Below are 93,566 nucleotides of genomic sequence, written 5' to 3'. Positions count from 1 at the left end.
CGTCCTGAGCCAGGATCAAACTCTCCGTGAATGTTTACCCGTAATCGGGTACACACATCACGAGAGCGGAACAACCGGTCGGAATAAGACCCGTTATTCTCAGCGTCCTCGCTGTGTCATTGCCTACCGACCACCGAAGTGAGCCGACAGGACTTTCAAAGGAACCACCAACCTGCCGAAGCAGGCCGGGGTATCAACATATCTGGCGTTGACTTTTGGCACGCTGTTGAGTTCTCAAGGAACGGACGCTTCCTTCGGTCCCGTTTCACCGGGGCCCTCCGGGCGCTTCCCTTCGTTACTACTTTGTCTTGCTGTCCTGCGTTTCCGACTCTATCAGACTCTTTCGTGTCCGATTCCCGGTCGAAGCGGGTTCTGCATTTCGCTTCCAGGTCCTTCGCTTTCGCGTTTTCCCTTTCCGGCGTTTCCAACTTTACCAGACTCTTTTTCGTTCCGTTTCCGGTCCGAATTCGATTTCCGGTGGCCTGTGGAGTGGCCTTGCCTTTCGGCGGTTCCGACTTTATCAGAGATTCTGAGTCGGAATTCCCGCCCTGTTCGAGGCCCTCCAGGCGCACAAGTGCGCGTGGCGCTTCCCGTTCAGGCGGAGACGTAAACGTACTGGAGCGGGGCTCCCCGATGCAAATCGGGGAGCCCCGCTCCAGGTCAGACGGTCGTGAGGGGTCAGACCTCGACGACGACCGGAAGGATCATCGGGCGCCGGCGGTAGGTGTCGGACACCCACTTGCCGACCGTCCGGCGGACCATCTGCTGGAGCTGGTGGGGCTCCATCACGCCGTCCTGCGCCGACTTGTCCAGGGCTTCCTGGATCTTCGGCGTGACGGCCACGAGGGCGCTGTCGTCGATGCCGGAGCCCCGGGCCTGGATGTGGGGACCGCCCACGATCTTGCCGGAGGAGCTGTCGACCACGATGAACACCGAGATGATGCCCTCGTCGCCGAGGATGCGGCGGTCCTTGAGAGAGGTCTCGGTGACATCTCCGACGGAGAGGCCGTCGACGTAGACGTAACCGGCCTGGACCTTGCCGACGATCTTCGCCTTGCCGTCGATGAGGTCGACGACCACGCCGTCCTCGGCGATGACGATGTGGTCCTTCGGCACGCCGGTGAGGGCGCCCAGTTCCGCGTTGGCGCGCAGGTGGCGCCATTCGCCGTGGACCGGCATCAGGTTCTTCGGCTTGCAGATGTTGTAGAAGTACAGCAGTTCGCCGGCCGAGGCGTGGCCCGAGACATGGACCTTGGCATTGCCCTTGTGGACGACGTTGGCGCCCCAGCGGGTCAGGCCGTTGATCACGCGGTAGACCGCGTTCTCGTTGCCCGGGATCAGGGACGACGCGAGGATCACCGTGTCGCCCGGGACGATCCGGATCTGGTGGTCGCGGTTGGCCATCCGGGAGAGGGCGGCCATCGGCTCGCCCTGCGAACCCGTGCAGACCAGCACGACCTCGTCGTCCGGGAGGTCGTCGAGGGTCTTGACGTCGACGACCAGTCCGGCGGGAACCTTCAGATAGCCCAGGTCGCGGGCGATGCCCATGTTGCGGACCATCGAGCGGCCGACGAAGGCGACCCTGCGGCCGTACTCGTGGGCGGCGTCCAGGATCTGCTGGATGCGGTGCACATGGCTGGCGAAGCTCGCCACGATGATGCGCTTCTGGGCGTTCGCGAAGACGGTGCGCAGGACGTTGGAGATGTCCCGCTCCGGCGGCACGAAGCCGGGAACCTCGGCGTTCGTGGAGTCGGAGAGGAGGAGGTCGATGCCTTCCTCGCTCAGCCGGGCGAACGCGTGCAGGTCGGTGAGACGGCCGTCCAGCGGAAGCTGGTCCATCTTGAAGTCACCGGTGGCCACGGCCATGCCCGCGGGGGTGCGGATGGCGACGGCGAGAGCGTCCGGGATCGAGTGGTTGACCGCGATGAACTCGCAGTCGAAGACGCCGATGCGCTCGCGCTGGCCCTCGGTGACCTCAAGGGTGTACGGACGGATCCGGTGCTCCTGGAGCTTCGCCTCGATGAGCGCGAGGGTCAGCTTCGAGCCGATGAGGGGGATGTCCGGCTTCAGGCGCAGCAGATACGGGACACCACCGATGTGGTCCTCGTGGCCGTGCGTGAGGACGATGCCCTCGATGTCGTCCAGGCGGTCCCGGATCGTGGTGAAGTCCGGCAGGATCAGGTCGATGCCCGGCTGCTCCTCCTCGGGGAAGAGGACGCCGCAGTCGACGATGAGCAGGCGGCCGCCGTACTCGAAGACCGTCATGTTGCGGCCGATCTCGCCCAGGCCGCCGAGCGGGGTGACCCGCAGGGCGCCCTTCGGGAGCTTCGGCGGGGTACCGAGTTCAGGATGCGGATGACTCAAAAGACTCTCCTTACCACGCACGCCACGTACCGCTGAGGCACGTGGCGCGCATGTCATTCGTGCACTTGCTGTTGTCTTGGGGTGGTGCTCGATGCGAGTCGCCTCGCGTGTTCAGTTGTGAAGTCCGTGATTAGAGCTGTACCCCGCCGGCGGCGAGATCGATCTTGAGCTGGGCCGTCTCCTGGGCACTGAGCTCCACCAGCGGCAGGCGCAGTGGTCCGGCCGGAAGTCCCTGGAGGGTCAGGGCGGCCTTCGTCGTGATGACGCCCTGGGTGCGGAACATCCCGGTGAAGACCGGAAGCAGCTTCTGGTGAATCTCGGTGGCCTTCTGGACATCGCCGCTCAGGTGCGCGTCGATCAGGGCCCGCAGCTCGGGAGTGACCATGTGGCCGACCACGGAGACGAAGCCGACCGCGCCGACCGAGAGGAGCGGCAGGTTGAGCATGTCGTCGCCCGAATACCAGGCGAGTCCCGATTCGGCGATGGCCCAGCTGGCGCGGCCCAGGTCGCCCTTGGCGTCCTTGTTCGCGACGATCCGCGGGTGGTCGGCCAGCCGCACGAGGGTCTCCGTGTCGATCGGCACCCCACTGCGGCCGGGGATGTCGTACAGCATCACCGGCAGGCCGGTGGCGTCGGCAATGGCCGTGAAGTGCCGGAGCAGACCTTCCTGCGGTGGCTTGTTGTAGTACGGCGTCACGGCGAGCAGGCCGTGGGCACCAGTGCGCTCGGCCGTCCGGGCGAGCTCGACGCTGTGCCGGGTGTCGTTGGTGCCGATGCCGGCGACGACATGCGCTCGGTCGCCGACCGCTTCGAGTACCGCTCGAACGAGCTGGTCCTTCTCCGTGTCACTGGTGGTCGGGGACTCACCGGTGGTGCCGTTCACGATCAGGCCGTCATTGCCTGCGTCCACCAGGTGGGCGGCGAGCCGCTGGGCGCCGTCGAGGTCGAGAGCGCCGTCCGCCGTGAAGGGCGTGACCATAGCGGTGAGGACCCGCCCGAAGGGGGTCTGCGGAGTGGAGATCGGAGCCATGGGTAACACGCTACTCGCTGCTCAGCGCGCGGGGTCCCCTCGGGGGGGACGGGGAAGAGGATCCCGGCACTGCCTGCTCGGGGGTTCAAGCAGTGCCGGGTCCGTTTGATCAGCCTAGATGAACTTCTCGAAACGCCGCAATACGGACACCGCCTACGGGGCTACCCGTCCATTTTTGTTGAAGGCGGCATGAGTGAGCGGCATGAGCTGCTCCCAGTGGGCTTCCATCTGCTCGCCGACCATCTCGATCTCGCGCTGCGGGAAGGACGGAACCTTCGCCAGCTCGTGCTGGGTGCGCAGCCCGAGGAAGTGCATCAGGGAGCGCGCGTTGCAGGTGGCGTACATCGTGGAGAAGAGGCCGACCGGCAGGACCGCGCGGGCGACCTCGCGGGCCACGCCCGCGGCCAGCATCTCCTGGTACGCCGCGTAGGAGGCCCGGTAGGACTCCTCCATGGCGCGGGTCGTCAGGTCGTACTGCTCTTCGGTGCCCTCGACGAACTCGTACTTGCCGGGGCGGCCCTGCTGGACCAGCTTGCGGGAGGTTCCGGGGACGTAGAAGACCGGGTCCAGCTCCCTGTAGCGGCCCGACTCCTCGTTGTACGACCAGCCGACGCGGTGTCGCATGAACTCGCGGAAGACGAAGATCGGGGCGCTGATGAAGAACGTCATCGAGTTGTGCTCGAACGGGCTGCCGTGCCGGTCCCGCATGAGGTAGTTGATGAGCCCCTTGGAGCGCTCGGGGTCCTTGGTGACCTCTTCCAGCGACTGCTCACCGGCGGTGGAGACACGGGCGGCGAACAGCACGTCCGCGTCGCGAGCGTCGCTCTTCACCAGCCCGACGGTGACGTCGCTGCGGAAGTGGGGCTTTGCGGGTTCGGGAGTGTCGGTCACCGACGGGGGTCCTTCCAATGACATCGCTCGGGCGGCGACCACTTTACGGGCCGGGCGGACGGCGCATGTACGCGACGGCCTCGGGCAGCCGTTCGTGGAGTCCTTCAAACATTACGGCGATTCGGGGCACCGATCGGGTCGTTCGTACGTCTGACTCATTAGCAGTACCCGCCACTGAGATCAAGGAGAGTTTCCTCATGTTCCGCCGGCGTGAAGCCGTCCCGTTCTCGTTCGTCGCCGAGTCCGACCGATTCCGCAGTAATGTCACTCCCCCTCCCTCGACCCGCGCCACTGTTCCCGAACTTCTGGGGCGGTCCCTGGTCGGGCTTACCGTGGTCGCCGGTCTCGTGGGCTCACTGCTGCTGGGGCTCCCGGCCCTCGACTCCGAACAGTCACCCGCGCACGGCAAGCAGTCCGAAGCGTCGCAGGGCCGCTGACTCGTACGGACCCCCTGGGGTGGTCGGGCCGGTGACACTCTCGGTAGCCTCACCGGGCACAGCAATCGAGCGTGCTTGTGAGTGAGGATGAGTCGTGCCCCTGCCCTTTCTGACGGCCGACCGCGCATTCGATGCGAGCGCGGAGGACGTCGCGCTGCCGTTCGACGACCACGACAACTGGCGGCGGCCCTACCGCCCCGGCCCGTGGCGGGTCGCGGCGGCGGCCACCCTGTTGTTGCTGGCCTCGTTCGTTCTGCTCGCGGCCATGATCATCGGTGTGGCCGGAGCGCTTTCGGGCGCCACCGTGTGCCTGGCCCTGGCCGGTGCGCTGATCGCCGCCGCCCTGCGACTGCTGCGGGTCGGCGCGTGGGTCAGCCGCCACGGCGTACGGCGTGTCGCGTTCTTCCGGACCACAACGGTGGCCTGGAGCGGCACGTCCGCCGTTCGTACGGTCCAGCAGCCCGTGAAGTGGATGGGCCTTCCCCGTACGGTCCAGGGCCAGGCGCTCGTCGTGGTCCGGCAGAGCGGTGAGACGCTGCCGCCGCTGACCACCGACCACAACGCGGACTTCCTCGGGCGTGAGGAGGCGTTCGAGCGGGCCACGGACGCGGTGGAGGCCTGGGCGGACGAGTACCGACAGGTGTGAGCCGTCGCCTGTAGGTGGATGAGCCCGGGGCCCTTGCGGGTCCCGGGCTCATCTGCGTGCGGCGTGGCAGAAGTCCTCAGGCGCGGGACGGACGGGTTCGGGTCGGTGTCCTCAGCCGCCGGGCGGGCTGGAGGGTGTGGGTTCGGCGGACGGGTTCGAAGGTGCCGGCCGGTTCGCGTGCAGGGCGATCGCTCGTTGCATCGCCTTGCGGGCTCTCGGCGTGTCCCTCGCGTCCTGGTAGGCGACCGCCAGCCTGAACCAGGTGCGCCAGTCGTCCGGGGCGTCCTCGGTCTCCTCACGGCGCTTGGTGAAGACCGCGTCGGCGGAGTCCCGGTCGATGCGGCCGGACGGGGTGCGGGTCAGCTCGTCGACCGGCAGGCCGCCCTCGGCGTCCAGCTCGGCGGCCAGGGCGTTGGCACGACGGACGAACTGAGTGTTCTTCCAGAGGAACCAGACGCCGATCACCGGCAGGATCAGCACGGCGATCCCGAAGGTGATCGTGACCAGCGTGCCGTGCCGGATGAGCATCAGGCCGCGGCTGCCGACCAGCCCGAAGTAGAAGACCAGGACGGCGGCCGTGACGATGTAGGTGATCTTTGCGCGCATGGTGGGCTCAGTCAGTTCAGGTCGAGGAAGTGTTCCAGGCCGAACGTGAGGCCGGGAGTGGTCACCACACCGCGGACACCGAGCAGGATGCCCGGCATGAAGCTGCTGTGGTGGAGGGAGTCGTGGCGGATGGTGAGGGTCTCGCCCTCGCCGCCGAGGAGCACTTCCTGGTGGGCCAGGAGGCCGCGGAGCCGGATCGCGTGAACCGGGACACCGTCGACGTCCGCGCCGCGCGCGCCGTCCAGGGCGGTGGCGGTGGCGTCCGGCTGAGGTGCGCTGCCCGCCTTGGCGCGGGCGGCCGCGATGAGCTGGGCGGTGCGGGTGGCAGTGCCGGAGGGGGCGTCGACCTTGCCCGGGTGGTGCAGTTCGACGACCTCGACGGACTCGAAGTAGCGGGCGGCCTGCTCCGCGAACTTCATGGTCAGGACGGCGCCGATGGAGAAGTTCGGGGCGATCAGGACGCCCGTCCCCGGGGAGTCGTCCAGCCAGGTGGTCAGCTGCGCGAGCCGTTCGTCGGTCCAGCCCGTGGTGCCGACGACGGCGTGGATGCCGTGCCGGACGCAGAAGTCGAGGTTGCCCATCACCGACGCGGGGGTGGTGAGCTCGACGACGGCTTGGGCGCCGGTGTCCGCGAGGGTCTCCAGATCGTCGCCCCGGCCCAGGGCCGCCACCAACTCCAGGTCGTCGGCGGCCTCGATCGCCCGTACGGTCTCGGAGCCGATGCGACCCTTCGCACCGAGAACGGCTACGCGCAGCTTGCTCATCTTGGTTCCTTAGGGGATTAGGAGACCGCTTCGTCGAGGCGGTCCGCCTGCTTGTCCTTGAGCGGGCCGATGACCGAGAGCGAGGGGCGGTGGGTAAGAAGCTCGCCCGCCACCTCCCGTACGTCGTCGGGGGTGACCTCCGCGATGCGCGCGAGCATGTCGTCGACGGACATCTGCTCGCCCCAGCACAGCTCGCTCTTGCCGATGCGGTTCATGAGGGCGCCGGTGTCCTCCAGGCCGAGGACGGTGGACCCGGCGAGCTGCCCGATGGCGCGGGCGACCTCGTCGTCGTCCAGACCGTGCGTGGCCACCCGGTCCAGCTCGTCGCGACAGATCTTCAGGACGTCGTGGACCTGGCTCGGGCGGCAGCCCGCGTACACCCCGAAGAGGCCGCAGTCGGCAAAGCCCGAGGTGTACGAGTACACGCTGTAGGCCAGGCCGCGCTTCTCCCGTACCTCCTGGAAGAGGCGGGAGCTCATGCCGCCGCCGAGGGCGGTGTTGAGGACGCCGAGCGCCCAGCGCCGCTCGTCGGTGCGGGCGAGGCCGGGCATACCGAGGACCACGTGGGCCTGCTCGGTCTTGCGGTTCAGCAGCTCGACCTTGCCGGCGGTGCGCAGGGTGCGGGAGCCCTCGCGGGGCGCCATCGGGACGGCGTCGTGGCGGGAGAGTGCCCCGGCGCGTTCGAAGGCACGGCGGACCTGGGCCACGACCGTGGCGTGGTCGACGTTGCCGGCCGCTGCGACGACGAGGTGCGTGGGGTCGTAGTGCTTCTTGTAGAAGCGGGCGATCTGGCCGCGGTTCAGCGCGTTGATCGTGTCGACGGTGCCGAGGACGGGGCGGCCGAGGGGGGTGTCGCCGAGCATGGTGTGCGCGAACAGGTCGTGCACGCAGTCGCCCGGGTCGTCCTCGGTCATCGCGATCTCTTCGAGGATGACGCCGCGCTCGGCGTCGACGTCCTCGGGGGCGATCAGCGAGCCGGTCAGCATGTCGCAGACGACGTCGATGGCCAGCGGCAGGTCGGTGTCCAGGACCCGCGCGTAGTAGCAGGTGTACTCCTTCGCCGTGAAGGCGTTCATCTCTCCGCCGACCGCGTCGATCGCGGAGGAGATGTCGAGGGCGGTGCGCTTGGCGGTGCCCTTGAAGAGGAGGTGTTCGAGGTAGTGGGTCGCGCCGTTCAGGGTGGGCGTCTCGTCGCGGGAACCGACGTTGGCCCAGATGCCGAAGGTGGCGGACCGGACGGAGGGCAGGGTCTCGGTGACGATCCGCAGACCGCCGGGGAGGACGGTCCGGCGGACGGTGCCGATGCCGTCCTTGCCCTTGAGAAGCGTTTGGGTACGGGCGACGGCCCGCGCCTTGGAGGAGGCGCGGGCCGTCGCCCGGGAACTACGGGACGTCACTTGTCGGTGTCGTCCTTGTTCTCGTCAGCCTCTTCACCCTCGACGACCGGGATCAGGGAGAGCTTGCCGCGGGAGTCGATCTCGGCGATCTCGACCTGGACCTTGGCTCCGACGCCGAGCACGTCCTCGACGTTCTCCACGCGCTTGCCACCGGCGAGCTTGCGGATCTGCGAGATGTGCAGCAGACCGTCCTTGCCCGGCATGAGCGAGACAAACGCACCGAAGGTGGTGGTCTTGACGACCGTACCCAGGTAGCGCTCGCCGACCTCCGGCATGGTCGGGTTGGCGATCGCGTTGATCGTGGCGCGGGCGGCCTCGGCCTGCGAACCCTGCTGGGCACCGATGTAGATGGTGCCGTCGTCCTCGATCGTGATGTCGGCGCCGGTGTCCTCCTGGATCTGGTTGATCATCTTGCCCTTGGGGCCGATGACCTCACCGATCTTGTCCACCGGGATCTTGACGGTGATGATCCGGGGGGCGTTCGGGGACATCTCGTCCGGGACGTCGATGGCCTCGTTCATGACGTCCAGGATGTGCAGACGCGCGTCACGGGCCTGCTTCAGCGCGGCGGCCAGGACCGAGGCGGGGATGCCGTCGAGCTTGGTGTCGAGCTGGAGCGCGGTGACGAAGGTCTTCGTACCGGCGACCTTGAAGTCCATGTCACCGAACGCGTCTTCCGCACCGAGGATGTCGGTGAGGGCGACGTAGTGCGTCTTGCCGTCGATCTCCTCGGAGATGAGGCCCATGGCGATACCGGCGACGGCGGCCTTGAGGGGCACACCGGCGTTCAGCAGGGACATGGTGGAGGCGCAGACCGAGCCCATGGACGTCGAGCCGTTGGAGCCCAGCGCCTCGGAGACCTGGCGGATCGCGTACGGGAAGTCCTCGCGGGAGGGGAGGACCGGCACGATCGCGCGCTCGGCGAGGGCGCCGTGGCCGATCTCGCGGCGCTTCGGGGAGCCGACGCGGCCCGTCTCACCGACGGAGTACGGCGGGAAGTTGTAGTTGTGCATGTAGCGCTTGCGGGTCACCGGGGAGAGGGTGTCCAGCTGCTGCTCCATACGGAGCATGTTGAGGGTGGTGACGCCCAGGATCTGGGTCTCGCCACGCTCGAACAGCGCCGAGCCGTGTACGCGCGGGATGGCCTCGACCTCGGCGGCGAGCGTACGGATGTCCGTGACGCCACGGCCGTCGATGCGGACCTTGTCCTTGATGACGCGCTCGCGGATCAGCTTCTTGGTCAGCGCGCGGTACGCACCGGAGATCTCCTTCTCCCGACCCTCGAAGGCCGGGAGGAGCTTCTCGGCGGCGATCTCCTTGACGCGGTCCAGCTCGGCCTCGCGGTCCTGCTTGCCGGCGATGGTGAGCGCCTGCGTCAGCTCGGAGGTGACGGCCTTGGAGAGCGCCGCGAAGACGTCGTCCTGGTACTCCAGGAAGACCGGGAACTCGCCGACCGGCTTGGCGGCCTTGGAGGCCAGGTCCGACTGGGCCTTGCAGAGCGCCTTGATGAAGGGCTTCGCGGCGTCCAGACCGGCGGCGACGATCTCCTCGGTGGGAGCCTCGGCGCCGTCCTTGACGAGCTGGATGGTCTTCTCGGTGGCCTCGGCCTCGACCATCATGATCGCGACGTCGCCGTCCTCCAGGACGCGACCGGCGACGACCATGTCGAAGACGGCGTCCTCGAGCTCGGTGTGCGTCGGGAACGCGACCCACTGGCCCTTGATCAGGGCGACGCGGGTGGCGCCGATCGGGCCGGAGAAGGGCAGGCCCGCCAGGATGGTGGAGCAGGAGGCGGCGTTGATCGCGACCACGTCGTACAGGTGGTCGGGGTTGAGCGCCATGATCGTCTCGACGATCTGGATCTCGTTGCGCAGGCCCTTCTTGAAGGAGGGGCGCAGCGGCCGGTCGATCAGGCGGCAGGTGAGGATCGCGTCCTCGGAGGGCCGGCCCTCGCGGCGGAAGAAGGAGCCGGGGATCTTGCCGGCCGCGTACTGCCGCTCCTCGACGTCCACCGTGAGGGGGAAGAAGTCGAGGTTGTCCTTGGGCCGCTTGGAAGCGGTGGTGGCCGACAGCACCATGGTGTCGTCGTCCAGGTACGCGACGGCGGAGCCGGCGGCCTGCTTGGCCAGGCGGCCCGTCTCGAAGCGGATGGTGCGGGTGCCGAAGGTTCCGTTGTCGATAACGGCCTCGGCGTAGTGGGTCTCGTTCTCCACTAGTGATTTCTCCATACTCGTCGTCTTTCGTCCTCACGCCCGTGTGGCGGGGGACGGTGTGGGAGAGGCGCACCGTGGATGCGGGCCGGTCTTCGATCGAAGCTCCCGGGCATGTTCCCGGGGGCCACTACCGAGGACCGGCGGCGGTGTCGTCGCGCCTCTCCCTCGTTCTTGCGTTTTGCTCGCGCGTTCCCGCTGATGCGTTCTCGCTCGTGCGGGTGTCACTGCACCCAGGTTACTGAGCCTGACACCGGTCGTGCACGTACGGCAAAGGGAGCGGTCCCCTCAAACGCGGGAACCGCTCCCTTTCCACAGCGTCCTTACTTGGCGCCGCCGGCCGCGCCACGGCGGATGCCGAGGCGGTCGACGAGCGCACGGAAGCGCTGGATGTCCTTCTTGGCCAGGTACTGCAGGAGGCGGCGACGCTGGCCGACCAGGATCAGCAGACCACGACGGGAGTGGTGGTCGTGCTTGTGCGTCTTGAGGTGCTCCGTCAGGTCCGAGATCCGGCGGGAGAGCATGGCGACCTGGACCTCGGGGGATCCGGTGTCACCCTCCTTCTGGGCGAACTCGGACATGATCTGCTTCTTCGTAGCGGCGTCGAGCGGCACGCGTACTCCTCTTGATGTTCGAAGCGCCCACGAGTGCCCCTGGTCTTGATCTCAGGGGAGCTTCCGTGACTCGGAGGCGAAGGTCCGATGAGCGCAGCCCCCAGGATGATCCGAGGACGCGTATACAAACGGCCACTGGACAGAGTACCAGCCATTCGGGTCACGCCCCGCCGCTGACCAGCGGGGGCCCCACCGGGCGATCATCCGCTGCCCGCCGCTGACCAGCGGCGCCTTTGGATGATCGCTCGGGCCCCTTCGGTGATCAGTCGGCGCCCCTTCGGTGATCAGCTGGTGAGGGCGCGGATCGAGTGGTAGACGTCGAAGACCGCGAGGCAGAGCGGGAGCAGGGTCAGCAGGACGAGCGTTTCGGCGATCTCCAGGAAGCGTCCCCAGAACGGGGTCACCCCCTTGCGCGGCACGATCAGGCCGATGGCGGTGATCAGGACGGCGACGCCGGCGACCGCGGCGGCGAGCCACACCGTACGGATGTCGAGTGCCGCGCCGTCACCCCGCAGCGCGTCGCGCACCAGGGCGACCGGCGGGTTGAGGGACAGCCCCAGGCCCAGCAGGACAAGGGAGCCGAGGCCCGCGGCGAGCGTGCAGCCGACCTGGGCCGTGTAGCGGAACAGGTGGGCGCGCATCAGCATGGCGACCCCGGTGGCCAGGGCGAGCAGCTGGCCCCAGACGTTGTTCGAGAACCCCAGCACCGCGGCGGCCGCCACGGCGACCAGGGCACAGCCGCCGACCAGGCCGAGGAGCAGTTCATGGCCGCGCCGCGCCTGGGCGGCGAGGCGTACGGCGTCCACCGGGCCCGTGGGCGCGGGCTCGGAGGTCCCGTAGTCGCCGACCGTGGTGCGGGGCGGCTCGAACCCGATGGGCAGCCGGGCGAAGCGGGTGGAGAGTCCCGGCAGGAAGGCGAGGGCCCCGACGGCGAGTGGGGAGCAGACGGCGGCGGCCTCGATCGGCTTCATGTCGCTCAGGATCGCGATGAAGGTGACCAGGAGGCCGATGACGCTCGCGAAGACGAACGCGACGAACGGCCCGTCTCCGCCGGGCGCGACGATCATCAGGATGACCGCCACGACCAGGACCGCCGCGCAGGCGAGCAGGAACTGCAGCCGTCCGACGCCCTGCCCGGTACTCAGGGGCAGCAGGCCGGAGCCGGCCACCGCCGCGTTCACCAGGGCGCCGGTGCCGAGCGCGATCGACGAGGCGCGGTCGTCGTACACCCGCGCACGCACGCAGGCGAAGGCGAGCAGGAGCAGGGCGACGATGGCAGCCAGGATTCCCGGCAGGCCGTGCATGTCGTGGAGTGGGTCGGCCGTCCACAGCACGAAGCCGAGCAGGGCCAGCAGGACAGCACCGCCGAAGAGGCCGGCGCCGCGCATGAGGGCGTCTCCCCAGAGCGTGCGGTCCTTGGCCACGGCGGTGGCGACGGCGTCCGAGACGTCGTCGAAGACGGCGGGGGGCAGTGATTCGGAGAAGGGCCGCATCGACAGCAGCTCGCCGTCGAGAATGCGGTGACCGGCGAGCGTACGCGCGCTGTCCAGGACGGTGCCGTCGCGGCGCACCAGGTGGTAGCCGACCGGTGCGCCGGGGGCGGGACTCTGTCCGGACAGCCGGAGGATCTCGGGGTACAGATCGGCTACGGGGATGTCCTCGGGCAGGGCCACGTCGACACGGCTGTCGGGCGCGACGACCGTGACCCGGCAGAATCCGGTGCCGCTGCCGGACGGGGTCCCGTGACTTTGCCGACCGGATCCGGTGGCTGCCGCTTGGGCCGTCATGGTCACCTGGTGCTCCCCCTACTGCTGGCTTGTTCTGCGCTTCTACCGCTGTTCGTGCTGTCGTTCGTGCTGCTGCTGTTGTGCTGCTGTTCTGTTGTGCTGCTGTTCTGTTGCTGCTGCTTCGTTGTGTTGCCGCTGTTCTGTTCTGCTGCTGTTCTGCTGCTTCTGTACCGCCGTTGCCGCGGCTCCCGCCGACCGGCTTTTCCGCTGCCACCGCTACCCCGCTTCCGCCGGGCCGCGTCCGCTTGTGCCGGAAACGCACCGCCGGGACCACGGATCGCACCGCACGTCCCGAATGACCGCCTTCTCGGATCAGTTAGCGGATGCGTACACGCGTCGCGACACCCTACCGCCATGGGACCGCCGCTACGCCAGTAGGATCCTTCCCGCGGATGGAGCCCGTCGCCACGGGGGCGCCGATAGGAACACTTCCGTCCGGCAAGGGAATTGGTGAGCTGTGAGCCAGATCGTAGTCAAGCGCCCGCCGCGGGCCCTGCCCACCGAAGTGCCGGTCGAGCAGGTGCAGTTGCAACCTCCGCCGGAACTCCCCCGAGGCCAGCAGGAGGGGGTGCTGATGCAGCTCCTGCCGATGCTGGGTATGGGTGGTTCCGTCGTCTTCTTCTTCATGACGCCGAACCCGATCATGCGCATCATGGGCATGATCATGATCGCCTCCACGGTGGCCATGGCCATCGCGATGCTCGTGCGGTACCGGCGCGGCACACAGGGGGAGCTGGCGGACCTGCGCCGCGACTACCTGAAGTACCTGACGCAGACCCGGCGCGCGGTGCTGAAGACGGCCCGCAAGCAGCGGGACGCGCAGTTCTACCTCCACCCCTCTCCCGAGCAGTTGTGGGCGCTCGTCGCCGAGGGCAGCCGGGTGTGGGAGCGGCGTGCCGGTGACGCGGACTTCGCGCAGGTGCGCATCGGGCTGGGCAGTCAGGAGCTGGCCACGCCGCTGATCGCGCCCGAGACGGCGCCGGTGGACGAACTGGAGCCGCTGGCCGCCGGGGCGATGCAGCAGTTCCTGGCGACGCACTCCACCCTGGACGGCCTGCCCATGGCCGTCTCGTTGCGGGCGTTCTACCACCTGACGATCAGCGGCCACGCGGATTCCGCGCGCTCCGCGGCGCGGGCCATGGTCGGCGGGCTGGCCTCTCTGCACTCCCCCCAGGACCTGGTGATCGCGGTCGCGACCGGTACGGAGTCCGCGCCGCAGTGGGAGTGGGCGAAGTGGCTCCCGCACGCCCAGGCCTCCGGGCCCGTGGACGGGGCCGGGAGCCGGCGTCTGATCACCACCGACGCCCTGGCCCTGGAGGAGCTGCTGGCCGGGCGCCTGGAGGGCAGGCCCCGCTTCCAGCCGGGCGGTCAGCCGCTCATGGAGCAGCCGCACATCGTGGTGGTCCTGGACGGCGAGTCGGTGCCCCCCATGTCGGTGCTCGCCTCGGCGGAGGGCCTGCAGGGTGTGACGGTCATCGAGGTGGTGCCGGGGGAGGTCACCGGGTCCCGAGGGGGCCTCTCCATCGTGGTGCAGCCGAAGTCGTTGCAGCTGGAGTCGGGCCAGGGGCTCGTCTACGACGGGGTTCCGGACCTGCTGAGTTACGAGGCCGCCGAGGCGCTCGCCCGCCAGCTGGCCCCGCTGCACATGGCCACGGGTGGGGACGACGACGAACCCCTGCTGGCCAACCTGGAGTTCACCGATCTGCTGAACCTGGGGGACGCCGCCTCGATCGAGGTCAGCCGGACCTGGCGGCCGCGGTCGCAGGCGGAGCGGCTGCGGGTGCCGATCGGTGTGGGCGAGGACGGAGCGCCCGTCATGCTGGACCTCAAGGAGGCGGCCCAGGAGGGCATGGGTCCGCACGGCCTCTGCGTCGGCGCCACCGGTTCCGGCAAGTCCGAGCTGCTGCGTACGCTGGTGCTCGGTCTCGCCGTCACCCACACCTCGGAGACGCTCAACTTCGTTCTCGCCGACTTCAAGGGTGGCGCGACCTTCGCGGGGATGGCACAGATGCCCCACGTCGCGGCCGTGATCACCAACCTCGCGGACGACCTGACGCTGGTCGACCGTATGGGTGACTCCATCAGCGGTGAGCTCAACCGCCGGCAGGAGATGCTGCGCGACGCGGGCAACTACGCCAACATCCACGACTACGAGAAGGCGCGCGCGGCCGGTGCGCCGTTGCAGCCCATTCCCTCGCTCGTCCTGGTGATCGACGAGTTCAGCGAACTCCTCACCGCCAAACCCGACTTCATCGAAATGTTCGTCCAGATCGGCCGTATCGGCCGGTCGCTGGGCGTGCATCTGCTGCTGGCCTCGCAGCGCCTGGAGGAGGGGCGCCTGCGCGGCCTGGAGACGTATCTGTCGTACCGGGTGGGTCTGCGGACGTTCTCGGCGGCGGAGTCACGGGCCGCGATCGGTGTGCCCGACGCGTACCACCTTCCCAACGTGCCCGGTTCCGGGCTGCTCAAGTTCGGTACGGAGGAGATGGTCCGGTTCAAGGCCGCGTACGTCTCCGGGGTGTACCGCTCGGGCGCGCACCGGGCCGCCACGCCGGGTGGTCCGCTTCCGGTGGACCGCAGGCCGGTTCCGTTCACGGCCGCGCCGGTTCCGGTGCGGTACGTCCAGCCGACGGCGCAGTCCGGAGGCGTACCGGATCAGCGCTCGACGCAGGACGACGCGCTGGCGGACACGGTGCTCGATGTGATCGTGCGCCGTCTGGAAGGCCGCGGGGCCTCCGCCCACCAGGTGTGGCTGCCGCCGCTGGACAATCCGCCGTCGCTGGACGAGCTGCTGCCGGGGCTCTCCCCGGTGCAGGGCCGGGGGCTGACTCAGCCCGGCTTCGAGGGAGCCGGCCGGCTGGTCGTGCCCTTGGGCGTCATCGACAAGCCGTTCGAGCAGCGGCGTGACACTCTCTACCGGGACTTCTCCGGCGCCGCCGGCCACATGCAGATCACCGGAGGGCCGCAGTCGGGGAAGTCGACGCTGCTGCGGACACTCATCGCCGGCTTCGCGCTCACCCACACACCGGAGGAGGTCCAGTTCTACGGCCTGGACTTCGGTGGCGGCGGCATGTCCTCGATCGCGGGTCTGCCGCACGTCGGCGGCATCGCGTCCCGCCTCGACCCTGAGCGGGTACGCCGTACGGTCGCCGAGGTGTACGGCATCATGGCGCGGCGCGAGGAGTACTTCCGCAGCGCCGGGATCGACTCCATCGCCACGTTCCGCAGGCTGCGGGCGCGCGGTGACATCTCGGTGACTGACCAGCCGTGGGGTGACGTGTTCCTGGTCATCGACGGGTGGGGCAGTTTCCGGACGGACTACGAGGGGCTGGAGACGGCGGCCACGGACATCGCGGCCCGCGGGCTGGGCTACGGCATCCACCTGATCGTCACGGCGTCGCGTTCCATGGAGGTGCGGGCCAGCCTGAAGGACCACCTCATGAACCGCCTGGAGCTGCGGCTCGGTGACGTGATGGACTCCGAACTGGACCGCAAGGTGGCGGCCAACGTGCCCGCCGGGGTGCCGGGCCGCGGCCTGACCCCGGAGAAGCTGCACTTCATGGCGGCGGTGCCGCGCATCGACAGCATCAACTCCGACAGCGACCTCTCGGAGGCCACCGCGGCGATGAACCAGGAAGCCGCCCGCCACTGGACGGCCGCGCCCGCCCCGGCGGTGCGTCTGCTGCCGCGCGCGCTGCCGGCGAGCGAGCTTCCGGCCGGCTACGCGGTACCGGAGCGCGGCGTCGCCTTCGGTATCGACGAGAACAACCTGGAGCCGGTGTTCCTGAACTTCGATCAGGACCCGTTCTTCCTGGCGTTCGGCGAGAGCGAGTCCGGGAAGTCCAACCTGCTGCGGTTGCTCATCAAACAGCTGACCGAGCGGTACGACGGCGATTCCTGCAAGCTCTTCGTCATCGACAACCGGCGTTCGCTGCTCGATGTGACTCCGCGGTCGCACCTGGCGGAGTACATCCCGATGTCCAACAACATGGAACACCACATGGCGGCGCTGCATGACCTGATGAAGCGCCGCACACCGTCCGCCGACGTCACGGCGCAGGAGCTGCGCGACCAGAGCTGGTGGCAGGGCCCCACGGTGTACGTCGTCATCGACGACTTCGACCTGGTCTCCACGTCGAGCGGCAACCCGCTGTCGGCGATCACGGAGCTGCTTCCGTTCGCCCGCGACGTGGGCGTCCGCTTCATCATCGCCCGCAATACGGCGGGGGCCAGCCGGGCCTTGTACGAGCCCTTCCTCCAGCGCATGATCGAGCTGGGCGCACAGGGTGTGGTGCTGTCGGGCGACCCGAACGAGGGCGACATCCTCGGCAACGTACGACCGCGCCCGATGCCCGCGGGCCGGGGCATCTTCGTCACCCGGCGCCGGGGGAACCCGCTGGTGCAGACGGGGCTGATGGAGGGGTAGCGGCGGGCTGCCCGGGGGCGGGGCGACGCAGGGGATTGTCCCTCGTCCCTCGTCCCCGGCCCCCGCGGCGGCCCAGGGCCGTCACTGTCCTCCCTCCACTGTTCTGGCGGACGAGCTCAGGGCCGACTCGTCCGCGACGCCTCCCTCCTCCAAGAGGAGAGCACCAGACCCGCCCCCGAGCCGAGCCGTGGGCGACGGGCCCTCGACGGGGTGCTCGGCCGTCCGTCGGCTTCCTGGGAATCTCGGGACACAGCTCAGGGTGGACACCTCCCGCGCGTGTCCACCCTGATGTTCTGTGCTGTGGTGCTGTGCTTGAGCTCCGTTAGAAGTTCGCCGCCGCCCGCTTGTCACCGCTGCGGTAGATCGGCGACGCCTCGCTGACCTTGTTGGCGATCTCCTCGAGGTTGCCGCGGATGGCGTCGGCGTCCGTCCTCCACTTGTTCTGGGCGGTGGTGTAGGCCTGCTTCGCCTCGCCCTCCCACACCTCCGAAACCTTCGCGATCATGGCCTGGATCTCTTTGAGGTCCTGGTCGAGCTGCTTGGCCTGCCGCTTGATTTCACCGGCCGCGAGATCCAGGCTCGCGTAAGTGACGACCGTCGTACCGTCGTTGTTTCCCATGCGGTCCTCCGCTGCTTTCGATTTATGAGATGAAGGTCAGAAGCTGTTCAGGCTGGACGACTGTTCCTTCGAGCTGTTGTTGTGGCCCGCGACAACGTCCACGCCGCTGAGGGCCTGGCGGATCTCGTCCTCGTTGTCGCCCGAGATGGTACGGGCGGCCTTGATCGACTCCTGGAAGCGGACAAGCTGCTTGGCCAGGCTGACCATGCGGTTGTTGATCTCGGTCTGCTTCTGGTTGAAGTGGTTGGCGCCGATGCCCTTCCACTTGCCTTCGAGGTTGTCGATCGTCGCGTGGAGCTGCCGGAGCTGCCCCTTCACCGAGTCGAACTTGACGCCGAGGTCACCCTCCAGCTTCAGGAGCGCGGCATCTGAGACCTTCTGATCTGCCATGGTTCTCTTTCCCTTTCGGTTGGTTCTGCAAGGCCGGCATGGGTCGCCGACCGGTACATGCGGAACGTGCGGTCAAGCGGCCTTACGCCTGCGGACCACGGCGTAGGCCACTCCTCCGAGCACGACCACAACTGCGGCCACTCCGAGGATCAGGCCCAACTGGCTTTCGTCCCCCGAGGACTTGGTCTCTTCTGCCGCCACGGGCTTTTCGCCTTCCGCGCCGTTCGTGGCGGGCTGCGGCGAGGCTGAGGCTGCGGGCTTCTCGGACGAGTCGGCGGGGCCGGTCGTCCGCTCCTTGGTGAGCGGGCTGATGTCCGGATCGCCGGGATCGCCCTTGCCCTTGAGCACGTTCATCGAAGGGCGGATCAGACCGTGACCGAGGTACTTGCTCGTCTCGCCCTTCTTCCAGTCACGGCCAGCCGTGTCGAAGAGAACGTTGAGCACCTGGTTGGCGGTCCAGTCTGGGTGGAGGGACCAGACAAGGGCAGCGGAAGCGGAGGCGATGGCGGTGGCGGCGCTGGTGCCGCCGTCGCCGTCGCAGTAGCTCTTGAAGGAGTTGTCGCACCACACTGGAACGTCGCTCCCGGGAGACGCGACATCCACCGTGCCCGCGTGTTGCGAATAGAACGAGACCTTCCCGTCGCGGTCTGCTGAAGCAACACCCACTACCTCAGGATATGCGGCTGGATACCCCCGCTTGTTCTGCTTATGCCCCTCGTTCCCTACGGCCGCGAAGAGCAGTTTTCCTTTTCCTTCGGCGTACTTGATCGCTTCACGTTGCTGAGGCGAGGAATAGAAACTACCGAAGGACATGCTGATGATCCGTGCATCGCTGTCGGCCGCAGCGCGGATGGCGTTCGCGGTGTCCTGGGTCGTGATGGAAGGCTTCTCTTCCTCAAACTCACCCAGGGCGATACGCAGAGGAATGATCTTGGCTCTCGGGGCGAGCCCCTTGAGACCGCCTCCTTTGCCCGTCCCCGCGATCATCTCAGCCATCGTTGTACCGTGACCGCTGTAGTCGTCGGTTTCGTCGCCTGGTGCCCCGGTCGTGTCGACCCCCTTGAGAACTTGTCCCTGCAGCGACGGCATGGCCGAGTTCACACCTGAGTCGATGACAGCGACTTTGACGCCTTCACCAGTCGCGACCTTCCACATGTCCTCAGCCTGCATCGCGCTGAGGTACCACTGCTTCGACTGTGTGTCAGCTGCGGCAGGCTGCGCTGCGCCGACAAACAACACACTCCACGAAGCGGCCACAGCCAGCCCGCCGAGCACACGTACACGCCTCTGAGCTCGGCCCATTCCTGCTGCCATCCCGACTTCCGAACCTTCCCTGGGGGTGCTACTCGGCCACCGGCGGCACAGCTCCGCGCCGTCCGGCATTCCATGTCTCTTCGTCTTCCGTCAGGTAGTCGGGACGGGTCGACCCGTTGACGTCATCCTCCCGGCCTTTGTTTCGGCGACCTGCGGGACCCCGAACGAGGCCTGCGCCGCCGGCTGTGAAGGCCTTGGCATTGGAGCCAGTTCCCGCAGCCTTACGGGGTGCGCCGACGACTCCGTTGGCACCGGAAGCCGGAGTGGCTCGCCCACCGGAACGAGAAGTAGCAGCAGCTGCCCCATGCCCTCCGATCACTCCCCGCTGACCGGAACCTCCAGCAGCGGCTCTGCCCTGAGAAGCCTGCTGCGGGGTCCCACCGACAATGCCGTTGCTGCCTCCGGCACGAGGCCCACCGACTGCGGACGTGCCGCCCGGGCCCGCGACGGGCCGCCCGCCCGTCACACCGGAATGACCTGCAGTCGGCGACTGCGGGCCGGCCGGCGGACGACCGGAGAACGATCCTCCGCCCCCCATCGGACCGGGACGACCGACCGGGGGGCCGCCCTGCCCCTTGGTAACGGGACTCGCCCCGGGGGGCTGAGGCTTCCCCACTCCCTGGCCGGTCTGACTGGCCATTCGCGGCATGCCCGAAGGTCCCGTCGAACGCTGCGTGCCGCCCTGCACAGAGGTCGTGAGGTTGGGCGGCATGAGCGTCGGCGGGGCTCCGGACGGCCCGGTGGTGGACGTGAGCGACGGTTGCGGTGCCGGGCCGGTGATCGTCGTCGGAGCCTGCGGTGGCGCGACGGCGTTGATCTCCATGCCGATGGTCCTGTCCGGCAGGGACGCCGACCCGAGAACCTCGCTGTGTGGCCGGTTGGTTGCGGCTACCGCAGCAGAGTGCCCTGAGGTCGAGCGTCCTGCAGCGTCTGGCACTGCATTGCTACCGAGACTCTCGGAGCGCTCGCCGGAGGTACCGGATGACGGAGGGAACAAGCCGTGGTCCGTCGGCGGCGGCATACCAATGCCCAGCTGCTTCTCGAACCGCGGCGGCTCCTGCCCCGCCAGCACCTCCTCGGAGACCGAGTAGTACGAAGCCAACCGGTTGACCTGGTTGATCGCTTCCTGGCGGTTCTTCTCCACCTCAAGGGCAGCCGCGTACTGCGGGTTCGTCTCGGTCCGGGCTGGGAAGAGGACGTCGTCCACGTCCGTCTGGATCATCCGGCGGTCACGCGGGGGCATGGCGCTCTTCACCGATGCCAGGCCGGTGCCCGCGACCGTGATCTGGGTGCCGGCCGCGTCCGCGAAGTCGCCCAGCTTCTCGGCGTGGGCGACCAGGCCCGTGCCGAAGGCTCGGAAAGCCGTGCCGGACTCGCCCTCCCAGTCGACCCCTTTGAGGTGGTCCTTCAGCTCCTTCGCCGCGCGCCGGACGGCGTCCCTGGCCTTCCAGAGGGCCTCACCCGCGCTCTCCAGGTGTTCCGGGTTGGAGTTCTCCACCATGTCGATGAGGGCGTTGAGCTCGTGCCCCTCGAAGGAGGTACGGCCTCCGGTGCGGGGGTTGCCGAAGCCGAAGGACTCCAGGGCCCGGCCGGCCATCTCCGTCATGTCCGTGACGACGATCTGGGTCTGGACGCGCCCCTCGTCCTGCTTCAGCTGCTCGGCGGGGGTCGGGTTCGGCTGCTTCTCGTCGCTCATTCCGCTGCCCACCCGGCGTCCGACTGCTGCTCGTTGTTGGTCTGCTCAGGCTTGGTCTGCTCGGACTTGGCGTGCTTCTCGCGTTCCTCGTCCATGCGGGTCTGGATCTCGTAGAACCGCCGCCTGATGTCGTCCTCGACGTTGTCGAAGCCGACGGCCGCCGCGTGCACGCCCAAACTCAGGTACTCGATCTGGTCGCCGAGGGACCTGGAGAGCGAGACGAGGGAGGTGTGGACCCTGTTGTACTGGGTATAGAGGCCGTCCGCCTCGGCGAAGCGCGCGTTCGGGCCGCTCAGTGAGGCCCGCGAGACCTTCTGGTCGGCGACCTTCGTCTTGCTGGCCGCCGAGCCCTCGAAGTCCGCCAACAGGGCGTCGACACGACCCTTGAACTTCTCCAGCGCCCCCACTCCGCGCCTGAGGTCACCCGTACCGCCACCGCCACCTGGACCGGTCACAATGCCGTCCTCCCCGTTCCGCATCCCCGTTTGCTCGGATCGTCCCGCGTTGCTATCGCACTGACGCGGTCCGGTCCGATCTCATCCCAGCAACTCTAGTCACTGTGTACGACAGCGCCAATCGACTTGCGAGTCACGTGACTTGTCTCATGGACGGCTCTTCACTGTTCCTCACCGCTCTTCACCGTTCCCGTCGTTATGCCGCGCCCGCCAGGCGCCCCGCGCGTCTGCGCTTGTCCCGTACCGCCACAGCCGTGCCCGCGATGGCCGCCACCAGGACGCCGCCGCCGACCATGACGTACGTCGCCAGGCGCGCGTTCCGCTCGTCGGCCGTTTCGCCCAGGTGGAGTTCGGCGGGGGTGGGGGCTTTGCCCTTGCTCATCCCTTCGCCGGCGATCGGGCGGTCGATCGGTTTGTCGTCCTCGGTGAGGGCGCGGACCGGGTCCACCACCCCCCAGCCGACCAGGCGGTCGTGACCCGCCACCGATCGTTCCGCCGTCTGCTGCATCTGCGCGACGATCTGCTTCCGCGTCCAGTCGGGGTGCTTCGCCTTGATCAGGGCGGCGACGCCGGCGACGTACGGGGCGGAGAAACTGGTTCCGTTGTCCGCGCAGTGTCCGCCGCCCGGGACCGTGGAGACCATGTCCACCCCGGGGGCGGCGATGCCTACGAAGTCGCCGGACTGGGAGAAGGCCGCCCGTTCGTTGTTCCGGTCCGAGGAGGCGACGGCGAGGACGCCCTTGAAGGACGCCGGGTAGGTCTCCTTGACGTTGCCGCCGAGCCCGTCGTTGCCGGCCGAGGCGACGACGACGATGTCCTGGGCGAGGGCGTTGTCCACGGCCTGCCGCAGGGCCGCGGAAGGCTTCACGGCGTCGGCGGTGTCCTGGGAGATGTTGATGACGTCGGCGTCGGCCGTCTCGACGGCGTAGCGGATCGCCTGGGCGAGGGTCTCGGTCGTTCCGTTACCCTCGGCGTCGTTCTGCTGGAGCGGGATGATCGTCGCGTCGGGGGCCAGGCCGCTGAAGCCCGTGCCCTTCATCTCGCGCGCGGCGATGATGCCGGCGACTTTGGTGCCGTGGCCCACGGTGTCCGTGGTGCCGTTCTCCTTGCCGCGTTCGATCTTCGTTCCGTCGTCGGCTTTGAGGTTCTTCGGCAGGAAGTTGCGGCCCGCACCGGTGTCCACCGCGGGCTTGAGCTGTTTGTTCCTGACGTCGACGCCGGTGTCGATGACCGCTACGCGTACGCCCTTGCCGGTGGACTGCTTCCACACTTCGTCCAGCAGGACGCGTTGCAACGCCCAGGGCCGGCCCGGGTAGCTCTTCGAGGGGAACGTGCACTGGGCCGAGTCGGCCGCGGCCGCCGGGAGCGCCGGGAGGGTCACGGCGAGGACGGCGGCTGCCGCCGTGGCGGTGAGCAGGCGGCGGGCCGGGCCGTGGTGGTCGTGGGTCGCCATGTCCGTGCCCCCGCTCACGAACCCTGCGGCTGACTGGCCGCGCCGGTGGAGAGCCGGGGGCCGGTCGGCAGGAGGGCGGACCAGACCGCCGGTACGGGGTTGGGGTCGACGCCCTTGTAGCCGAGCCGGTTCTGCGCCTGCTGGGCCTCCTCCTGCTGGGACTCCCGCTCCCTCTTCGCGCCGGATTCGCCGATGCCTGAGTCGTCCTGGCCGCTGTCGCTGTTGGACTGCATCGCGTAGCGCAGGCCGGTGTCGGTGACCAGGAACTGGGAGCCGGCGCTGGTCGTGGAGCCCTTGAACTGGCGGAAGAACTCGCCCGATCCCGGCGTGACGTAGGCGCTGCTGGAACCGGTGGGGAGCGTGGCGGGGAAGCTCGTGCCCACCCATGTGCTCAGCGTGGTGGCGCCGCTGTCCGCGTCGACGCCTCGCAGTACGTTGCACACGGTGTTTCGGCTGCCCTTCGTGACGTCCGGGGAGTTGACGGGCTCGGGCTTGCTGACCGGCCAGTCCCTCTTCTGGTTGAAGGGGGCACCCGGTTCGAGTTCGGCGGCGCTGACCGGCTTGGCGTTGCCCGCCTGCTTGAGGTCCACCAACTGCCGGCTGCTGAGGAGCAGCTTGGCGGTGAAGTCCGAGACGGGTGCGACCCTGCCCGGCAGGACGACGTAACTCTGGGTCTTGGTTCCCGCCGTCGCGGCCAGGACCATGCCGACCCTGTTCGTCGAAGCGTCCAGGGTGCCGGGGGCGGCCGCGGGGGCTCCGGGGGTGCCGTCCACAGCCGGGAAGGTGATGGGAGCCCCGGTGTGGAGCGTGGCCAGCCAGGCGGCCGAGACCCGTTGGGGCTTGGCGTCCTGGCCGACCAGGGTGCGCAGGAGCAGCTCGTCCTTCTGGACGGGGTAGGCCTTGCCCGTGGCGTCCACGATGTGGCGGGTCCGGTCCGGTCCCTCGATGTACATCAGGTCACCGCCCCGCAGGGCGTTCTTGCCCTCGGTCTTCTTCTCCTCGCGCTCGGCGAAGATGAAGGTCGCCTTCTGGATGGCCCTGCCGCCCTCGCCGGGCCGTTCGCAGACCGCCCAGCGCTTGGCCGCGCCCGCTTCCTTGGGGTCGGGCAGCCGGTCGGGGGCGTACGGGATGCCGAGCGTCGCACCGTGCGGGATCTTGCCGCTGTCCAGGACCGACTCGTTGACGTTGACGACGGTGCCCTTGTCAGGGGCGAGCAGGAGCTTGGCCGAGGCCATGTTCAGGACGGGGTGCAACTGCTTCTTGCCATCGGTCTCCAGCACCACGTACCGGGTGGTGGATTTGCTGGCGATGATGACGTGTTCCTTGGGGGCGTCCCACTTCTGGGGGGCCACCGGCTTGAACATGCCCCAGGCGCCGAAGACGGCGAGAACCACGACGGCGATGATGACCCCGGGCAGTACCGCGCGCAGCGGTTTGGGGGCGCCTTCCTCGGAACCTGTGGGGTTGGGTTGCAGGAACTGTGCGATCAACCTCCGCTTCGCAAAGGTATAGGCGTTGAGCTCATCCCGCCGTGATGCCATGTGTCCGCTGACCCTTCTCCCCAGTGATCGAAACAGGGTCCCACACGCACCGTCGGCCCCCGCTGCCGTACCGCGCCCCTACTATGCCTGCTGGGGCTCCGCTCCCTGTGCTCAGGTAGGGTGACGACCCGATCAACACCCGTGCAAAAAGCGGGGAATACGGACACGAGGGGGCAACGCGGCGATGGGTGCAGCTACGCGCGAGCGTACCGGGCGGGCCGGCCGTCGAACCTCCGGGACTTCCCGGAGGCAACGTAGCAACGAGTCGCCCGCGACGCCTCCCGCCCAGCCCTCCGGCACTCCCGGGCCGGACGCGCCCGCCGCGACGACGCTGCGTTCGATCTCCCGGACCGACCGGGTGCGCCCCGTGCTGCGGCAGATGGTGATCGTCGAGGTGGGCCTCGTGATCGCCGCCGTTGGCGCGGCGCTCGGTGGCGCCTGGTTGATCCCGTCGCTCGTGGTGCTCTGTCTGCTGGTCGCCCTCGCGGTGGTACGCCGACGGGGCCGCGCCCTCCAGGACTGGGTGTCGGGCGCCCTCGGGCTCCGGGCACGACGCCGGGCCGCCACCACGCCGCCCTCGGACGCGGAGCCGATGCTGGCGCCGGTCGCCGAGAACGTCCCCGGCTTCGGCCCGCAGGTGTACGTGGACCGGGCCCACCGGACGGTCGGCATGCTCGGCGACGGCACGTTCCTGACGGCCGTGGTGCGGGTGGAGGCGAGTGGCGAGTCGCTGAGGCCCGCGTTCGGCGCCCGGTCGCTCCCGCTGTCGCTGCTCGGCGACGCGCTCCAGGTGGACGACATCGTGCTGGAGTCGGCGCAGTTGGTCCAGCAGGTGCGGTGTGCGCCGGCCCCTCATCTGCCGCAGCAGTCGGTGGCCCGGCTCTCGTACGCTCCGTTGCAGGACCAGACCGGTGCACCCGCCCTGCGGATGACGTGGGTGGCGGTGAAGCTGGATCCCGAGCTGTGCCGTGAGGCCATCGAGGCGCGCGGCGGCGGGCTGGAGGGTGCGCAGCGCTGCCTGGTGCGGGTCGCGGACCATGTGGCGAGCCGGATCACGGGCGCCGGTTTCCAGGCCGCGGTGCTGGACCAGGACGAGTTGAACTCCGCCGTGGCCACCTCCGCGTGTGCCAACCCCATTCTGTCGGGGCGGGCGGGTCGGCCGGACGCCGCTCCGCAGCGGCGCACGATGGAGACGTCCCGGGTCTGGCGGTGCGACGACCGCTGGCACACCACGTACGCGGTGGACCGCTGGCCCGAGCTGGGCCGGGGCGCGACGCCGCTGCCGCAGTTGGTCGCGCTGCTGACGTCGGTTCCCGCGTACGCGACGACGTTCAGCCTGACGGTGCGCCGCGGGGTGCGTCAGGGGTCGACGAGCGTGGCGGGCCACGTACGGGTCACCGGCGGTTCGGACACCGAACTGATCGGTGTGAGAAGGACGTTGGAGCAGGCAGCCCGGCACGCCAAGGTGGGGCTGACACGACTGGACCGCGAGCAGTTGCCGGGCGTCCTGGCCACGCTCCCGCTGGGAGGCGCGCAGTGAGCAACCGGACCGAGCCCCGGCGCGGGCTGCGCGGCCCCCGTCACGCGGGTCACACCGTGGCCGCGGACCACCTGGGGGCGTTGTCCCTGCCGGTCGGCGACGATGGCGTGATCATCGGCAACGACGCGAACAACCGGCCGCAACTGATCGGTTTCCACCGCCCGGTGCCGTACGACGTCACGTTGATCGGGGGGCTGTGGACGGCACAGGTCCTGGCGCTGCGGGCGGCGGGCACCGGTGCCCGGGTGGCGGTCGAGACCGGTCGCGTCCAGGCCTGGACCACACTCGCTCAGGCGGCGGGCGCCGGGCTGGAGTGCGTGTCCCTGTACGACGTGGGCCGTGTTCCGCCGACGGGAGCGACCGTGGGCAGCCCCGTGGTCGTCGTGCGGGACTGCGGCATGCGCCCGCCGCGCGGCCGGGTGGTGTCCTCGCCGTGGCAGTCCGTGCTGACGCTGCTTCCTTATCTGAGCCCTGTCGCACCGCGGTTGATGCGGTCGTCCGCGCTGGTGGGCATCCAGCGGGTCTCACCCGGCGAGGCCGAGCAGATCGGCCGGATCCTGGGGTTGGCGCGCGCCGAGTACGAGGCGCTGCCCACACTGGCGGACGGTGTCACCCTCTGGGTGGCGGGGCGCGAACACCATTGGGTGATGACGAACGCGACGGACGCCGAGACCGGATTGCTGGGCACAGCTCGCCGGATGGACTGATTCCTGCACCGTTCGGCCCACGAACACCCCTCCCTCCGGGGAACATGGACCACGCACCGATTCCATTCGATCGAAGGGACGCCGTCATGGGCACCCAGCAGGAAAAGGACGAGCTCTACGCTCTCGACATCTCGGAGGTGGCGTGGCTCAGCGCGCCCGGCACCGAGGAGGCCGAGGAGCGGGTCGAGATCGCGCATCTGCCGGGCGGCGCCGTCGCCATGCGCTCCTCGCTGGACCCGGACACCGTCCTGCGGTACACGGAGGCGGAGTGGACGGCGTTCGTCCTGGGCGCTCGCGACGGTGAGTTCGACCTCACGTAGGTCCGGCGTCACGCGGGTCCGGCCCCGTGGAGACGCGGAGCGCCGCGAAGGATGGCGGCCGGAGTGGGCCTTTGCCCTTCGCCCTGTGGGCGTATGGCATGGATTGACCGTCTCGCCGCCCCCTTTCCATCGCACGTGGTTCACCGGGGTGTGACAGGTGGCCCGTGGGGCGGGGTCTGCCGTGCCCTACGCCCTGCCTGAGTTCACCGGATGGCGATTAGGGTGGGTGGGGCACGGCAGAGGAAACCTGCGAGCAGGTGATGCGCGTCGCAAGGGGGAGAGCCGGGCGTACCGGCACATCGGGAACGGTCGCCCCCACCCACCACGGCACAAGGGTGCTCGACCACACCAGGAGGCAAAGTGAACGGCGATCGGGACGAGATCCGCGGCGGATGGGACATGCCCGTCGACGAGTCGTCCGACGCGGATCCCGCCGAGATGACGGGTGAGTTCACCATCGACTACACCCCTCCCGCCTGGTACACGCAGAACGCGGCGGGGGACTCGTCGGGAGGGGCGGGCTCACACCTGGCGCCGCCTCCGCCGCCGGTCGGGGCACCCCTGTCCTCGCCCGACCTGTCGGCGACGCCCGGCGGCTTCGACCCCAACTGGGCGCCCGCGCCCGCGGCGCCTGCCGAGCCGGCCGTCCCCGTGGCTCCGGAGGCCCCGGTCTCCCCCGCCGTGCCGGAGGCCCCGCACGCACCGGCTCCGCACCCGCACACGCCGGGGCCGGACGCTTCCGCTCCGCAGCCGTACACACAAGCTCCGGATTCCCCGGCTCCGCACATACAGGCTCCGGACGTTCCGACCGCTCCTGCGGCCGACAGCGGGGTTGCCGGCCCGTTCGGCGGCGGCGGCGATGTGGAGAGCGGCGCGACGATGCGGTTCTCGCCCGCCACGCTCAAGCGGGAGATCGCGGAGCGCGAGGCGGAGGCCGCGGCCGGATCCACCGAAGGGACGGGTTCCGGGGCTGCCTCGGACAGCCTGTCAGGTGCCGGGGCGACGAACGACGGAAAGGCCGACGCCCTCGCCTCCGGTACGGACTCCGAGGACGCGTTCCCGTCCGGTACGCCATCCGAGCCGGCCGCCGCCCTTCCCGCACTCGCCGACACGAACTCCGAGGCCGTTCCGCGTACGGACGCGGGCTCCGCGGGTTCCGAGGAGGGCGGTGCGGCCGGAGCCGACACCGACGAGGCCTCGGGCCCCGGTGGCGCGCCCGCCCCGGACGGCGTTGCGGGCACGGGCGCGCAGGACGTCGTACCGCTGGGTGCGGGTCCCCAGGACGTCGCGCCGCAGGACGTGCCGCCTCCCGTCACCGAAGCCCCGCAGGTCGCCGCCGCACCGGTGCCGTGGTCGCCGCCCGCACAGGGCGGCGCGCTGCCGCCGCTGCCGCCCGCCTTCCAGCCGGCCGCTCCGGGGCCCTCCGCGCCGCAGCCCGCGGCGCAGTGGCCCGGTTCCGCCCCGGCCAACGAGGTGCCCGGCGGCTACGGCTTCCCGCAGACGGGACAACCGCCTCAGGCACCTCAAGCGCTTCAGCCTCCTCAGGCACCCCAGCAACCGCACCAGCAACAGCCGTTCCCCGGTCAGCCCGGCCCCGGCCTGCCGCTGCCGCCTCAGGCACACCCCCAGGCACACCACCAGGGCGCGGGCGGGTACGGTTTCCCGCCGCAGGGTGGCTACGGCTTCCCGCCGCCCAGCCACCCGGGTCAGCCCGGCCAAACGCCCGACGCGCCGCAGCCGCAGCCGCAGCCGCACGCGCCCTTCCCGGCCCAGGGCACCCCGAACCTCCCCGCCCCCGTCGCCCCGCAGCAGCCGGAGGCGTACGGACAGCAGCCCCAGCCCGCCCAGGCCCAGCCGCAACAACCGCCTGTCGATCCTCGTACGGGCGGAGCCTGGCCCACCCCGGTAGCGCATGACCAGCGCGAGCGGTCGGTGCCCGGTGCCCCGCTCGGGTACACGGCGGCCGTCGAGCTCTCCTCCGACCGGCTGGTGCGGGGCAAGCAGAAGGCCAAGAGCAGCCGTAACCCCTCCGCCGCCTCCAGGTTCAAGCTCGGCGGCAAGAAGGAGGAGGCCGAGCGGCTGCGCAAGCTGGAGCTGATCCGCACCCCGGTGCTGTCCTGCTACCGGATCGCCGTCATCAGCCTCAAGGGCGGTGTCGGCAAGACCACCACGACGACCGCGCTGGGTTCGACGCTGGCCACCGAGCGGCAGGACAAGATCCTCGCCATCGACGCCAACCCGGACGCCGGCACGCTGGGCCGGCGGGTGCGCCGCGAGACCGGGGCGACCATCCGCGACCTGGTGCAGGCGATCCCGTACCTCAACTCGTACATGGACATCCGGCGGTTCACCTCGCAGGCGCCCTCCGGTCTGGAGATCATCGCCAACGACGTGGACCCGGCGGTCTCCACGGCGTTCAACGACGAGGACTACCGGCGCGCGATCGAGGTACTCGGCAAGCAGTACCCGATCATCCTCACCGACTCGGGCACCGGGCTGCTCTACAGCGCGATGCGTGGGGTGCTCGACCTCGCCGACCAGCTGATCATCATCTCGACGCCCTCGGTCGACGGCGCTTCCAGCGCGTCGACGACGCTGGACTGGCTCTCGGCGCACGGCTACGCCGATCTGGTGCGGCGTTCACTCACCGTCATCTCCGGCGTCCGCGAGACCGGCAAGATGATCAAGGTGGACGATATCGTCCAGCACTTCGAGACGCGCTGCCGCGGAGTCGTGGTCGTACCGTTCGACGAGCACCTGGCGGCGGGCGCCGAGGTCGACCTCGACATGATGCGGCCCAAGACCCGTGAGGCGTACTTCCACCTCTCGGCGCTGGTGGCCGAGGACTTCGCGCGGGCCCAGCAGCAGCAGGGGCTGTGGACGGGGGACGGCCAGAACCCGCCGCCGCAGTTCGCCCCGCCCATGCCGGGACAGCAGGGCTACCCGGCGCCGGGACAGCCGATGCCGGGACAGCAGGGCGGCCCCGGTCAGCCCGCTCCCGGATATCAGGTCCCAGGCCAGCAGATCCCGGGCCAGCAGCCGTACGCACCGCAGCAGCCCGGCCCCGGCCAGCCCTACCCGCAGCAACAGCCGCAGTACCCCGGGCACCCTCAGCAGGGACAGCAGGGACAGCAGGGACAGCAGCAGCCGTACGCCCAGCAGCCCTACGGGGGACAGCCGCCGTACGGGGGATATCAGGCGGCCGGTCAGCCGGGTGGCCCCTACCCTCCGCAGGCGGCGCCGGGCGGATCGCAGAACGGGTGGCTCCAGGCGCCTCCCCCACAGGCCGGACCGGGTGCGCCCGGGGCCGGCCCGCCGCAGCAGGCGCAGCCGGAGCAGCAGGACGCGCAGGCCAACCCGGCAGGCCGGCCCGAGTTGCCGGGTCCGGTGCCTCCCGCCGGCTGGCAGCAGCCGCCTCCGCAGCCGCCGTCGGCGCCTCGGCAGTAGGCCGGACGTGGTGGAGACCAATGAGGGCCGGTGAAGGGCCCGCACCGCTCGCGCGGTGCGGGCCCTTCCGCTATTCCCGCAGCCCACACGCTGTTTGACTGACCGTTGACGAGCCTCGACCACCGCTGATAGACCTTCGCTTCACCAACTGGCGAACCAGAGATCTGCCCGCCTTCTTCAGCGAGTGATGACGCGAGGTCCCCGTCCATGGTCACTAGAGTTCCCCACCACTCCTCCCGGCCACGCCGACGCCTGCGCCTCCTGCCGGCCTCCGGCGCGGCCGCCCTGGCACTCACCGCCGGGTCCGTCGTGCCCGGAAACCTGCTCGCGCCCGCCCCCTCCGAGGCCCGCGCCGACGACGGGAGGACGACGCTCACGGTCGCCGTCGCGCAGAGCGTCGACTCGCTCAGCCCGTTCCTGGCGCAGCGGCTGCTCAGCACGAGCGTCCTCCGGCTGATGTATGACTTCCTCACCAACTACGACCCCAAGGACAACAAGGCCGTCCCCGGCCTCGCCACCGCGTGGGAGCCCTCCGCGGACAAGCTGACGTGGACGTACACGATCCGCTCGGACTCGAAGTGGTCCGACGGGCAGCGGGCCACCGCCGAGGACGCGGCCTGGACGTTCAACAAGATGATGACGGACGAGGCCGCCGCGACCTCCAACGGCAGCTTCGTGGGAAACTTCGAGAAGGTGACCGCGCCCAGCGAGGACAAGCTGGTCATCAAGCTCAAGGAGCCGCAGGCCACGATGGCCGCGCTCGATGTGCCGATCGTCCCGAAGCACCTCTGGGAGAAGGTCGGCGACTTCTCGAAGTTCAACAACGACAAGGAGTTCCCCATCGTGGGGAACGGTCCGTTCATCGTGACGGACTACAAGGTCGACAGCTTTGTGAAGCTGAAGGCCAACAAGGACTTCTGGCGCGGGTCCCCCAAGTTCGACGAGCTGGTCTTCCGCTACTACAAGGACCAGGACGCGGCCGTGGCCGCCCTGCGCAAGGGAGAGGTGTCCTTCGTCGCGGGCAGCCCCAGCCTGACCCCCGCCCAGTCGGCCTCGCTGGAGAACGCTCCGGACATCAAGGTGAACGACGCCCCGGGCCGCCGCTTCTTCGCACTCGCCGTCAACCCCGGAGCGCGGACCAAGGACGGGCAGAAGTTCGGCGACGGGCACCCGGCGCTGCTGGACCAGAAGGTGCGGCACGCGCTGTTCATGGCGGTCGACCGCAGGACCATCATCGACAAGGTCTTCCAGGGCCACGCCGTCGAGGGCGAGGGTTACATCCCGCCGCGCTTCGGCGACTACTTCTGGAAGCCGTCGGCCGACCAGAAGCTCGCCTACGACCCGGGGAAGGCCGCGGACCTGCTGGACGAGGCCGGGTACAAGAAGAACAGCGCGGGCAAGCGCGTCGGCAAGGACGGCAAGCCGCTCGACTTCCGCATCCTCTGCCACGCCACCGACCCCAACGACAAGGCGATCGGCAAGTACCTCCAGGAGTGGTGGGGCGAGCAGGGCATCGGGCTGAAGGTCGACTGCCTCGACAACGTTTCCGACCCCTGGTACGCAGGTGAGTACGACCTCGCCTTCGACGGCTGGTCCGTCAACCCCGACCCCGACTTCGTCCTGTCGATCCACACCTGCGGCGCACTGCCGGCCAAGGCGAAGGAGACGGCCGCGACCGACAACTTCATCTGCGACAAGCAGTACGACGAGCTCTACAAGAAGCAACTGGCGGAGTACGACCCCGCCAAGCGGGCGGATCTGGTCAAGCAACTGGAGTCGCGACTGTACGACACCGGGTACATGAACGTCATGGCGTACCCGAATGCCGTCGAGGCCTATCGCACCGACCACATCGAGTCCATCACCACCATGCCGTCGGCCGCGGGCAACATCTACGGCCAGGACGGCTACTGGAGCTGGTGGTCGGCGGTCCCGGCCGCCGGAGCCTCCTCGTCCGGTTCCTCCGACTCAGGTGGCTCCTCCACCGGGGTGCTCATCGGGGTCGGGATCGCCGTCGTCGTCCTCGCCGGTGGCGGACTCCTGTTCGCCATGCGTCGCCGCTCCACCGCGGAAGACCGTGAATAGTCCATGAGCTCAGACAGCACTCCCGCCCTGCTGAAGGGCGCGGCGGGCGTGGAGAGCACCGAATCCGGCGGCCCGGCTCCGGCCGGGCCGTCGGCCCGCTCCCCACGCTCCCGCTCCACCGCCGCCTACGCCCGCTACGCGGCGGGCAAGCTCGCCGGGGCGGCCGTCTCCCTCTTCGCCGTCCTCGTCACCAGCTTCTTCCTCTTCCGGCTGATCCCCGGCGACCCGGTCAAGCAGATGACCGGTGGCCGCCAGGTGTCGACCGAACAGATCGCGGCGATGCGCCGCGAGTTCGGGCTCGACCTGCCGCTGTGGCAGCAGTTCACCCAGTACTGCGGCAAGGCGCTGACCGGCGACTTCGGTACGTCGTACCAGTTCCGCGCACCGGTCGTCGACAAGATCGCCGAGGCGCTGCCCGCCACCCTGCTGCTGACCGGCACCGCCTTCGTGATCTACACCCTGCTCGGCATCTGGCTGGGCGCCCGCTCCGCGTGGCGTAACGGTTCTGCCGGGGACCGGGCCAACACCGCGTTCGCGCTGACGCTGTACTCGGTGCCCTCGTTCTGGCTCGGTCTGCTGCTCATCATCACCCTGTCGGTGGGCATCGGCCCGATCCCCGGCCTCTTCCCGACCGGCGGCATGGAGTCCGGGAACACCGAGGGCTTCGACCGGGTGCTGGACATCGCCCACCACCTGGTGCTGCCCGTCATCACGCTCGTCGCCGTGGAGTACGCGCGCACCCTGCTGGTGATGCGCTCCTCGCTGCTGGACGAGATGGGCGGCGACTATCTGACGACCGCCCGGGCCAAGGGGCTGCGCGACGACCTCGTACGCCGGAGGCACGCCGTACCGAACGCGATGCTGCCGACCGTGACGCTGCTCTTCGTGAACCTCGGCACGACGGTCGCCGGGGCGATCCTGGTGGAGACGGTGTTCTCCTGGCCGGGGCTCGGCGGACTCTTCTACCAGGCGCTGAGCGTGCCCGACCTGCCGTTGGTGCAGGCGCTGTTCTTCGTGTTCGCCGCCGCGGTGATCCTGATGAACACGCTGGCCGATGTGATCTATCCGCTGCTCGATCCCCGGGTGGGCCGATGACGACGTCGATGCAGAAGCCCGAGCCGCGCGAGCCGGACACCGGGAAGCCCTCCGAACAGCCGGAGAGGGATGCGGCGCCCGTACAGGACCCGCGCGCCCTCACCCGCGCCCGGCGTCGGCAGGCGGTGCTCCGCTTCTGGCGGCAGTACCGCACACACCGCGCCGGTCTCGTCGGACTCGCCGTGCTCGCGGTGATCGCCCTGCTCGCGGTGACCGCCCCGCTGCTGGTGGGTGCCGACTCGCAGAGCGTGACCGATGCCCCGGGCGGGCCGATGGAGGCGCCGAGCGGTGAGTTCCCGCTCGGGACCGACCAGTTCGGCCGCAGCCTGCTGGCCCTGATGCTCTGGGGCACCCGGGTCTCTCTGACGGTCGGCCTGCTCGCCGCCTTCCTGTCCGTGGCGATCGGCACCCTCATCGGGATCACCGCGGGCCACTTCAAGGGCTGGTACGCCACCGTCATCATGCGGGTCACCGACTGGTTCCTGGTGATGCCGACCCTGGTGCTGGCCATCGCCCTGGCGACCGTCCTGTCCCGGTCGGTCTGGACGACGATCCTGGCGATCGGCGTGACGACCTGGCCGACGACCGCCCGCCTGGTGCGCGCCCAGACTCTGTCGGTCGAGTCCCGCCCGTACATCGAACGCTCGCGGGCGCTCGGCGGGGGACACAGGCACATCATGTCCCGCCATGTGCTGCCCAATGTGATGCCGCTCGTGCTGGCCCAGACCACGCTCGTGATCTCCACCGCCATCCTCACCGAGGCGACCCTCGCCTTCCTCGGGCTCAGCGATCCCACGATCGTCTCCTGGGGCGGTCTGCTCCAGGACGCCCGCGAGGCCGGCGCGGTCAGCTCCGGCAACTGGTCGTACCTCGCTCCGCCCGGACTCGCCATCGCCGTGGTCGCCCTCGCCTTCACGCTGTGCGGCCGCGCCATCGAGTCCGTGCTCAACCCCAAGCTGGGGGTGTCCCGTTGACCGCCACGACCATGACCACCACACCGGACCCGGACCCGGACCCGGCCGGCTCCCCCGACCCGACGAGGCCCACCGCCGATCCGCCGCTCCTTCAGGTGCGGAACCTGACCGTCACCTACGGGAGCGGGGCCGACGCCGTCCCCGCCGTACGGGGTGTCGATCTGCGGGTCGAGGCCGGGCAGAAGCTCGGCATCGCCGGGGAGTCCGGGTGCGGCAAGTCGACGCTCGCCCTCGCGCTGCTGCGGCTGCTTCCCCCGACGGCCACACTGTCCGGCGAGATCCTGCTCGACGGCGAGGACGTCCTGACCATGAAGTGGGGGCGGCTGCGGGCGGTGCGCTGGGCGGGCGCGTCGATCGTCTTCCAGGGCGCGATGCACTCGCTGAACGCCGTGCACCGGGTCGGGGACCAGATCGCCGAACCGATCCTGCTCCACAGCAGGGCCACCCCCGCCGCCGCCCGCAAGCGGGCCGGCGAGCTGCTGGAGCAGGTGGGGCTGCCCGCCGCCCGCGCCCAGGCCTACCCGCACGAGCTGTCGGGCGGTCAGCGTCAGCGCGTGATGATCGCCATGGCGCTGGCCTGCGACCCGCGGCTGATCGTCGCGGACGAGCCGACCACCGCCCTCGATGTGATGATCCAGGCGCAGATCCTGCGGCTGATCGAGGCGCTCGTCGCGGACCAGGGCGTCGGACTGATCATGATCAGCCACGACCTGGCGGTGCTCGCCGACACCTGTGACCGGCTCTCGGTGATGTACGCGGGCCGGGTCGTCGAGGAGGGCCCCGCCCGGCAGGTGTACACGTCCGCCCGCCACCCGTACGGCAAGGCGCTGTCCGCCGCGTTCCCGAGGATCGGGGACCTCTCCTCCCGGCACGCCCCGCGCGGCCTGCCGGGAGACCCGCCGGACCCCTCGGCGCTGCCGGGCGGCTGCCCCTTCCATCCGCGCTGCCCGGTGGCGCTCGACACCTGCGCCACCGAGGACCAAGAGCTGCGGGACGCCGGGGTCGAGCGCCGGGCGGCCTGCGTCCTGGTCGACGCGCCCGCTCCCGCCGGGGCCGACGACACGAGGAGCACGACATGAGCACCGCCCCTCCCGCCGACGCCGCTGTTCCGGTCGACAGCCCTCCGGCCGGCGCCGCCCCCCTGCTCAGCGCCGAGAGGCTGAAGGTCGCCTTTCCCGGCCGACGCGGGGCCGCCACCGCCCGCGCCGTCGACGGCGTCGACCTCGACATCCGGCCCGGCGAGATCGTCGCACTGGTAGGCGAGTCCGGCTGCGGCAAGACGACGCTCGCCCGTTCCCTGCTCGGCCTGGTCCCGCCCACCTCGGGCCGGGTCACCTTCGGCGGCGCACCGCTCGCCTCCACGGGCCGGGCGCTGAAGGCGTACCGCAAGCGCGTGCAGTTGGTCCTCCAGGACCCGAGCGGTTCGCTCAACCCCCGGCACACGGTGTACGACGCGGTGGCCGAGGGGCTGCGCATCCACGGATACGCCGGGGATGAGCGGGCTGCCGTCTCCGGGGCCCTGTCCCGGGCCGGGCTGCGGCCGCCGGAACGATTCTTCCTGCGCTTTCCGCACGAGCTGTCGGGCGGACAGCGCCAGCGCGTCGTGATCGCCGGGGCGCTGGTGCTGGAGCCGGAGCTGATCGTGGCCGACGAACCGGTGGCCTCGCTGGACGCGTCGGTACGGGGCGAGATCCTGGCGCTGCTGCTGCGCCTGCGGGACGAGCTGGGGCTCTCTGCACTGGTCGTCACCCACGATCTGGGGCTCGCTTGGAACATCGCGGACCGGGTGGCGGTGATGTATCTGGGCCGGATCGTCGAGACGGGCCCGGTCGAGCAGCTGCTCACGGCTCCTCAACACCCGTACACCCGGGCCCTGCTGTCCGTGCTCCCGGAGGCGGAGGGCGAACCGGTCGTGCTGGCCGGGGAGCCGCCTGACCCCTCGAAAGTGCCCGGCGGCTGCCGGTTCCACGTCCGCTGCCAGGTGCTGGCCTCGGGCGAGGCGGAGCGGGCGGGGGTGGCGAAGGCGTGCCGGACGGTGGACCTGCCGGTGCTGAACGGCGGCGGGGAGACCCAGGTGGCGTGCCACTGGGCGGCGGCGCGCGGCGGGGAGGACCGGGGCGGGCCCGTCGAGGCACCCGCCTGAGGCGGGCGCTGTTCAGCGGGTCCGGTAGTGGGCGTGGATCCTCTTCATCACCACGAGTGCGGTGGGCGGCGGCAAGCGGTTCTTCCCCGACGGCGTGCGCCTCGACCTCGAACCGGTCGAGGAGTACACCCTCGCCAGTGGGCTGTCTCGTACATGCGCCGGCCGTAGAGGTACGTGCCGACGGGGCGGAAGAGGTCGCCGACGAAGGTGTGCGCCTCCGGATCCTCGGCCCCGGTGCCAAGACCGCCCTCCGCCGCCTCGGCGTAGCCGTCGAGCGAGGTGGTCATCGAGTGGATGAGCTTGGCCATGGGGTTCTTCCGGTGACGAACGCCTCGGTCTGCGGGTGCTTTCGGGGTGATGACCTCCGGACGGCCCGGAACTCACCGGTCCCGGTGGATCGCCCCCGTCGATTCGCCGAGCGGGCGGCCCGTGCCGCCCCAGCGGTGCTGGATGATCTCGGCGGCGATGGAGACGGCCGTCTCCTCCGGCGTACGGGCTCCGAGGTCGAGGCCCACGGGTGAGGCGAGGCGCGCGAGGTGCGCCGCGTCCACCCCGGCCGCACGCAGCCGGGCCAGCCGGTCGCGGTGGGTGCGGCGGCTGCCCATCACCCCGATGTACGCGGCGGGCGTGCGCAGGGCCGCGACGAGCAGGGGCACGTCGAACCTGGGGTCGTGGGTGAGCACGCAGATCGCGGTGCGGGCGTCGACCTCGGTGGACTCCAGGTAGGTGTGCGGCCAGGCGCGGACGACCTCGTCCGCCGTGGGGAAGCGCTCCCGGGTGGCGAAGGCGGGGCGGGCGTCGCAGACGGTGACCCGGTAGCCGAGGAACGAGCCGATGCGGGCGGTGGCCGCCGCGTGGTCGATCGCGCCGAAGACGAGCATGCGGGGCGGCGGGGCGTACGTCCGGACGAAGACGGCGACCTCCTGCATCCGGCGCTGGCCGTGCGCCCCGTACCACTGGATCCCGGTGTGTCCCTGGGCCAGCAGCCCCCGGGCGTCGTCGGTGACGGCGGCGTCCAGCCCTTCGACCCCGAGCGTGCCGGTGGTGGGCCCGGTTCCGGCGGGCCGGACGATCAGGCGGGCCCCGGTCTCCGCCGCGCCGGACAGGATCGTGGCCTCGGCGACCGGCCGGCCGGCGGCGATCAGGTCCAGCACGGCCGCGAGATCCTCGCGTTCGGCGGCGGTCGCGTAGGCACGCACCAGGACCTCGATCGTGCCGCCGCAGGTCAGTCCCACGCCGAACGCCTCGTCGTCGCTGATCCCGTACGACACCACGCGCGGGTCGGCCCCGGCGAGCACTTCGCGGGCGACCTCGTACACATCGCCTTCGACACAGCCTCCGGAAACGCTGCCGAGCACCGTCCCCGCCGCGTCGACGGCCAGCACGGCCCCGGGGTCGCGGGGTGCGCTGCCGTGCACGGCGACGACGGTCGCCAAGGCGAAGGGGATACCGTCGGAGCACCGGGCACGGAGGTCGGGCAGGATGTCGCGCACCCTGCCAGCATCCGTCGTCCCCGGGCGCGGCGCACGAGGAGACGCGGTGTCAGTGGGCGCGGGCGTACGCGGCGGTCAGCTCGCTGGAGCGCTTCACGTCGGCGGCCATGGCGACCAGGAGGTCGTCGATCGAGTCGAACTTCAGCATGCCCCGGACGTAGGCGAGGAAGTCGACGGCCACGTGGAGCCCGTACAGGTCCAGGTCGACGCGGTCGATGGCGTACGCCTCGACGGTTCGCTCGGTCGCGTCGAACTGCGGGTTCGTGCCGACCGAGATCGCGGCGGGCATCGACTCGCCTGCCACCTCCAGCCAGCCGGCGTAGACGCCGTCGGCGGGGACCGCGGTGTGCGGCAGGGTCTCGACGTTGGCCGTCGGGAAGCCCAGCTCCCGGCCGCGCTGCGCGCCGCGCACGACGATGCCCTCGACCCGGTGCGGGCGGCCGAGGATCTCGGCGGCCCCGGCGACATCGCCCTCGGCGATCAGCCGGCGGGTGAGCGTGGAGGAGAACGGCTGTCCGCCGCCCGCCTCGCCGGTGACGTACAGGTCGATGACCTCGACGGTGTAGTCGTAGGTGGCGCCCAGCTCGGTCAGGAGCGTGACGTTCCCCGCGGCCTTGTGTCCGAAGCGGAAGTTGGGGCCCTCGATGACGGCCTTGGCGTGCAGCCGGTCGACAAGGACCTTCGCGATGAACTCGGCGGGCGACAGCTGGGAGAACTCGGCGGTGAACGGCAGGATCAGCAGGGCGTCCACGCCCAGCTCGGCCATCAGCTCGGCACGGCGGTGGTGCGGGGCGAGCAGCGGCGGGTGGCTGCCGGGGCGGACGACCTCGCTGGGGTGCGGGTCGAAGGTGACGACGACGGATGGAATGCCCAGCTCACGGGCGCGCTTGACGGCCCGGCCGATGATCAGCTGGTGTCCGCGGTGCACGCCGTCGTAGGAGCCGATGGTGACGACGCTGCGCCCCCAGTCCTGGGGGATGTCCTCCAAGCCACGCCAGCGCTGCACTGTGACCGCTCCTCGCCCGAACCTGTGTACGTGTGTATGTCGATTACGCAGGTCTAAGACTGCCATGCTCACGTCCTGCGGCCTGCATCGGCATCGACATCGACGGACGTGATGTCTCCAACGCCTCGACCGTGCGCCGGGCGCTCGGGCCCACGACCGCCGCCCACTCCTGGGGGGCGTCTGCCAGCCAGCGGGTGACGAGGGCGGCGAATCCGGGCACGTCGCGGGCGAGTCCGACCAGTCCCCGGTCGAAGCGGGCGGCGCCTTCGGGGGTGCGGACCAACAGCATCCCGGTGCGGTGGACGAGCGCGCGGGTGCGGATCTCCGGGCGGCGCTCCGAGCCCTCGGCGGCGGCCCGCAGCAGGGCCTCCAACACATCCGGGTCCCGTCCGGTGACCTGCTCGAACTCCAGCAGGACCTCCAGCAGCTCGGCCCGCAGCGGCCTGGACTCGGCGCTCCCGGCCCCGGCGAGGACCCCGGCGAGCGCGGCGCGCACCGGTGGCGGTGCGGGGCGGTCCCGCAGCAGCCCGGTCACCAGCGGCAGGAGAAGTGCCCGCGCGGCGGGACCGTGCTCCAGGCGGAGGTCGACGTACTCGGCGGCGTGCGTGCCGTCCTCGGGATGGGCGTCGATGTACTCCCGTACGAGTCCGGCGACGTGCAGCGCGAGCGCGGGCGTGTCGAGTCCGGCCAGCGCACGCAGCACCGCTCCGCCGCCGTCCCCGGGGCGGGCGAGGCGGGCGCGAAGGGCGGCGAGGACCGCTTCCTGGTGGGTGGGGAACACCTCGGCGAGCAGCTCGACGGGCAGCCGGGGGTCTCCGGCGGCGAACGCGCGCAGCGCCCCCGGGAGATGGTGCTTCCCGGCCGCCGGATCGCGGACGAGGAGGGTGAGGGCGGCGGTGTGCAGGGCGGCGTCCTCGGGGCGGTCCAGCAGCACGAGAGCGGCGGAGCTCAGCAGGGCCCGGTCGCCGTCGGCGGTGACCCGCTGCTGGAGGAGTCCGGCGTAGCGGGCGGCGGCGGAGCGGCGGGCCGGGCGGTCCTCGTCGCGGGCCCAGCGTTCCACGGCCCGGCAGAGCGCGGTGGGCTCGTCCTCGGCGAGGGCGAGCAGCAGCTCCCCGGCGCGCTGGTGCGGGGTGGCGATCAGCGCGTCGGTCAGGTCGTCGATGGCGAGCTCGCGGCGGGCGTACAGCAGGGCCTGCGCGGCGGCGGCGACCGTGGGGCGCAGCGGAACGTCCGGGGCGTCGGGGGCGTCGGGGCCCACGAGCAGCGGGCGTTCGTCGGTGAACCAGCGGCACAGCAGCGGTTGCACGGCCGGGGCGTCGCGGGCGAGGCGGCGGGCGACGGCGTCCAGATAGCGTTCGTCGCCCTCGGTGCGGGGCAGTCCGTCGGCGGGCACCAAGCGGCGGAGCAGGTCGATCCGGTCTTCCTCGGGCAGCCGCAGCCGCCGCCAGAACCAGGGCCCGAACTCCCCGTACGCCCCAAGGTCCCCGGGTCCTTCGGGAGCTGCGGAGCGGCGGGTGATACGTCCGGCGAGAACCCGCAGGACGCCGAGATGGGGGCGGGCGTCGGGCACCCGCAGCAGGCTGCCGGCCAGCAGGTGGGCCGCCCACCAGGCGGCGTCCTCGTCGCGTGGGCCCTCGTCGGTCCACAGCCGGTCCAGCGCCTCGATCAGGTCGGCCATCCGGTGCGCGAGCGCGGACGTGCCCTGGCGGCGGCCGAGGAGCACCATCGCCTGGATCACCGGTCCGATGCGGTGCCGGGGCACGGGCAGGCTGCGGGGTTCGCCGACGGTGCGGGGGTGCGGCGCCCGGCCTTGGCCACCGCTCCCCCGGTGCCAGCGGTGCACCAGGGAGCGCAGGGCGGCGTCCAGGTCGAGGTGGGCGCCCTGCACCCAGTCGCCGAGCTCCTCGTGGGCGAAGCGGTAGCCGGCCCCGGCGGGGACGAGGAGGTTCTCGGTGAGGACGGCGGAGGCCCAGCCGGTACGCCAGGGGAAGAGCTCCTCGAACGCCGCCCGGTCCAGCTCGCCCTGGCCCGGACCCAGACAGCGGCGGGCCGCCTCGTGGACCTGACCGGCCACCTTGGCGGCGAGCCGGCGCACGGCGGTGCCGCGGGGCTGTTCGTCCGCGGCGGCCGCGATCCGGACCGCGACGCGCACGCAGAGCAGGTCGAGGTGGGCGCCGAAGACGTCCTCGGTGTCGGGGCGGCCCGGTACGCCGGACGGCAGTGCGGCACGGACCTCGGCGAGGAGCCTCAGGGTGAGCGGATGCCGGTCGTGGCCGGGGGCGAGGGCGGCGGGCGGGATGCCGTAGGCCTCCTTGGCCCGCTCGGCCTGCTCGGGTGTGAGGTCGCCCAGGCGCAGGGCGGGCGGGAGCCTGCGGGCGGGGCGGTGCGGGCGGTGCAGAGCGCCCGGCGGGTAGAGGCCGCCCGCGGTCTCCCAGTGCTCGGGTCGGCAGGCCACGACGAGCCGGACGCCCTGCTCGCGCAGCCAGACGACGGTGCCGGCCGTCCAGTCGGCGAGCCGGTGGGCCAGCAGCGGCGGCATCTCCTCGGGGCCGTCGAGGACCACCAGGAGCGGCTGCCCGGCATTGGCGGTGAGCCGGGCGACGCGCTGCGGGGTGGCCGTGCTCATGTCGCCGCGGGCGCCCGCGGCGGTGACGATCCGGGCGGCGCGGGTGAGGGCCCGGCTCGCGGCGTCCGCGACCGAGGTGTCCTCGGCCAGCAGGTCCGCGCCGCGCAGCCAGAGCGTGGGAGCGGGCGCGTCGCCGTCGGCGCGGCGGGCGGCGTGGGCGGTCAGCTCGGTGGTGCGGCCGGTGCCGGGCGCTCCGACGAGACCGAGGACCAGGCCCGTACCGGCGGCGAAGGCGGCGAAGGCGGCGTGCACGTCGGCGCGCTCGACGGGGGCGGTGCGGGCTCGCGGGCCGTCCGCCGAGCCGACGGAGGTGGCGGTGAGCTGGAGGGCTCCGGCGAGGTTGAGGTCGGGGCCGTAGGCGGGGGCGGCGGTGGCGTTGCGGCGGAGCAGGGCGTCCAGCGCCTCGTCCGCGCCCCGGGGGATCGGGAGCGCGAGGCCGGCCGCCTCGTGCGGGGCCGTGAGGGCGGTGCAGAGGATCCCGACGACCGCGCCGGTGGCCGGGTCGGTGACGGGCCCGCCGATGGCGGCGCCACCGGAGCGCAGGGCGTCGCGGCCGTCGGTGCCGAGGGCCAGTTCCAGGGCGGCGGGGACCGGGTGGCCGACGCCGTCCGGTGCGGTGCAGATGGCGGGGGTGGTGCCGAGCACCCGGGCCTCACGCCGTCCGTGGGCGGCGATGTCCACGTAGCCGCCGGGTTCGGCGCGGTCGCGTCCGGCGATGGGCAGGGGCTCCGCGTCGAGGGCGTCGGGGCCGCCGGTGCTCAGGAGGGCGAGGCCGAGGGCGGGGAGCGCGGTGATGTCGTCGGGGGCGACGGTGCGGGTGCGGCCGTCGGTGCCGTGGAGGAGGAGCGGGCCCGGGGAGGTCACGGCCTGATGGGCGGTGACGACCGTGCCGCGGTCGTCCGCGACGAATCCTGTCCCTCGCGGCCGGCCGGCCTGATCACAGATTCCTACCAGCTTCGACCGGTCCCCACTGCCCATGGTGCGACGTTAGGCCGCCGGTGATCCCCGGGAGCGCGCGGAGGGGGAAGGCGCCCCCCACGCCCCCGGCATTCGCTCCGAGCGCCCGTCCAATGGGGTGAATAAGCGTGTCCCCCGGGGAGCAGGGATGGTGCCGGGGAGGGGAGCGTGGAGCGGGCACCGGGTGGGGCATGGGTGCCCGCTCCACGCATGACCCGCCGAAGCGTCTGCCCCGAGCGTGGGGGGCGGCACGGACGCGGGATGCGACAGGCGCGGGTACGGCTCAGGCGAAGACGGCGAGGCTCTTGGCCTTGCCCTTCTCCTCCTCGACGAGCACGAGGAACGAGCCGTCGGGCCCGAAGACCGCGACCGGCCCCGGCGGATGGGCGGGCATGTCCAGCCGTACGCCGTTGAGGAGCAGTTTGGCGCGCTTCTCGTCCACGTCCCAGCGGGGGAACGCGGAGGCGGCCGCCTCGGCGACCGGCATCACCGTCAGCTCCTCCTGGTGCTGATCGATCGTCCGGGCCGCGTCCAGTCCGTACGGTCCGACCCGGGTGCGGCGCAGCGCGGTCAGGTGGCCGCCGACGCCGAGCCCGGCACCGAGGTCGCGGGCGATGGCGCGGATGTAGGTCCCCGAGGAGCAGACGACGGAGACGACCAGGTCGAGGACGGGGGTGCCGTCCTCGGCGACGGCCTCGCGGACGTCGTAGACGCGGAAGGAGGAGACGGTCACCGGACGGGCCGGGATCTCGAACTCCTCGCCGCCGCGCACCCGCGCGTAGGACCGCTTGCCGTCGATCTTGATGGCGCTGACCTTGGACGGGACCTGCATGATCCGGCCGGTCAGGGCGGCCACGCCGGCGTCGATGCCCTCGCGGGTCACGGCGGAGGCGTCGGTGGAGGAGGTGATCTCGCCCTCGGCGTCGTCGGTGACGGTGTCCTGGCCGAGCCGGATCGTGCCGAGGTACTCCTTCTCGGTCAGGGCGAGGTGGCCCAGCAGCTTGGTGGCCCGCTGGACCCCGAGCACGAGGACGCCGGTCGCCATCGGGTCCAGCGTCCCGGCGTGGCCGACGCGCCGGGTGCGGGCGATGCCGCGCATCTTGGCGACGACGTCGTGCGAAGTGAAGCCGGACGGCTTGTCGACGATGACAAGGCCGTCCGGCGTGGTGGTCTGCTCGGTCATGCGGAGGCCGGGCCCTCGTTCTTCTCGGAGGATCCTTCGGTCCCGGTCTCCTCGTCCTCGTCCTCGGGCTTGCGGTACGGGTCGGCGTCGCCGGCGTAACTCGCGCCCGTGGAGACCTGGCGCACCTCCGCGTCCTTGGTCCGCGCCTTGTCGAGGAGGTCCTCGATGGTGCGGGCGTTGTCCGGGAGGGCGTCCGGGACGAAGGCCAGGCTAGGCGTGAACCTGACCCCGGTCTGCCGGCCGACCTCGGTACGGAGGACGCCCTTGGCGCTCTCCAGCGCCGCGGCGGATGCCGCGCGCTCCTCGTCGTCGCCGTAGACCGTGTAGAAGACCGTGGCCTCCCGCAGGTCGCCGGTGACCCGGGCGTCCGTGATCGTCACGAAGCCCAGCCTCGGATCCTTGATTCGCCGGTCCAGGGTCTCCGCGACCACGACCTGGATGCGATCGGCCAGCTTGCGGGCCCGCGCGTTGTCGGTCACCGGTCCGTCACTCTTCCTTCTGATTTCGCTCGACTGTCAGTCTTCGTCACTGTGCAGCCGCCGTCTCACCGACAGCAGCTCCACCTCGGGGCGTCCTGCGACCAGCCGTTCGCAGCGGTCCAGCACGTCCGTGAGGTGTCCGGTGTCACCGGAGACCACGGCAAGGCCGATCTCGGCCCTGCGGTGGAGATTCTGTCCGCCGGTCTCGGCCACGCTCACCGCGTACCTGCGCTGGAGCTCGGCGACGATCGGGCGGACGACGGAACGCTTCTCCTTCAACGACCGTACGTCGCCGAGGAGCAGATCGAAGGACAGGGTCCCCACATACATGTGTGTCCGGATGTCCCGCCGGTTCGGGTTCGTGCCCCGCCAGAGCTTGCCGGGGACATCAGAACCGTACCGGAACGGCCGGGGCCGATCGACGGAAATACGACCCGTCGACCGGCCCCGACCGTGGTGGAGGGGGGCCGGGAGTGAACTCCCGGACCCCTTCCGTATCCCAGCGGATCCTTGCGGACCCGAGGTGGATCAGCCTCGCGGCTTCTCGCGCATCTCGTACGTCGCGATGACGTCGTCGATCTTGATGTCGTTGAAGTTTCCGAGGTTGATACCGCCCTCGTAGCCTTCGCGGATCTCGGTGACGTCGTCCTTGAAGCGGCGCAGACCGGAGATGTTGAGGCTCTCCGCGATGACCTTGCCATCGCGCAGCAGGCGCGCCTTGGTGTTGCGCTTGACCTCGCCGGAGCGGACCAGCACACCGGCGATGTTGCCCAGCTTGGACGAGCGGAAGATCTCGCGGATCTCCGCCGTGCCGAGCTCGACCTCTTCGTACTCCGGCTTGAGCATGCCCTTGAGGGCCGCTTCGATCTCTTCGATCGCCTGGTAGATGACCGAGTAGTACCGGACGTCCACGCCCTCGCGCTCGGCCATCTGCTCGGCACGCCCTGCGGCGCGCACGTTGAAGCCGATCACGATGGCGTCGGAGCCGGTCGCCAGGTTGATGTCCGACTCGGTGACCGCACCCACACCGCGGTGCAGGATCCGGATGTCGACCTCTTCACCGACGTCGAGCTGGAGCAGCGAGGACTCGAGAGCCTCCACCGAACCGGACGCGTCGCCCTTGATGATGAGGTTGAGCTCCTGGACGAGACCGGCCTTGAGCGCCTCGTCCAGGTTCTCCAGGGAGAACCGGACGCCCTTGCGGGCGAAGTTGGCGTTGCGCTCACGAGCGGCACGCTTCTCGGCGATCTGACGGGCCGTACGGTCCTCGTCGACGACCAGGAGGTTGTCGCCGGCACCCGGGACGTTGGTGAGACCCAGGACCAGGACGGGGGTCGACGGACCCGCTTCCTGGACGTTCTGACCGTTGTCGTCGAGCATCGCCCGGACACGGCCGTACGCGTCGCCGACGACCACCGTGTCACCGATACGCAGCGTTCCGCGCTGGACCAGGACGGTCGAGACGGCACCGCGACCGCGGTCGAGGTGGGACTCGATCGCAATACCCTGCGCGTCCTGCTCCGGGTTGGCCCGCAGGTCGAGCGAGGCGTCGGCGGTGAGGACGACGGCCTCCAGAAGAGCCTCGATGTTGAGGCCCTGCTTGGCGGAGATGTCGACGAACATCGTGTCGCCGCCGTACTCCTCGGCCACCAGACCGAACTCGGTGAGCTGACCGCGCACCTTGGTCGGGTCGGCACCCTCGACGTCGATCTTGTTGACCGCGACCACGATCGGCACATCGGCCGCCTTGGCGTGGTTCAGCGCCTCGATCGTCTGGGGCATCACACCGTCGTTCGCCGCCACCACGAGGATCGCGATGTCGGTGGACTTCGCACCACGTGCACGCATGGCGGTGAACGCCTCGTGACCCGGGGTGTCGATGAAGGTGATACGGCGGTCCTCGCCGTTGACCTCCGCGCCGACCTGGTAGGCACCGATGTGCTGCGTGATGCCACCGGCCTCGCCCGCGACGACGTTCGTCTTGCGGATCGCGTCCAGCAGTCGGGTCTTACCGTGGTCGACGTGACCCATGACGGTCACGACCGGCGGACGCGAGACCAGGGCCTCTTCGCCGCCCTCGTCCTCGCCGAACTCGATGTCGAAGGACTCGAGCAGCTCGCGGTCCTCCTCCTCGGGACTGACGATCTCGAGGACGAAGTTCATCTCCTCCGCGAGCATCCGCAACGTGTCGTCCGGAACGGACTGCGTGGCGGTGACCATCTCGCCGAGGTTCATCATCACGCCGACGAGCGAGGCCGGGTTCGCGTTGATCTTCTCCGCGAAGTCCGTGAGGGACGCACCGCGGGACAGCCGCACAGCCTGCCCGTTGCCGCGGGGCAGCATGACGCCGCCCACCGACGGGGCCTGCATGGACTCGTACTCCTGGCGCCTCTGCCGCTTCGACTTGCGGCCACGACGCGCGGGACCACCGGGACGGCCGAACGCACCCTGTGTGCCACCACGGGCACCGGGGCCGCCGGGACGCCCACCGAAGCCGGGACGACCGCCGAAGCCGCCGCCACCGCCACCGGGACGACCGGCACCGCCGCCGCCACCACCGGGACCGGCCGGACGGCCGGCGAAGCCGCCGCCACCGCCGCCGGGACGACCGGCGAAGCCGCCGCCGCCACCGGGACGACCGCCGCCACCACCGGCACCGCCGGGACGACCGCCGCCACCACCGGGACCACGGCCACCGCCGGGGCCACCGCCGGGGCGCGGGCCCGCGGCGGGACGCTGCGGCATCATGCCCGGGTTCGGACGGTTACCGGCGGGACCGCCGCCGGGACGCGGGGCCTGCGGGCGGGGCATGCCGCCCGGAGTGGGACGGGCACCGCCCTGACCCTGACCGCCCTGGGGACGCGGGGCACCGCCGGGACCACTGCCCTGGGGACGCGGGGCACCGGGGCGCTCCGAGCCGCCACCGGGGCGCGGGGCACCGCCGGGACGGGGCGCCGAGGGGCGCGCCATGCCGGTGGAACCGCCGGAGGTGAAGGGGTTGTTGCCCGGACGGGGACCGGCCGGACGGGTGCCGCCGGGGCGCGGGGCGCCCTGGCCCGCGGGACGTGCGGGGCGGTCGCCGCCACGCTCGCCACCACGGCCGCCGTCGCGCTGGCCGCTGTCGCGCTGGCCGCTGTCGCGCTGACCACCGTCACGGCCGCCGTCGCGCTGGCCGCCGGCCTGAGCCGGACGGGCGGGTGCGGGACGGGGACCCGGGGTGGCACCCGCGGGACGCGGGGCCTGGGGCTGCTGCGGGGCAGCCGGCTGGGCCGGCTCCGGAGCCGAGAACTCGGCGGCCGGGACCGGGGTCACCGGGGCCGCCTTCGGCGCGGGCTTCGGGCCCGGACGGGGGCCCGCCGACGGCACCAAGGGCGCTGCCGGGGTGCTGCTGGGGGTCTCGGCCTCGGCGGCCGGCTTGGGAGCCGGTGCGCCGGGCTTCGGGGCCCCGGGACGTGCCGCAGCTGCCGGGGAGGGCGCTGCGGGCTTCACGGGCGCCGCCTTGCGGGGCGCACCGGGCTTGGCAGCGGACTTGCCGGCGTTGCCGCCGGGCCCCTGCAGTGCGTCGGTCAACTTGCGTACAACCGGCGCCTCGATCGTCGAGGACGCCGAACGGACGAACTCACCGAGTTCTTGGAGCTTGGCCATGACGACCTTGCTCTCGACGCCGAACTCCTTGGCGAGTTCGTATACCCGGACCTTAGCCACTTCGCTCCTTTTAGGTCCGGGTTACCGCCGGACCGTCGCTACTTCATGGGCGTACTCATCGCGTACTCATCGAGTGCTCATCGCAATCTCGACCTACTTCCAACTCGCGAGGTACCTGACCGCACGGAGACCCGTGCCGTTCACTTTTCTTACGGTGCAACCCGCTCGACGAACCGCGTCAGTGCCGCGGTGTCGAACGGCCCCTTGGCCTTGAAGGCCCGGGGGAACGCCCGGCGGCGAACCGCCAGGTCGAGACAGACAGGGACGGGGTGCACGTAAGCACCCCGGCCGGGCAGCGTACCGCGTGGATCAGGGGCGCAGGCGCCCTCGTCCACCACGATGCGCAGCAGCTCGCTCTTGGCCGCCCGCTCCCGGCATCCCACACAGGTTCGCTCGGGGCAAGCGCGGGCTAGCGTCCGGCCAGACACGTTTAAGTCTACCTCCCCGTACCGACCTCGCCGCTTTGGGGCAAAAATCGAACGGATGTTGTCGTGATCTCAGCGGCGTACCACCAAGATCTATTCCCTGGAGCCGCTCCGGGTCAACGCCTTTCCGAGCGCTCCCGGGCCCGCTCGGCCCGCTCGCGGTCGGCGTTCTCGCGCTCCTCGTCCGTCTCGGTGTCCGGGCGGATGTCGATGCGCCAGCCGGTCAGACGGGCGGCGAGGCGGGCGTTCTGGCCCTCCTTGCCGATCGCCAGCGACAGCTGGTAGTCCGGCACGGTGACGCGGGCGGAGCGGGCGCCGAGGTCGACGACCTCGACCTTGCTCACCCGGGCGGGCGAGAGGGCGTTGGCGACCATCTCGGCCGGGTCGTCCGACCAGTCCACGATGTCGATCTTCTCGCCGTGCAGCTCGGCCATGACATTGCGCACACGGCTGCCCATCGGGCCGATGCAGGCGCCCTTGGGGTTCAGGCCGGCGCGGGTGGAGCGCACCGCGATCTTGGTGCGGTGACCGGCCTCGCGTGCGATGGCCTCGATGACCACCGAGCCGTCCGCGATCTCCGGGACCTCCAGCGCGAAGAGCTTCTTCACCAGGTTCGGGTGGGTACGCGAGAGCGTCACCGACGGACCCCGGACGCCCTTGGCGACTCGTACGACATACGTACGAAGTCGCAGGCCGTGCACGTACTCCTCGCCCGGGACCTGCTCCTGGACCGGCAGCATGGCTTCCATCTTGCCGATGTCGACCAGGACGTTCTTGGGGTCCTTGCCCTGCTGGACGACGCCCGTGACGACATCGCCCTCATGGCCCGCGTACTCCCCGAAGGTGCGGTCGTCCTCGGCGTCGCGCAGCCGTTGCAGGATGACCTGCTTGGCGGTGGTCGCGGCGATCCGGCCGAAGCCGGACGGGGTGTCGTCGAACTCCTTGGGCTCCTGGCCCTCTTCGAGGTCGGCCGGATCCTCCTTGGCCCACACCGTGACGTGACCGTTCGCGTCGAGCTCCACGCGCGCCCGGCGGTGGCTGCCGTCGGTGCGGTGGTACGCGATGAGGAGGGCCGACTCGATCGCCCCGACGAGCACGTCGAAGGGGATCTCCTTGTCCTGCGCCAAGCCCTTCAGAAGCTTCACATCGATGTCCACGGCTACGCCTCCTCTTCCTTCTTGTCCTTGCGGTTGAATTCGATCTCCACGCGCGCCTTGGCGATCCCGTCGAAGGCGAGGCGGCGGGCGGTGGGCTTGCGGCCCTTGACACCGGGCACCTCGAGGTCGAGCCCGTCCTCGTCGACGGCGAGGATGCGGGCGACCAGCTCATCGGAGCCGTCGCCGGCCAGGTGGAACCTGGCCAGCCGGCCGATGGCGCGTACGTAGTGGCGGTGCTCGGTCAGCGGGCGGTCCGCACCGGGGGAGCTGACTTCCAGGACGTACTCGCCCTCACCCATCGCGTCGGTCTCGTCCAGCTTCTCGGAGATCGCGCGGCTCAGCTCCGCGCAGGCGTCCAGCTCCACGCCCTCCTCGGAGTCCACGATGATCCGCAGCACTCCTCGGCGGCCGGCCCGGGACACCTCGATCTCCTCGAGGTCCAGCTGCTGCGCGCTGACGAGCGGTTCCAGCAACCCGCGCAGCCTCTCGCTCTGGGTGGTGCTCATCCGGGTGACTCCTCGGCCGCGTGTGCTGTTGTGGGGATCGTCGTGCGTCAGGTCAAAGGGTATCCGGTCGCCAGGGGTGTTGCTGTCCGCCTGCCGCCCGGCCGCGGGTACGCTCGCCTGCGGTGATCACATCTCGCCTACGGTGATCACATCAGGACAGATCCTGTCAGGACCGATCCAGGCCCGAAGGAGAAATGTGCGGCGCACGGGGACGACGCGCAGGGGTGCGCTCACCGCTACGGGAGCCCTCGCCCTGGGTACGGTGCTGATCGGCTGCGGGGGCGACGAGGCGGCGGACCGCGGAAAACCCGCGCACTCCGGCGCGCGGGCCGCCTCGGCGAAGACCGAGAAGGCGCTGCGCGAGAAGGCGGTGCGCGAGGGCGCTCTCCTGCTCGCCCGGTACGACCTGGTGGCCGAGGCCCATCCGGCGACGGCGGCGGGCCTGGCGCCCCTGCGGGCGGCCGTGCGGGAGCACGGGAAGGCGCTGACTCCGCCGCGCGCGAAGGGGAGGAGCGGCGCCGGGAGGCCCCCTGCCGCCGCACCCGGCCCGGTGTCCGCGAACCCGAAGGCCGCGGTGCGGGAGCTGGCCGCCGCCGAGCGCCGCCGGGCCGACGCGTATGCCGAGGCGCTGCTGAGCGCCGGACCTGAGCTGGCCCGGCTGCTGGCCTCGGTGGCCGCGGCCGCGGCGGCGCACGCGTATCTGCTGACCGAACTGGCCGAGGAGGCAGCCGCATGAGTACCCGTTCCGTCAGACCGTCCGAGGAGGACGCCGACTCCCCCGAGCTGATCGCCGCCCAGGCGGCCCTGGCCGCCGAGCACGCCGCGGTGTACGGCTACGGGCTGCTGGGTGGCCGCCTCGACGGGAAGCGGGGCACCGAGGCCCGCGCCGCGTACGACGGGCACCGGGCCCGCCGGGACGCGCTGGCGCGCATGGCGCGGGACCTGGGCGGGCGGCCGGTGGCCTCGGACGCCGCGTACGCCCTGCCGTTCGCCGTCGCGGACTCCCCGTCGGCGGTACGGCTGGCCGCGGTGCTGGAGGACCGGATCGCGGGCGCCTACGCCGATCTCGTACGGGCCACCGAGGGCTCGCGCCGCGAGGAGGCCGCGGGCGCGCTGCGGGAGGCCGCGGTGCGGTCGGCCCGCTGGCGGGGCGGCAACGTAACCTTTCCGGGGCTCGCCGAGCGGGCCGCCGGTGCGGATCCGGCCGCGACGGGGCCGGTGGAGGCCGCCGGCGCGGACGGCGCGCGCTGATACGAGGAACCGGAAAGGGAACACACGACGTATGGGTTTCGAACCGCCGCAGCGCTTGGTGCGCGCGCTCGGTGAGATGTACGGGGAGACGGCGGCGGCCGACTGGCTGGACACGCTCCCCGCGCTGACCGAGCAGGCGCTCACCGCCGGGGGCGGCCTCACCGTGGAGCGGGTGGCCGCCCCCGGCGGGCGCGGCTCCCTGGTGGTCCTGGTACGACGGGCCGACGGGACCCCGGCCGCGCTGAAGATCGCCCCGCCGGCCGCCGGGCCCGAGCTGGAGCGGGCGGCGCTGGAGCACTGGAACGGCTGGGGCGCGGTGAAGCCGCTGGACGCGCCGGAGCTCGACGCGTCCGGTGCGCTGCTGCTGGAGCGGCTGCACCACGAGGTGTCGTTGCGCTCACTGCCGGAGGCGAAGGCGCTGCTGGAGGCGGCGGGCACGCTGCGCCGGCTGTGGGTGGAACCGCCGGCCGGGCACGCCTTCGAGAGCGTGGCCGGGCGGACCGATCGGCAGAGCGTCGGGATGCGGGCGGCCGCCGAGGCCGATCCGGAGCTGGCGCCGCTGGTGGACGCGGCGCTCGCGGCGCGGGCGGAGCTGGTGGAGGGTTCACCCGAACTCCTGCTGCTGCACGGCAACTTCCGGCAGAGCAAGGTGTTCTCCGGGGAGCGGGCACCGTGGCTGACGGTAGGTCCGGAGCCGCTGGTGGGCGAGCGCGCCTACGACCTGGCGCGGCTGGTGCGGGACCGGGCGGAGGATCTGATCGCCTCCCCCGGCGGCCCGGTGACCGCCCGGCGGCGGGTCAAGAGGCTGGCGGAATCGCTGGAGGTGGAACAGGCGCGGCTGCACGGCTGGACGCTGTTCCGGGCGGTCGAGTCGGGTACCCGTGCGCTGGCCGAGGGGCGGCGGCAGATGGGCGAGGTCAACCTGGAGTTCGCGGGCTGGCTGTAGCACTTCCCGTACGGCGAAGGCCCCCGCGCGATCCCGGCGCGGGGGCCTTTTTCAGCTGCTGATCAGGCCAGGTCGGCCGTCAGGCGGGCGATCGCCTCGTCGACGGTCAGCTCCTCGCGCTCGCCGGTGCGGCGGTCCTTCAGCTCCAGGACGCCGTCGGCGGAGCGGCGGCCGGCGACCAGGATCTTGGGTACGCCGATCAGCTCGGAGTCGGTGAACTTCACGCCGGGCGAGACGCCGGGGCGGTCGTCGACCAGGACCCGCAGGCCCGCCGCGTTGAGCTTCTCCGAGACGTCGAGGGCCAGTTCCGTCTGGAGGGCCTTGCCCGCGGCGACGACGTGGACGTCGGCCGGAGCGATCTCACGGGGCCAGCACAGGCCCTTGTCGTCGGCGGTCTGCTCGGTGAGGGCGGCCACGGCACGGGAGACGCCGATGCCGTACGAGCCCATCGTGACGCGGACGGGCTTGCCCTGCTGGCCGAGCACGTCGAGCTGGAAGGTGTCGGCGTACTTGCGGCCGAGCTGGAAGATATGGCCGATCTCGATGGCGCGGTCCAGGGTGAGGCCGGTGCCGCAGTTCGGGCAGGGGTCGCCCTCCTGGACGACGACGACGTCGACGTACTGGTCGACCTCGAAGTCGCGGCCCGCGACGACGCTCGCAGCGTGCTTGCCGTCCTGGTTGGCGCCGGTGACCCAGGAGGTGCCGGGGGCGACGCGGGGGTCGGCCAGATAGCGGACCTTCTCCAGGCCCTGGGGGCCGACGTAACCGCGTACGAGGTCGTCGCGGCCGACGAAGTCCTCGGCGGTGACCAGCTCGACGACGGCGGGCGCCAGGTGCTCGCCGAGCTTGCCGAGGTCGACCTCGCGGTGGCCGGGGACGCCGACGGCCACGATCTCGCCGTCCACCTTGACCAGCAGGTTCTTCAGGGTGGCGGAGGCGGGGATGCCCAGGTGCGCGGCGAGCGTCTCGATGGTCGGGGTGTCGGGGGTGTCCAGCTCCTCGAGCGCGCCGTGCGCCGAGCCGTCGACCGGGGCGAGCGCGAAGGTCACGGCCTCGGTGTTGGCGGCGTAGTCGCAGTTCGGGCAGTCCGCGAAGGTGTCCTCGCCGGCGGCGGCGGGGGCGAGGAACTCCTCGGAGGCGGAGCCGCCCATCGCGCCGGAGACGGCGGAGACGATGCGGTGGTCCAGGCCGAGACGCTCGAAGATCTTGATGTACGCGGCCCGGTGCAGGGCGTAGGAGTGCGCGAGGCCCTCGTCCGTGGTGTCGAAGCTGTACGAGTCCTTCATCTGGAACTCGCGGCCTCGGAGCACGCCGGAGCGGGGGCGGGCCTCGTCGCGGTACTTCGTCTGGATCTGGTAGAGCATCACCGGCAGGTCCTTGTAGGACGTGCACTGGTCCTTGACGGTCTGGGTGAAGATCTCCTCGTGGGTGGGGCCGAGGAGGTAGTCGCCGCCCTTGCGGTCCTTGAGGCGGAAGAGCAGGTCGCCGTACTCCTCCCAGCGGCCGGACGCCTCGTAGGGCTCCTTGGGCAGCAGGGCGGGCAGCAGGACCTCCTGGGCGCCGATGGCGTCCATCTCCTCACGGACCACGCCGGAGATGTTGTCCAGGACCTTCTTGCCGAGCGGCAGCCAGGACCAGATGCCGGCCGCGTTGCGGCGGACGTACCCGGCGCGGACCAGCAGCTTGTGGCTGAGCGTCTCGGCGTCCGCCGGGTCGTCGCGCAGTGTCTTGACCATCAATCGGGACATGCGCTGGACCTGGGCCATGGTGAACTCCTGCTCGCAAGGGTGGTGAGCCCGAGGTTAACCGGGCGGTGCGGGCTGGCGGAAATCCATTCAGGTCCCGGGCCTCGCGCGCAGCAGCGGCAGGGGCGCGCCCATGACCGCGTACGGCTGCGGGGCGCTCGGGAAGACGACCTGGCGGGCCAGATCGCGGTAGCCCAGCGAGCGGTACAGGGTGCGGGCCGGGCTGTCCTTGTCGATCGCCGAGAGGATCGAGCGGGGGTGGCCGACGGCGTCGGTGATGGCGGTGATCAGGGTGCGGCCGATGCCGCGCCGCTGGTGGTCCGGGTGGACATGGAGTTCGGTGATGACGAAGGAGTCGTCGAGCCAGCCGTCGGACCCGGTGGCCCGCAGATAGGGCTCGACGACGGTGGACCACCACTGGGCGCGGTCGTTGGGCAGCCCGTAGACGAAGCCGACGAGCCGTCCGTCGGGGGCGACGGCGCCGAGTGCGCGGGCGTGGGGGTGTTCCAGGTGTCTGAGGACGATGTGGCGGCGTACGTCGATCTCGTCCTGGCTCAGTCCGAAGGCCGCGGCCTGGACGCGCAGGGCTTCGTCGACGCGGGCGGCCAGGTCGACGGGGCCGATCTCGGCGACGGGTGCTGCGGGGCCTTCTCCGGGAACTGCTGCTGCCATGCGGGAACCCTACTGGCCGGGGCGGGCGGTCAGAAACGTGAGTTTCCGGGGCGTGCGCGCGTGACGGTTCAGAACAGGATGCTCATGAACGCGCCGACCTCGCGGAAGCCGACACGGCGGTAGGCCTTGCGGGCGGGGGTGTTGTAGTCGTTCACGTACAGGCTGACGACGGGGGCGACGTCGGCCAGGGCGTAGCGCAGGACGGCGGCCATGCCCGTTTCGGAGAGGCCCTTGCCGCGGTGTTCGGGGGCGACCCAGACGCCCTGGATCTGGCAGGCCTGCGGGGTGGCGGCGCCGATCTCCGCCTTGAAGACGACCTTGCCGTCGTCGATGCGGGCGAAGGAGCGGCCGGTGCCGATGAGTTCGGCGACGCGGGCCTGGTAGAGGAGTCCCCCGTCGCCGGCCAGCGGGGAGATGCCGACCTCCTCGGTGAACATCGCCACGCAGGCCGGCATCAGGGCCTCGGTCTCGTCCTTGCGGATGCGGCGGACGAGCGGGTCGGGCGTGACGTCGTCGGGGAGGCTCTCGGTGACCATGAGGGGCTGGTTGGCGCGGACCTCGCGGGCGGGTCCCCAGCTGGGTTCGAGGAGCCGCCACAGCTGGGTGGTGGGTTCGGCGGGGCCGACGATGGACGAGCAGCGGCGGCCGGCCCTGCGGGCCCGGTCGGCGAAGGCGCGGACGGCCTCGGGTCCGGCGCAGATGGGGACGAGGTTGGCGCCGGAATAGCACAGGGAGCGGAGCATGCCGTCGGCGTACCAGCCCCACATCTCGCCGCCGAGGCGCCAGGGGTCGAGTCCCGCGACCCGCACGCGGGACGTCACGAAGGCGTTGGTCACGGGCTCGCTCTCCAGGATGGCGAGCGCTGCTTGGAGGTCGCTGGGTTCGAGGACCCGGGTGGTGGTCTGCGTCAACACGAGGGGGCCTCACCATGCGGTCTGCTGATTTCCGCACTGTAACCGACGAGCCTGTCGAACGCTGCTCGAGTCCGGAAGACGGGCCTCCGGAGACGGTAGTGGCGTACGCAGGACTCGGCCGTGGTGCGTGCGCGGGACTCGGCGGTGGTGCGTTCGAGGGCGGTGGTGCGTACGAGGAGGGTGGTGCGTCCGGGGGCGCCCCCGGACACGCGGCCGCCCCGCCGGGCGCTGGGCCCGGCGGGGCGGAGGTTCAGCTGGGACGGCGCGGGTCAGCTGATGGAGACCTCGGGCTCGCCGGACATGATGCCGTCCTTCTCCATCTGCTCGGCGATCTTCATGGCCTCTTCGATGAGGGTCTCGACGATCTTCGACTCGGGGACGGTCTTGATGACCTCGCCCTTCACGAAGATCTGGCCCTTGCCATTGCCGGAGGCGACACCGAGGTCCGCCTCGCGGGCCTCGCCGGGGCCGTTGACGACGCAGCCCATGACCGCGACGCGGAGCGGGACCTCCATGCCCTCCAGGCCGGCGCTGACCTGGTCGGCGAGCTTGTAGACGTCGACCTGGGCGCGACCGCAGGACGGGCAGGAGACGATCTCCAGGCGGCGCTGCTTGAGGTTGAGCGCCTCCAGGATCTGCAGGCCCACCTTGACCTCCTCGGCCGGCGGGGCCGAGAGGGAGACACGGATGGTGTCGCCGATGCCTTCGGAGAGCAGCGCGCCGAAGGCGACGGCTGACTTGATGGTGCCCTGGAACGCCGGCCCGGCCTCGGTGACGCCGAGGTGCAGCGGGTAGTCGCTCCGGGCGGCGAGCTGGCGGTAGGCGTTGACCATGACGACCGGGTCGTTGTGCTTGACCGAGATCTTGATGTCGCCGAAGCCGTGCTCCTCGAAGAGGGACGCCTCCCACAGGGCCGACTCGACGAGGGCCTCGGGGGTGGCCTTGCCGTACTTCTTCAGGAGCCGTGTGTCCAGGGAGCCGGCGTTGACGCCGATCCGGATCGGGGTCCGGGTCTCGGCCGCCGCCTTCGCGATCTCCTTGACCTTGTCGTCGAACTGCTTGATGTTGCCCGGGTTCACCCGGACCGCGGCGCAGCCGGCGTCGATCGCGGCGAAGACGTACTTCGGCTGGAAGTGGATGTCGGCGATCACCGGGATCTGCGACTTCCGGGCGATCGTGGCAAGCGCGTCGGCGTCGTCCTGCGTCGGGCACGCGACCCGGACGATCTGGCAGCCGGACGCCGTCAGCTCGGCGATCTGCTGGAGCGTGGCGCCGATGTCCGACGTACGTGTCGTCGTCATCGACTGCACGGAAACGGGCGCGTCGCCACCGACCGCGACCGTGCCGACCTGGATCTGTCGGCTGACCCTTCGGTCGGCGAGCTTGGTCGGAACGGTCGGCATTCCGAGAGAAATCGCAGTCATGCGCTGTGCATCCCCAAGGTGTGGATCAAGGTCCCGAGATCGGCGGGCTCCAGGCTTCGAGGTTACGGCACCGGAGGCAGGACGGACGCACCGTGTCGACAAGTCCACCCGTTGGTGAGCGGCCGGACACGGCGTGTGTGCCCGGCCGGCACCTGGGGTCCTACAGGGCTGTCAGGAGATCTTGACGGGGTTCACGATGTCGGCCACCAGGACCAGCAGCGTGAAGCAGATGAAGAGTCCGGCGACCACGTAGGCGACCGGCATCAGCCGGGCCACGTCGAACGGGCCCGGGTCGGGGCGCCGGAAGACCTTGGCCACATTGCGCCGCAGGGACTCCCAGAGCGCGCCCGCGATGTGCCCGCCGTCCAGCGGGAGCAGCGGCAGCATGTTGAACAGGAACAGCGAGAGGTTGAAGCCCGCGAGCAGGAACAGCATCATCGCGACCTGGTTCTGCGCCGGGATGTCGAGGTTCATCACCTCGCCGCCGATCCGGGCCGCGCCCACCACGCCGACCGGCGAGTCGTCGGCCCGTTCGCCGTCGCTGAAGGCGGCGCCCCAGAGGGCCGGGATCTTGGACGGCAGGGCGATGATCGAGTCGACACCGTTCTCGATCATGTCGCCCATGCGGACGGCGGAGTCGCCGAAGCCGAGCGGAACGATCTCGGTCCGCGCGGCGAAGCCCAGGTAGCCCGCCTTGATGAACTGGTCCGGGACGACCTGGCCGTTGCCGTCCTTCTTCGCGACGGCGTTCTCGCGCAGGACGGCGTTGAGGGTCACTTCCTTGCCGTCGCGCTCGACGACGAGGGTGGCGGGGCCGATGGTCTCGCGGATGCGGTCCGAGAGCATCGCCCAGTCGTCGACCTTCTTCCCGTCGAAGGCGACGATCCTGTCGCCCTCGTGGAGGCCGGCGGCCTTGGCGGGCGAGACCGGGTCGCCGGCCTTGCAGGTCTCGCGCTTGTCGCTCTGCGAGATCACGCACTGCTGGACGCCGGCGACCTCGGTGGTCTGCGTCTGGAAGCCGAAGGTCATCGCGACGCCCATGAAGATGGCGACCGCGAGGATCAGGTTCATGAAGGGGCCGGCGAACATCACGATGACGCGCTTCCACGGCTTGCGCGTGTAGAAGAGCCGCTTCTCGTCGCCCGGCTCCAGCTCCTCGAAGGCGGCGGAGCGGGCGTCCTCGATCATGCCGCGCCACGGTGAGGTGGAGCGGGCTTCGAGGCGGCCGTCGGGTCCTGGCGGGAACATCCCGATCATGCGGATGTAGCCGCCGGCCGGAATGGCTTTGATGCCGTACTCCGTGTCGCCCTTCTTCTTCGACCAGATCGTCGGACCGAAGCCGACCATGTACTGCGGGACACGGATGCCGAACATCTTGGCCGTGGAGAGGTGGCCCAGCTCGTGCCAGGCGATGGAGAAGAGCAGGCCCACGACGAAGACGGCGATCCCCAGGACCGTCAGCAGGACCGAGGTCAGACTCATGCGCGCGCCTCCGCTGTCGCTTTCGCCGAGAGTTCCCGGGCCCGTGCGCGGGCCCACGTTTCCGCTTCGAGGACGTCAGCGACGCTGAGCGAGGTTCCCGGGGCGGGGGTGCCGTGTTCGGACACCACAGCGGTGACCGTATCCATGATTCCGTTGAAGGGCAGCTGTCCGGTGAGGAAAGCGTCCACGCATTCCTCGTTCGCCGCGTTGAAGACGGCCGGCGCGGTGCCGCCGAGCCCGCCGACGTGCCGGGCGAGGCCGACCGACGGGAAGGCCTCGGTGTCCAGCGGGAAGAACTCCCAGCTGGACGCCTTCGTCCAGTCGAAGGCGGGCGCGGCGTCCGGGACGCGCTGGGGCCAGCCGAGCCCGATGGCGATGGGGCCGCCCATGTCCGGCGGGGTGGCCTGGGCGAGCGTGGAGCCGTCGCTGAACTCGACCATGGAGTGCACGTAGGACTGCGGGTGGACCACGACCTCGATCCGGTCGAACGGAATGTCGTAGAGGAGGTGCGCCTCGATGACCTCCAGGCCCTTGTTGACCAGGGTCGCGGAGTTGATCGTGATGACCGGTCCCATCGCCCAGGTCGGGTGGGCGAGCGCCTGCTCCCGGGTGACGTCGGCCAGTTCGTCGCGCGTACGGCCCCGGAAGGGTCCGCCGGAGGCGGTGACGACGAGCTTGCGGACGTCGGCGCGGGTGCCCGCGGCCAGCGCCTGGAAGAGCGCGGCGTGCTCGGAGTCGACCGGGATGATCTGGCCGGGGGCGGCGAGCGCCTTCACCAGCGGGCCGCCGACGATCAGCGACTCCTTGTTGGCGAGGGCGAGCGTGCGGCCCGCTTTCAGCGCGGCCAGCGTCGGGGCGAGCCCGATGGAGCCGGTGATGCCGTTGAGCACGGTGTGGCAGGCGCTCGCGGCGAGGGTGGTGGCCGCGTCGGGTCCGGCCAGGATCTCGGGGAGCGGCTCGCCGGCCCCGTACTGTTCCCGCAGCGCCGTGCGCAGGGCGGGGACCGCGTCCTCGGCGGCGACGGCGACCGTGTCGACCCGCAGCCGACGGGCCTGCTCGGCCAGCAGGGCGACCCGGCCGCCGGCGGCCGAGAGCGCCGTGACCCGGAAGCGGTCGGGGTTGCGCAGGACCAGGTCGATGGCCTGGGTGCCGATGGACCCGGTGGAGCCGAGGATCACGAGATCCCGGCGGCCGTCCGCGGCGTCGAAGACGAGATGCGGATCGGCGAGGGGGGCGGGGCTGTCGCTCATGCCCCCCATTGTTGCCGCTCCGGCTGTGTGCGGGGACAGCGCGTCCCGGTGGGGCGCGTTGGCGGCTTCCGCCGGTGCTCCAGGAGGTCGCGCGTCAGCGTGCCGCGAGGTGGTGCGTCCGTGGTGGCGTCGGCGCCCACCTCCGCCTCGGCGCCCATGGCGCGCAGGACGTCGACGAAGCGCGGGTCGCCCTGGAGCGCGCCGACGCCGGGGACGGGGACGGAGACGGGGACGGGGACGGGGATGGGGACCTCGCGGCCCGCGATGGCCCCGGCGGCCAGGAAGAGGGCGCGGGCGGTGACGGACCTGGGGCCGGGGAGGTCGATGACGGTCACGGCCCTCATCCTGCTCCGCGGCGGGCGGTCCGTACGGGGTGGGCCCGGTGCGTGGACCCGGTGGACCTACCCCGTACGGCTCCGTGCCTAGCGCACCGGTCGGTGCTGGTTCTCCTGGACCGAAGGTCCCGGGGTGGCGTCCGCGATCCAGGGGCCCTCGCCGCTGGGGTCGACGACGCCCTCCTCCAGCCAGGTGTACGTCCCCGACAGAACGCCGTCGACGACGCGCCGGTCGAGGTCGTCGGTGTTGGACCACAGGCGGGTGAACAGTTCCTCGACCCGGATACGGGCCTGCCGGCAGAAGGCGTCCGCGAGCTGGTAGGCCTCACGGCCGTGTTCCCCCGCCGCGCGCAGGCGCTCCGCGCGGACGCAGGCGGCGCTCATCGCGAAGAGTTCCGCGCCGATGTCGACGATCCGGCCGAGGAAGCCCTGCTTGGTCTCCATCCGCCCCTGCCAGCGGGACATGGCGTAGAAGGTGGACCGGGCGAGCTTGCGCGAGGAGCGCTCGACGTACCGGAGGTGCCCGGAGAGGTCGCGGTGCCCGGCAGGGTGGAACTCGGTGTACGTGCGCGGGAGCTGGCCCGGTCCCGCGACGAGCTTGGGCAGCCAGCGGGCGTAGAAGCCCGCGGCGTTCGCGCCCGCCCTGGCCTTGGCGGAGAGCGGCTTGTCGGGGTCGATGATGTCGCCGGCGACCTTGAGGTGGGCGTCGACGGCCTCACGGGCGATCAGCAGGTGCATGATCTCGGTGGAGCCTTCGAAGATCCGGTTGATCCGCATGTCCCGGAGCATCTGCTCGGCAGGCACGGCGCGCTCGCCGCGGGCGGCCAGCGACTCGGCGGTCTCGAAGCCCCGGCCGCCGCGGATCTGAACCAGTTCGTCGGCGATCAGCCAGCCCATCTCGGAGCCGTACAGCTTGGCGAGGGCGGCCTCGATACGGATGTCGTTGCGGTTCTCGTCGGCCATCTGCGAGGAGAGGTCGACGATGGCTTCCAGGGCGAAGGTGGTGGCCGCGATGAACGAGATCTTCGCTCCGACCGCCTCGTGCTTGGCGACGGGCCGGCCCCACTGCTCCCGGGCGCCGGACCATTCACGGGCGATCTTCAGGGACCATTTGCCCACGCCCACGCACATCGCGGGCAGCGAGAGGCGGCCGGTGTTGAGGGTGGTCAGAGCGATCTTCAGCCCGGCCCCCTCGGGCCCGATCCGGCAGGCGCCGGGGACCCGGACGCGGTGGAAGCGGGTGACGCCGTTCTCGATGCCGCGCAGGCCCATGAAGGCGTTGCGGTGCTCGACGGTGACGCCGGGGGCGTCGGCCTCGACGACGAACGCGGTGATGCCTCCGGGATGGCCCTCGGAGACGGGGACCCGGGCCATGACGACCAGGAGGTCGGCGACGACGCCGTTGGTGGTCCAGAGCTTCACACCGTCGAGGACGTAGTCCGGCCCGTCGGGTACCGCGGAGGTGGCGAGGCGGGCCGGATCGGAGCCGACGTCGGGCTCGGTCAGCAGGAAGGCGGAGATGTCGGTGGTGGCCAGCCGGGGCAGGTAGACGTCCTTCTGCTCCTGGGTGCCGAAGATCTTCAGGGGCTGCGGTACGCCGATCGACTGATGCGCGGAGAGCAGCGCGCCGATCGCGGGGCTGGCGGAGCCGGCCAGGGCGAGCGCCTTGTTGTAGTACACCTGGGTGAGGCCGAGGCCGCCGTACCTGGTCCCGATCTTCATCCCGAGCGCGCCGAGCTCCTTGAGCCCGGCGATCACCTCGTCGGGGATCTTCGCCTCGCGCTCGATCCGGGCGCTGTCGACGCGCGTCTCGCAGAACGTGCGCAGCCGCGCCAGGAACTCCTCGCCGCGCCGTGTGTCGTCGGGCGGCGGCAGGGGGTGCGGATGGATCAGGTCGAGCCGGAAGCGCCCCAGGAACAGCTCCTTGGCGAAGCTGGGCTTGCGCCAGTCCTGCTCCCGGGCGGCCTCGGCGACCCGGCGCGCCTCGCGTTCGGTGACCTTGGGCGCCCTGGGGAGCTGGGGGGTGTTGTGTGGTGCGGACATGAGGGACCTCGCCTCGCCGCGCGCCGCCGGGCGGATGGGCACCTGGGGGCACGGACTTCTCGTCGCTGCTGCTGGTGGGCTGCTCCTGGTCCGTATGTAACCCGTGTACCCGTGGTTCGGCACCCGCACCGGTCCCCGCGCACGGATACGCGGACGGCCCGAACCCCCGCACAGTCGGGTTCGGGCCGTCCGTCTCTCGCCCCCGCCCGCACCCGCTGTCCAGGCGGGGGCGCGGGCGGGGGTCGTCCGGGGTTCTACAGGGCGAGGCCGGTGAGGACCAGGACGCGCTCGTAGGTGTAGTCGTCCATGGCGTAGCGCACGCCCTCGCGGCCGACGCCGGACTGCTTGGCGCCGCCGTACGGCATCTGGTCGGCGCGGTACGAGGGGACGTCGCCGACGATCACGCCGCCGACCTCCAGGGCGCGGTGGGCGCGGAAGGCGGTCTGGATGTCGTGGGTGAAGACGCCTGCCTGGAGGCCGTACTTGGAGGAGTTGACGGCGGCGAACGCCTCGGCCTCGCCCTCCACCTTCTGGAGGGACATGACCGGGCCGAAGACCTCCTCGCGGGAGAGCTTCACATCGTCGGGGAGGCCGGCGAGGACGGTCGGGGCGTAGGTGGCCCCGTCGCGCTTGCCGCCGGTGAGCAGCTCGGCGCCGCCCCGGACGGCCTCGTCGACCCAGGACTCGACGCGCTTGGCCGCGTCCTCGCTGACGAGGGGGCCGACGTCGGTGGCGGCGTCGGCCGGGTCACCGGTGACCAGGGCCTCGACCGCGGCGACGATTCTGGGGACGAGCCGGTCGTAGACGGCGGCGTCGGCGATGACGCGCTGCACGGAGATGCAGGACTGGCCGCCCTGGTAGTTGGAGAAGGTGGCGATCCGGGTCGCCGCCCAGTCCAGGTCCGCCTCTGACGCGTAGTCGCCGAGAACGACCGCCGCGCCGTTGCCGCCGAGCTCCAGGGTGCAGTGCTTGCGGGGCACCGACTCCATGATCGCGTAGCCGACCGGGCCCGAGCCGGTGAAGGAGATGACCGGCAGGCGCTCGTCCTGGACGAGGGCGGGCATCTTGTCGTTCGGGACCGTCAGGACGGACCAGGAGCCGGCCGGGAGGTCGGTCTCCGCCAGCAGCTCGCCCAGGATCAGGGAGGAGATCGGCGTCGCCGGGGCGGGCTTGAGGATGATCGGGGCGCCGACGGCGATGGCCGGGGCGACCTTGTGGGCGCTGAGGTTCAGCGGGAAGTTGAAGGGCGCGATGCCGAGGACGGCCCCGCGCGGGAAGCGCCGGGTCAGCCCGAGGCGGCCGGTGCCGCCCGCGTCGGTGTCGAGCCGCTGGGCCTCGCCGCCGTTGAAGCGGCGGGCCTCCTCGGCGGCGAACCGGAACACGGACACGGCCCGGCCGACCTCGCCGCGGGCCCACTTGATCGGCTTGCCGTTCTCCGCCGAGATCAGCCGGGCGATCTCCTCGGTGCGCTCCGTCAGCCGCCGTACGACGTGGTCGAGGGCTGTCGCCCGTACGTGCGCCGGGGTCGCGGCGAACTCCTCGCGTACGGCGTGGGCGGCGGCGACGGCCTCCTCGACCTGGGCGTCGGTCGGCACGCTGACGGTGCCGACGAGGCGTCCGTCGTACGGGTTGGTGACGTCGAAGCTGTCGGCACCGGTGGCCTGGCGGCCGGCCACCCAGAAGGCGTGGGGCGAAGTCATGGAGGTTCCGGCCCTTCGGAGGTCGTGAGGAGGTCGTGACGGAGGCGGGCACCCGGAAGGCTCCCCTCTGTGGTCCCACGGTAGGGCGGGGAGGCCGGGATCGTGTTTGTCCGGGGTGGAGCGGTGCGGGTGTCCGCTGCTCCGGTTTGGCCAGGGGCAGGCGGGCGGGGCTACTCCTCGGCGGGCGTCGCCGCCTCGGTCGTCTTGAGGGCGAGCCACAGCTCCATGCGGACGTCCGGATCGTCCAGCGAGCGGCCCAGGATCTCCTCCACCCGGCGCATCCGGTAGCGCAGGGTGTGCCGGTGCACGCCCAGGTCCGCGGCGGCGGCGTCCCACTGGCCGTGGCGGGAGAGCCAGGCGCGCAGGGAGGCCACGAGGTCGCCGCGGCCCTTGGCGTCGTGCTCGTACAGCGCGCGGAGCATGCCGTCGGCGAAGGCCCGTACCGCGTCGTCGGCGAGCAGCGGCAGCACCGAGCCGGCGGCCAGTTCCTCGTGCTCGACCAGCGCCCTGCCGCGGCGGCGGGCGACGGAGAGGGCCTGTTCGGCCTGCTTGTACGCGGCGGAGACGGCGATCGGGCCGGAGGGGGCGGAGAGGCCCACCACGACGTCGCTGCCCTCGGTGCCGCCCTCGCGCGGGGCACGGTCGTCCTGCGCCTCGGCGTAGGAGGCGCAGGCGGCGACGGCGGAGCCGCCGTCCGCGGCGAGCACGACGACGCGCTCGCCCTCGGGGACCAGGAGCAGCGCCTCGCCCGTGCGGGCGGCGGCGGCCTCCATCGTCTCGGTGAGCAGCTCGGATCCGGCGGGCGCGGCGGCCTCGGCGATGAGCAGCCGGAACGGGGCGTCGAGCAGCCCGCCGTAGAGGTCGCCGGCGACCGCCCGCGCGTGGTCGGGCTGCCCGGCGAGCAGCATGCGCAGGACGGCGGCGCCCAGGCGCTGTTCGGCGCCCTGGAGGGAGCGGGAGCGGGCGGTGGTCAGGGTGAGCAGGGCGACGGCGGAGTGCACGGCGTAGCGCTCGGCGGTGCCCAGCGCGGCGCCGGTGCCGACGGCCAGCGCGCCGCGGGCCCGGCGGCCCGAGCCCAGCGACTGGAGCTCGACGCGGTCCTCGTTGTCGCCGACGACGATGCTGGCGGGGGCGGGTCTGTCCCGGAGGCGTTCGACGTCGGGGGTGATGCGGGCGGCGCGGCGGGCGGCCCAGTCGGGGGCGGCGGCGAGCACCGCGCCGGAGGTGTCGTACAGGGCGGCCCAGCCGTCGATGTGGGCGGCGAGCCGGGCGAGGAGGTCGCCGGGTCCGTCCCCGGCGAGCGCGGCCCTCGTCAGCTCGCGCTGGGCCTCGAAGCCGGCGGTGACCGCACGGTACTGGTCGGCGGCGATGGCGGCGGAGACGGCCTTGCTGATGGCGAGGAACGGGGTGCGACGGGGGACCTCCAGGAGCGGCAGCCCGGCCTCCTCGGCGGCCTCCACGAGGGCGGCCGGGATGTCGTCGTAGTTCACCCCGACCGCGAACCCCACCCCGGCGACCCCGGCCCCGGCCAGCCGCCGCACGTAGCGCCGCATGGACTCGGGGTCGGCGGCGTCGAGATTGGTGGCGGTCACGAGGAGGAGTTCGCCGCCGTCCATGTACGGGACGGGGTCGGCCAGCTCGCTGGCGTGGGCCCAGCGCACGGGGGTGCCGAGCCGGTCCGCTCCCGCCCGCACGGTGAGCTTGAGCGCCGAGTGCTGGACGAGCGAGGCGAGCGTGGGGGGCATGGGCCGGGAACCCTCGAGGTCGGGGACGGGGTCTCGGCGCCGCCGTACGGACGGCCGGATCACGGCCGGGATCGGTGACACCGAATTTCGCCGTCGCGTATGAACGGCTGTCTCCGATTCTGCCAGGGCGGCAGAGTCTCTGTAACCGCTCTCAGCCGCCCTTCGCCCTACTTCCCGGTAGGTGTCTCAGCCCTCGAGGTGCACGAGGAGGGGCGGTGCGTGGTCTCCCTCGACCGTGGTCAACCGGATGACCGCGTGGCCCGCCGGGACCGCGTAGGCCAGCTCCGAGGCCGACCAGCGCTCCCGCTCGATCCGCCGTACGGTCACCGCGTCCGTGGTCACGGCCTTGCCGGTGACGAGTTTGCGCAGGGCGTGCAGGGCGCGGGTGAACGGCTGGTCGGCGAAGACGGTGTGCTGGGCGACCTCGCGGGTCTCGACCCATTCCTTGCCCCAGGCCTCGGCGAAGCGTCTGCCGTCCCAGGTGGTGATGCCGGAGAAGGCTGCCGTGCAGCCGACCGCACCGAGCAGCGGGGTGTGCAGGGTCTCGGGGACGTCGTCGACGGTCCGCAGGGCGAGTACCGCCCCGGCGTTGACCGAGCGCAGTCGCCGGATGCCGCGGACGGTCTCGGCGGTGACGGCGTGGGTGGCGTCGTCCAGGACGAGGCAGGCGAAGAGTGTGGTGTCGGTGCGGGCGGCGGTGATCGCGGTGAACTGGGCGAGGAGCAGCCGGGTGAGCAGCCGGGACGCCTCCGCGTGGCCGCGCTCCGGCAGGTCGACGCGGACCCGCAGCGGGTGTTGGCCGAGCGCCCGCAGCGAGAACGGGCGGGCGTCCGGGCCGGTGGCGAAGAATCCGGTGAACGCGGGCCGGTCGAGCAGGGCGACGCGGTCGGCGAGGGCCGGTGCGGGGTCGCCCGCGCCGCCCGCCTGCCGGGACCGCGCGTCCAGCTCGCGGAGCATCGCGTGGTGGCCGGCGGCTTCGAGGGAGGCCCGGAGCCCGGCGAGCGCGGCCGGTGTGCCGTCGAGGAGTTCACGCAGTTCGGGCACGGAGGGGAAGTGACCGCGGGCCGCACGGTAGGGGCCGAGCAGCTGGGCGAGGACCGTGGTGGCCCGGCGACTGTCGAGGCTGCCGACATCGCCGACGAGCCCTTCGGCGAGGACGGCCGCCGCCTCATCGGGGTCGGTGGTGCCGCCGTACAGGTCGATGTCGTGGGCGGAACCGGGATGGCCGAGGCGGACGACGACGTCGAAGGCGTCGTCCGGACCGAGCGGCGCGCCCGCCCCTGCGACGACGAGGACCGCGGCCTGTCCGGCCAGTGCGCGCAGGGCGAGGGCCTCGACGACCGGCCGGATCAGCCGGGCGGACTTCCCGGCGCCGGGTGGTCCGACCGCGAGCAGGGAGGTGCCCAGCAGCGCGGGGTCCAGGGCGAGGCCCGTACCCCGGCGGACATAGGGGTTGTGCGGGTCGTCCGCGCACCGGCCGATCCTGACCTGGCCGGTGAGCACGTCGTGGCGGGCCACGCGGCGGGGCAGGTCACGGTGGCCGGAGGGGTGCAGGGCGGCGGCGCCCCCGGTCCGGAGCACGGCCTCCGCGAGGGGGGCGAGCCGGTCGGGCCGCTTGGTGGCGAGCGTCCACGCGTGGCGCAGCCGGGCCGCGTCGACGTCGTTCATCCGCCCGGTACGCGCCTCGGCGGTGAGGGTGTCCGCGGCGTCGGTCCAGCCCGCGGCGCGCAGCTCGGGCCACTGGTCGGCGGAGGTCGTGGCGGCGGGGGCCGCCGGGTGGCCGTCCGGCGCCGGGGCGGCGGTACCGCGGCGGGCGGGGACCAGTTCGCGCCAGCGGCCGAGCCGGGCGAAGGGCCAGAGGACGGCGGCGGCGATCACCGCGTAGATCACGTTGACGACGCTCTGGCTCTGGTAGATCTCGCCGCCCGCGACGGAGGCGACCAGGACCAGGACCGGGCGGACGACCGGAAGCGCCTCCTGCCAGACGAGCAGCTGGGTCAGGCCCGCCGCGGCGGCTGCCGCGAGCGCGAGGAAGGGCTGTCCCCGGTCGGCGACATAGCGGCGGAACAGCTCGGAGAGGTTGCCGATCCGGCCGCAACCGAAGACCAGCAGGCCGAAGAGGATCGCCTCGTACACCGTGAGGGCGTCGCTGCCCTCGATGGTGCGGGGGCCGCCGGACGTTCCCGGGTTCCACCACTCCCCCGGGGTGAAGAGCTTCAGCGGGACGAGGCGGTAGGGAAGATAGCCGTTGCGCCACAGTGACCACAGCAGCAGCGCGGACAGCAGCGTGATCAGCGCTCCGACCAGCAGCGACCGGTTCGAGACGCCCTCGGGCTCCTCGGGTGGCGGCGGGGTGTATCCGTACCGCCAGACGCCCGGTTCCTGCGGCGGGCGGGGCGTGCGCAGCCAGGCGTCGACCGGGGCTGCGGGGAGCGGCCGCTCGACCGGCGGGACCGGTCCGGGCCGGGCCGGGCGCTGCTCGACGGGCGGGGCCGCCGGACGCGGGCCGGCGGCGGGCGGGGGCTCCCGCGGCGGAGTCGTGGGCGGTGGCGGGAGGGCCGGTCCCCGAACCCTGTCCGCGCTCGTTCCCCGTACACCCCGCGTGCCGTCGTCGTCCATGAACCACTGCCCCCTTGACCTGCCGGTCCGTCCGCTGCCCCGGTCAATCTAGTGGGCGCGCACGGTGAGTTCAGCAACGCGCCCGGATAGTGACCGTCCCGGGAGGCCGAGCGGACGCGGGCCGCCCCGTCCCGCCATCCGTCCACCATCCGTCGGCCATCTGTCCGCCATCTGTCCGCCGAGGACAAGGACACACCCCCACCACTCCCGATCGGAGCATGCCCGCACCCCTCCCGCGCCCCTAGCCTGCGAGGAGAAGAGCGTCCGAAACACCCCCAGGAGCCCCTCATGACCGCAATCCCGCAGGAGCGCCGCGTCGTCACTGCCATCCCCGGCCCGAAGTCGGTGGAGCTGCAGGCTCGCCGCCTCGCCGCCGTCGCCGCAGGTGTGGGCTCCACCCTGCCGGTGTTCACCGCCCGCGCCGGCGGCGGGATCATCGAGGACGTGGACGGCAACCGGCTGATCGACTTCGGGTCCGGGATCGCCGTGACCTCCGTCGGCGCGTCCGCCGAGGCCGTCGTGCGGCGGGCGTCCGCGCAGCTCGCGGACTTCACCCACACCTGTTTCATGGTCACGCCGTACGAGGGGTACGTCGAGGTCTGCGAGCAGCTCGCCGAGCTGACGCCCGGCGACCACGCGAAGAAGTCCGCGCTGTTCAACTCGGGCGCCGAGGCCGTCGAGAACGCGGTGAAGATCGCCCGTGCCTACACCAAGCGCACCGCCGTCGTCGTCTTCGACCACGGCTACCACGGCCGCACCAACCTCACGATGGCGCTGACGGCGAAGAACATGCCGTACAAGCAGGGCTTCGGCCCGTTCGCGCCCGAGGTCTACCGCGTCCCGGTCGCCTACGGCTACCGCTGGCCGACCGGTGCCGAGAACGCCGGTGCCGAGGCGTCCGCGCAGGCCATCGATGAGATCACCAAGCAGATCGGCACGGACAACGTCGCCGCGATCATCATCGAGCCGGTGCTCGGCGAGGGCGGCTTCATCGAGCCGGCCAAAGGCTTCCTTCCGGCGATCGCGCGGTTCGCGAAGGACAACGGCATCGTGTTCGTCGCGGACGAGATCCAGTCCGGCTTCTGCCGTACCGGCCAGTGGTTCGCCTGCGAGGACGAGGGCATCGTCCCGGACCTGATCACCACCGCCAAGGGCATCGCCGGCGGTCTGCCGCTGTCCGCCGTGACGGGCCGCGCCGAGATCATGGACGCCGCGCACGCGGGCGGCCTGGGCGGTACGTACGGCGGCAACCCGGTGGCCTGCGCCGGTGCGCTCGGGGCCATCGAGACGATGCGTGAGCTGGACCTGAACGGGAAGGCCAAGCGGATCGAGGAGGTCATGAAGGGCCGCCTGGCAAAGATGCGGGCGAAGCTCCCGAACGGCGACATCATCGGCGACATCCGCGGGCGCGGCGCGATGATCGCGATCGAGCTGGTGAAGTCCGGCACGAAGGACCCGGACCCGGAGGCGGCCGGCGCGCTCGCGAAGGCCTGCCACGTCGAGGGCGTCATGGTTCTGACCTGCGGTACGTACGGCAACGTCCTGCGCTTCCTGCCGCCGCTGGTGATCGGTGAGGACCTGCTGAACGAGGGCCTCGATGTGATCGAGCAGGCGTTCGACACGCTCTGATCCTTCGAACCCGGGAAACGGGCGGGGGCGTTTCGCCGCTTCCGTCCGCCATCCGGGTGAGAGCCTGTGAAGAACGTGTGCGAGGGCGATGGCGGGAGGCGGTGGCGGCTGTCGGCCGCCCCTCCGCTGCCGTACGGTTTCTGCGGATGAGAGAAACACCTCGGTCGCGGGAAACCGCGGCCGACGCCGGGCCGGGGCTTCCCCAGTGCCGTCCCGGGCGTGCGTTCGCGCACACCGGAGCCTCTGGCTCCGGGACTCCTCACCGATCGGACGGCCGCCCGCCCCACACCCCCCGGGGCGCGCGGCGAACCGATCTCGCCGGCCATCCCGGAACAACCCCCCCTGTTCCCGGGTGGCCGGCCCCTCTCGTTCCCCTCGTCCTCGGTCTGCTCGCGGTCCTCTTCTCGCTGATCACCTGGCAGGTAGCCGTCGAGGGTCCGCTGCTGCGCCTCGACGAGCGCCTGGGCGGGGAGCTGTTCGGGCACGGCCCGGCCGCCCTGACCCAGGTACTCTCCGACCTCGGCGGGATGCCGGTGGCGCTTTCGGTACTGGCCTGCGTGGTCGCGTACGCGCTGTGGCGCGGTGCCCGGCGGCTCGCCGTGTACGCGGCCCTCACCATGGCGGCGGTGCCCGCGCTGGTGATCCCGCTGAAGGTGGCCACGGCCCGGCAGGGGCCGCTGACCGAGGCGGTCAACTACTTCCCGTCCGGCCATACGGCCACGGCCGCCGTGGCGTACGGGGCGTCGGCTCTGGTGCTGATGGCCCTCCCCCGCCCGTCGTGGCTCCGGGAGGCGTCCTGGCCCCGGGCGTGGATGATGCCCGTCGCCGCGATCCTGTTGACCACGGCGACGGGCATCGGTCTGGTGCTGCACGGCTACCACTGGCCGCTGGACGTGCTGGCCAGTTGGTGCCTGGGGCCTTGGGTGCTCGCGCCCCTGTGGTGGGTCAGCTGCCGAAGTAGGCGTCGAAGTTCTTCGAGAACTCCCCGTTGTTGAAGCGGTCCCAGTTGATGGACCAGGTCATCAGGCCGCGCAGGTCGGACCAGGTCCCGCGGGTCTGGTAGGAGCCGCAGTCGGTCTTCTTGATCAGGCAGTTGAGCGCCTTGTTGACCTCGGCCGGTGAGGTGTGGCCGTTGGCCGCCTGGGTGGAGGCCGGAAGGCCGATGGCGACCTGGTCGGGGCGCAGGCCCGGGAAGACCTTGCTGGTGTCGCCCGCCACCGGGAAGCCCGCGAGCAGCATGTCGGTCATCGCGATGTGGAAGTCGGCGCCGCCCATCGAGTGGTACTGGTTGTCCAGGCCCATGATCGGGCCCGAGTTGTAGTCCTGGACGTGCAGCAGGGTCAGGTCGTCGCGCAGTGCGTGGATCACCGGCAGGTAGGAGCCGGCGCGCGGGTCCTGTCCGCCCCAGGGGCCGGAGCCGTAGAACTGGTAGCCGAGCTGCACGAAGAAGGTCTCGGGCGCCATCGTGAGGACGAAGTCCGGGCCGTACTTCGCCTTGAGGGACTTCACCGCGGAGATCAGGTTGACGATCACCGGTGTGGTGGGGCTGCGGAAGTCGGTGTCGCCGGTGTTGAGGGAGAGGGAGTGGCCCTCGAAGTCGATGTCCAGGCCGTCCAGGCCGTAGGTGTCGATGATCTTCGAGACCGAGGTGACGAAGGCGTCCCGGGCGGCGGTGGAGGCGAGCTGCACCTGTCCGTTCTGGCCGCCGATCGAGATCAGCACCTTCTTGCCCGCGGCCTGCTTGGCCTTGATCGCGGCCTTGAACTCCGCCTCGGACTCGACGTTCGGGCACTCGGCGACCGGGCAGAGCGCGAAGCGGATGTCGCCGGAGGTGACGGAGGTGGGCTCGCCGAAGGCGAGGTTGATGACGTCCCAGGAGCCGGGCACGTCCGCCATCCGGGTGTAGCCGGAGCCGTTGGCGAAGCTGGAGTGCAGGTAGCCGACGAGGGCGCGGGGCGGGAGCTTGGTGTCGCCGCCTCCGCCACCCGCCGTGGTGGTCGCGGTGAGCGCGGCCGACTTCGCGGACTCCCCGGCCGCGTTGGTGGCGGTGACCTGGAAGCTGTACGCGGTGGAGGGGGTCAGGCCCGTCACGGTGGCGGAGGGACCGGTGGCCGTGGCGACCTTCGTACCGCCGCGGTAGACGTGGTAGCCGCTCGCGCCGGACACGGCGTTCCAGGAGAGTGCGACGGAGGAGGAGGTGAGCGCGGTGGTCTTCAGCCCGGCGGGGACGGCCGGGATCACCACGGGCTCGCCACCGGGACCGACGAGGGTGAGGTCGTCGGCGTAGTAGGCCGGGGTGCCGTACCAGCCGTGGGTGTAGACGCTCACGGAGGTGGTGGAGGGGCCGGTCCTGAAGGTGGTGGTGAGCTGCTTCCACGCACCGGGTGACTGCGTCCAGGCGGAGACGTCGGTGGTCCCGGTGCCGGACGCGCCGAGGTAGACGTGGCTGCCCTGCACCCAGGCGCTCAGCGTGTACGAGGAGTTGGGCTTGACCGTGATGCTCTGGGAGCACTTGGCGTGGTCGTTGCCGGCCGGGGTCGCCTTGAGCGCGGAGGTGCCGCTGCGGGTCGGCGTGGAGACGGCCGCCCCGCTGGAGGCCGCGCAGTTCCAGCCGTCCAGGCCCGCTTCGAAGCCGCCGTTGCGTGCCAGGTCCACATCGGCGGCGCGGGCCGCCGGAGCCGTGGCGACCAGGGCTCCGGCGGCGAGCAGGATGGCCGAGCAGACGGCCAGAAGTCCGGAAGATCTGACGGTTGGTCCGGTGCGTTGCACAGCAGCCTCCGCGCAGGGGGGATTCGGGGATTGGCGTGCGCACAACATGGTCCAGACCAATCAGGTTGTCAAGACCTCTGGCGGCCGGCTCAGTCCTCCGGACGCTCCCCGCGGGCGCGCCGGGCGGCCTCGCCCGCCGCCTCGTGCATCGCGAGTTCGAGGAGTCCGGCGTCGGTGAGGATCCCCGAGCCGTCCGGCGGGACCAGCCAGTGCACCCCCCCGGTGGCCCGCCGCGGGTACGGGACGACGATCCAGGTGCCCTGGCCGCAGCCCCTGATGCCGGTGCCGATCCAGCGGGAGGCGGTGCCCGGTGGGACGAAGAAGCCGAGCCGGGCCGCCCCGGCGTCGGCGAGAACGGGGCCCGGGCGGTCGACGAGACGCGTGAGGACGTCGAGCGTCGGGTAGCCCAGCCCGCCCGGGAGGATCAGAACGTCCCAGCGCCTGCCGGCCGGAAGGAGCGCGATCCCCCGCGGATTGCGCTCCCACTCCCACCGGCAGGCGGCCGGGTCCGGTGCCACCGATGTGAGCCACTCGACCGCGGCTTTCGTTTCCGAGCCAGTCATGACCAGCCTCCCGTTGACGTGAGCACCGGCGGAGTTCCGCCGGTGCGTACACGTGCGAGAGAGCGTTCGGCGCCGACTATGACGCGGGTTGGGGCTACCGATTGGTAGTGAGGTGGGTCACAGCATCTGACCTGGGCCGGACAGGGCTCAGCTGTCGAAGCCGAGGCCCAGTCTGTCCATGGTCCTCAGCCACAGATCGCGGTGCCCGCCGTTGCTGTCGGCCCGTGCCAGGGACCGTTTGGTGATCTCGATCCCGGCCCAGGCGAAGGGCTCCGGCGGGAAGGGCATCGGCTTGGAGCGGACCATGTCCAGACGGGTCCGGTCGGTCTCCTCGCCGGAGAGCAGATCGAGCATCACATCGGCTCCGAACCGGGTCGATCCGACGCCGAGACCGGTGAATCCGGCGGCGTAGGCGACCCGCCCCTGGTAGGCCGTGCCGAAGAACGCGGTAAAGCGGGAACAGGTGTCGATCGCACCACCCCAGGCGTGCGAGAAACGCAGTCCGGACAGCTGCGGAAAGCAGGTGAAGAACTGCTCCGCGAGTTTCAGGAACGTCTCCGGACGCTGGTCGAGATCGGCGCTGAGCCTGCCTCCGTAGGGATAGATCGCGTCGTATCCGCCCCACAGGATCCGGTTGTCCGCGGAGAGCCGGAAGTAATGGAACTGGTTGGCGCTGTCGCCGAGCCCCTGACGCCCCTTCCAGCCGATGGAGTCGAGCTGTTCGGGGGTGAGCGGCTCGGTCATCAGCGCGTAGTCGTAGACCGGCACGGTGTACGGGCGGATCCGCTTGACGAGCGACGGGAAGATGTTGGTGCCGAGCGCGACGCGGCGCGCGAAGACCCGGCCGTACGGGGTGCGGACCGCCATTCCGGATCCGGAACGGACCAGGTCCAGGCCCCGGGTGTGCTCGTGGATCCGTACGCCCAGCTCCAGGCAGGCCCGCTTCAGGCCCCAGGCGAGCTTGGCCGGGTGCAGCATCGCGACGCCGCGCCGGTCCCAGAGCCCGCCGAGGAAGGTGGGCGAGTCGACCTCCGCGCGCAGGGCGTCACCGTCCAGGAAGTCCACGCCGGTGATGCCGAGGCCCACGATCTCCTCATGCCATTCCCGCAGCTCCCGGAGCTGGTGGGGTTCGGTGGCGACATCGATCTCGCCGGTGCGCTCGAACTCGCAGTCGATGCCGTAGCGGGCGACCGCGGCCTCGATGGCGTCGAGGTTCCGCTCCCCCAGCTCCTCCAGCTCCGCGATCTCGTCCGGCCAGCGCTCCACCCCGTTGGCCAGGCCGTGGGTGAGGGAGGCGGCGCAGAAGCCGCCGTTGCGGCCGGAGGCGGCCCAGCCCACCTCGTGCCCCTCGATGAGGACGACGTCGCGGTCCGGGTCGCGCTCCTTGGCGATGAGCGCGGTCCACAGGCCGCTGTAGCCGCCGCCGATGACCAGCAGGTCGGTGTGCTCGTCGCCGGTGAGGGCGGGCAGCGCGTCGGGTCTGGCCGGGTCGTCGAGCCAGTAGGAGACCGGCTTGGCGCCGGAGAGTGATTGTGCGGCGGCAGTACGCATGGCGGCTGGGGCCATGGTTTCCAACTCCTTCAGGACTTTCAGGGTCGAGCGTTGTTCTTCCGTCGGCCGGCGATGACCTGGCCGACGAGAACCACCGATATCGCCATGATGAACATGGCGGTACCGATGACGTTGATCTGCACGGGTGTGCCGCGCTGTGCCGACCCCCAGACGAACATGGGGAAGGTGACGGTGGAGCCCGCGTTGAAATTCGTGATGATGAAATCATCGAACGAGAGTGCGAAGGCGAGCAGTGCTCCCGCCGCGATTCCCGGGGCCGCGATGGGGAGGGTCACCCGTACGAAGGTCTGCACGGGGCCCGCGTACAGGTCGCGGGCGGCTTCCTCCAGTCTCGGGTCCATCGACATGACGCGCGCCTTGACGGCGGTCACCACGAAGCTGAGGCAGAACATGATGTGCGCGATCAGCACGGTCCAGAAGCCGAGCTGGGCGCCCATGTTCAGGAACAGCGTGAGCAGGGAAGCGGCCATGACGACCTCGGGCATCGCCATCGGCAGAAAGATCAGCGAGTTGATCGCGCCGCGCGCCCGGAAGCGGTAGCGGACCAGCGCGAACGCGATCATCGTGCCGAGCGCGGTCGCCCCGAGGGTCGCCCAGAAGGCGATCTGGAGCGAGAGGGAGAGCGAGCCGCACAGGTCGGCGACGCCGCACGGGTCCTTCCAGGCGTCCAGCGAGAACCGCTGCCAGGCGTAGTTGAAACGCCCGTTGGGCTTGTTGAACGAGAACACCATCACGACGATGTTCGGCAGGATCATGTACGCGAGGGTCAGCAGACCAGCGATGACGACCAGGTTCCGGCGTATCCAGCGCAGTACGGGCATCAGACCAGGTCCTCCGTCCCGGAGCGGCGGATGTAGAAGGTGACCGCCAGCAGGACGATCGCCATCAGGATGAAGGAGAGCGCGGCGGCCGTCGGATAGTCCAGCACCCGCAGGAACTGACTCTGGATGACGCTGCCGACCATCTTGGTGTCGGTGGAGCCGAGGAGTTCCGCGTTGACGTAGTCGCCGCTGGCCGGGATGAACGTCAGCAGGGTGCCGGAGACGACGCCGGGCATGGAGAGCGGGAACGTCACCTTGCGGAAGGTGGTGGCGGGGGTGGCGTAGAGGTCGCCCGCCGCCTCGTGCAGCCGGCCGTCGATCCGCTCGAGCGAGGTGTAGAGCGGCAGGATCATGAACGGCAGGAAGTTGTACGTGAGGCCGCAGACGACGGCCATCGGGGTGGCCAGGACCCGGTTGGACTCGGTCCAGCCGAGCCAACTGGTGACGTCCAGTACGTGCAGGGTGTTCAGCACGTCCACGACCGCGCCGCCGTCGGCGAGGATCGTCTTCCACGCCAGCGTACGGATGAGGAAGCTGGTGAAGAACGGGGCGATGACCAGGACGAGCACCAGGTTGCGCCAGCGGCCCGCCTTGAAGGCGATGAGGTAGGCGAGCGGGTAGCCCAGCAGCAGGCACAGGATCGTGGCGGTGCCCGCGTACAGCAGGGACCGGATGAACTGGGGGTAGTACTCGCGCAGCGCGTCCACGTACGTCGGGAAGTGCCAGGTGACCTCGAAGCCCTGCTCCAGGGAGCCGGTCTGTACGGAGGTGGAGGCCTGGTAGACGAGCGGCAGGGCGAAGAAGACGGCCAGCCAGAGGATGCCGGGGAGCAGCAGCCAGTACGGGATGAGCCGTTTGCGGGTGGAGGGCTTGCGGAGCCTTGGTTCCGTGGGCTCCTCCGGCTGCGAAGGAGGCGCGGGCGGCGCCTCGGTGAGGCTCACGCCGCGTCCTCCACGCTCTCCACGCCGGCGTCGATGTCCTGGTCGGCGTCGAGTCCGAAGGTGTGGGCGGGGTTCCAGTGCAGGACGACCTCGGCGCCGGGAAGGAGGCGCGTGTCCCTTTCGATGTTCTGCTCGTACACCTGGAGCGACGTGCCCGCCGGGCTCTCGACCACGTACTGGGTGGAGACGCCGATGAAGCTGGAGTCGACGATGCGGCCGGTGACGCGGTTGCGGCCGGCGGCTATGGAGTCCGCGTCGTCCGCGTGGGCCAGGGAAATCTTCTCGGGCCGGATACCGAGGAGGAGCCGGCCGCCGTCGGCCGTGGGGGCGGAACATCGCTCGCGGGGCAGGGTCAGCTTGCCGCCGCCGGCGGCCACCACCAGATCGGCTCCCCTGGAGAGGATCTCGCCCTCGATGAGGTTGGAGGTGCCGAGGAAGTTGGCGACGAAGGTGGTGCGCGGGTTCTCGTAGAGGTCGGCGGGCGCGCCGAGTTGCTCGACGCGGCCCCCGTTCATCACCGCGACGGTGTCGGCCATGGTCATGGCCTCCTCCTGGTCGTGGGTGACGTGCACGAAGGTGATACCGACCTCGGTCTGGATCCGCTTGAGCTCCAGCTGCATCTGACGGCGGAGCTTGAGGTCGAGGGCGCCGAGCGGTTCGTCGAGCAGCAGGACCTGCGGGTGGTTGATGAGCGCGCGGGCGACGGCGACGCGCTGCTGCTGGCCGCCGGAGAGCTGATGCGGTTTGCGGCGGGCGAAGTCGCCGAGCTGGACCAGCTCCAGCATGTCCTCGACCTGCTTCTTCACCGACTTGATGCCGCGCCGCCGGAGCCCGAAGGCCACGTTCTCGGCGACGTCCAGGTGCGGGAAGAGCGCATAGCTCTGGAAGACGGTGTTGACGGGCCGCTTGTACGGGGGCAGGTCGGTGATGTCCTTCTCCCCGAGGAAGACCGTGCCGGTGGTGGCCTCCTCCAGGCCCGCGATCATCCGCAGGGTGGTGGTCTTGCCGCAGCCGGACGCGCCGAGCAGGGCGAAGAAGGAGCCTTGGGGCACGGTCAGGTCGAGCGGCTGCACGGCGGTGAAGGAGCCGTAGGTCTTGCTGATCCCGGCGAGGCGGACATCGCCGCCCGCGGTCTGCTGCTGTGTCATGGGTCGCAGTCCCAGTGTGTTCGGGGGAGTTCAGGGAAAGGGGTGACCTCGGGCGGGCCGGTCCGGGCCGCTGTCCCGCGGTGCGGCCGGCGGCGGATCCGGCCTCAGGCGCCGATGAGCTTGGCGAACTTCTCCTCGTACGCCGTCTCTTCCTCCGTGCTCAGGGAGCGGAAGGAGCGGGACTTCGCCGCCATCTCCTCGTCGGGGAGGATCAGCGTGTTGGAGGCCATCGACTCGTCGATCCTGGCGAGTTCTTCGCGTACGCCGTCGACCGGGCAGACGTAGTTGATGTACGCGGCGAGCCGGGCGGCGACCGGCGGCTCGTAGTAGTAGTCGATGAGCTTCTCGGCGTTGGTCCGGTGCCGGGCCTGCGCGGGGACCAGGAGGTTGTCGCTGGAGGTGATGTATCCGGCGGCCGGGATGGCGAACCTGATGTCCGGGTTGTCGGCCTGCAGCTGGATGATGTCCCCGGCCCAGCCGACGCAGGCGGCGATGTCGCCCTTGCTGAGGTCGGCCGTGTAGTCGTTGCCGGTGAAGCGGCGGATCTGCTTCTTGTCGACGGCCTTCTGGAGACGGCCGAGGGCACCGTCGAAGTCGGTGTCGGTGAACTTCCCCGGGTCCTTGCCCTGGTCGAGGAGGGTCATGCCGATGGTGTCGCGCATCTCGGAGAGGAAGGAGACGCGGCCCTTGAGCTTCGGGTCGTCGAGCAGCTGGGTGACGGAGTCGACCTTGCGGCCGCCGGTCGCCTTCACGTTGTACGCGATGACGGTCGGGATGCCGGTCCAGGGATAGGAGTAGGCGCGGCCCGGGTCCCAGTCGGGGGTGCGGAACTGGGCGGAGACGTTCGCGAAGGCGTGCGGGAGGTTCGAGGGGTCGAGCTTCTGCGCCCAGCCGAGCCGGATGATGCGGGCGGCGAGCCAGTCGGTGACGCAGATGAGGTCGCGCCCGGTGTTCTGGCCGGCCGCGAGCTGCGGTTTGATCTTCCCGAAGAACTCGACGTTGTCGTTGATGTCCTCGGTGTACTTGACCCTGATCCCGGTGCGCTTGGTGAAGGCCTCCAGGGTGGGACGGCCCTTCCCGTCCTCACTGACGTCCATGTACTCGGTCCAGTTGGAGAAGGTGACCTCCCTCTCCTTGGCCGAGTGGTCGTCGGTGGCCCTGCCGGCGTCGGCTCGCCCGGCGGGCGGGATGCCGCACGCGCCGAGGGTGACCGCCCCGCCGAGCGCAAGGGCGCCCATGCCCCAGGCGCGCAGCAGGGAGCGGCGGGTGAGGGCGCCCCTGCCGCCGGCCAGGGATCGCCTCATGGCCGCCAGTTGGGCGGACGAGAGGCGCTCGGGCTCATAACTCTCCATACGCGTTTGCCCTTTCGGGTGGGAGGCCGCCGGGGCCTGTCGTCGTGGACGGGCCCCGATCGTGCGGCAGCTGCTATCGGTCCCCGAAGATCGTGCGGTGCCAGTCCTTGCGGGCGACCGCGGTGTTGTCGTACATGACGTGCTTGACCTGCGTGTACTCCTCGAAGGAGTACGCCGACATGTCCTTGCCGAAGCCGCTGGCCTTGTATCCGCCGTGCGGCATCTCGGACAGGATCGGAATGTGGTCGTTCACCCACACACAGCCCGCCTGGATCTCGCGGGTGGCGCGGTTCGCGCGGTACAGGTCGCGGGTCCAGGCGGAGGCGGCCAGTCCGTACGGGGTGTCGTTGGCGAGCGCGATGCCCTCGTCGTCGGTGTCGAAGGGCAGCACCACGAGGACGGGGCCGAAGATCTCCGACTGGACGATCTCGCTGTCCTGGGCGGCGCCCGCGACCAGGGTGGGCCGGTAGTACGCGCCGGCGGCGAGGTCACCGCCGGGGGCCTCGCCGCCGGTGACGACCTGGGCATAGCCGCGGGCCCGCTCGACGAAGGCGGCGACCCGGTCGCGTTGGGCGTGGCTGATCAAGGGGCCGAGGTCGGTGGCGGAATCGAACGGGTCGCCGAGCCGGACGGTCTCCATGAGCGCGGCGACGTCCCGGACGAAGGCGTCGTAGAGCGGGCGCTGGACGTAGGCGCGGGTGGCGGCGGTGCAGTCCTGGCCGGTGTTGATGAGGGAGCCGGCGACCGCGCCGTGGACGGCGGCCTCCAGATCGGCGTCGTCGAAGACCACGAAGGGGGCCTTGCCGCCGAGCTCCAGGTGGAGGCGCTTGACGGTGGCGGTGGCGATCTCCGCGACCCGCTTGCCGACGGCGGTGGAGCCGGTGAAGGAGGTCATCACGACGTCGGGGTGGCCGACGAGGTGCTCACCCGCCTCCTTGCCCGCACCGGTGACGATGTTGATGACGCCGTCGGGGATGCCCGCCTCGGTGGCGGCCTGGGCGAACATCAGCGAGGTGAGCGGGGTCGGCTCGGCGGGCTTGAGGACGATGGTGTTGCCCGCGGCGACGGCCGGGAGGACCTTCCAGGCGGCCATCTGGAGGGGGTAGTTCCAGGGGGCGATGGAGCCGACGACACCGATCGCCTCGCGGCGTACGTAGGAGGTGTGGTCGCCGTCGTACTCGGCGGCGGCCCTGCCCTCCAGGTGGCGTGCCGCGCCCGCGAAGAAGGCCGCGTTGTCGACGGTGCCGGGGACGTCGAACTCGGTGGAGAGCTTGATCGGCTTGCCGCACTGAAGGGACTCGGCGTACGCGAAGTCGTCCGCCTGCTCGGCGAGGACCGCGGCGAAGCGGTGCATCGCCTCGGAGCGTTCGCCGGGGGTCGCGCCGGACCAGCCGGGGAAGGCGGCGCGGGCGGCGGCGACAGCCGCGTCCACGTCCTCGGTGCCCGCCAGCTCGTAGCGGAGCACACTCTCGCCGGTCGCGGGGTTCACCACCTCGTGGTGGTGGCCGGACGTGCCGGGAAGCAGCTTGCCGCCGATGTACTGCGCACCTTCCGCGAAGCGGTCCTGAACCTGGAAGCCGTTGCTCATGACGCTCTCCTCCGCCGCTGTACCCGCTGGGCGGGGTCGGCGTAGCCTCTTCGTGAATTGATTGCCGATCCTGACAGAGGGGTTCACGCCCAACAAGTGATTCCGTTGTTGCCTTTTGGTTACGCGACGGAATCTGTCGACCATGTGTCGTGTCGGTGCGGAAATCCCCGTACGGAGTGTCAGTGGCGGATGCCACACTCACCTGCCATGAGATCGATCGATGAGCTTCTGGCGGACGTGGCGCAGGGCAAGCGGGTGAAGTACCTGCCGTTCTGGGGGCACCGGCCGCGCCCGGACGGGCGGGTGGGAGCGAGCTGTCTGAGCCAGTGGTGGCCGTCGCCGTTCACCGTGGACGGGGTCGCCTACGCCGGCGCGGAGCACTGGATGATGGCGGGCAAGGCGCGGCTCTTCGGCGACGCCGACGCGGAGCTCGCGGTGCTGTCGGCGAAGAGCCCGGCGGCGGCGAAGAAGGCGGGACGCCTGGTGCGCGGCTTCGACGAGGAGGTGTGGATACGGGAGCGGTTCGCCCTGGTGGTGGAAGGCAGCACGCACAAGTTCGGGCAGGACCCGGAGTTGGGCGGCTTCCTCCTGGGCACCGGGGACCGGGTGCTGGTGGAGGCGTCCCCGCTGGACCGGATCTGGGGCGTCGGGCTCACGGCGGACGACGAGCGGGTGGAGCGGCCGCAGCAGTGGCGGGGGCTGAATCTGCTGGGCTTCGCGCTGATGGAGGCCCGGGAGAGGCTGCGGGCGGGCGCGACGGTCTGAGGCGGTTCGGTTCCGGCACGGGGGCGTCCGGTGCGGCCCCGTGCGCAGGCGTCCGGGGCGGCTCCGGCACGGGGGCGTCCGTACGCAGGCCGTCCGAGCGCCTCCGGCACAGGGGTCTGAAGCGGTTCCGTACGGGGCGGCTCCCGTACGGGGCGTCCGGTGCGGCTCCCGTACGGGGCGGGGACCACCACCGATGCCCGGCCGGGCATCGGTGGTGGTCCCCGCCCGGCCGGCGGTGTGCGGCGCTCACGCCGACGGTGCTCAAGGCTGCCCCGAGTTACGGGACAGCTTCAGCGGCGGTCCTCGACGACCAGCGACGTGGCGAACGGGTCGTCGTAGGTGCCGTTGTAGTCGCTGTCACTGTCGGCGCTCGTCGCGGCCCAGATGATCATGCCGAGGAGCGCGGCGCCGACGACGATGCCGACGGAGCCGAGGATGACCCCGGCGAGCGCCATGCCCCGGTTGGTGGCCTCGCCGCGCTTGGCACGGCCGAGGCCGATGATGCCGAAGATCAGCGCGAGGATGCCGAGGATGATGTTGACGCCGTAGAGGCAGAAGCCGACCACCGAGATGATGCCGATCACCATCGCGGCCGTGCCCAGACCGTTGTTGGGCGCGGGAGCCCAACCGGCCGGACCCGCTCCGTAGGCGCCGTAGCCCGGGTAGCCGCCGTACGGCTGTGGGGGCGGAGCCGGGTAGCCGTAGTGCGCGGCGGCCGGCGGCGGGCCCGCGTGGCCGGGGCCGTTCGGGCCGATCGGCGGCGGCGGTACGTCCGAGGGTGCGGGCCCGAAACCTCCGGGCTGGGGTATCGGCCCGGTGCCGTCCCCCGCGGCCGGTCCGGCACTCGGCATCGACGTCACGGTCTGCTGGTCGTGGACCGCGGGCGGCGGTGGGTGCGCACCCGGCTTGCCCAGTTCCACCCTGCCGTCCGGCGGTGCCCACGGATCGCGCGGCGCGGCCCCGCCCCCGGGCTGCTCTGTGTTGTCTGACATGGGCCTCCCCCATCGTGGTCCCGTCATGCTACGGCCAGGTCCGACAGCCCGGGACGCCGCCTGCGATGATCGGTGCGGCCGGTACGCCCGGCCGACGTCACGCCGAACGGGAGATTTCCGATGACCGATCCGCATCCCTTCATCGCCGGGCTGCCCAAGGCCGAGCTCCATGTCCACCACGTCGGTTCGGCCTCGCCCCGGATCGTCGCGGAGCTGGCCGCCCACCACCCGGACTCCCAGGTCCCCACCGACCCGGAGGCGCTGGCCGACTACTTCACCTTCACCGACTTCGCGCACTTCATCGAGGTCTACCTCTCGGTGGTGGACCTGGTGCGCACCCCCGAGGACGTCCGGCTGCTCACCTTCGAGGTGGCGCGGGACATGGCCCGCCAGAACATCCGGTACGCGGAGCTGACCGTGACGCCGTACAGCTCGACCCGCCGGGGCATCCCCGAGGCCGCGTTCATGGAGGCCCTGGAGGACGCCCGCCGGGCGGCCGAGGCCGAGCTGGGCGTCGTCCTGCGCTGGTGCTTCGACATTCCGGGCGAGGCCGGGCTCCGGTCCGCCGAGGAGACCCTTCGGCTCGCGGTGGAGCACCGGCCCGAGGGGCTCGTCTCCTTCGGCCTCGGCGGACCGGAGATCGGGGTGGACCGCCCCCAGTTCAAGCCGTACTTCGACCGGGCCATCGCCGAGGGCCTGCACTCGGTGCCGCACGCCGGGGAGACCACAGGACCGCGGACGATCTGGGACGCCCTGACCGCGCTGCGCGCCGAGCGCATCGGCCACGGAACCAGCTCCGTCCAGGACCCGAAGCTGCTGGAGCACCTCGCCGAGCACCGGATCGCCCTGGAGGTCTGCCCGACGTCGAACATCGCCACCCGCGCGGTCACGGACATCGAGCTGCACCCGATCCGGGAGATGGTGGCGGCGGGCGTGCTGGTGACCGTCAACAGCGACGACCCGCCGATGTTCGGCACCGACCTCAACAACGAGTACGCGGTGGCCGCCCGGCTGCTGGAACTCGACGAGCGGGGCATCGCGGAGCTCGCGAAGAACGCCGTGGAGGCCTCGTTCCTCGACCCGGCGGGCAAGCGGAGGCTGGCCGAGGAGATCGACACGTACACGACGAACTGGCTCCGGGCTCCCGGCCGCTGACCCGGTCGTCGACAATGGCCCCATGGCCAACACCGTCACCGGCGTCACCGCGGTAGGACACCGCGGCGACCCCTACGTCGCCCGCGAGAACACCCTGCCCTCGATCCTCTCCGCCCTCGAACGAGGGGCGGACGCGGTCGAGATCGATGTGCGGGTGACCCGCGACGGGGTGCCCGTCCTGCTGCACGACGCGACGCTGGAGCGGCTGTGGGGCCACGACCGGCGGCTGGACCGGCTGGACCACGTGGAGCTGAAGGAGTTGACGGGCGGCGGGGTGCCCACGCTCCGCGAGGCGCTGCTCGCCGTCGGGGCGCACCGGGTGATGGTGGACCTGCCCGGCTCCACGGACGCCTCGGTGAAGAGGATCGTCGGGACGGTCCGGGAGTGCGGGGCGGGCGAGCGGGCCTACTACTGCGCGAGCGCGGACGCGATGCTGCGGGTGCGCGCCGCCGATCCGTCCGCCGAGATCGCCCTGACCTGGACCACCCTGGCCCCGCCGCGTCCGGAGTTGCTGGCCGCGGTGAAGCCGCGCTGGCTGAACTACCGCTTCGGCCTGGTGAGCCGGGAGCTGACGGACCGGGCGCACCGGGACGGGCTGCTCGTCTCCGCGTGGACGGCCGACACGAGGCGCACGATGCGCCGGCTGATCGATCGGGGCGTCGACTCGATCACCACCAACCGGATCGACACGCTTCACCGGCTGCTGGCCAACTCGCCCGGACGCGGCGGCTCTTGATCGGTCGGGCATGATGGGAACCCCGCACCGCCCGCCGCCGCCCCGGGCGCCGGGCCCTGGGCATATAGGAGCAGCTGTGATGGACCCCCGACCGCAGGCGGCCACCGCCCGGATACGTTCCGACGTCGCGCACAACGCCCGGGTGTGGAACTACTGGCTGGGCGGCAAGGACAACTACCCGGTGGACCGGGCGGTGGGCGACCGGGTGACCGGGATGTACCCGAGCATCGGTGAAGTGGCGCGCGCGGACCGGGCGTTCCTCGGCCGCGCGGTGCGTCATCTGGCCGGTGACGTGGGAATCGACCAGTTCCTCGACATCGGCACCGGGCTGCCGACCGGGAACAACACCCACGAGATCGCCCAGCACACCGCGCCGCACGCGCGCATCGTGTACGTGGACAACGATCCGATCGTGCTGGCCCACGCCCGTGCCCTGCTGACCAGTTCGCTGGAAGGCGTGACCGAGTACGTCGACGCGGACGCGCACCGCCCGGAGCAGATCCTGCGGGCCGCCGGGACCACTCTGGACCTGGGGCGGCCGGTCGCGGTGATGATGCTCGGCATCCTGAACTTCGTGCTGGACACGGACGAGGCGCGGTCCATCGTCCGGACGCTGGTGGCGGCCGTGCCGTCGGGCAGCCATCTGGTGCTGACCCACCCGACGCTGGAGCTGGGGGGCGAGGGCAACGAGGCGGCGATGCGCTTCTGGAACGAGAACGCCACACCGCCCATCACCGCCCGCAGCAGGGAGGAGTTCGCCGGTTTCCTGGACGGTCTGGAGATCCTGGAGCCGGGGATCGTCTCCTGTTCCCGCTGGCGTACGAATCCGCGGAAGCCGGAAGTGGCCCAGTTCGGGGTGGTGGCCAGGAAGCCCTGATCCCGTGGCGCTCCTGGCGCGGGCGCGCGCCGGGGCCGGGGCCCGCGCCGGGGCCGGGGCCGGGGCCCGGGCCGGGGCCGGGGCCGGGGCCCGGGCCGGGGTCTCGGTGGCCGCCGGCTCCCGTGTCCGAGGACGCCTCTTCGAGCCTCATAGGCCGACGATGGAGTTCCACCGCTTGGCGAACCCCATGCGTTCCTCGGAGGTGATGTCGCGTGCGATGGCGAGCCGCTCGCGCATCGCGTCGTCGGGGAAGATCAGCGGATCCTCGGCGAGCGCGGCCGTCTCCTCGTCCTTGGCGGAGGCCAGGACGTCGCGGGCGGCGGGCACGGGGCAGACGTAGTTGACCCAGCGGGCGAGTTCGGCGGCGACCTCGGGGTCGTAGTAGTGGTCCACCAGGCGTTCCGCGTTGCGCTTGTGGCGGGCGAGGTTGGGAATCATCAGGGACTCCGCCCACAGCTCGGCTCCCTCCTCGGGGACGACGAACGCGATGTCGGGATTGTCGGCCTGGAGCTGGATGACATCACCGGAGTACGCCTGGCAGGCGAGCACGTCGCCGGTGGCGAGGTCCTTGATGTAGTCGTTGCCGGTGAAGCGGCGAATGTGCTTCGAGCGGACCCGCTTCTCCGTCTGCTCGCAGATCTCGTGGAAGTCGTCGGCCGTCCAGCGGGTGATGTCGACGCCGTTGCCCTGCATCAGCAGCGCGAACGACTCGTCGAGCCCGGAGAGCAGGGTGACCCGGCCGCGCAGGTCATCCGCCCACAGCTCGCTCGTGGACCGGATCTCGCGGCCGAGCTTCTCGCGGTTGTACGCGATGCCGGTGATCCCGGACTGCCAGGGGACGCTGTGGAGCCGCCCTTCGTCGAAGGCGGGGTCCCGCAGCTGCGGGTCCAGGTACTTGGCGACGTTGGGCTGCTTGGCGCGGTCCATCTCCTGGACCCAGCCGAGCCGGACGAAGCGGGCCGCCATCCAGTCGCTGACGACGATCAGGTCCCGGCCGGTCTGCTGGTGGTTCATCAGCGCGGGGCTGATCTTCCCGAAGAACTCGTCGTTGTCGTTGATCTCCTCGGTGTACGTGACCGAGATACCGGTCCGCTGCGAGAAGGCGTCCAGGGTGGGCCGCTTGGACTCGTTGTCGTCGTCGGTGTCGATGTAGAGCGGCCAGTTGGCGAAATGCAGGGTGTGATCGGTGGCGGAGCTGTCGTGTCCGGCCCGGTCGCCGGGCTCGACGAAAGCCGCGGGCACCCCGCAGCCGGCCAGGGTGGCGCCGGCCGCTCCCGCCCCGAGGGTGCGCAGCAGGGACCGGCGGGACATGGGGTTCTTCCTGATCGCTCGCACCCGCGCAGAATGCCGGTCGGCGCTCGCGCGGACAATGGACCAAGCGTCCAGCGGGACGGCCCCGCCCCGCACACCTTGTACAGAGAGGCCTACGGAGACGGCCCCGGGCCGAAGCCCGGGGCCGTGCACCGCGTCAACGAGTCGGTCAGTCCTCGATGGACGTCATGACGTGCTTGATGCGGGTGTAGTCCTCGAAGCCGTACGCGGAGAGGTCCTTGCCGTAGCCGGACTTCTTGAACCCGCCGTGCGGCATCTCGGCGACCAGCGGGATGTGGGTGTTGATCCACACACAGCCGAAGTCGAGGTTCTTGGACATGCGCATGGCGCGGGAGTGGCTCGTCGTCCACACCGAGGAGGCGAGCGCGTAGTCGACACCGTTGGCGTACGCGAGGGCCTGCTGCTCATCGGTGAAGGACTGGACGGTGATGACGGGCCCGAAGACCTCGTTCTGGATGATCTCGTCGTCCTGCTTCAGGCCGGAGACGACGGTCGGGGCGTAGAAGTAACCCTTGTCGCCGACCCGGTGGCCGCCCGCCTCGACCTTGGCGTGGGCGGGGAGCCGCTCGATGAAGCCGCTGACCTGCTTCAGCTGGTTGGCGTTGTTGAGCGGGCCGTACGCCACGTCCTCGTCGTCCGGCTGCCCGGTCTTCGTGTCGGCGGCGGCCCTGGCGAGCGCGGCGGTGAACTCGTCGTGGATCGACTCGTGGACCAGCACGCGGGTGGCGGCCGTACAGTCCTGGCCCGCGTTGAAGAAGCCGGCCTCGGAGACGCCCGCGACCGTCTTGGCGATGTCGGCGTCGTCGAAGACCACGACGGGCGCCTTGCCGCCGAGCTCCAGGTGGACGCGCTTGACGTCCTTGGCCGCGGACTCGGCGACCTGCATGCCCGCCCGTACCGAACCGGTGATGGAGGCCATCGCGGGGGTCGGGTGCTCGACCATGGCACGGCCGGTGTCCCGGTCGCCGCACAGGACGTTGAAGACGCCCTTGGGCAGGATCTGGCCCATGATCTCGGCCATCAGCACGGTCGACGCCGGGGTGGTGTCGGACGGCTTGATGACGACCGTGTTGCCCGCGGCGAGCGCCGGGGCGAACTTCCAGACGGCCATCATCATCGGGTAGTTCCACGGCGCGACCTGCGCGCAGACACCGACCGGCTCGCGGCGGATGATGGAGGTCAGACCCTCCATGTACTCGCCGGCCGAGCGGCCTTCGAGGAGTCGTGCGGCCCCCGCGAAGAAGCGGATCTGGTCCACCATCGGCGGGAGCTCTTCACTGCGGGTCAGACCGAGCGGCTTGCCGGTGTTCTCCGACTCGGCGGCGATCAGGTCCTCGGCCCGCTCCTCGAACGCGTCCGCGATCTTCAGCAGGGCCTTCTGGCGCTCGGCGGGCGTGGTGTCGCGCCAAGCGGGGAAGGCCGCCGCGGCGGCCTCCATGGCGGCATCGACGTCGGCCTGGCCGGAGAGCGGCGAGGTCGCGTAGACCTCTTCCGTCACCGGGCTGACCACATCGATGGTCCGCCCGTCCGCGGCGTCCCGGAACTCTCCGTTGATGTAGTTGCGCAGACGGCGCACCTCGGTGGTCACAACCACCCCTCCTGTCGGCTGTCCGATGCGTGAGACGCCCACCCTAATCGTTCCGGTGACGCTTTCGACATACCCACTCACCCCTGACTTCGGATTCAGTCAGATTTAGGCACTCAGACAACGAATTTCATCGATCCAGGGTTGCGATACAGACGAAGAGCGGTGCATGGTGGGTACGTGGCCAGTCGCAGCGCAGACTCCAGGACCGGGAACGGATCGCCGCCCGCGGTCGATGCCGTCTCCCTCGCAATCATCGAGCAGCTTCAGGAGGACGGACGGCGTCCGTACGCCGCGATCGGCAAGGCCGTAGGCCTCTCCGAGGCGGCGGTGCGCCAGCGCGTCCAGAAGCTGCTCGACCAGGGCGTGATGCAGATCGTCGCCGTCACGGACCCCCTCACCGTGGGATTCCGGCGCCAGGCGATGGTCGGCATCAATGTCGAGGGCGACCTCGATCCGGTGGCCGAAGCCCTGTCGGCCATGGCCGAGTGCGAGTACGTGGTCGTGACCGCGGGCTCCTTCGACCTGATGGTGGAGATCGTCTGCGAGGACGACGACCACCTGCTGGAGACGATCAGCAAACGCATCCGGACCCTTCCCGGAGTGCGCTCCACCGAGAGCTTTGTCTACCTCAAGCTCAAGAAGCAGACCTATATGTGGGGAACCCGATAGCCGTGAGCAAGGACCTCAGCCGAACCGCGTACGACCACCTGTGGATGCACTTCACCCGCATGTCGGACTACGAGAACGCACCCGTTCCCACCATCGTGCGTGGCGAGGGAACGTACATCTTCGACGACAAGGGCAAGCGCTACCTGGACGGTCTCTCCGGCCTGTTCGTGGTCAACGCCGGCCACGGTCGTCACGAGCTCGCCGAGACTGCCTACAAGCAGGCCCAGGAGCTCGCGTTCTTCCCGGTGTGGTCCTACGCCCACCCGAAGGCCGTCGAGCTGGCCGAGCGTCTCGCCGACTACGCCCCGGGCGACCTCAACAAGGTCTTCTTCACCACCGGTGGCGGCGAGGCCGTCGAGACCGCCTGGAAGCTGGCCAAGCAGTACTTCAAGCTCAAGGGCCAGCCGACCAAGTACAAGGTCATCTCGCGTGCCGTCGCCTACCACGGCACCCCGCAGGGCGCGCTGTCCATCACCGGCCTCCCGGCCCTGAAGGCCCCCTTCGAGCCGCTGGTCCCCGGCGCGCACAAGGTGCCGAACACCAACATCTACCGCGCCCCGCTCTTCGGCGACGACCCGGTGGCCTTCGGCCGCTGGGCCGCCGACCAGATCGAGCAGGAGATCCTCTTCGAGGGCCCCGAGACCGTCGCGGCCGTCTTCCTGGAGCCCGTGCAGAACGCGGGCGGCTGCTTCCCGCCGCCGCCCGGCTACTTCCAGCGGGTCCGCGAGATCTGCGACAAGTACGACGTGCTGCTCGTCTCCGACGAGGTCATCTGCGCCTTCGGCCGGCTCGGCACCATCTTCGCCTGCGACAAGTTCGGCTACGTGCCGGACATGATCACCTGCGCGAAGGGTATGACCTCGGGCTACTCCCCGATCGGCGCCTGCGTCGTCTCGGACCGGATCGCGGAACCGTTCTACGAGGGCGACAACACCTTCCTGCACGGCTACACCTTCGGCGGCCACCCGGTCTCCGCCGCGGTGGGCCTCGCCAACCTCGACATCTTCGAGCGCGAGAACCTCACCCAGCACGTCCTGGACAACGAGAACGCCTTCCTGACGACGCTGCAGAAGCTGCACGACCTGCCGATCGTCGGCGACGTCCGCGGCAACGGGTACTTCTACGGCATCGAGCTGGTGAAGGACAAGGCCACCAAGGAGACGTTCACCGACGAGGAGACCGAGCGCGTCCTGTACGGCTTCCTCTCCAAGGCGCTGTACGAGAACGGCCTGTACTGCCGGGCCGACGACCGCGGCGACCCGGTCGTCCAGCTCGCCCCGCCGCTGATCTCCGACCAGTCGACGTTCGACGAGATCGAGGGCATTCTGCGGGCCGTCCTCACGGAGGCGTGGGCCAAGCTCTGACCGCCACCAGGTCCCCCGGCCGATAGCCGCCCAGCGGTCATTTCATCGGTCCACGCGGCCCGGATACGCCCCTTCGAGTGAGAAGGGGGTATCCGGGCCGCGCGCCGTGCGCCCACACCGGTCCGACTATCTACGGTGCCGAGTGACCGATCGGCCCCGTCTTCGTTCCCCCGTACGGGGGTACGGGAAATCTGACCTGAACCGAGGTGTACGCCATGGTGGCCCCGCCGGACAACGACGTGATCTGGGCGCGTTCCCTGCACCACTCCCACAACGGATCGCCCGGTCTCGGCGGTGTCTCCATCGGCGTCCGGGACGCCGAGATCCTCGCTGTGACCGGGCCGCGAGGCAGCGGGAAGACCACACTGCTGCACTGTCTCTCGGGCCGGCTGGTGCCCCAGCAGGGCGAGGTCTGGTTCAACAGCGCCCCCGTCCACACCATGGCCCCCCGGGTCCGCGAACAGCTGCGCCGGGAGCGGTTCGGCTGGATCGGCTCCGACCCGGAGCTGGTCCCGGAGCTGACCGTCTGGGAGAACACCGCGCTGCCGCTGCTGCTGCGCGGCGTCTCGCACCGGGCCGCCCGGAAGACCGCCACCGAGTGGCTGGAGCGCCTGGACATCGCCGCCTTCGCCCGGAAGCGGCCGCACACCCTGCTCCAGGCGCAGCGCCAGCGGATCTCCGTGGCGCGGGCCCTGGCCGCGCAGCCCACCGTGATCTTCGCCGACGAGCCCACCGCGACCCTGCACCGTGCGGACCGCACCCAGGTGCTGCGCACCCTGACCACGGCGGCCCGCTCGCACGGCATCACCGTCGTGCTGGCCACGCACGACGCCGAGGTCGCCGCGCTCGCCGACCGGGCCGTCCCGCTGCTGGACGGCCGCTGCGCCGCAGGCGTCACCCTGCCCACGAAACCGGAAGCGGAGGGCCGCGCGGCGTGCTCGCTCTCCGTCTAGCCCGCGGGTCCCATCCCCTCGTCCTGGTCCGGCGGCTGCTGGTGGCCGCCGCCTCGGCCGGCGTCGGGTTCCTCCTCCTGTGCGCCCTCGGGTACGCCGCCGCGCACCCCGCGTCCGCAGGTTCGGTGCTGCGGCTGCTGTGGTGCTTCGTCCCGCTGGCCGCCACCGTGCAGTTCGCCGTGGCGGTGGCCCGGACCGACCCGAGCACCCGGCCCCGGCCGGGCCTCTCCTCCATGGGCCTCGGCCCGGTGCGGCTCTCCGCGCTGGCCGCGGTCTCCACAGCCGTCTCCACCATGCTCGGCTCCATGGTGGCCCTGCTTTTCTTCCTTCATCTGCGCGGCGATCTGACCGGTCTGCCGTTCGACGGCGGCGCGGCGGAGTTCCTCGGCGCGGGCAGTCCGCTGCCGCTGGCCGCCGCGCTGATGCTGCTGGCGCTCGTGCCGGTGGCCGCGTCGGCGGCGAGCGCGCTGGCGCTGCGGTCGCGTCCCGATCCGGCCCGGGACAGCTTCGGCTCCGAGGAGCTGCCGGAGCCCGCGCCGGCCCCGGCCGGGCTCCCCTGGGGCGTGGCGCTGGTCGCGGCCGGCCTCGCCGTCGAGGCGGTCGCCTCACGGGGCGCGAGCGGCAACGCGTTCCCGCTGCCCGGCCGGTACGACTCCACCCCGGTGGCGGTGCTGATCGGGTGGACGCTCACCGCGGTCGGCATGGCGATGGCCGGACCCAGCGTGACCTATCTGTGCGGGAGGGCTCTCCAGGCGGTGCGCCCGGGGGCCGTACGGCTGCTGGCGGGGCGGGTCCTGATGAACGAGGCGCGCCGGATCGGCCGCCCGCTCGGGGTCGTCTGCGCGGTGCTGTCCGCGGCGATCGCCGCTTCGGCGCTGTACGGGGGCGGCGAGCGCCCCTACGGCCCGCTCACCGCACTCGGCGCGGTGCTGGTCCTCGGCTGTACGGCGGCGACGCTGCTGACCTCCGCCCTGGAGGCCAAGCACGCCCGCGCCCACACGGTCGAGGCGCTGCTCAGGATGGGCGCTCCGGCCGCCGTACTGCGCCGGGCGACGGCGCTGCGGGCGGGCGCGCTGCTGGCCCTGTTCGCCCCGCTGACGTGGGTGATCGCGCAGTTGGCGGCGCTTCCGCTGGCGAAGTGAACCGCCGGGAGTTCCGGAGGGAGGAAGCCGGGAGCCCCGGCGGGCTCAGGGGTGGGTGGCGAGGCGGGCGGCCAGGGCGTCGAAGAAGGCCTCCCAGCCGTCCTCCGCCGCCGCGTACTGCTCGGGGGTGAGGTTGCCGCCGCGCTGCTGGAAGGCCAGCTCGGTGGTCCCGTCGCCGAGGTCGCCGAAGGTGACGGTGACGATCTCGCCCTCGGCGTCCTCGGGCGCGGAGGCGTCCTTCAGCGTGAGGACAAGGCCGTCGGGCTCGCTCACCTCGCGGTAGACCCCGTGGAAGGGCATCTCCACGCCCGGCATCACGATGACCAGGCTCCACGCGCCGCCGGGCCGCACGTCCATCGCCACCCGGTCCAGGGGGACGTCCGCCTCGCCCCCGTACCAGGCGGCGAAGTCCTCCGGTGAGGTCCAGGCGGCGAAGACGCGCTGCTGAGGTGCGTGCAGGACGCGGGTGAGGTCGATGCCCTCGCGGGTGCCACCGGTCATGATCACGGTCCTTGTCCGATCCGGCCGTCCCGCGGGGCCGGATCGCCGGCCGCGGGATTGTCCGCCTCCAGCTTGCCCGGGACGCCGCCCCCCTGCCACGCCGGTCAGGGGGTCAGCAGTTCCACGAGGGTGTCGTAGGTCCTCTCCCACCCCCACGCCTCGCGGACCCACGCCCGGCCCTTCTCCCCCATCGCCGCGGCCGCCGCCCGGTCCCGCAGCAGGGCGACGAGCCGGTCCGCGACGGCGGCGACGTCGCGCCCGTCGACCACATGTCCCGTCTCCCCGTCCCGTACGGTGTCCGGCGCGCCGCCCGAGTCGCCGACAAGGACCGGCAGCCCGGAGGCGGCGGCCTCCAGGAAGACGATGCCCAACCCCTCCACCTCCAGGCCCCGCCTGCGGGTGCGGCACGGCATGGCGAAGACGTCGCAGGCCGCGTAGTGCTCGGGCATCGCCGTGTGCGGCTGCCCGCCGGCGAGGACCACCGCGTCCGCGACC

75 protein-coding genes and 1 pseudogene (1 of these 76 running past the window's edge) are annotated in these 93,566 nt (G+C 71.1%); 25 read left to right on the top strand and 51 right to left on the bottom strand.

Going from position 1 to position 93,566, the window contains the following annotated elements:
- Window positions 1-678: 678 nt before the first annotated feature.
- The 3 genes from ACZ60Q_RS15680 to thyX all read right to left on the bottom strand — a co-directional run bounded on the left by ACZ60Q_RS15680 (window position 679) and on the right by thyX (window position 4,285).
- Window positions 679-2,364 (bottom strand): ribonuclease J, encoded by a 1,686-nt coding sequence (locus ACZ60Q_RS15680; RefSeq protein WP_469633801.1) that lies wholly within the window; start codon window positions 2,362-2,364, stop codon window positions 679-681.
- Window positions 2,365-2,494: 130 nt separating this feature from the next.
- Window positions 2,495-3,394, bottom strand: a complete 900-nt coding sequence (gene dapA, locus ACZ60Q_RS15675) for a 4-hydroxy-tetrahydrodipicolinate synthase (protein ID WP_469633798.1) — start codon at window positions 3,392-3,394, stop codon at window positions 2,495-2,497.
- Window positions 3,395-3,547: 153 nt separating this feature from the next.
- Window positions 3,548-4,285, bottom strand: coding sequence for an FAD-dependent thymidylate synthase (gene thyX / locus ACZ60Q_RS15670; protein WP_469633796.1), 738 nt, complete (start codon window positions 4,283-4,285; stop codon window positions 3,548-3,550).
- 197 nt (window positions 4,286-4,482) lie between these two features.
- On the opposite strand from thyX, the gene ACZ60Q_RS15665 reads away from it, so the two are divergent.
- Both ACZ60Q_RS15665 and ACZ60Q_RS15660 read left to right on the top strand, forming a co-directional pair.
- On the top strand, window positions 4,483-4,722 hold the full coding sequence (locus ACZ60Q_RS15665; RefSeq protein WP_069756827.1) for a hypothetical protein: 240 nt from the start codon (window positions 4,483-4,485) through the stop codon (window positions 4,720-4,722).
- A gap of 94 nt (window positions 4,723-4,816) precedes the next feature.
- Window positions 4,817-5,368: a hypothetical protein gene (locus tag ACZ60Q_RS15660; RefSeq protein WP_469633793.1), complete on the top strand. Its 552-nt coding sequence runs from the start codon at window positions 4,817-4,819 to the stop codon at window positions 5,366-5,368.
- Between the two features lie 111 nt (window positions 5,369-5,479).
- Here ACZ60Q_RS15660 and ACZ60Q_RS15655 read toward each other — a convergent pair whose 3' ends face one another.
- The 6 genes from ACZ60Q_RS15655 to eccD all read right to left on the bottom strand — a co-directional run bounded on the left by ACZ60Q_RS15655 (window position 5,480) and on the right by eccD (window position 12,746).
- Complete coding sequence (locus tag ACZ60Q_RS15655; protein WP_469633790.1) at window positions 5,480-5,974, bottom strand: hypothetical protein; 495 nt, start codon at window positions 5,972-5,974, stop codon at window positions 5,480-5,482.
- An 11-nt stretch (window positions 5,975-5,985) separates the two neighbouring features.
- Window positions 5,986-6,738, bottom strand: coding sequence for a 4-hydroxy-tetrahydrodipicolinate reductase (gene dapB, locus ACZ60Q_RS15650; RefSeq protein WP_469633787.1), 753 nt, complete (start codon window positions 6,736-6,738; stop codon window positions 5,986-5,988).
- A gap of 17 nt (window positions 6,739-6,755) precedes the next feature.
- On the bottom strand, window positions 6,756-8,135 hold the full coding sequence (locus ACZ60Q_RS15645; RefSeq protein WP_469633784.1) for a M16 family metallopeptidase: 1,380 nt from the start codon (window positions 8,133-8,135) through the stop codon (window positions 6,756-6,758).
- A complete protein-coding gene (locus ACZ60Q_RS15640; protein WP_469633865.1) occupies window positions 8,132-10,348 on the bottom strand; it encodes a polyribonucleotide nucleotidyltransferase in 2,217 nt (738 codons plus the stop codon). The genes ACZ60Q_RS15645 and ACZ60Q_RS15640 overlap by 4 nt, the downstream gene beginning before the upstream one ends.
- A 320-nt stretch (window positions 10,349-10,668) precedes the next feature.
- Window positions 10,669-10,959 carry a 30S ribosomal protein S15 gene (rpsO, locus tag ACZ60Q_RS15635; protein WP_003965855.1) on the bottom strand — a complete coding sequence of 97 codons (291 nt, stop codon included), beginning with the start codon at window positions 10,957-10,959 and terminating at the stop codon, window positions 10,669-10,671.
- 284 nt (window positions 10,960-11,243) lie between these two features.
- Window positions 11,244-12,746 (bottom strand): type VII secretion integral membrane protein EccD, encoded by a 1,503-nt coding sequence (gene eccD / locus ACZ60Q_RS15630; RefSeq protein ID WP_469633862.1) that lies wholly within the window; start codon window positions 12,744-12,746, stop codon window positions 11,244-11,246.
- Window positions 12,747-13,203: 457 nt separating this feature from the next.
- Here eccD and eccCa point away from each other — a divergent pair, with 457 nt between their 5' ends.
- Complete coding sequence (gene eccCa / locus ACZ60Q_RS15625; RefSeq protein WP_469633781.1) at window positions 13,204-17,172, top strand: type VII secretion protein EccCa; 3,969 nt, start codon at window positions 13,204-13,206, stop codon at window positions 17,170-17,172.
- A gap of 322 nt (window positions 17,173-17,494) precedes the next feature.
- Here the strand turns inward: eccCa and ACZ60Q_RS15620 are convergent, their stop codons facing one another.
- From ACZ60Q_RS15620 to eccB, 7 genes are all read right to left on the bottom strand, one after another.
- Complete coding sequence (locus tag ACZ60Q_RS15620) at window positions 17,495-17,791, bottom strand: WXG100 family type VII secretion target (protein WP_469633779.1); 297 nt, start codon at window positions 17,789-17,791, stop codon at window positions 17,495-17,497.
- Window positions 17,792-17,827: 36 nt separating this feature from the next.
- Window positions 17,828-18,181 (bottom strand): WXG100 family type VII secretion target, encoded by a 354-nt coding sequence (locus ACZ60Q_RS15615; protein ID WP_469633776.1) that lies wholly within the window; start codon window positions 18,179-18,181, stop codon window positions 17,828-17,830.
- 72 nt (window positions 18,182-18,253) lie between these two features.
- The gene (locus ACZ60Q_RS15610; RefSeq protein WP_469633773.1) at window positions 18,254-19,495 is read right to left on the bottom strand and encodes a S8 family serine peptidase; all 1,242 of its coding nucleotides are present in this window, start codon (window positions 19,493-19,495) and stop codon (window positions 18,254-18,256) included.
- A gap of 28 nt (window positions 19,496-19,523) precedes the next feature.
- Entirely contained in the window at window positions 19,524-21,191 is a 1,668-nt protein-coding gene (locus ACZ60Q_RS15605) for a WXG100 family type VII secretion target (RefSeq protein ID WP_469633770.1), read from the bottom strand.
- Window positions 21,188-21,670: a hypothetical protein gene (locus ACZ60Q_RS15600; protein WP_469633767.1), complete on the bottom strand. Its 483-nt coding sequence runs from the start codon at window positions 21,668-21,670 to the stop codon at window positions 21,188-21,190. The genes ACZ60Q_RS15605 and ACZ60Q_RS15600 overlap by 4 nt, the downstream gene beginning before the upstream one ends.
- Before the next feature lie 172 nt (window positions 21,671-21,842).
- Entirely contained in the window at window positions 21,843-23,099 is a 1,257-nt protein-coding gene (gene mycP, locus ACZ60Q_RS15595; protein ID WP_469633764.1) for a type VII secretion-associated serine protease mycosin, read from the bottom strand.
- Between the two features lie 14 nt (window positions 23,100-23,113).
- Window positions 23,114-24,640, bottom strand: a complete 1,527-nt coding sequence (eccB, locus tag ACZ60Q_RS15590) for a type VII secretion protein EccB (RefSeq protein ID WP_469633761.1) — start codon at window positions 24,638-24,640, stop codon at window positions 23,114-23,116.
- Between the two features lie 184 nt (window positions 24,641-24,824).
- On the opposite strand from eccB, the gene eccE reads away from it, so the two are divergent.
- The 9 genes from eccE to ACZ60Q_RS15545 all read left to right on the top strand — a co-directional run bounded on the left by eccE (window position 24,825) and on the right by ACZ60Q_RS15545 (window position 36,951).
- Window positions 24,825-26,180: a type VII secretion protein EccE gene (gene eccE / locus ACZ60Q_RS15585; RefSeq protein ID WP_469633758.1), complete on the top strand. Its 1,356-nt coding sequence runs from the start codon at window positions 24,825-24,827 to the stop codon at window positions 26,178-26,180.
- Window positions 26,177-26,887: a hypothetical protein gene (locus ACZ60Q_RS15580; RefSeq protein ID WP_398616145.1), complete on the top strand. Its 711-nt coding sequence runs from the start codon at window positions 26,177-26,179 to the stop codon at window positions 26,885-26,887. Before eccE ends, ACZ60Q_RS15580 begins: the two co-directional genes overlap by 4 nt.
- Before the next feature lie 86 nt (window positions 26,888-26,973).
- Entirely contained in the window at window positions 26,974-27,207 is a 234-nt protein-coding gene (locus ACZ60Q_RS15575) for a DUF397 domain-containing protein (RefSeq protein WP_469633755.1), read from the top strand.
- A gap of 360 nt (window positions 27,208-27,567) precedes the next feature.
- On the top strand, window positions 27,568-30,654 hold the full coding sequence (locus tag ACZ60Q_RS15570) for an SCO5717 family growth-regulating ATPase (protein WP_469633752.1): 3,087 nt from the start codon (window positions 27,568-27,570) through the stop codon (window positions 30,652-30,654).
- Between the two features lie 207 nt (window positions 30,655-30,861).
- Window positions 30,862-32,739 (top strand): ABC transporter substrate-binding protein, encoded by a 1,878-nt coding sequence (locus tag ACZ60Q_RS15565; RefSeq protein WP_469633750.1) that lies wholly within the window; start codon window positions 30,862-30,864, stop codon window positions 32,737-32,739.
- Between the two features lie 3 nt (window positions 32,740-32,742).
- On the top strand, window positions 32,743-33,834 hold the full coding sequence (locus ACZ60Q_RS15560; RefSeq protein ID WP_469633747.1) for an ABC transporter permease: 1,092 nt from the start codon (window positions 32,743-32,745) through the stop codon (window positions 33,832-33,834).
- Complete coding sequence (locus tag ACZ60Q_RS15555) at window positions 33,831-34,808, top strand: ABC transporter permease (RefSeq protein ID WP_469633744.1); 978 nt, start codon at window positions 33,831-33,833, stop codon at window positions 34,806-34,808. Before ACZ60Q_RS15560 ends, ACZ60Q_RS15555 begins: the two co-directional genes overlap by 4 nt.
- Window positions 34,805-35,887, top strand: a complete 1,083-nt coding sequence (locus ACZ60Q_RS15550; protein WP_469633741.1) for an ABC transporter ATP-binding protein — start codon at window positions 34,805-34,807, stop codon at window positions 35,885-35,887. The genes ACZ60Q_RS15555 and ACZ60Q_RS15550 overlap by 4 nt, the downstream gene beginning before the upstream one ends.
- Window positions 35,884-36,951: an oligopeptide/dipeptide ABC transporter ATP-binding protein gene (locus tag ACZ60Q_RS15545; RefSeq protein ID WP_469633738.1), complete on the top strand. Its 1,068-nt coding sequence runs from the start codon at window positions 35,884-35,886 to the stop codon at window positions 36,949-36,951. Before ACZ60Q_RS15550 ends, ACZ60Q_RS15545 begins: the two co-directional genes overlap by 4 nt.
- A gap of 113 nt (window positions 36,952-37,064) precedes the next feature.
- Here ACZ60Q_RS15545 and ACZ60Q_RS15540 read toward each other — a convergent pair.
- From ACZ60Q_RS15540 to rimP, 11 genes and pseudogenes are all read right to left on the bottom strand, one after another.
- Window positions 37,065-37,259: pseudogene (locus ACZ60Q_RS15540) on the bottom strand (dihydrofolate reductase family protein); the annotation flags it as partial.
- Window positions 37,260-37,331: 72 nt separating this feature from the next.
- Window positions 37,332-38,444 carry an XdhC family protein gene (locus ACZ60Q_RS15535; RefSeq protein ID WP_469633736.1) on the bottom strand — a complete coding sequence of 371 codons (1,113 nt, stop codon included), beginning with the start codon at window positions 38,442-38,444 and terminating at the stop codon, window positions 37,332-37,334.
- Window positions 38,445-38,493: 49 nt separating this feature from the next.
- Window positions 38,494-39,450, bottom strand: a complete 957-nt coding sequence (locus ACZ60Q_RS15530) for a bifunctional riboflavin kinase/FAD synthetase (RefSeq protein ID WP_469633733.1) — start codon at window positions 39,448-39,450, stop codon at window positions 38,494-38,496.
- A gap of 43 nt (window positions 39,451-39,493) precedes the next feature.
- Entirely contained in the window at window positions 39,494-43,054 is a 3,561-nt protein-coding gene (locus ACZ60Q_RS15525; protein ID WP_469633730.1) for a trypsin-like peptidase domain-containing protein, read from the bottom strand.
- Between the two features lie 262 nt (window positions 43,055-43,316).
- Window positions 43,317-44,216 carry a tRNA pseudouridine(55) synthase TruB gene (gene truB / locus ACZ60Q_RS15520; protein ID WP_469633727.1) on the bottom strand — a complete coding sequence of 300 codons (900 nt, stop codon included), beginning with the start codon at window positions 44,214-44,216 and terminating at the stop codon, window positions 43,317-43,319.
- Window positions 44,213-44,695, bottom strand: coding sequence for a 30S ribosome-binding factor RbfA (gene rbfA, locus ACZ60Q_RS15515; protein ID WP_469633724.1), 483 nt, complete (start codon window positions 44,693-44,695; stop codon window positions 44,213-44,215). The genes truB and rbfA overlap by 4 nt, the downstream gene beginning before the upstream one ends.
- A 36-nt stretch (window positions 44,696-44,731) precedes the next feature.
- On the bottom strand, window positions 44,732-45,025 hold the full coding sequence (locus ACZ60Q_RS15510) for a DUF503 domain-containing protein (RefSeq protein WP_469633721.1): 294 nt from the start codon (window positions 45,023-45,025) through the stop codon (window positions 44,732-44,734).
- A gap of 198 nt (window positions 45,026-45,223) precedes the next feature.
- Entirely contained in the window at window positions 45,224-48,400 is a 3,177-nt protein-coding gene (infB, locus tag ACZ60Q_RS15505) for a translation initiation factor IF-2 (protein ID WP_469633719.1), read from the bottom strand.
- A gap of 149 nt (window positions 48,401-48,549) precedes the next feature.
- Window positions 48,550-48,828, bottom strand: coding sequence for a YlxR family protein (locus ACZ60Q_RS15500; RefSeq protein ID WP_469633716.1), 279 nt, complete (start codon window positions 48,826-48,828; stop codon window positions 48,550-48,552).
- Between the two features lie 113 nt (window positions 48,829-48,941).
- The gene (gene nusA / locus ACZ60Q_RS15495) at window positions 48,942-49,982 is read right to left on the bottom strand and encodes a transcription termination factor NusA (protein ID WP_007452815.1); all 1,041 of its coding nucleotides are present in this window, start codon (window positions 49,980-49,982) and stop codon (window positions 48,942-48,944) included.
- Between the two features lie 2 nt (window positions 49,983-49,984).
- Window positions 49,985-50,488 carry a ribosome maturation factor RimP gene (gene rimP, locus ACZ60Q_RS15490; protein WP_469633713.1) on the bottom strand — a complete coding sequence of 168 codons (504 nt, stop codon included), beginning with the start codon at window positions 50,486-50,488 and terminating at the stop codon, window positions 49,985-49,987.
- 196 nt (window positions 50,489-50,684) lie between these two features.
- On the opposite strand from rimP, the gene ACZ60Q_RS15485 reads away from it, so the two are divergent.
- The 3 genes from ACZ60Q_RS15485 to ACZ60Q_RS15475 are packed head-to-tail and all read left to right on the top strand — an operon-like array spanning window position 50,685 to window position 52,685.
- Complete coding sequence (locus ACZ60Q_RS15485; protein ID WP_469633710.1) at window positions 50,685-51,224, top strand: hypothetical protein; 540 nt, start codon at window positions 50,685-50,687, stop codon at window positions 51,222-51,224.
- A complete protein-coding gene (locus ACZ60Q_RS15480) occupies window positions 51,221-51,739 on the top strand; it encodes a ferritin-like domain-containing protein (protein ID WP_469633707.1) in 519 nt (172 codons plus the stop codon). Before ACZ60Q_RS15485 ends, ACZ60Q_RS15480 begins: the two co-directional genes overlap by 4 nt.
- Before the next feature lie 31 nt (window positions 51,740-51,770).
- Window positions 51,771-52,685 (top strand): aminoglycoside phosphotransferase family protein, encoded by a 915-nt coding sequence (locus ACZ60Q_RS15475; RefSeq protein WP_469633704.1) that lies wholly within the window; start codon window positions 51,771-51,773, stop codon window positions 52,683-52,685.
- 62 nt (window positions 52,686-52,747) lie between these two features.
- On the opposite strand, the gene ACZ60Q_RS15470 is transcribed toward ACZ60Q_RS15475, so the two are convergent.
- The 11 genes from ACZ60Q_RS15470 to ACZ60Q_RS15420 form a co-directional block, all read right to left on the bottom strand.
- Window positions 52,748-54,451: a proline--tRNA ligase gene (locus ACZ60Q_RS15470; RefSeq protein ID WP_469633701.1), complete on the bottom strand. Its 1,704-nt coding sequence runs from the start codon at window positions 54,449-54,451 to the stop codon at window positions 52,748-52,750.
- Between the two features lie 69 nt (window positions 54,452-54,520).
- Complete coding sequence (locus ACZ60Q_RS15465; RefSeq protein ID WP_469633698.1) at window positions 54,521-55,102, bottom strand: GNAT family N-acetyltransferase; 582 nt, start codon at window positions 55,100-55,102, stop codon at window positions 54,521-54,523.
- Between the two features lie 68 nt (window positions 55,103-55,170).
- Window positions 55,171-56,016: a GNAT family N-acetyltransferase gene (locus ACZ60Q_RS15460; RefSeq protein WP_469633695.1), complete on the bottom strand. Its 846-nt coding sequence runs from the start codon at window positions 56,014-56,016 to the stop codon at window positions 55,171-55,173.
- Window positions 56,017-56,285: 269 nt separating this feature from the next.
- Window positions 56,286-57,440 carry a flavodoxin-dependent (E)-4-hydroxy-3-methylbut-2-enyl-diphosphate synthase gene (gene ispG / locus ACZ60Q_RS15455; protein ID WP_469633692.1) on the bottom strand — a complete coding sequence of 385 codons (1,155 nt, stop codon included), beginning with the start codon at window positions 57,438-57,440 and terminating at the stop codon, window positions 56,286-56,288.
- 171 nt (window positions 57,441-57,611) lie between these two features.
- Complete coding sequence (locus ACZ60Q_RS15450) at window positions 57,612-58,922, bottom strand: M50 family metallopeptidase (protein ID WP_469633689.1); 1,311 nt, start codon at window positions 58,920-58,922, stop codon at window positions 57,612-57,614.
- A complete protein-coding gene (gene dxr, locus ACZ60Q_RS15445; protein WP_469633686.1) occupies window positions 58,919-60,172 on the bottom strand; it encodes a 1-deoxy-D-xylulose-5-phosphate reductoisomerase in 1,254 nt (417 codons plus the stop codon). The genes ACZ60Q_RS15450 and dxr overlap by 4 nt, the downstream gene beginning before the upstream one ends.
- Complete coding sequence (locus ACZ60Q_RS15440; RefSeq protein WP_469633684.1) at window positions 60,169-60,507, bottom strand: hypothetical protein; 339 nt, start codon at window positions 60,505-60,507, stop codon at window positions 60,169-60,171. Before ACZ60Q_RS15440 ends, dxr begins: the two co-directional genes overlap by 4 nt.
- Before the next feature lie 87 nt (window positions 60,508-60,594).
- Complete coding sequence (locus tag ACZ60Q_RS15435) at window positions 60,595-62,550, bottom strand: acyl-CoA dehydrogenase family protein (RefSeq protein ID WP_469633681.1); 1,956 nt, start codon at window positions 62,548-62,550, stop codon at window positions 60,595-60,597.
- A gap of 254 nt (window positions 62,551-62,804) precedes the next feature.
- Complete coding sequence (locus ACZ60Q_RS15430) at window positions 62,805-64,250, bottom strand: aldehyde dehydrogenase family protein (RefSeq protein ID WP_469633678.1); 1,446 nt, start codon at window positions 64,248-64,250, stop codon at window positions 62,805-62,807.
- A 170-nt stretch (window positions 64,251-64,420) separates the two neighbouring features.
- Window positions 64,421-65,995 carry a PucR family transcriptional regulator gene (locus ACZ60Q_RS15425; RefSeq protein ID WP_469633676.1) on the bottom strand — a complete coding sequence of 525 codons (1,575 nt, stop codon included), beginning with the start codon at window positions 65,993-65,995 and terminating at the stop codon, window positions 64,421-64,423.
- A gap of 186 nt (window positions 65,996-66,181) precedes the next feature.
- Window positions 66,182-68,614, bottom strand: coding sequence for an ATP/GTP-binding protein (locus tag ACZ60Q_RS15420; RefSeq protein ID WP_469633673.1), 2,433 nt, complete (start codon window positions 68,612-68,614; stop codon window positions 66,182-66,184).
- A gap of 288 nt (window positions 68,615-68,902) precedes the next feature.
- On the opposite strand from ACZ60Q_RS15420, the gene gabT reads away from it, so the two are divergent.
- Together gabT and ACZ60Q_RS15410 are read left to right on the top strand one after the other, a co-directional pair.
- Window positions 68,903-70,243 carry a 4-aminobutyrate--2-oxoglutarate transaminase gene (gene gabT / locus ACZ60Q_RS15415; protein ID WP_469633671.1) on the top strand — a complete coding sequence of 447 codons (1,341 nt, stop codon included), beginning with the start codon at window positions 68,903-68,905 and terminating at the stop codon, window positions 70,241-70,243.
- A gap of 146 nt (window positions 70,244-70,389) precedes the next feature.
- The gene (locus ACZ60Q_RS15410; RefSeq protein ID WP_469633669.1) at window positions 70,390-71,238 is read left to right on the top strand and encodes a phosphatase PAP2 family protein; all 849 of its coding nucleotides are present in this window, start codon (window positions 70,390-70,392) and stop codon (window positions 71,236-71,238) included.
- On the opposite strand, the gene ACZ60Q_RS15405 is transcribed toward ACZ60Q_RS15410, so the two are convergent.
- The 8 genes from ACZ60Q_RS15405 to ACZ60Q_RS15370 all read right to left on the bottom strand — a co-directional run bounded on the left by ACZ60Q_RS15405 (window position 71,189) and on the right by ACZ60Q_RS15370 (window position 80,997).
- Window positions 71,189-73,012 carry a chitinase gene (locus ACZ60Q_RS15405; protein WP_469633666.1) on the bottom strand — a complete coding sequence of 608 codons (1,824 nt, stop codon included), beginning with the start codon at window positions 73,010-73,012 and terminating at the stop codon, window positions 71,189-71,191. The two genes, ACZ60Q_RS15410 and ACZ60Q_RS15405, sit on opposite strands and share 50 nt — an antisense overlap.
- Window positions 73,013-73,101: 89 nt before the next feature.
- On the bottom strand, window positions 73,102-73,575 hold the full coding sequence (locus ACZ60Q_RS15400; RefSeq protein WP_469633662.1) for a hypothetical protein: 474 nt from the start codon (window positions 73,573-73,575) through the stop codon (window positions 73,102-73,104).
- A 147-nt stretch (window positions 73,576-73,722) separates the two neighbouring features.
- The gene (locus ACZ60Q_RS15395; protein WP_469633658.1) at window positions 73,723-75,141 is read right to left on the bottom strand and encodes an NAD(P)/FAD-dependent oxidoreductase; all 1,419 of its coding nucleotides are present in this window, start codon (window positions 75,139-75,141) and stop codon (window positions 73,723-73,725) included.
- 23 nt (window positions 75,142-75,164) lie between these two features.
- Window positions 75,165-75,968 carry an ABC transporter permease gene (locus tag ACZ60Q_RS15390; RefSeq protein WP_469633655.1) on the bottom strand — a complete coding sequence of 268 codons (804 nt, stop codon included), beginning with the start codon at window positions 75,966-75,968 and terminating at the stop codon, window positions 75,165-75,167.
- Entirely contained in the window at window positions 75,968-76,909 is a 942-nt protein-coding gene (locus tag ACZ60Q_RS15385; protein ID WP_469633652.1) for an ABC transporter permease, read from the bottom strand. The genes ACZ60Q_RS15390 and ACZ60Q_RS15385 overlap by 1 nt, the downstream gene beginning before the upstream one ends.
- Window positions 76,906-78,057 (bottom strand): ABC transporter ATP-binding protein, encoded by a 1,152-nt coding sequence (locus tag ACZ60Q_RS15380; RefSeq protein ID WP_469633649.1) that lies wholly within the window; start codon window positions 78,055-78,057, stop codon window positions 76,906-76,908. Before ACZ60Q_RS15380 ends, ACZ60Q_RS15385 begins: the two co-directional genes overlap by 4 nt.
- Before the next feature lie 104 nt (window positions 78,058-78,161).
- Complete coding sequence (locus tag ACZ60Q_RS15375) at window positions 78,162-79,409, bottom strand: ABC transporter substrate-binding protein (RefSeq protein WP_469633646.1); 1,248 nt, start codon at window positions 79,407-79,409, stop codon at window positions 78,162-78,164.
- A gap of 73 nt (window positions 79,410-79,482) precedes the next feature.
- Window positions 79,483-80,997, bottom strand: a complete 1,515-nt coding sequence (locus ACZ60Q_RS15370) for a gamma-aminobutyraldehyde dehydrogenase (protein ID WP_469633643.1) — start codon at window positions 80,995-80,997, stop codon at window positions 79,483-79,485.
- A gap of 207 nt (window positions 80,998-81,204) precedes the next feature.
- On the opposite strand from ACZ60Q_RS15370, the gene ACZ60Q_RS15365 reads away from it, so the two are divergent.
- Entirely contained in the window at window positions 81,205-81,762 is a 558-nt protein-coding gene (locus ACZ60Q_RS15365; RefSeq protein WP_469633641.1) for an NADAR family protein, read from the top strand.
- Window positions 81,763-82,052: 290 nt separating this feature from the next.
- Here ACZ60Q_RS15365 and ACZ60Q_RS15360 read toward each other — a convergent pair whose 3' ends face one another.
- Window positions 82,053-82,754 carry a DUF4190 domain-containing protein gene (locus ACZ60Q_RS15360; protein ID WP_469633639.1) on the bottom strand — a complete coding sequence of 234 codons (702 nt, stop codon included), beginning with the start codon at window positions 82,752-82,754 and terminating at the stop codon, window positions 82,053-82,055.
- 120 nt (window positions 82,755-82,874) lie between these two features.
- Between ACZ60Q_RS15360 and ACZ60Q_RS15355 the strand changes: the two genes are divergently transcribed.
- The 3 genes from ACZ60Q_RS15355 to ACZ60Q_RS15345 all read left to right on the top strand — a co-directional run bounded on the left by ACZ60Q_RS15355 (window position 82,875) and on the right by ACZ60Q_RS15345 (window position 85,522).
- Window positions 82,875-83,909, top strand: a complete 1,035-nt coding sequence (locus tag ACZ60Q_RS15355) for an adenosine deaminase (RefSeq protein WP_469633636.1) — start codon at window positions 82,875-82,877, stop codon at window positions 83,907-83,909.
- 22 nt (window positions 83,910-83,931) lie between these two features.
- Window positions 83,932-84,645: a glycerophosphodiester phosphodiesterase gene (locus ACZ60Q_RS15350; protein WP_469633632.1), complete on the top strand. Its 714-nt coding sequence runs from the start codon at window positions 83,932-83,934 to the stop codon at window positions 84,643-84,645.
- A gap of 79 nt (window positions 84,646-84,724) precedes the next feature.
- Entirely contained in the window at window positions 84,725-85,522 is a 798-nt protein-coding gene (locus ACZ60Q_RS15345; RefSeq protein ID WP_469633630.1) for an SAM-dependent methyltransferase, read from the top strand.
- A gap of 147 nt (window positions 85,523-85,669) precedes the next feature.
- Here the strand turns inward: ACZ60Q_RS15345 and ACZ60Q_RS15340 are convergent, their stop codons facing one another.
- Window positions 85,670-86,833, bottom strand: a complete 1,164-nt coding sequence (locus ACZ60Q_RS15340; protein WP_469633628.1) for a polyamine ABC transporter substrate-binding protein — start codon at window positions 86,831-86,833, stop codon at window positions 85,670-85,672.
- Between the two features lie 169 nt (window positions 86,834-87,002).
- Window positions 87,003-88,442 carry a gamma-aminobutyraldehyde dehydrogenase gene (locus tag ACZ60Q_RS15335; RefSeq protein ID WP_469633625.1) on the bottom strand — a complete coding sequence of 480 codons (1,440 nt, stop codon included), beginning with the start codon at window positions 88,440-88,442 and terminating at the stop codon, window positions 87,003-87,005.
- A 177-nt stretch (window positions 88,443-88,619) separates the two neighbouring features.
- On the opposite strand from ACZ60Q_RS15335, the gene ACZ60Q_RS15330 reads away from it, so the two are divergent.
- From ACZ60Q_RS15330 to ACZ60Q_RS15315, 4 genes are all read left to right on the top strand, one after another.
- Window positions 88,620-89,111, top strand: coding sequence for an Lrp/AsnC family transcriptional regulator (locus tag ACZ60Q_RS15330; RefSeq protein WP_469633622.1), 492 nt, complete (start codon window positions 88,620-88,622; stop codon window positions 89,109-89,111).
- Complete coding sequence (locus ACZ60Q_RS15325; RefSeq protein WP_469633619.1) at window positions 89,096-90,475, top strand: aspartate aminotransferase family protein; 1,380 nt, start codon at window positions 89,096-89,098, stop codon at window positions 90,473-90,475. Before ACZ60Q_RS15330 ends, ACZ60Q_RS15325 begins: the two co-directional genes overlap by 16 nt.
- Before the next feature lie 215 nt (window positions 90,476-90,690).
- Window positions 90,691-91,428: an ABC transporter ATP-binding protein gene (locus ACZ60Q_RS15320; RefSeq protein ID WP_469633616.1), complete on the top strand. Its 738-nt coding sequence runs from the start codon at window positions 90,691-90,693 to the stop codon at window positions 91,426-91,428.
- A complete protein-coding gene (locus ACZ60Q_RS15315; RefSeq protein ID WP_469633614.1) occupies window positions 91,410-92,570 on the top strand; it encodes a hypothetical protein in 1,161 nt (386 codons plus the stop codon). The genes ACZ60Q_RS15320 and ACZ60Q_RS15315 overlap by 19 nt, the downstream gene beginning before the upstream one ends.
- 45 nt (window positions 92,571-92,615) lie before the next feature.
- Here the strand turns inward: ACZ60Q_RS15315 and ACZ60Q_RS15310 are convergent, their stop codons facing one another.
- Both ACZ60Q_RS15310 and ACZ60Q_RS15305 read right to left on the bottom strand, forming a co-directional pair.
- Window positions 92,616-93,071 (bottom strand): SRPBCC family protein, encoded by a 456-nt coding sequence (locus ACZ60Q_RS15310; protein WP_469633611.1) that lies wholly within the window; start codon window positions 93,069-93,071, stop codon window positions 92,616-92,618.
- 104 nt (window positions 93,072-93,175) lie between these two features.
- Window positions 93,176-93,566 carry the 3' portion of a glycosyltransferase family 4 protein gene (locus ACZ60Q_RS15305; RefSeq protein WP_469633608.1) on the bottom strand. 818 nt of this gene lie beyond the right edge of the window, so only the last 391 of its 1,209 coding nucleotides appear in the window; its start codon lies beyond the right edge, outside the window; it ends in the stop codon at window positions 93,176-93,178.

It is taken from the genome of Streptomyces sp. NPDC104313 (assembly GCF_055583985.1).
This window is presented reverse-complemented; position numbering and strand designations above follow the sequence as displayed.

Bases quoted from the DNA above. Each gene is read 5' to 3' on its own strand.
- ACZ60Q_RS15340 (WP_469633628.1), bottom strand. From the start codon at position 86,833: ATGTCCCGCCGGTCCCTGCTGCGCACCCTCGGGGCGGGAGCGGCCGGC.
- ACZ60Q_RS15345 (WP_469633630.1), top strand. From the start codon at position 84,725: ATGGACCCCCGACCGCAGGCGGCCACCGCCCGGATACGTTCCGACGTC.
- ACZ60Q_RS15510 (WP_469633721.1), bottom strand. From the start codon at position 45,025: ATGTATGTGGGGACCCTGTCCTTCGATCTGCTCCTCGGCGACGTACGG.
- rimP (WP_469633713.1), bottom strand. From the start codon at position 50,488: ATGAGCACCACCCAGAGCGAGAGGCTGCGCGGGTTGCTGGAACCGCTC.
- dapA (WP_469633798.1), bottom strand. From the start codon at position 3,394: ATGGCTCCGATCTCCACTCCGCAGACCCCCTTCGGGCGGGTCCTCACC.
- ACZ60Q_RS15450 (WP_469633689.1), bottom strand. From the start codon at position 58,922: ATGAGTCTGACCTCGGTCCTGCTGACGGTCCTGGGGATCGCCGTCTTC.
- ACZ60Q_RS15380 (WP_469633649.1), bottom strand. From the start codon at position 78,057: ATGACACAGCAGCAGACCGCGGGCGGCGATGTCCGCCTCGCCGGGATC.
- ACZ60Q_RS15435 (WP_469633681.1), bottom strand. From the start codon at position 62,550: ATGTCCGCACCACACAACACCCCCCAGCTCCCCAGGGCGCCCAAGGTC.
- ACZ60Q_RS15555 (WP_469633744.1), top strand. From the start codon at position 33,831: ATGACGACGTCGATGCAGAAGCCCGAGCCGCGCGAGCCGGACACCGGG.
- ACZ60Q_RS15320 (WP_469633616.1), top strand. From the start codon at position 90,691: ATGGTGGCCCCGCCGGACAACGACGTGATCTGGGCGCGTTCCCTGCAC.
- ACZ60Q_RS15475 (WP_469633704.1), top strand. From the start codon at position 51,771: ATGGGTTTCGAACCGCCGCAGCGCTTGGTGCGCGCGCTCGGTGAGATG.
- ACZ60Q_RS15560 (WP_469633747.1), top strand. From the start codon at position 32,743: ATGAGCTCAGACAGCACTCCCGCCCTGCTGAAGGGCGCGGCGGGCGTG.
- ACZ60Q_RS15430 (WP_469633678.1), bottom strand. From the start codon at position 64,250: ATGACTTCGCCCCACGCCTTCTGGGTGGCCGGCCGCCAGGCCACCGGT.
- ACZ60Q_RS15355 (WP_469633636.1), top strand. From the start codon at position 82,875: ATGACCGATCCGCATCCCTTCATCGCCGGGCTGCCCAAGGCCGAGCTC.
- ACZ60Q_RS15655 (WP_469633790.1), bottom strand. From the start codon at position 5,974: ATGCGCGCAAAGATCACCTACATCGTCACGGCCGCCGTCCTGGTCTTC.
- ACZ60Q_RS15375 (WP_469633646.1), bottom strand. From the start codon at position 79,409: ATGGAGAGTTATGAGCCCGAGCGCCTCTCGTCCGCCCAACTGGCGGCC.
- ACZ60Q_RS15470 (WP_469633701.1), bottom strand. From the start codon at position 54,451: ATGGCCCAGGTCCAGCGCATGTCCCGATTGATGGTCAAGACACTGCGC.
- mycP (WP_469633764.1), bottom strand. From the start codon at position 23,099: ATGGCGACCCACGACCACCACGGCCCGGCCCGCCGCCTGCTCACCGCC.
- ACZ60Q_RS15420 (WP_469633673.1), bottom strand. From the start codon at position 68,614: ATGGACGACGACGGCACGCGGGGTGTACGGGGAACGAGCGCGGACAGG.
- truB (WP_469633727.1), bottom strand. From the start codon at position 44,216: ATGACCGAGCAGACCACCACGCCGGACGGCCTTGTCATCGTCGACAAG.
- ACZ60Q_RS15620 (WP_469633779.1), bottom strand. From the start codon at position 17,791: ATGGGAAACAACGACGGTACGACGGTCGTCACTTACGCGAGCCTGGAT.
- eccB (WP_469633761.1), bottom strand. From the start codon at position 24,640: ATGGCATCACGGCGGGATGAGCTCAACGCCTATACCTTTGCGAAGCGG.
- ACZ60Q_RS15465 (WP_469633698.1), bottom strand. From the start codon at position 55,102: ATGGCAGCAGCAGTTCCCGGAGAAGGCCCCGCAGCACCCGTCGCCGAG.
- ACZ60Q_RS15425 (WP_469633676.1), bottom strand. From the start codon at position 65,995: ATGCCCCCCACGCTCGCCTCGCTCGTCCAGCACTCGGCGCTCAAGCTC.
- ACZ60Q_RS15480 (WP_469633707.1), top strand. From the start codon at position 51,221: ATGAGTACCCGTTCCGTCAGACCGTCCGAGGAGGACGCCGACTCCCCC.
- ACZ60Q_RS15565 (WP_469633750.1), top strand. From the start codon at position 30,862: ATGGTCACTAGAGTTCCCCACCACTCCTCCCGGCCACGCCGACGCCTG.
- ACZ60Q_RS15395 (WP_469633658.1), bottom strand. From the start codon at position 75,141: ATGGCCCCAGCCGCCATGCGTACTGCCGCCGCACAATCACTCTCCGGC.
- ACZ60Q_RS15610 (WP_469633773.1), bottom strand. From the start codon at position 19,495: ATGGCAGCAGGAATGGGCCGAGCTCAGAGGCGTGTACGTGTGCTCGGC.
- ispG (WP_469633692.1), bottom strand. From the start codon at position 57,440: ATGACTGCGATTTCTCTCGGAATGCCGACCGTTCCGACCAAGCTCGCC.
- ACZ60Q_RS15600 (WP_469633767.1), bottom strand. From the start codon at position 21,670: ATGCGGAACGGGGAGGACGGCATTGTGACCGGTCCAGGTGGCGGTGGC.
- eccE (WP_469633758.1), top strand. From the start codon at position 24,825: ATGGGTGCAGCTACGCGCGAGCGTACCGGGCGGGCCGGCCGTCGAACC.
- dxr (WP_469633686.1), bottom strand. From the start codon at position 60,172: ATGAGCGACAGCCCCGCCCCCCTCGCCGATCCGCATCTCGTCTTCGAC.
- ACZ60Q_RS15310 (WP_469633611.1), bottom strand. From the start codon at position 93,071: ATGACCGGTGGCACCCGCGAGGGCATCGACCTCACCCGCGTCCTGCAC.
- ACZ60Q_RS15370 (WP_469633643.1), bottom strand. From the start codon at position 80,997: ATGAGCAACGGCTTCCAGGTTCAGGACCGCTTCGCGGAAGGTGCGCAG.
- ACZ60Q_RS15615 (WP_469633776.1), bottom strand. From the start codon at position 18,181: ATGGCAGATCAGAAGGTCTCAGATGCCGCGCTCCTGAAGCTGGAGGGT.
- ACZ60Q_RS15400 (WP_469633662.1), bottom strand. From the start codon at position 73,575: ATGACTGGCTCGGAAACGAAAGCCGCGGTCGAGTGGCTCACATCGGTG.
- ACZ60Q_RS15525 (WP_469633730.1), bottom strand. From the start codon at position 43,054: ATGGGCAGTGGGGACCGGTCGAAGCTGGTAGGAATCTGTGATCAGGCC.
- gabT (WP_469633671.1), top strand. From the start codon at position 68,903: ATGACCGCAATCCCGCAGGAGCGCCGCGTCGTCACTGCCATCCCCGGC.
- ACZ60Q_RS15390 (WP_469633655.1), bottom strand. From the start codon at position 75,968: ATGCCCGTACTGCGCTGGATACGCCGGAACCTGGTCGTCATCGCTGGT.
- eccD (WP_469633862.1), bottom strand. From the start codon at position 12,746: ATGACGGCCCAAGCGGCAGCCACCGGATCCGGTCGGCAAAGTCACGGG.
- ACZ60Q_RS15605 (WP_469633770.1), bottom strand. From the start codon at position 21,191: ATGAGCGACGAGAAGCAGCCGAACCCGACCCCCGCCGAGCAGCTGAAG.
- ACZ60Q_RS15665 (WP_069756827.1), top strand. From the start codon at position 4,483: ATGTTCCGCCGGCGTGAAGCCGTCCCGTTCTCGTTCGTCGCCGAGTCC.
- ACZ60Q_RS15545 (WP_469633738.1), top strand. From the start codon at position 35,884: ATGAGCACCGCCCCTCCCGCCGACGCCGCTGTTCCGGTCGACAGCCCT.
- ACZ60Q_RS15575 (WP_469633755.1), top strand. From the start codon at position 26,974: ATGGGCACCCAGCAGGAAAAGGACGAGCTCTACGCTCTCGACATCTCG.
- ACZ60Q_RS15410 (WP_469633669.1), top strand. From the start codon at position 70,390: ATGAGAGAAACACCTCGGTCGCGGGAAACCGCGGCCGACGCCGGGCCG.
- ACZ60Q_RS15350 (WP_469633632.1), top strand. From the start codon at position 83,932: ATGGCCAACACCGTCACCGGCGTCACCGCGGTAGGACACCGCGGCGAC.
- ACZ60Q_RS15360 (WP_469633639.1), bottom strand. From the start codon at position 82,754: ATGTCAGACAACACAGAGCAGCCCGGGGGCGGGGCCGCGCCGCGCGAT.
- ACZ60Q_RS15365 (WP_469633641.1), top strand. From the start codon at position 81,205: ATGAGATCGATCGATGAGCTTCTGGCGGACGTGGCGCAGGGCAAGCGG.
- dapB (WP_469633787.1), bottom strand. From the start codon at position 6,738: ATGAGCAAGCTGCGCGTAGCCGTTCTCGGTGCGAAGGGTCGCATCGGC.